Annotated in this window: 106 protein-coding genes and 4 pseudogenes; 64 read left to right on the forward strand and 46 right to left on the reverse strand. The window is 62.6% G+C overall.

The window, feature by feature from the left end; all coding sequences use genetic code 11:
- From eutA to EJ076_RS11765, 6 genes are all read left to right on the forward strand, one after another.
- Positions 1-589 (forward strand): ectoine utilization protein EutA (gene eutA / locus EJ076_RS11740; protein ID WP_126071028.1); only part of this gene is annotated, 589 nt, incomplete at its 5' end.
- A 5-nt stretch (positions 590-594) separates the two neighbouring features.
- Positions 595-1,587 carry a hydroxyectoine utilization dehydratase EutB gene (eutB, locus tag EJ076_RS11745; RefSeq protein ID WP_164548609.1) on the forward strand — a complete coding sequence of 331 codons (993 nt, stop codon included), beginning with the start codon at positions 595-597 and terminating at the stop codon, positions 1,585-1,587.
- The gene (gene eutC, locus EJ076_RS11750) at positions 1,584-2,576 is read left to right on the forward strand and encodes an ectoine utilization protein EutC (RefSeq protein ID WP_126067936.1); all 993 of its coding nucleotides are present in this window, start codon (positions 1,584-1,586) and stop codon (positions 2,574-2,576) included. Before eutB ends, eutC begins: the two co-directional genes overlap by 4 nt.
- 38 nt (positions 2,577-2,614) lie before the next feature.
- Positions 2,615-3,793 (forward strand): ectoine hydrolase DoeA, encoded by a 1,179-nt coding sequence (gene doeA, locus EJ076_RS11755; RefSeq protein ID WP_109670194.1) that lies wholly within the window; start codon positions 2,615-2,617, stop codon positions 3,791-3,793.
- Positions 3,794-3,798: 5 nt separating this feature from the next.
- Positions 3,799-4,797, forward strand: coding sequence for a N(2)-acetyl-L-2,4-diaminobutanoate deacetylase DoeB (doeB, locus tag EJ076_RS11760; protein ID WP_126067937.1), 999 nt, complete (start codon positions 3,799-3,801; stop codon positions 4,795-4,797).
- Positions 4,798-5,202: 405 nt separating this feature from the next.
- A complete protein-coding gene (locus EJ076_RS11765) occupies positions 5,203-5,523 on the forward strand; it encodes a hypothetical protein (protein ID WP_245463023.1) in 321 nt (106 codons plus the stop codon).
- 67 nt (positions 5,524-5,590) lie between these two features.
- Here EJ076_RS11765 and EJ076_RS11770 read toward each other — a convergent pair whose 3' ends face one another.
- The 3 genes from EJ076_RS11770 to EJ076_RS11780 form a co-directional block, all read right to left on the reverse strand.
- A complete protein-coding gene (locus tag EJ076_RS11770) occupies positions 5,591-6,709 on the reverse strand; it encodes a P1 family peptidase (RefSeq protein ID WP_126067938.1) in 1,119 nt (372 codons plus the stop codon).
- A gap of 4 nt (positions 6,710-6,713) precedes the next feature.
- Positions 6,714-8,279, reverse strand: a complete 1,566-nt coding sequence (gene xseA, locus EJ076_RS11775) for an exodeoxyribonuclease VII large subunit (RefSeq protein ID WP_126067939.1) — start codon at positions 8,277-8,279, stop codon at positions 6,714-6,716.
- Positions 8,280-8,362: 83 nt separating this feature from the next.
- Positions 8,363-9,319, reverse strand: coding sequence for a LysR substrate-binding domain-containing protein (locus EJ076_RS11780; protein ID WP_126067940.1), 957 nt, complete (start codon positions 9,317-9,319; stop codon positions 8,363-8,365).
- Between the two features lie 273 nt (positions 9,320-9,592).
- Here EJ076_RS11780 and EJ076_RS11785 point away from each other — a divergent pair, with 273 nt between their 5' ends.
- On the forward strand, positions 9,593-9,883 hold the full coding sequence (locus tag EJ076_RS11785; RefSeq protein ID WP_126067941.1) for a DUF1127 domain-containing protein: 291 nt from the start codon (positions 9,593-9,595) through the stop codon (positions 9,881-9,883).
- Between the two features lie 178 nt (positions 9,884-10,061).
- Here the strand turns inward: EJ076_RS11785 and EJ076_RS11790 are convergent, their stop codons facing one another.
- From EJ076_RS11790 to EJ076_RS11805, 4 genes are all read right to left on the reverse strand, one after another.
- Positions 10,062-11,102, reverse strand: a complete 1,041-nt coding sequence (locus EJ076_RS11790; protein WP_126067942.1) for a DUF937 domain-containing protein — start codon at positions 11,100-11,102, stop codon at positions 10,062-10,064.
- Between the two features lie 100 nt (positions 11,103-11,202).
- Positions 11,203-12,576: a glutamate--cysteine ligase gene (locus EJ076_RS11795; RefSeq protein ID WP_126067943.1), complete on the reverse strand. Its 1,374-nt coding sequence runs from the start codon at positions 12,574-12,576 to the stop codon at positions 11,203-11,205.
- A 143-nt stretch (positions 12,577-12,719) separates the two neighbouring features.
- Positions 12,720-13,454 (reverse strand): 16S rRNA (uracil(1498)-N(3))-methyltransferase, encoded by a 735-nt coding sequence (locus tag EJ076_RS11800; protein ID WP_126067944.1) that lies wholly within the window; start codon positions 13,452-13,454, stop codon positions 12,720-12,722.
- A gap of 31 nt (positions 13,455-13,485) precedes the next feature.
- Positions 13,486-14,133: a hypothetical protein gene (locus tag EJ076_RS11805; protein WP_109670016.1), complete on the reverse strand. Its 648-nt coding sequence runs from the start codon at positions 14,131-14,133 to the stop codon at positions 13,486-13,488.
- 87 nt (positions 14,134-14,220) lie between these two features.
- Between EJ076_RS11805 and EJ076_RS11810 the strand changes: the two genes are divergently transcribed.
- Both EJ076_RS11810 and EJ076_RS36020 read left to right on the forward strand, forming a co-directional pair.
- Positions 14,221-14,919 (forward strand): type 1 glutamine amidotransferase, encoded by a 699-nt coding sequence (locus EJ076_RS11810; protein WP_126071030.1) that lies wholly within the window; start codon positions 14,221-14,223, stop codon positions 14,917-14,919.
- 295 nt (positions 14,920-15,214) lie between these two features.
- Positions 15,215-15,346 carry a hypothetical protein gene (locus tag EJ076_RS36020; RefSeq protein WP_274533732.1) on the forward strand — a complete coding sequence of 44 codons (132 nt, stop codon included), beginning with the start codon at positions 15,215-15,217 and terminating at the stop codon, positions 15,344-15,346.
- Positions 15,347-15,402: 56 nt separating this feature from the next.
- Here EJ076_RS36020 and EJ076_RS11820 read toward each other — a convergent pair whose 3' ends face one another.
- From EJ076_RS11820 to EJ076_RS11830, 3 genes are read right to left on the reverse strand one after another with little or no spacing between them, the layout of a single operon-like run.
- The gene (locus EJ076_RS11820; RefSeq protein ID WP_126067945.1) at positions 15,403-16,230 is read right to left on the reverse strand and encodes a metallophosphoesterase; all 828 of its coding nucleotides are present in this window, start codon (positions 16,228-16,230) and stop codon (positions 15,403-15,405) included.
- A gap of 36 nt (positions 16,231-16,266) precedes the next feature.
- Entirely contained in the window at positions 16,267-17,403 is a 1,137-nt protein-coding gene (locus EJ076_RS11825) for an alpha-hydroxy acid oxidase (RefSeq protein WP_126067946.1), read from the reverse strand.
- A 19-nt stretch (positions 17,404-17,422) separates the two neighbouring features.
- Entirely contained in the window at positions 17,423-18,226 is an 804-nt protein-coding gene (locus EJ076_RS11830) for an FCD domain-containing protein (protein ID WP_126067947.1), read from the reverse strand.
- A 209-nt stretch (positions 18,227-18,435) separates the two neighbouring features.
- Here EJ076_RS11830 and EJ076_RS11835 point away from each other — a divergent pair, with 209 nt between their 5' ends.
- The 4 genes from EJ076_RS11835 (at position 18,436) to glcF (ending at position 24,010) form a co-directional block, all read left to right on the forward strand.
- On the forward strand, positions 18,436-19,758 hold the full coding sequence (locus tag EJ076_RS11835; protein ID WP_126067948.1) for a DUF3422 family protein: 1,323 nt from the start codon (positions 18,436-18,438) through the stop codon (positions 19,756-19,758).
- Between the two features lie 146 nt (positions 19,759-19,904).
- Positions 19,905-21,401 (forward strand): FAD-linked oxidase C-terminal domain-containing protein, encoded by a 1,497-nt coding sequence (locus tag EJ076_RS11840; protein WP_109670003.1) that lies wholly within the window; start codon positions 19,905-19,907, stop codon positions 21,399-21,401.
- A gap of 66 nt (positions 21,402-21,467) precedes the next feature.
- Entirely contained in the window at positions 21,468-22,673 is a 1,206-nt protein-coding gene (glcE, locus tag EJ076_RS11845; protein WP_126067949.1) for a glycolate oxidase subunit GlcE, read from the forward strand.
- A gap of 11 nt (positions 22,674-22,684) precedes the next feature.
- Positions 22,685-24,010, forward strand: a complete 1,326-nt coding sequence (gene glcF / locus EJ076_RS11850; RefSeq protein WP_126067950.1) for a glycolate oxidase subunit GlcF — start codon at positions 22,685-22,687, stop codon at positions 24,008-24,010.
- Positions 24,011-24,025: 15 nt separating this feature from the next.
- On the opposite strand, the pseudogene EJ076_RS11855 reads toward glcF, so the two are convergent.
- Together EJ076_RS11855 and EJ076_RS11860 are read right to left on the reverse strand one after the other, a co-directional pair.
- Positions 24,026-24,945: pseudogene (locus EJ076_RS11855) on the reverse strand (bifunctional 5,10-methylenetetrahydrofolate dehydrogenase/5,10-methenyltetrahydrofolate cyclohydrolase).
- Positions 24,946-25,215: 270 nt separating this feature from the next.
- Complete coding sequence (locus tag EJ076_RS11860; protein ID WP_109669994.1) at positions 25,216-25,956, reverse strand: L,D-transpeptidase; 741 nt, start codon at positions 25,954-25,956, stop codon at positions 25,216-25,218.
- 213 nt (positions 25,957-26,169) lie between these two features.
- Here EJ076_RS11860 and EJ076_RS11865 point away from each other — a divergent pair, with 213 nt between their 5' ends.
- Positions 26,170-26,808, forward strand: a complete 639-nt coding sequence (locus EJ076_RS11865) for a DNA-3-methyladenine glycosylase I (protein ID WP_126067951.1) — start codon at positions 26,170-26,172, stop codon at positions 26,806-26,808.
- Between the two features lie 28 nt (positions 26,809-26,836).
- Here EJ076_RS11865 and EJ076_RS11870 read toward each other — a convergent pair whose 3' ends face one another.
- Positions 26,837-27,091: a hypothetical protein gene (locus tag EJ076_RS11870; protein ID WP_109669990.1), complete on the reverse strand. Its 255-nt coding sequence runs from the start codon at positions 27,089-27,091 to the stop codon at positions 26,837-26,839.
- A gap of 256 nt (positions 27,092-27,347) precedes the next feature.
- Between EJ076_RS11870 and hisS the strand changes: the two genes are divergently transcribed.
- The 5 genes from hisS to EJ076_RS11895 all read left to right on the forward strand — a co-directional run bounded on the left by hisS (position 27,348) and on the right by EJ076_RS11895 (position 34,110).
- Positions 27,348-28,844: a histidine--tRNA ligase gene (hisS, locus tag EJ076_RS11875; protein ID WP_126067952.1), complete on the forward strand. Its 1,497-nt coding sequence runs from the start codon at positions 27,348-27,350 to the stop codon at positions 28,842-28,844.
- A gap of 181 nt (positions 28,845-29,025) precedes the next feature.
- A complete protein-coding gene (locus tag EJ076_RS11880) occupies positions 29,026-30,147 on the forward strand; it encodes an ATP phosphoribosyltransferase regulatory subunit (RefSeq protein WP_126067953.1) in 1,122 nt (373 codons plus the stop codon).
- Positions 30,144-30,845 (forward strand): ATP phosphoribosyltransferase, encoded by a 702-nt coding sequence (hisG, locus tag EJ076_RS11885; protein ID WP_126067954.1) that lies wholly within the window; start codon positions 30,144-30,146, stop codon positions 30,843-30,845. The genes EJ076_RS11880 and hisG overlap by 4 nt, the downstream gene beginning before the upstream one ends.
- A 196-nt stretch (positions 30,846-31,041) precedes the next feature.
- On the forward strand, positions 31,042-32,814 hold the full coding sequence (locus EJ076_RS11890) for an AMP-binding protein (RefSeq protein WP_126067955.1): 1,773 nt from the start codon (positions 31,042-31,044) through the stop codon (positions 32,812-32,814).
- A gap of 192 nt (positions 32,815-33,006) precedes the next feature.
- Positions 33,007-34,110, forward strand: a complete 1,104-nt coding sequence (locus EJ076_RS11895; protein WP_126067956.1) for a calcium:proton antiporter — start codon at positions 33,007-33,009, stop codon at positions 34,108-34,110.
- A gap of 48 nt (positions 34,111-34,158) precedes the next feature.
- Here the strand turns inward: EJ076_RS11895 and EJ076_RS11900 are convergent, their stop codons facing one another.
- Entirely contained in the window at positions 34,159-35,067 is a 909-nt protein-coding gene (locus EJ076_RS11900) for a LysR family transcriptional regulator (protein ID WP_126067957.1), read from the reverse strand.
- A 101-nt stretch (positions 35,068-35,168) separates the two neighbouring features.
- Between EJ076_RS11900 and EJ076_RS11905 the strand changes: the two genes are divergently transcribed.
- Positions 35,169-35,693, forward strand: a complete 525-nt coding sequence (locus tag EJ076_RS11905; protein ID WP_126067958.1) for a hypothetical protein — start codon at positions 35,169-35,171, stop codon at positions 35,691-35,693.
- A gap of 25 nt (positions 35,694-35,718) precedes the next feature.
- On the opposite strand, the gene EJ076_RS11910 is transcribed toward EJ076_RS11905, so the two are convergent.
- Positions 35,719-36,393, reverse strand: coding sequence for a TetR/AcrR family transcriptional regulator (locus tag EJ076_RS11910; protein WP_126067959.1), 675 nt, complete (start codon positions 36,391-36,393; stop codon positions 35,719-35,721).
- 114 nt (positions 36,394-36,507) lie between these two features.
- Positions 36,508-37,452 (reverse strand): nucleoside hydrolase, encoded by a 945-nt coding sequence (locus EJ076_RS11915; protein ID WP_109669972.1) that lies wholly within the window; start codon positions 37,450-37,452, stop codon positions 36,508-36,510.
- Between the two features lie 101 nt (positions 37,453-37,553).
- On the opposite strand from EJ076_RS11915, the gene EJ076_RS11920 reads away from it, so the two are divergent.
- From EJ076_RS11920 to EJ076_RS35180, 5 genes are all read left to right on the forward strand, one after another.
- Positions 37,554-38,561, forward strand: coding sequence for a 2OG-Fe(II) oxygenase family protein (locus tag EJ076_RS11920; RefSeq protein ID WP_126067960.1), 1,008 nt, complete (start codon positions 37,554-37,556; stop codon positions 38,559-38,561).
- Between the two features lie 93 nt (positions 38,562-38,654).
- Positions 38,655-39,512 (forward strand): ABC transporter substrate-binding protein, encoded by an 858-nt coding sequence (locus EJ076_RS11925; RefSeq protein ID WP_126067961.1) that lies wholly within the window; start codon positions 38,655-38,657, stop codon positions 39,510-39,512.
- Between the two features lie 137 nt (positions 39,513-39,649).
- Positions 39,650-40,591: an amino acid ABC transporter permease gene (locus tag EJ076_RS11930; protein ID WP_126067962.1), complete on the forward strand. Its 942-nt coding sequence runs from the start codon at positions 39,650-39,652 to the stop codon at positions 40,589-40,591.
- A complete protein-coding gene (locus EJ076_RS11935) occupies positions 40,588-41,394 on the forward strand; it encodes an amino acid ABC transporter ATP-binding protein (RefSeq protein WP_126067963.1) in 807 nt (268 codons plus the stop codon). Before EJ076_RS11930 ends, EJ076_RS11935 begins: the two co-directional genes overlap by 4 nt.
- Before the next feature lie 97 nt (positions 41,395-41,491).
- Positions 41,492-41,641 (forward strand): hypothetical protein, encoded by a 150-nt coding sequence (locus EJ076_RS35180; protein WP_164548610.1) that lies wholly within the window; start codon positions 41,492-41,494, stop codon positions 41,639-41,641.
- A 13-nt stretch (positions 41,642-41,654) separates the two neighbouring features.
- Here the strand turns inward: EJ076_RS35180 and EJ076_RS11945 are convergent, their stop codons facing one another.
- The 6 genes and pseudogenes from EJ076_RS11945 to EJ076_RS35770 all read right to left on the reverse strand — a co-directional run.
- Entirely contained in the window at positions 41,655-42,449 is a 795-nt protein-coding gene (locus EJ076_RS11945; RefSeq protein WP_126067964.1) for an ATP-binding cassette domain-containing protein, read from the reverse strand.
- Positions 42,449-43,546 (reverse strand): ABC transporter permease, encoded by a 1,098-nt coding sequence (locus tag EJ076_RS11950; RefSeq protein WP_126067965.1) that lies wholly within the window; start codon positions 43,544-43,546, stop codon positions 42,449-42,451. The genes EJ076_RS11945 and EJ076_RS11950 overlap by 1 nt, the downstream gene beginning before the upstream one ends.
- A 55-nt stretch (positions 43,547-43,601) precedes the next feature.
- Complete coding sequence (locus tag EJ076_RS11955; RefSeq protein ID WP_245463024.1) at positions 43,602-44,498, reverse strand: sugar ABC transporter substrate-binding protein; 897 nt, start codon at positions 44,496-44,498, stop codon at positions 43,602-43,604.
- Positions 44,499-44,671: 173 nt separating this feature from the next.
- Positions 44,672-45,571: a myo-inosose-2 dehydratase gene (iolE, locus tag EJ076_RS11960; RefSeq protein WP_126067966.1), complete on the reverse strand. Its 900-nt coding sequence runs from the start codon at positions 45,569-45,571 to the stop codon at positions 44,672-44,674.
- The gene (locus EJ076_RS11965) at positions 45,568-46,317 is read right to left on the reverse strand and encodes a hypothetical protein (RefSeq protein ID WP_245463123.1); all 750 of its coding nucleotides are present in this window, start codon (positions 46,315-46,317) and stop codon (positions 45,568-45,570) included. Before EJ076_RS11965 ends, iolE begins: the two co-directional genes overlap by 4 nt.
- A gap of 60 nt (positions 46,318-46,377) precedes the next feature.
- Positions 46,378-46,686, reverse strand: a pseudogene (locus EJ076_RS35770) (Gfo/Idh/MocA family oxidoreductase); the annotation flags it as partial.
- 98 nt (positions 46,687-46,784) lie between these two features.
- On the opposite strand from EJ076_RS35770, the gene EJ076_RS11970 reads away from it, so the two are divergent.
- The gene (locus tag EJ076_RS11970) at positions 46,785-48,254 is read left to right on the forward strand and encodes a PLP-dependent aminotransferase family protein (RefSeq protein ID WP_126067968.1); all 1,470 of its coding nucleotides are present in this window, start codon (positions 46,785-46,787) and stop codon (positions 48,252-48,254) included.
- Between the two features lie 117 nt (positions 48,255-48,371).
- On the opposite strand, the gene EJ076_RS11975 is transcribed toward EJ076_RS11970, so the two are convergent.
- A complete protein-coding gene (locus EJ076_RS11975) occupies positions 48,372-49,049 on the reverse strand; it encodes an MIP family channel protein (RefSeq protein WP_126067969.1) in 678 nt (225 codons plus the stop codon).
- A gap of 181 nt (positions 49,050-49,230) precedes the next feature.
- Here EJ076_RS11975 and EJ076_RS11980 point away from each other — a divergent pair, with 181 nt between their 5' ends.
- The 4 genes from EJ076_RS11980 (at position 49,231) to guaA (ending at position 53,407) form a co-directional block, all read left to right on the forward strand.
- Complete coding sequence (locus tag EJ076_RS11980) at positions 49,231-50,520, forward strand: RsmB/NOP family class I SAM-dependent RNA methyltransferase (RefSeq protein ID WP_109669948.1); 1,290 nt, start codon at positions 49,231-49,233, stop codon at positions 50,518-50,520.
- A gap of 140 nt (positions 50,521-50,660) precedes the next feature.
- On the forward strand, positions 50,661-51,119 hold the full coding sequence (locus EJ076_RS11985) for a PaaI family thioesterase (RefSeq protein ID WP_109669946.1): 459 nt from the start codon (positions 50,661-50,663) through the stop codon (positions 51,117-51,119).
- A 4-nt stretch (positions 51,120-51,123) separates the two neighbouring features.
- Positions 51,124-51,789, forward strand: coding sequence for a 5'-methylthioadenosine/S-adenosylhomocysteine nucleosidase (locus EJ076_RS11990; RefSeq protein WP_126067970.1), 666 nt, complete (start codon positions 51,124-51,126; stop codon positions 51,787-51,789).
- 55 nt (positions 51,790-51,844) lie between these two features.
- Positions 51,845-53,407: a glutamine-hydrolyzing GMP synthase gene (gene guaA, locus EJ076_RS11995; RefSeq protein WP_109669942.1), complete on the forward strand. Its 1,563-nt coding sequence runs from the start codon at positions 51,845-51,847 to the stop codon at positions 53,405-53,407.
- Positions 53,408-53,816: 409 nt separating this feature from the next.
- On the opposite strand, the gene EJ076_RS12000 is transcribed toward guaA, so the two are convergent.
- The 3 genes from EJ076_RS12000 to EJ076_RS12010 all read right to left on the reverse strand — a co-directional run bounded on the left by EJ076_RS12000 (position 53,817) and on the right by EJ076_RS12010 (position 55,766).
- Positions 53,817-54,380 carry a TetR/AcrR family transcriptional regulator gene (locus EJ076_RS12000; protein WP_126067971.1) on the reverse strand — a complete coding sequence of 188 codons (564 nt, stop codon included), beginning with the start codon at positions 54,378-54,380 and terminating at the stop codon, positions 53,817-53,819.
- An 18-nt stretch (positions 54,381-54,398) separates the two neighbouring features.
- Positions 54,399-54,860 (reverse strand): nuclear transport factor 2 family protein, encoded by a 462-nt coding sequence (locus EJ076_RS12005; protein WP_126067972.1) that lies wholly within the window; start codon positions 54,858-54,860, stop codon positions 54,399-54,401.
- Between the two features lie 639 nt (positions 54,861-55,499).
- Positions 55,500-55,766 carry a hypothetical protein gene (locus EJ076_RS12010; RefSeq protein WP_126067973.1) on the reverse strand — a complete coding sequence of 89 codons (267 nt, stop codon included), beginning with the start codon at positions 55,764-55,766 and terminating at the stop codon, positions 55,500-55,502.
- A 63-nt stretch (positions 55,767-55,829) separates the two neighbouring features.
- Between EJ076_RS12010 and EJ076_RS12015 the strand changes: the two genes are divergently transcribed.
- The 7 genes from EJ076_RS12015 to EJ076_RS12045 all read left to right on the forward strand — a co-directional run bounded on the left by EJ076_RS12015 (position 55,830) and on the right by EJ076_RS12045 (position 61,583).
- Positions 55,830-56,771: an amino acid ABC transporter permease gene (locus EJ076_RS12015; RefSeq protein ID WP_126067974.1), complete on the forward strand. Its 942-nt coding sequence runs from the start codon at positions 55,830-55,832 to the stop codon at positions 56,769-56,771.
- On the forward strand, positions 56,768-57,532 hold the full coding sequence (locus EJ076_RS12020) for an amino acid ABC transporter ATP-binding protein (RefSeq protein ID WP_126067975.1): 765 nt from the start codon (positions 56,768-56,770) through the stop codon (positions 57,530-57,532). Before EJ076_RS12015 ends, EJ076_RS12020 begins: the two co-directional genes overlap by 4 nt.
- Positions 57,533-57,584: 52 nt before the next feature.
- Positions 57,585-58,451 carry an ABC transporter substrate-binding protein gene (locus EJ076_RS12025; RefSeq protein WP_126067976.1) on the forward strand — a complete coding sequence of 289 codons (867 nt, stop codon included), beginning with the start codon at positions 57,585-57,587 and terminating at the stop codon, positions 58,449-58,451.
- A 10-nt stretch (positions 58,452-58,461) separates the two neighbouring features.
- On the forward strand, positions 58,462-59,211 hold the full coding sequence (locus EJ076_RS12030) for a GntR family transcriptional regulator (protein WP_126067977.1): 750 nt from the start codon (positions 58,462-58,464) through the stop codon (positions 59,209-59,211).
- Positions 59,212-59,366: 155 nt separating this feature from the next.
- Positions 59,367-60,137, forward strand: coding sequence for a BtpA/SgcQ family protein (locus EJ076_RS12035; RefSeq protein ID WP_206438793.1), 771 nt, complete (start codon positions 59,367-59,369; stop codon positions 60,135-60,137).
- On the forward strand, positions 60,134-60,649 hold the full coding sequence (locus EJ076_RS12040; protein ID WP_109669923.1) for an ureidoglycolate lyase: 516 nt from the start codon (positions 60,134-60,136) through the stop codon (positions 60,647-60,649). Before EJ076_RS12035 ends, EJ076_RS12040 begins: the two co-directional genes overlap by 4 nt.
- Positions 60,642-61,583, forward strand: coding sequence for a carbohydrate kinase family protein (locus EJ076_RS12045; RefSeq protein WP_126067978.1), 942 nt, complete (start codon positions 60,642-60,644; stop codon positions 61,581-61,583). Before EJ076_RS12040 ends, EJ076_RS12045 begins: the two co-directional genes overlap by 8 nt.
- Before the next feature lie 223 nt (positions 61,584-61,806).
- On the opposite strand, the gene EJ076_RS12050 is transcribed toward EJ076_RS12045, so the two are convergent.
- Positions 61,807-62,829, reverse strand: a complete 1,023-nt coding sequence (locus EJ076_RS12050; RefSeq protein WP_126067979.1) for a LacI family DNA-binding transcriptional regulator — start codon at positions 62,827-62,829, stop codon at positions 61,807-61,809.
- Positions 62,830-63,008: 179 nt separating this feature from the next.
- Between EJ076_RS12050 and EJ076_RS12055 the strand changes: the two genes are divergently transcribed.
- The 14 genes and pseudogenes from EJ076_RS12055 to EJ076_RS12120 all read left to right on the forward strand — a co-directional run.
- Positions 63,009-64,226 (forward strand): CaiB/BaiF CoA-transferase family protein, encoded by a 1,218-nt coding sequence (locus EJ076_RS12055; protein ID WP_126067980.1) that lies wholly within the window; start codon positions 63,009-63,011, stop codon positions 64,224-64,226.
- A complete protein-coding gene (locus EJ076_RS12060) occupies positions 64,226-65,056 on the forward strand; it encodes a 3-ketoacyl-ACP reductase (RefSeq protein ID WP_109669915.1) in 831 nt (276 codons plus the stop codon). The genes EJ076_RS12055 and EJ076_RS12060 overlap by 1 nt, the downstream gene beginning before the upstream one ends.
- 51 nt (positions 65,057-65,107) lie before the next feature.
- Entirely contained in the window at positions 65,108-66,601 is a 1,494-nt protein-coding gene (locus tag EJ076_RS12065; protein ID WP_126067981.1) for a sugar ABC transporter ATP-binding protein, read from the forward strand.
- Positions 66,602-66,609: 8 nt separating this feature from the next.
- Positions 66,610-68,079: an aldehyde dehydrogenase family protein gene (locus EJ076_RS12070; RefSeq protein ID WP_126067982.1), complete on the forward strand. Its 1,470-nt coding sequence runs from the start codon at positions 66,610-66,612 to the stop codon at positions 68,077-68,079.
- Positions 68,080-68,087: 8 nt separating this feature from the next.
- Positions 68,088-68,929 (forward strand): annotated as a pseudogene (locus tag EJ076_RS12075) (HAD family hydrolase).
- Position 68,930: 1 nt separating this feature from the next.
- Positions 68,931-69,917: an ABC transporter permease gene (locus EJ076_RS12080; RefSeq protein WP_245463025.1), complete on the forward strand. Its 987-nt coding sequence runs from the start codon at positions 68,931-68,933 to the stop codon at positions 69,915-69,917.
- 83 nt (positions 69,918-70,000) lie between these two features.
- Positions 70,001-70,948, forward strand: coding sequence for a substrate-binding domain-containing protein (locus EJ076_RS12085; RefSeq protein WP_109669905.1), 948 nt, complete (start codon positions 70,001-70,003; stop codon positions 70,946-70,948).
- 71 nt (positions 70,949-71,019) lie between these two features.
- Positions 71,020-71,985: a dihydrodipicolinate synthase family protein gene (locus tag EJ076_RS12090; protein ID WP_109669903.1), complete on the forward strand. Its 966-nt coding sequence runs from the start codon at positions 71,020-71,022 to the stop codon at positions 71,983-71,985.
- Between the two features lie 3 nt (positions 71,986-71,988).
- Positions 71,989-72,765, forward strand: coding sequence for an enoyl-CoA hydratase-related protein (locus EJ076_RS12095; protein WP_126067984.1), 777 nt, complete (start codon positions 71,989-71,991; stop codon positions 72,763-72,765).
- A gap of 77 nt (positions 72,766-72,842) precedes the next feature.
- Positions 72,843-74,456: a GMC family oxidoreductase N-terminal domain-containing protein gene (locus EJ076_RS12100; RefSeq protein WP_126067985.1), complete on the forward strand. Its 1,614-nt coding sequence runs from the start codon at positions 72,843-72,845 to the stop codon at positions 74,454-74,456.
- Positions 74,457-74,475: 19 nt separating this feature from the next.
- A complete protein-coding gene (locus tag EJ076_RS12105) occupies positions 74,476-74,760 on the forward strand; it encodes a muconolactone Delta-isomerase family protein (protein ID WP_109669896.1) in 285 nt (94 codons plus the stop codon).
- 213 nt (positions 74,761-74,973) lie between these two features.
- Positions 74,974-76,146, forward strand: a complete 1,173-nt coding sequence (locus tag EJ076_RS12110; RefSeq protein WP_126067986.1) for an efflux RND transporter periplasmic adaptor subunit — start codon at positions 74,974-74,976, stop codon at positions 76,144-76,146.
- Positions 76,143-79,229 (forward strand): efflux RND transporter permease subunit, encoded by a 3,087-nt coding sequence (locus EJ076_RS12115; RefSeq protein WP_126067987.1) that lies wholly within the window; start codon positions 76,143-76,145, stop codon positions 79,227-79,229. Before EJ076_RS12110 ends, EJ076_RS12115 begins: the two co-directional genes overlap by 4 nt.
- Before the next feature lie 110 nt (positions 79,230-79,339).
- Positions 79,340-79,536 (forward strand): annotated as a pseudogene (locus EJ076_RS12120) (DUF3363 domain-containing protein); the annotation flags it as partial.
- Positions 79,537-79,553: 17 nt separating this feature from the next.
- On the opposite strand, the gene EJ076_RS12125 reads toward EJ076_RS12120, so the two are convergent.
- Both EJ076_RS12125 and EJ076_RS12130 read right to left on the reverse strand, forming a co-directional pair.
- Entirely contained in the window at positions 79,554-80,903 is a 1,350-nt protein-coding gene (locus EJ076_RS12125; protein WP_126067988.1) for a HAMP domain-containing sensor histidine kinase, read from the reverse strand.
- The gene (locus EJ076_RS12130; RefSeq protein WP_109670184.1) at positions 80,903-81,577 is read right to left on the reverse strand and encodes a response regulator transcription factor; all 675 of its coding nucleotides are present in this window, start codon (positions 81,575-81,577) and stop codon (positions 80,903-80,905) included. The genes EJ076_RS12125 and EJ076_RS12130 overlap by 1 nt, the downstream gene beginning before the upstream one ends.
- Before the next feature lie 282 nt (positions 81,578-81,859).
- Here EJ076_RS12130 and EJ076_RS12135 point away from each other — a divergent pair, with 282 nt between their 5' ends.
- Together EJ076_RS12135 and EJ076_RS12140 are read left to right on the forward strand one after the other, a co-directional pair.
- Entirely contained in the window at positions 81,860-82,438 is a 579-nt protein-coding gene (locus tag EJ076_RS12135) for a methyltransferase domain-containing protein (RefSeq protein WP_126067989.1), read from the forward strand.
- A 37-nt stretch (positions 82,439-82,475) separates the two neighbouring features.
- Complete coding sequence (locus EJ076_RS12140; protein WP_245463083.1) at positions 82,476-83,099, forward strand: DedA family protein; 624 nt, start codon at positions 82,476-82,478, stop codon at positions 83,097-83,099.
- Positions 83,100-83,543: 444 nt separating this feature from the next.
- Here the strand turns inward: EJ076_RS12140 and EJ076_RS12150 are convergent, their stop codons facing one another.
- The gene (locus EJ076_RS12150) at positions 83,544-84,179 is read right to left on the reverse strand and encodes a GSU2403 family nucleotidyltransferase fold protein (protein ID WP_126067992.1); all 636 of its coding nucleotides are present in this window, start codon (positions 84,177-84,179) and stop codon (positions 83,544-83,546) included.
- A gap of 187 nt (positions 84,180-84,366) precedes the next feature.
- On the opposite strand from EJ076_RS12150, the gene EJ076_RS12155 reads away from it, so the two are divergent.
- The 4 genes from EJ076_RS12155 (at position 84,367) to EJ076_RS12170 (ending at position 90,607) form a co-directional block, all read left to right on the forward strand.
- Positions 84,367-85,194, forward strand: coding sequence for a universal stress protein (locus tag EJ076_RS12155; protein WP_245463026.1), 828 nt, complete (start codon positions 84,367-84,369; stop codon positions 85,192-85,194).
- A gap of 11 nt (positions 85,195-85,205) precedes the next feature.
- On the forward strand, positions 85,206-86,813 hold the full coding sequence (locus EJ076_RS12160; RefSeq protein WP_126067994.1) for an MBL fold metallo-hydrolase: 1,608 nt from the start codon (positions 85,206-85,208) through the stop codon (positions 86,811-86,813).
- Positions 86,814-86,935: 122 nt separating this feature from the next.
- Positions 86,936-89,359, forward strand: coding sequence for a phosphoketolase family protein (locus EJ076_RS12165; RefSeq protein ID WP_126067995.1), 2,424 nt, complete (start codon positions 86,936-86,938; stop codon positions 89,357-89,359).
- Positions 89,360-89,398: 39 nt separating this feature from the next.
- Positions 89,399-90,607: an acetate/propionate family kinase gene (locus EJ076_RS12170; RefSeq protein ID WP_126067996.1), complete on the forward strand. Its 1,209-nt coding sequence runs from the start codon at positions 89,399-89,401 to the stop codon at positions 90,605-90,607.
- Here the strand turns inward: EJ076_RS12170 and EJ076_RS12175 are convergent.
- Both EJ076_RS12175 and EJ076_RS12180 read right to left on the reverse strand, forming a co-directional pair.
- A complete protein-coding gene (locus EJ076_RS12175; RefSeq protein WP_126071032.1) occupies positions 90,604-91,119 on the reverse strand; it encodes a GNAT family N-acetyltransferase in 516 nt (171 codons plus the stop codon). The genes EJ076_RS12170 and EJ076_RS12175 overlap by 4 nt on opposite strands.
- Positions 91,120-91,192: 73 nt before the next feature.
- Positions 91,193-91,840, reverse strand: coding sequence for a helix-turn-helix domain-containing protein (locus tag EJ076_RS12180; RefSeq protein WP_126067997.1), 648 nt, complete (start codon positions 91,838-91,840; stop codon positions 91,193-91,195).
- Between the two features lie 503 nt (positions 91,841-92,343).
- On the opposite strand from EJ076_RS12180, the gene EJ076_RS12185 reads away from it, so the two are divergent.
- The 4 genes from EJ076_RS12185 to EJ076_RS12200 all read left to right on the forward strand — a co-directional run bounded on the left by EJ076_RS12185 (position 92,344) and on the right by EJ076_RS12200 (position 95,448).
- Positions 92,344-92,592, forward strand: coding sequence for an exopolysaccharide production repressor protein (locus tag EJ076_RS12185; RefSeq protein ID WP_126067998.1), 249 nt, complete (start codon positions 92,344-92,346; stop codon positions 92,590-92,592).
- Positions 92,593-92,678: 86 nt separating this feature from the next.
- Positions 92,679-93,422, forward strand: coding sequence for a metallophosphoesterase family protein (locus tag EJ076_RS12190; RefSeq protein ID WP_126067999.1), 744 nt, complete (start codon positions 92,679-92,681; stop codon positions 93,420-93,422).
- 13 nt (positions 93,423-93,435) lie between these two features.
- On the forward strand, positions 93,436-94,845 hold the full coding sequence (locus EJ076_RS12195) for a bifunctional serine/threonine-protein kinase/universal stress protein (protein WP_126068000.1): 1,410 nt from the start codon (positions 93,436-93,438) through the stop codon (positions 94,843-94,845).
- Positions 94,846-94,938: 93 nt separating this feature from the next.
- Positions 94,939-95,448: a hydrolase gene (locus EJ076_RS12200; protein WP_126068001.1), complete on the forward strand. Its 510-nt coding sequence runs from the start codon at positions 94,939-94,941 to the stop codon at positions 95,446-95,448.
- On the opposite strand, the gene arcC is transcribed toward EJ076_RS12200, so the two are convergent.
- The 6 genes from arcC to EJ076_RS12230 all read right to left on the reverse strand — a co-directional run bounded on the left by arcC (position 95,445) and on the right by EJ076_RS12230 (position 101,228).
- On the reverse strand, positions 95,445-96,386 hold the full coding sequence (arcC, locus tag EJ076_RS12205; RefSeq protein ID WP_109672522.1) for a carbamate kinase: 942 nt from the start codon (positions 96,384-96,386) through the stop codon (positions 95,445-95,447). The genes EJ076_RS12200 and arcC overlap by 4 nt on opposite strands.
- Position 96,387: 1 nt before the next feature.
- Complete coding sequence (gene argF, locus EJ076_RS12210; RefSeq protein WP_109672519.1) at positions 96,388-97,389, reverse strand: ornithine carbamoyltransferase; 1,002 nt, start codon at positions 97,387-97,389, stop codon at positions 96,388-96,390.
- Between the two features lie 16 nt (positions 97,390-97,405).
- Positions 97,406-98,620, reverse strand: a complete 1,215-nt coding sequence (locus EJ076_RS12215) for an arginine deiminase (protein ID WP_109672562.1) — start codon at positions 98,618-98,620, stop codon at positions 97,406-97,408.
- Between the two features lie 14 nt (positions 98,621-98,634).
- Positions 98,635-100,101, reverse strand: a complete 1,467-nt coding sequence (gene arcD, locus EJ076_RS12220) for an arginine-ornithine antiporter (RefSeq protein WP_126068002.1) — start codon at positions 100,099-100,101, stop codon at positions 98,635-98,637.
- A 274-nt stretch (positions 100,102-100,375) separates the two neighbouring features.
- The gene (locus tag EJ076_RS12225; protein ID WP_126071033.1) at positions 100,376-100,906 is read right to left on the reverse strand and encodes a cytochrome b/b6 domain-containing protein; all 531 of its coding nucleotides are present in this window, start codon (positions 100,904-100,906) and stop codon (positions 100,376-100,378) included.
- 43 nt (positions 100,907-100,949) lie between these two features.
- Positions 100,950-101,228: a PepSY domain-containing protein gene (locus EJ076_RS12230; protein WP_126068003.1), complete on the reverse strand. Its 279-nt coding sequence runs from the start codon at positions 101,226-101,228 to the stop codon at positions 100,950-100,952.
- A 256-nt stretch (positions 101,229-101,484) separates the two neighbouring features.
- Between EJ076_RS12230 and EJ076_RS12235 the strand changes: the two genes are divergently transcribed.
- Entirely contained in the window at positions 101,485-101,982 is a 498-nt protein-coding gene (locus EJ076_RS12235; RefSeq protein WP_126068004.1) for a sulfocyanin-like copper-binding protein, read from the forward strand.
- Positions 101,983-102,046: 64 nt separating this feature from the next.
- Here the strand turns inward: EJ076_RS12235 and EJ076_RS12240 are convergent, their stop codons facing one another.
- The 6 genes from EJ076_RS12240 to EJ076_RS12265 all read right to left on the reverse strand — a co-directional run bounded on the left by EJ076_RS12240 (position 102,047) and on the right by EJ076_RS12265 (position 107,162).
- Positions 102,047-102,637, reverse strand: coding sequence for an NAD(P)H-dependent oxidoreductase (locus tag EJ076_RS12240; protein ID WP_126068005.1), 591 nt, complete (start codon positions 102,635-102,637; stop codon positions 102,047-102,049).
- A gap of 32 nt (positions 102,638-102,669) precedes the next feature.
- Entirely contained in the window at positions 102,670-103,056 is a 387-nt protein-coding gene (locus EJ076_RS12245) for a hypothetical protein (RefSeq protein ID WP_126068006.1), read from the reverse strand.
- 84 nt (positions 103,057-103,140) lie between these two features.
- A complete protein-coding gene (locus tag EJ076_RS12250) occupies positions 103,141-104,394 on the reverse strand; it encodes an MgtC/SapB family protein (protein ID WP_126068007.1) in 1,254 nt (417 codons plus the stop codon).
- Between the two features lie 13 nt (positions 104,395-104,407).
- Entirely contained in the window at positions 104,408-104,857 is a 450-nt protein-coding gene (gene trxC / locus EJ076_RS12255) for a thioredoxin TrxC (RefSeq protein ID WP_126068008.1), read from the reverse strand.
- A 28-nt stretch (positions 104,858-104,885) separates the two neighbouring features.
- Entirely contained in the window at positions 104,886-106,739 is a 1,854-nt protein-coding gene (locus EJ076_RS12260) for a heavy metal translocating P-type ATPase (RefSeq protein ID WP_126068009.1), read from the reverse strand.
- 36 nt (positions 106,740-106,775) lie between these two features.
- Positions 106,776-107,162 carry a DUF302 domain-containing protein gene (locus tag EJ076_RS12265; RefSeq protein ID WP_126068010.1) on the reverse strand — a complete coding sequence of 129 codons (387 nt, stop codon included), beginning with the start codon at positions 107,160-107,162 and terminating at the stop codon, positions 106,776-106,778.
- A 165-nt stretch (positions 107,163-107,327) separates the two neighbouring features.
- Between EJ076_RS12265 and EJ076_RS12270 the strand changes: the two genes are divergently transcribed.
- On the forward strand, positions 107,328-110,009 hold the full coding sequence (locus EJ076_RS12270; protein ID WP_126068011.1) for a bifunctional acetate--CoA ligase family protein/GNAT family N-acetyltransferase: 2,682 nt from the start codon (positions 107,328-107,330) through the stop codon (positions 110,007-110,009).
- A 23-nt stretch (positions 110,010-110,032) separates the two neighbouring features.
- Here EJ076_RS12270 and EJ076_RS12275 read toward each other — a convergent pair whose 3' ends face one another.
- Entirely contained in the window at positions 110,033-111,586 is a 1,554-nt protein-coding gene (locus EJ076_RS12275) for a bifunctional aminoglycoside phosphotransferase/ATP-binding protein (protein WP_126068012.1), read from the reverse strand.
- A 53-nt stretch (positions 111,587-111,639) separates the two neighbouring features.
- On the reverse strand, positions 111,640-112,038 hold the full coding sequence (locus tag EJ076_RS12280) for a cytochrome c (RefSeq protein WP_109672493.1): 399 nt from the start codon (positions 112,036-112,038) through the stop codon (positions 111,640-111,642).
- A 173-nt stretch (positions 112,039-112,211) separates the two neighbouring features.
- Here EJ076_RS12280 and EJ076_RS12285 point away from each other — a divergent pair, with 173 nt between their 5' ends.
- Positions 112,212-113,048, forward strand: coding sequence for a universal stress protein (locus EJ076_RS12285; RefSeq protein ID WP_126068013.1), 837 nt, complete (start codon positions 112,212-112,214; stop codon positions 113,046-113,048).
- Positions 113,049-113,112: the final 64 nt, after the last annotated feature.

A 113,112-nucleotide genomic window follows, 5' to 3' on the forward strand; every position in this document is an offset into this window, starting at 1 on the left:
GAAAACCCTCCGCAAGATCCAGCCGGCGTTGACGGCGGGGGGGGCCCTGATCCTGCCGGACGAGCCACTCGATGCCATCTGCTACTCCTGCACTTCGGCGTCGGTGGTGATCGGCGATACCGAGATCGAGGCCGCGATCCAGGCTGCAAAGCCCGGCGTGCCAGTCGTCACGCCGCCGATGGCGGGCGTGCGCGGGCTGCGTGTGCTGGGCGCGAGCAAGATCAGCATCCTCACCCCCTACACGGTCGAGACATCTAGGCCGATGGCCGCCTATTTCGCGGCGCGCGGCTTCGACATCGTCAGCTTCACCTGTCTCGGCTTCGAGGACGACCGCGAGATGGCGCGCATCGCACCGGCAACGCTTGTCGATCTGGCGCGTGAGGCGACCGACGCGAGCGCCGATGCGCTGTTCGTCTCCTGCACGGCGCTGCGCGGTGCACTGGCGGTCACCGGAATGGAAAAGGCGATCGGCCGCCCAGTGGTCACCAGCAACCAGGCGACCGCCTGGAATTGTCTGCGGCTTTGCGGCGATGACACAGCCCATCCCGAATTCGGCCGTTTGATGACGCTGCCATTGCCGCGTGCTTGATGATCATGACACAGATCACCCTTGAACACATTCGCGCCGCGCGTGAGCGCATTGCCGGCAAGATCGAGCGCACGCCGACCGTGCTATCCCAGAGTCTTTCCGAACAGTTGGGCGCACAGGTTCATCTCAAGCTCGAGCACCGGCAGACCACCGGCAGCTTCAAGTTGCGTGGCGCCTCGAATGCCGTCGCTTCGCTGAGCGCCGAGGAGAAGGCTCACGGCGTGGTCGCAGCCTCGACCGGCAATCACGGCCGCGCGCTTGCCCATGCGGCGAAGCTTGAAGGCATGCGCGCGGTGATCTGCATGTCGCGGCTGGTGCCTGAAAACAAGCTCGACGAGATCCGCCGGCTTGGCGCGGAGGTCCGCATCGTCGGCAACAGCCAGGACGATGCCCAGCAGGAGGTCGATCGGCTGGTGAAGCAGGAGGGGCTGGCCATGCTGCCGCCTTTCGACCATCCCGCCATCATCGCCGGGCAAGGCACGCTCGGGCTGGAGATGATCGAACAGGTTCCGGATGCTGCTCTCGTTCTGGTCCAGCTCTCGGGGGGCGGGCTCGCCTCCGGCGTTACCGCAGCCATTAAAGGCGTCAGCCCCCGGACAAAAGTTATCGGCGTTTCGATGGCGCGCGGTGCGGCGATGAAGGCAAGCCTCGATGCCGGCCGCCCGGTGCTGGTGGAGGAGTTGCCGACGCTGGCGGATTCGCTCGGCGGCGGCATTGGTCTCGACAACCGGCTGACCTTCGCCATGTGCCGCGACCTGCTCGACGATGTCATCCTGCTCGGCGAGGACGAGATCGCCGCCGGCATCCGCCACGCCTATGCGCAGGAACGCGAGATCGTCGAGGGCGCTGGCGCGGTCGGCATCGCCGCGCTGCTCGCCGGCAAGGTCAAGGCGAGCGGTCCAGTGGTTGTTCTGCTTTCCGGCCGCAACATCGATATGAACGCGCACCGCACAATTGTCTGCGGCGAGGCGCCGTCGCTTAAGGAGCGTGCCGCATGAGCCGGATGACGATCCTCACAGAAGCCGAATTGCGGGCGATCGTCACGCTCGATCTCGATGCCGTCGCCTGCGTTGAGAACGCCTTCCGCGCGCTCGCCACTCTGCCGGTGGCGATGCCGCCGATCCTGCGGCTCGATATTCCCGAGCATCGCGGCGAGGTCGACGTGAAGACCGCCTATGTGCCAGGCATCGACGGTTTCGCCATCAAGATCAGCCCAGGCTTCTTCGACAATCCGAAGCTCGGCCTGCCCAGCGTCAACGGCATGATGGTGCTGTTGTCGTCGAAAACGGGCCTGGTCGAAGCGTTGCTGCTCGACAATGGCTATCTCACCGATGTCCGTACGGCAGCGGCCGGCGCAGTCGCGGCCAGACATCTGTCGCGGCAGGACTCGTCTGTCGCCGCGATCTTCGGCGCCGGCGTGCAGGCGGGGCTGCAGCTCGAAGCACTCATGCTGGTGCGGCCGATCGCCGAAGCGCGCATCTGGGCGCGCGATGCCGTCAAGGCAGAGATGACCGCGGCTGCCTTGCGCGAAAAGCTCGGCATCGCCGTGCGCGCCGAATCCGATGCCGCAAACGCGGTTGCCGGCGCCGACATCATCGTCACCACCACGCCCTCCACCGAGCCGCTGATCAAGGCGGGGTTCGTTTCCGCCGGCCAGCACATCACCGCGATGGGCTCCGACGCCGATCACAAGAACGAGATCGCACCGGCCATCCTGCGCATGGCCGACCTCTATGTCGCCGACAGCGCCCGCCAGACGCGGCGGCTGGGCGAGCTGCATCATGCCATCGCGGCGGCTGTGATGGCTGGAGATGCAGAGGTGACCGAACTCGGCCAGATCATCGCCGGCGAAAAACATGGCCGCCGCTCGGCCAGCGATATCACCATCGCCGATCTCACCGGCACCGGCGTGCAGGACACGGCGATTGCCACGCTCGCTCGAGACCGCGCGCGGGCGGCCAATTCCGGGACCACTTTCGAAAGCTGATGCTGGCCGCGAGGCCCAACAAACGAGGACCAAGAACAATGCAACCGAACCTGAAGTTCTCGCGCGGCGAATATGCGGATCGCCTCGCCAAGACGCGCAAAGCCATGGAGGTGAAGGGCGTCGATCTTCTTGTTATCAGCGATCCTTCCAACATGGCCTGGCTGACCGGCTATGACGGCTGGTCGTTCTATGTGCACCAAGCCGTCATCGTGCCGCCATCTGGCGAACCGGTCTGGTACGGCCGTGGCCAGGATGCCAACGGCGCCAAGCGCACTGCCTATCTCGCGCACGACAACATCGTCGGCTATGCCGACCACTATGTGCAGTCGACCGAGCGCCATCCGATGGATTTTTTGGCCGGCGTGCTTGCGGATCGCGGCTGGGGCAAGCTCACGATCGGTGTCGAAATGGACAATTACTGGTTCTCGGCTGCCGCCTTTGCGTCGCTGCAGAAGCATCTGCCCAATGCCCGCTTTGTCGACGCGACGGCGCTGGTCAACTGGCAGCGCGCGGTCAAGAGCCCGACCGAGATCGACTATATGCGCAAGGCCGCCCGCATCGTCGAGGCGATGCACCAGCGTATCGTCGACAAGATCGAGGTCGGTATGCGCAAATGCGATCTCGTTGCCGAAATCTATGATGCCGGCACGCGCGGTGTCGATGGCATTGGCGGCGACTATCCGGCGATCGTGCCGCTGCTGCCGTCGGGTGCCGATGCCTCGGCGCCGCATCTGACCTGGGACGACAGACCGATGCAGCGGGGCGAGGGCACCTTCTTCGAGATCGCCGGCTGCTACAACAGGTATCACTGCCCGCTGTCGCGCACCGTGTTCCTCGGCAAGCCGACGCAGGAATTCCTCGATGCCGAGAAGGCGACGCTGGAAGGCATGGAAGCCGGCTTGGCCGCAGCGAAACCCGGCAACGCCTGCGAGGACATCGCCAATGCCTTCTTCGCCGTGCTGAAGAAGTATGGGATCGTCAAGGATAACCGCACTGGCTACTCGATCGGCCTGTCCTATCCGCCGGACTGGGGCGAACGCACGATGAGCCTGCGCCCCGGCGACCGCACCGAACTCAAGCCCGGCATGACCTTCCATTTCATGACTGGTCTCTGGCTGGAGACGATGGGGCTGGAGATCACCGAATCCATCCTGATCACCGAAACCGGTGTAGAGTGCCTGGCCAATGTGCCGCGCAAGCTGGTGGTGAAGGATTGAAGCCGATGTCTAGCCTCCGCCCATCACCGATCGCGCCGACCGTCGATTTCGACCGCGACGGTGTCCAGCACGGTTTCCTGCGCTTGCCCTACAGCCGAGATGACTCGGCCTGGGGCTCGGTGATGATACCGATCTGCGTCATCCGCAACGGCAAGGGGCCGGTGGCTCTGCTTTCCGGCGGCAACCATGGCGACGAGTATGAGGGGCCGCTGGCGCTTTACGATCTCGCCCGCACGCTCGATCCCAAGCAAGTCAGCGGAACGGTCATCATCGTGCCGGCGATGAACTATCCGGCCTTTCGCGCCGGCACACGCACCTCGCCGATCGACAAGGGCAATATGAACCGCAGCTTCCCCGGCCGGCCGGACGGAACGGTGACCGAGAAGATCGCCGATTATTTCCAGCGTGAACTACTTCCCCGCGCGGACATCGTGTTCGACTTCCATTCCGGCGGCAAGACGCTGGACTTCGTGCCGTTCTGCGCCGCGCACACGCTGCCCGACAAGGCGTTGGAGCAGAAAGCCTTCGACGCGGTCGCGGCGTTTTCCGCCCCATTCTCGATGCGCATGATCGAGATCGACGCCGTCGGCATGTACGACACGGCTGCCGAGGAGATGGGCAAGGTCTTCGTCAGCACCGAGCTTGGCGGCGGCGGCACGTCGCGAGCGCAAACCGTGCGGATCGCGCGGCGTGGCATTTCCAATGTGCTGCGCCACGCAGGCATTGTTGATGGTGCGGTCGAGAAGACTCGAACCCAGTGGCTCGACATGCCGTCGGGCGATTGTTTCTCTTTCGCCGAGGACGACGGCATGATCGAAACCATGGTCGATCTTGGCGAGCCCGTCGAAGAAGGTGCGGTGCTGGCGCGCATTCATACCACCGGCCGCACCGGCATCGCCCCTCAGGAGATCCGGGCAAAAATGTCGGGCATGCTGGCGGCTCGGCACTTTCCCGGCCTGGTCAAGGCCGGCGACTGCGCGGCGGTTGTGGCTGTACACGTCTGAGCGGTTCCGCCGGGGCCTGCTCCATCCGGTTCGGGTCCATCGTCGCTTGCTCTGCGTCCGTCGGAGACCCCTCCGGCGCGGCGGAAAGAAGCAGCATGGCGAGCGGAGTCGACATTGCATGAGGATGACACTATATACCGGCGGCTTCGACCTGCGCGCCTGAGGGTTTGCGCTGCGAAGCGACTGTAAATGTGTTGTGTGTTGCGCCATCTATTGTGACGAAAATCGGCTCGGAAACCGGAAAAAAGCAAGTAGAAACAGTGGCGCAAAGCTGGGCGTGGCCCAGCCAACGGTACCGACCCCCCAGAATCAGAAAATGCTCTTGACCCCTCGATTTCCTATGGCTCTGTGGACCTTGGACGGCATCGGCTTGCCGGCTGACCGCGACTCGGCTCGAATGGGGGCATGCATCCTTTGTGGGATGTCGACGTTTGTGATTACCAACCGGCTTTGCCGCCAGGGAACAGCAGTATGAGTGAACACGCGATCGAGTTCTTGCGGGGATGGATCGGTGAAAAGGTCCATTGCCAGTCATCCCAGGCCCGGATTGACAAGCAGGCCGAGACTTTGGCCAAGGAATGCGCTGCCAAGGCGGCCGAGGTCGGCATCCCGCTGGAGGATATCCAGGAAGAAGTCGGCGATATCCAGGAACTCATCGCATCCCGGCTTGAGGAAGCCGCCGAGGCAGAGGAAAGCCAGCAGGCATCCAGCAAAGCCGCGGAATGACCGCATAAGAGCGACCATCTGAAACACGCGGGCTGCTTGGCCCGCGTTTTCGTTTCAGCGATCGCTTTCAGCCAAATTTTTCCTTCAGCCACGCCTTCGGCAGCGCCGGCACGAAGTTTCCGTCGCGCCCGGTCATGTCGTCATTGGCGACCAATGCGTTGAGGATCGCTTCCTCCACGGTCTGGATCACCGCATCGAAAAACAGATCGATGTCGGTGTCCGGAATAAAATCGGCGCTGGCGATGCGGCCGGATGGCGAAAGCGCCGCGCTCGCATTGGCGGTCGAGAAGGCGATAAAAATGTCGCCTGAACTGTGGTAGCCGAAGCCGCCGGTCATGGCGACGCCAAGCGGCACCCTGCGGGCCAGTCGCTTCATCTGATGCGGCAGGAACGGCGCATCGGTAGCGACGACTGCGATGATCGAACCCTTTTCAGTGCGCGGCGTGCCTTCGCGGACCGCCGGTTCGACGAGTTCCGGCCCGGCGCGCATACCGCGAACGGCAAAATTGTGCCGCTTGCCGAAATTCGACTGCACGAAGGCACCGACCGTATAAGTGCGGCCGTGCCATCCAACGATGCGCGATGCGGTGCCGGAGCCGGCCTTGAAGCCAAAGGTGATCATGCCGGTGCCGCCGCCGACGCTGCCTTCCTCGATCGGTCCGCCCACAGCACCGTCCAGTGCCTGGGCAACATGCTCTGACGTCAAATGGTGGCCGTTGATGTCGTTGAGGAAGCCGTCATAGGTCTCCGCCGCCACCGGCAGCCCCCAGCCGCTGTCGAGCGCCGCCGGCAGCACGCTTTGCATCCAGCGCAGCGTGCTGTCGCGCGAGACACCGCAGGAATGCGTGTTGGTGATGGTGATCGGGAAGTTGAAAGCGCCGGTTTCCTCGACGATGTGCGAGCCGGTCAGTTCGCCATTGCCGTTCTGGCTGAAGATGCCGGCGAAGACCGGCGTCGCCAGATCGGTGCGCCGCCTGGGCAGGATCGCGGTCACGCCGGTGCGCACCGGCCCCTCGCCGACGACGAGCGCGCCATCGCCCGAAATCAGCGTCTCATAGCCGACCGCTACACCAGGCACATCGGTGATCGCATTGAACGGCCCGGGCGTGCCGTCGAAGCCGATGCCAAAACTTCGCGCGCGCGGTTTGCCTGAGGGCGTTGCCAGATGGTTCGGATTGTCGGTCATGGTGTCAGAACAGGGATCCCTGATTGCCTGGCTCTTTGGCCTTGGCTGCCGGCTTGGCAACCGGCTTTGGCCTCGCCGCACCGCTGGTTGCCACCGCATCGGCGGTGCCATCGGCGAACTCGAGCGAAAGCGCCATTCCCGACGCCACATCGGCCGCCTGCTTGATCACCACCCCGTCGGCGTCCTTCACTAGGGCAAAGCCGCGTGCCAGCACCGCCTTGTGCGACAGCGTGGCAAGCAGTCGGTCGGCCTGGCTCAATTGCCCGCGCAGGCGCTCGAGCCGCACAGAGATCACCCGATCCTGCCGCCGCGCCAGCGCCGCCAGCGTGTCCCCCAGCAGTTTCTGGCGCCGTATGATCGGTGCCGGCGACAGCCGCGTCGCGGTGCGGGAAAATCGCGCGCGGCGTTCGCGCACGATGGCAAAAAACGCTGCTTGTGCGCGGGCGAGGTCGCGGCCGGTCAGCGTGCGCGCTTCATTGATGCGCCGCGACAGCGTGGCCGGCGTCAGCCTTTGGCCTTGCAACCGCGCCCGCTTGCGGTCGACGCTGACGGACAGCGCCCGGCCGAGCCTGGATGTCGCCTCATCGAGGCGTCGGCGCGGCAGCGCCAGCAATTGATCGGGCGAGGGCAGAGCGCGGGCGGCGGCACGAGCAGCCTGCCGTTTGCGTTCGAAATTGCGCAGGACCGCCGCCTTGAGCCGCGCCCCGAGGCTAGCAAGCGTCGCTTCGAGGTCGGCCTTCACCGGCACGGCGATTTCGGCCGCACCCGTCGGCGTCGGCGCCCGCACATCCGCAACGAGGTCGATCAGCGTCCAGTCCGTCTCATGGCCGACAGCCGAGATCACAGGAATGCCGGAGGCGGCGACGGCGCGGGCCAGCGCCTCATCATTGAAGCCCCAGAGGTCTTCGAGACTGCCGCCGCCGCGCGCCACGATCAGCAGATCGGGACGCTGGATGGCGCCATCCCATGCTAGCGCATTGAAGCCGTTGACCGCGCCAGCCACTTCCGCGCCTGACGTCTCGCCTTGCACACGCACTGGCCAGACCAGGATATGCAGCGGAAACCGGTCCTTGATGCGGTGAATGATGTCGCGGATGACGGACCCCGTCGGCGAGGTGACGACGCCGATGACGCGTGGCATGAACGGCAGCAACTGCTTGCGGCTGGTGTCGAACAGGCCCTCGGCCTGCAGCCGCCGCTTGCGCTCTTCCAGCAGCGCCATCAGCGCGCCGGCGCCGGCCGGCTCCAGATTGTCGATGACGATCTGATAGTTGGACTTGCCGGGATAGGTGGTGAGCTTACCGGTGGCGATGACTTCCATCCCCTCCTCGGGGCGGAACTTCAGCCGGCTCATCGTGCCTTTCCACACCACGGCGTCGAGCCGCGCGCGGTCGTCCTTCAGCGCGAAATAGGCATGACCTGAGGAATGCGGCCCGCGATAGCCTGATATTTCGCCGCGCACCCGCACATTGCCAAAGACGTCCTCGACCGTGCGCTTCAGCGCGCCGGAAATCTCGCTCACCGTGTATTCGGCGGCGTTGGTGCGTGATTCGGATGCTGCGTCGCTCATCGGCCGATTGGGGGACGGTTGGGCCCCCGCGTCAAGGTGGCCGCGTCAGGCCAGCCGTTCATAATCCGCATGCCGGACCCTGCCTACCAGCCGGGCAGGATCTGGTTCGGCTTGGTTCGCCGCAGCTTGGTGAAGGCGAGGGCTGCGAAATCGAATGTCCCGGTGTCTTCGCTGATCGGCACGGAAATATTGTCCAGGCTTTCCGAAATATGGCGGGCGAGCGCGTCGACGATCTCGGGTCGCGACGTCTGGCCGCGCATGATGCCGATGCGGCAATCGGGCAGGGCGCCAAAGCCGTCGGCTTCACCCAGCACCCGCATGCCGGGCCTGAGCGCGCATTCCGGCAGCACCGAAATCGCCAGGCCGGAAAGCACCGCGGCGGTGATGACGGTGGCCGAGAAACTGGTGAACAGGATGCGGTAGTCGCGGTTCTGCTGGTCGAGCACATCGACGGCTGCGCGCCGCCAGATGCAGTTCGGCCGGCCGAAGGCCATAGGCAGCGTTTCCTGCTCATGCGTCGCATGGTTGGCCGAGGTGACCCAAAGCAGCGGTTCGCGCCGCACCACCTCCGACTGGCCGCGTACGTCGTTGTGTGTCACCAGCGCCAGGTCGAGATTGCCACGCTTGATATGTTCGACCAGCCCCGGCGTCGGCTCGCAGATGACAGTCAACTCGACGCGCGGATTGGAGCGCGTGAACCGCGCCATGATCTCGGGCAGGAAACGGTCGGCATAGTCGTCGGGCGTGCCGATGCGGATCGTGCCTTCGAGCCGCCGGTCGTCGAAAGCGGCCAGCGTTTCGCGGTTGAGGTAAAGCAGCCGCCGCGCGTAGGAGAGCAGCTTGTCGCCTTCCTCGGTCAGTCTGTTGGTGCGCCCGTCCTTTTCGAACAGCGGCTTGCCGAGCCGCTCCTCCAGCCGGCGCATCTGCATCGACACCGCCGACTGGGTCCGGTGCACCTCTTCGGCTGCTCGGGTGAAGCTGCCGGTGTCGGCAATCGAGATGAAGGTCTGCAACTGATCGAGATCGAGCGGCGATTTCATCGATATGATCCATCACTGGTGTTGATGTTAAAGATTAGAAACATTCGTTGGATTTATCAATCGGTCGATGGCAAATTGGCATTGTCCACATGAAGGCATGTGAATTGGGACCGGAACGGCCGCTGTTGCCAGCGCCGATTGCCTGGTCTCGCCCGGCCTACAGCGCCGCGCGTCCTTTGGACGCGCAAAGGACGCTGTAGCACTTTGATTTTGCGCATGATCCTTTTTCGAACCTCCGGTTCGGGGTCATGCGGCAGTCTGAAGGAGACCGACATGACCACGTTTGATTTCGCCGCCGAGACCTCGCGCATCACCTCGCGTCCGGCCGTTGCGACGCGCGTGGCAAATACCGTCTCCAACGCCTACCGCGCCTGGAAAAACCGCCGCGCCTTCTATCGCCTTGGCGAGATGTCGGATTCCGAACTCGCCGATATCGGCCTGACGCGCGCCGACCTGCATGTCGCCATCGACGTGCCGTTTGGCCGCGACCCGACGGCGATGTTGCGCGAAATCGCCAGCGATCGCGTCGAGACGATCGAGGACATTGCCCGCAAGGTGGCCTGATCTGTCGCTTGTCGTTTTGGTTGCCGTGAACCTTTTCGAGGTTCGACGCGACTGAAGAGTATGCAGGCCCACACTCCCTGCCGGATCCCCGCCGGCCCGCCTGCACTCTGCCCGGTCCTCCCAGGACCGGGCTTTTCTTTTTCTACCCCCTGTCGAAGACAGGCTGCTTGTTGCTTGCCTACCGCCGGTCCATATCCCGCTTGAACTGGTCGAAGATCGTTTCCACGCCCTTCTGATACTCGTCACGCTGCTGGGCGCCGGTTTCGAACATCTTGCCGAACAGATCGTCGAACGGATTCCTTGGCCTGCCGCTCGGATTGGCCTGTGGCTGGGGGGCCTGACGCTGCTGCGGGGGCGCTTGAGGCTGTTGCGGCGCCGGCTGGCCGCCCGGGATGCCGAAGCCGCCACCGCCGCCTTGCCGCAGCATCTCCTCGAAGATTTTTCCCAATGGATTGTCGCCATAAGGGCTCTGCGTCTGTTGAGGCTGCGGCTGCGCCCGATCTTGCGGCTGTGGCTGAGGCGCGCCGCCGCCGAACATGTCCTGCAGCACCTTGCCGAGCGGGTTGTCGCCATAGGGGTTGGGTGCCGGCTGCGGCTGACTTTGCGGCTGTGGCGTCCCGCCGCCGAACATGTCCTGCAAAACCTTGCCGAGCGGGTTGTCCATCGGGTTCTGGGGCTGCGGCGCCTGGCGTTGCTGTGGCGCCGGGGCCTGCATGCCGCCGCCTTGCCGCATCATCTGCTCGATGATCTCGCCGAGCGGATTGTTGCCGCCGCCGAAACCGCCGGCGGCCTGCATCTGATTTGTCGTCTGCTTGAACAGCCCGCCCATGACCATCGAGGCGATAGCCGGCAGCATCTGCTGCAGGATCTGCTGATTGACGCCGCTCGCTTGCGCGGCCTGGCTGGCCACCGCGCGCGACAGATCCTTCGAGCCGAACAAATGCCCGAGAATGCCGTTGCCCTCGTCGACGCCTTGCGGCGAGAAGGCTCGGGTTGCGTCCTCGAAATACTTGGCGTGCTGGCCGCTGGCCATCGCCGTCATGAAGGCGCCGAGCCCATAGGGGTCGGCAGTGTTGCGTTGCAGCCCCTGCGAAAAGGCCGGCAGCAGTGCGGCAACCGCCGCCTGCGTCTGCTGCATCGATAGCCCATATTGTTGGGCAAGGGCCTGCATGCCGCTGCCGTTCTGGGCCTGTGTCAGCATGTCGAACAAGGTAGGCATCGGCGTCTCCTCCGGAAATCCTCGCCGAAGAAGCCTAGTTTGTTTCCACTTCCGATTGAAGCGACTTTTGCCGATCAATCGGCTGCGTCAAATCCGAGGGTTAATAGGCGTATTCCATGAAAACCGGCTCGATCGAGCCACCCCAGCGCGTGTGATAGGCCGACAGCATCTCCTCGGCGCTGGTTGTGCCGCGGGCCACGACTTCGTCGAGCGTGTTGAGGAAGGAGGTCTCGTCGTAGCCGTCGCGGTTCTTGCGGCCACGGTTCTTCAGGCCCATGCGCGAAATGACCATCACGTCTCGCGCGATTTCGCGCAGCGTGGTGTTGCGGAAGGGCGCGGAAATGCCTTGTTCCGGCACGGCGTTGCGCATCGCCAGCGTTTCTTCATACGTCCAGCTCGAGGTCAGCGCCTCGGCGGCATCGAGTGCGGCCTCATCATAGAGCAATCCGACCCAGAAGGCCGGCAGTGCGCAGATGCGCCGCCATGGCCCGCCGTCGGCGCCGCGCATCTCGAGGAAACGCTTCAGCCGCACGTCCGGGAACAGCGTCGACAGATGGTTCGCCCAGTCGCCCATTGTCGGCAGCCCGTCCGGCACTTCATTGCGCGCGGCCCCGGCCATGAACTGGCGGAAGGTGATGTGTGTCATATCGTGATAGCGGCCGTCGCGGATGACGAAATACATCGGCACGTCGAGCGCCCATTCGACATAGTCGGCGAAGCCGAAATCGGGCGAGAAGCAGAATTCGAGCAGGCCCGAGCGCTGGTTGTCGGTGTCGCGCCAGATGTCGCCACGCCAGCTTTGCAACCCGTTCGGGTGACTCTCCGTGAACGGCGAATTGGCGAACAATGCCGTCGACAGCGGCTGCAGCTTCAGCGACACCTGCATCTTGCGGCGCATGTCGGCCTCGCTCTCGAAGTCGAGATTCACCTGGATCGTGCAGGTGCGGTACATCATGTCGAGGCCCTTGGTGCCGACCTTGGGCATGTAGCGTGTCATGATCTCGTAGCGCGATTTTGGCATTTTCGGCGTCTCGGCCAGCGACCATTTCGGGCTGCCGCCGAGGCCAAGGAAGCGGATGCCCATCGGTTCGGCGATCTCGCGCACCTGCGCCAGATGGGCATTGCCCTCGCGGCAGGTCTGATGGATCGTCTCCAGCGGTGCGCCGGAAAGCTCGAACTGGCCGCCGGGTTCCAACGAAATCGCTCCTTGGCCGGTCGGTTCGACCAGGCCGATGATGCGGCCGTCGTCGACGATGGGATCCCAGCCGAGCTTTGACTGCATGCCTTCGAGGATGGCGCGGATGCCGCGCTCGCCGCCATAGGGGACCGGTGCATTGCCGTCGACGTAGAAGGGGAATTTCTCGTGCTCGGTACCGATGCGCCACTTGTCGCGCGGTTTGTTGCCTTCGGCGAGGTGCTCGACGAGTTCGTCGAAGTCTTCGATCGGCCGAAAATCGGTTGTATCGCGCGCCATGATTGAGCCCTCAGAGGCGGCCGGACGACCGCCGGCGGTAAATGGACGAAATGTCAGCAGCCGATCAAGCGAAAAATCCTGAGCCAGAGGTCAAGAGGAATTGAACGTGGCAGCGCTGCTCGTTCCTTGCAAGAGGCGAGGTCTTACCAGTCTCCGACTGTCGCCTGCATCACCGCGAGCGCGGCCACCGCCGCCGTATCGGCGCGCAGGATACGCGGGCCGAGCGGAATGGCGGTGACGAAGGGCAGGGCGCGCAGCATCTTGCGCTCGTCGTCGGAAAAGCCGCCCTCCGGCCCGACCAGCAACCCAAGCTTCTTTTCCTTCACCGCCTGCAGCGCGGGCAGCGGATTGTTGGTCGAGGCGTCCTCGTCGCAGAAGATCAGCCGTCGCTCCTTGTCCCAGCCGGTCAGCAAGCGGTCGAATTTTTCCGCTTCGCGCACCTCCGGCACCGCCAGTATGCCGCATTGTTCGGCGGCTTCGGCGACATTGGCGCGCAAGCGATCGATCGACGGCTTGGCCACTTGCGTGTGCTGGGTGATGACTGGCTGCAGGACGCCGGCGCCCATCTCGACTGCCTTCTGCACGAGATAGTCGAGCCGGCCCTGCTTCAGCGGCGCAAAGCAATAGACCAGATCGGGCAGCGGCGGCTGTGGCCGTTGCAGCGCCGACACCTTCAGCCGCACCGCCCTTTTTGTTTTCGCGACAAGGGCCGCCGACCATTCGCCGTCGCGGCCATTGAACACCAGGATTTCGGCGCCTTCGGCAAGTCGCAGCACATGCAGGAGATAGTGGCTCTGCTGCTGGCCGGCGTCGAACTCGATGTCTGGCCGCAGATCGTCGGGCACGAACAGACGTTGCATTTTGTAATTGGCGCGCATCGCCGAGGAATGAGCGAGCCGGCCGCCGGCGTCAAGCCTCGGCGGTCGGATGCCACGCCGGCCGAAAGCCTTGCCGCAGCACGGCGAGCGTCGTGGCCGGCGTCAGCAGCGACAGCGTCTTGCCTTTGAGCTGGCCGAAATCGTTCGGCTGCCCGTATCCCGCAAAGGACCAGCGCAGTGTCTTGCCCATGCGCAAGGCATAAACGGTGCCGCCATCCGCAACGATGACGCCGTCCGGCAGGCCGGCAAGCTCTTCAAATGCCACCATCGGCGGCTTGGCGCCCGAAGCCAGCCGCTCCTTGTGCAGCCGCTTGTCGACCATCGGCGCGCGCGGCTCGGCAATGCCGAAGGCTTCGCCGAAGCGGCCAACGAAAACCTTGGCCCGTTCGCGCTGGCAAAAGAAGCAGGGGCGATGCCCGGCCGCCAATGCCGTCACCTCGTCGAGGAAGAACAGCTCGGTCCAGCCCGCTTTACCGCCCTTCCGGTTGCTGCCCATCGGTTCGCGCCGCACGTCGCGGAATTGGCAAACGCAGATGATCCAGGCCTGAAGCGCCCAGCGCTTTTTCAGCAGCGTCTTCGTCTCGGGATCGTGGATGATACCGCGATTGCCGGTGAACAGCCCGCGCTCGGGCACGGCGTGGATGGCGCCGAACGGATCGACCCGGTTTTGCAGTGGCATAGCTTTCTCTCCGAACGCGCATCTTGGCTGCAATGCTGACGGCATGGTATCGCTCGTCGCATCATTTTCATGTCAGCAGGGTTTTTCATGCGGGTGCTGGTGGTCCAGAACTACGACAATACCGGCCTTGGCCAGGTCGGCGCAGCACTTGCGGAGGCGGGCGCAGATCTCGATCTGCGCCTCCCTTACAAAGGCGATCCCCTGCCGGATGACGCGGCCGGGCATGACGCCATGGTGGTGCTCGGCGGTGGCCAGAATGCGCTGGCCGACGATGAGTACCCCTATTTCCCGGCACTGCTCGAACTGACCCGCGATTTCGCTGGCAAGGACCGCGCCGTGCTCGGCATCTGCCTCGGCAGCCAGCTCGTCGCCCGCGCCTTCGGCGGCGAGAACCGCATTGGCGGCGCTAACGAGTTCGGCTGGCACGGCGTCTCGCTGACGCCGGATGCCAAGGACGATCCGGTGCTGGCTCAGTTGCCGGAGAAATTCCCGATCTTCCAGTGGCACGACGACACCTTCGTGCTGCCCGAGAACGCCGTGCGGCTCGCCGGCAACGATGTCGCCGAGAACCAGGCGTTCCGCGTCGGCCGCGCCGTCTACGGTTTCCAGTTCCATTTCGAGGCCGACCGGCCGATGGTGCAAGACTGGAGTTCGTCCTTTGCCCCGACCATCGCCGCGCGCCATCCCGACTGGGCCGGCAAGCTCGACGGCGAAATGGCCCGCAACGGGCCCGACGCTGACGCTGCCGGCCTGGCCATTGCCCGCGCCTGGGTAGCGACCATCTGAGAACACCCATCCCTCGGTGCATGGCCGCGTGACATAATTGGCACGCGGCGGTGAATCCGCCTGGGGAAAACGCCTTTCATCCTTGGTTTACGTCCGCCCGCCAGCCTAGAAGGCGCGCGCTCTGCATCTTCGGTGCAACCGCGATGAACCTTTGTGTGACCCGCGCGACACACCGTTGATACAGAACATGCCTAGAAGCGCGAAATCGTCGAAACTTTGAAGCGAATTCTCCGTTTCAACGCATTGGTAACCGCCTCGTGCACAGATGCAGAAAGCTCAACAAGAGATGACGTCCGTGAAAGCAGCGCTTCTGTCCTTTGCCATGGTATCCGCCATCGTGCTGTGCGGCCTCGGCATTTATGCCGCCGACGCAGCCAACAACCACAACGCCGTCGACGGCTACGGCGTCACCGCCTCGCTTCGCTAAAAGCCGGGGCTGCGCCACGAGCCGGAGCGTCTTTGGCGTCCTCGGACGCGCAGCACTCAGGCCTCTTTTATCGTTCCGGGTTCCTTGATCGTCCCAGGCTCCTTGATCGTCCCAGGCTCCTTGATCGTCAGTGTCAGGATGCGTTTGTCCGGCCCGTCGACGACGAGCGCGCTCAGCATGCCGGATTGCCAGGCGAGCGTGTCGACATTCACGCGGTTGGCCATCACTTCCGCCTCCGGCACCGGCGTGTGGCCGTGCACCACGATCTTTGGATAAAGGCCGGGGTGGTTGTGGAAGACGTCACGGATCCAGATCAGATCCTGCGGGTTTTGCCTTTCCAGCGCGATGCCGGGCCGGATGCCGGCATGGCAGAAGAAAAAGTCGCCCAGTGTCTCCGAAAACGGCAGCGACCGCAGGAAGTCGATGTGGCTTTGCGGCACGGCCTCGACCAGGGCCTGATGTCCTTTGCGCACGGCGGACTCGGCCTTGCCGAACCACGCGCTGGTGCCTTCACTGATCGCCACGCCGTAGGACTGCGCCGTCTGGATGCCGCCAAACCGGATGAAAAGCCCGTCCGGGTCGGGGGTCTTGAGAAAATCGAGAAAGCCGATGTCGTGGTTGCCGGCCAGCATCAGATGGCGCGGGTCGCGCTCTCGCGCTTCGATCAGGAAATCGATGACGCTCTTTGAGTCCGGCCCGCGGTCGACATAGTCGCCAAGATGGATGACGCGCCAGTCGGCAGGCGCTTCCTGCTCGATCTCGGCCTTGATGCGCTGATGCATGGCGACCAGCAGGTCGAGCCGGCCGTGGACGTCGCCAATGGCGTAAAGACGCACACCTTCCGGCCCATGCGCGTCGAGAAAATGGATGCCGGGTTCTGCCAATTTTCCGTTGTCTCCGTGGTCAGGCGGTCACGGGACTTAGCGCCGGAGCTGGTCCTTGCCCATGTCGGTGACCAGACGCTTTCCGCACAGCGCCAGCGTGATGTCCATCTCCTTGCGGATGATTTCCAACGCCTTGGTAACCCCTTCCTTGCCGAGCGCACCCAGCCCGTAAAGAAATGGCCGGCCGATATAGGTGCCCTTGGCGCCGAGGCAGAGCGCCTTCAGCACATCCTGGCCGGAGCGGATGCCGCCATCCATGTGCACTTCGATCCTGTCACCGACAGCGTCGGCTATTTCTTCCAGCGCCATGATCGATGACGATGCGCCGTCGAGCTGGCGCCCGCCATGGTTGGAAACGACGATCGCGTCGGCGCCGGTCTTGGCCGCCATCAGCGCGTCCTCCTTGTCGAGAATGCCTTTCAGGATCAGCTTGCCGCCCCAGCGCTCCTTGATCCAGGCGACATCCTTCCACGACAGATGCGGATCGAACTGCTCGTTCGTCCATGAACCCAGAGATGAGACGTCGCCGACACCCTTGGCATGACCGACAATGTTGCGGAAGGTGCGGCGCTTCGTGCCGGCCATGCCCATCCACCAACGCGGGCGCATGGCGATGTTGGCAATGTTGGCCAACGTCATCTTGGGCGGCGCCGACAAGCCGTTACGGACATCCTTGTGCCGCTGGCCGAGAATCTGCAGGTCGAGGGTCAGCACCAAAGCCGAGCATTTCGCCGCCCTTGCCCGGTCGATCAGATTAAGCACGAAGTCCTTGTCGCGCAACACATAGAGCTGGAACCAGAACGGCTTCGTGGTTACCGAGGCGACATCCTCGATCGAGCAGATGCTCATCGTCGACAAGGTGAACGGCACGCCGAATTCTTCCGCTGCCTGCGCCGCCAGCATCTCGCCATTGGCGTGCTGCATGCCGGTCAGGCCGGTCGGGGCCAGCGCCACCGGCATTGCCACCTTTTCGCCGATCATGGTCGATTCCAGCGAACGGTTGCTCATGTCGACCAGCACGCGCTGGCGGAACTTGATCTTGCCGAAATCCTCCTCGTTGGCCCGGTAGGTGCTCTCGGTCCAGGCGCCGGAATCGGCATAGTCGAAGAACATCTTCGGCACGCGCCGGCGCGCGAGGTCCTTGAGGTCGGCGATGGTCAGGATTTGGCTCATGGGCTTCCCGTTTCGATAGCTAGGAGCGTTTGCGTGCAGGTTCGGTATCGGTGGCGTCGACGCGCTGTTTCAGCCTCAGTCGCGAGACGCGCTGCCAGTCGCCGCTGCGCTCGGCCTCAGCCATCGACCGTTCGACATAGGTGATGTGGTCCATCGCTGCTTGCCGGGCAGCGGCCGGGTCGCCGGCCTTCACCGCCGCATGGATTGCCCGGTGCTGCGCAAGCAGCGCCTCGCGCGCGCCGGGCACGGTGAACACCAAGAGCCGGTTCTGGAACACGCCTTCCGACAACAGCCGATAGCAGGAGCGCAGTGTGTGCAAAAGGATGATGTTGTGCGCGCATTCGCAGATCGCATGATGGAACTCGACGTCGATTTCAGCCTCGTCATCGAAGTCGCCGGTCCGGTGCGCATCGTCCATGCGTGCCATGATCTTGTCGAGCAGCGCCATGTCGTCTGACGTGGCGCGCCGCGCAGCGTATTCAGCCGCCACCCCTTCGATCTCGCGGCGGTATTCCAGATAGTCGGTCACAGCCTTGCGGTGCATCGAGATCAGGTCCGTCACCGGCTTGGTGAACAGCTGGCCTATGACATCGGCGACATGCGTGCCACCACCCGGCCTCGTCGTCAAAAGGCCGCGCCCTTCGAGCGCCTTCAGTGCGTCGCGCAGGATCGGCCGCGACACGTCGAACTGGCGTGCAAGCTCGCGCTCGCCCGGCAACCGGTCGCCGGTGCGCAGCACGCCTTCGAGGATGAGGCTCTCGATCTGCTGCACCACCTCGTCGGCGGTGCGCGAATGCTCGATCCTGGAAAAAATATCGCTCAACTCGATGCCTGGAAAGTGAACCGGTGGGGCGCAGGATAAAGCCTGCGTCGCCAACTGGTCAAATTATTTATCCAATTGGCCGAAGCGTGTCGAATTTGCCGCCTGGCGTCATATCATCTTCGGCTAAACTTTGCTGTTTGCGTCATCCGGCCATTGGCTCTAGAGGGACGCGAGTGCAAGAGGGTTCAAAGAAACCCGGGGGACAAGCCGTGTCAGACGACCCGTCCAATCTCGAATTCCAGCCGCGCGCCAAGGGCAGCGTCATGGGATTTCCCGCGCATGAGGGCCGGCCCGGCGCGCTCGGCGAGGTCCATGCCCGGCCGCATCCGCTCATCGAAAAGCCGCGCGTCCTGGTGCAACTCGCCTTCATGACCGAGGGCGGCTCCGGCGTCGACATGGCCGTGCTTTCCGAACTGTCGCGACGCCTCGGCATCGCCGCACCCGACCGCCAGGCTCGCCACCACGCTATGAAATGGGGCAAGGGCTCGCTGCGCTGGGAGCGGCACACCGAATTCTCGACCTATCTGTGGGAAGGGCCGCTCTCCGAAAGCGGCAGGACGCAGGAGGATTTGCCCTTCGGCAACGGGTTTTCTCCCCCGGGAACAGTCATCTCCGGCATCCGGCTCGAAATTCGCAAGTGGACGCAAGCGAGCGAGCGGCTGATCGCCGGCTTCGATCCAACCAGCCTGTGCTACTCGCTGGTCGAGCGCGGCAACGCCGCCATCGTCACCGATTTCCGCCAGGATGGCGACGGCATGACGCGCATGCTGGTGCTCGATCGCGGCCTGACCCCGGCGCGCACCGGCGCGCTATCGCAACGGCTGATCGACATCGAAACCTACCGCACGTTGGCCATGCTCGGCCTGCCGCTGGCCCTGAACTTGTCCGGCCGCGCTCGCCGCATCGAGGACCGGCTGGCGCAAACCACGCTGGAGATGAAAGTCACTGAGACCCGCGACAGTCAGACCTTGCTGGCCGACCTGACCGAGCTTGCCGCGGAGTTGGAGGCGGACGCGGCGTCGAGCCTCTATCGCTTTGGCGCCAGCCGCGCCTATGACGGCATTGTCGTCGAGCGGCTGGAAGCGCTCGAGGAAGAAGCCGTGCCCGGCTACGACACCTGGGGTGGTTTTTTGCAGCGTCGCGTAGCACCCGCCATGCGCACCTGCCGCTCGGTCGAGGAGCGGCAAGCCAATCTCTCGCGAAAACTGACCCGCGCCACGACGCTGCTGCGCACCTGGGTCGATGTCGAGGTCGAGAAGCAGAACCGCGACCTGCTCGCCTCGATGAACAACCGCGCCCGCCTGCAATTGCGCCTGCAGCAGACTGTCGAAGGCCTCTCGGTCGCCGCCGTCTCCTATTACGTCGTCGGCCTCATCGGCTATGTCGCCAAGGGCGCCTCGATCTTCGGCCATGCCTTCGCACCGGAGGTCATCACCGCCGCTTCGGTGCCGGTCGCCATCCTGCTGGTCTGGTGGGGCGTGCGTCGCGTGCGGCGGATGCATTCCGAACCCGGCAAGCTGGCGGGCGAATAGCAGAACAGGCAGACGAGGCAGCGGCAGATTGCCGCTGCGGAAGCCTGTCTCGACCATGAGGCTGGTTTCCCCACCCAGGCAGGATTTGCAACCGACGCGCTTCACTGGTAAAAGATTTTGACCAGTCAAGCGAAACGAGGCTGTTGATGTCCGGCCTAGCCATGCCGAAACCAGACGACGCCACGATGCGCCGGCGCGACGAGATCGTCGCCGACATGCGCATCATCGTGCCGGGCGAGGGCGTCGTCGACGCCGCCAATTCCATGCGCGCTTTCGAGAGCGATGGCCTGACCGCCTATCGGCAGCTGCCGCTCGTTGTCGTTTTGCCGCAAACGGTGGCGCAGGTTTCGCGCGTGCTGAAGTACTGCAACGAGCGCAACATCCGCGTCGTGCCGCGCGGCTCCGGCACCTCGCTGTCGGGCGGCGCGCTGCCGCTCGAGGACGCGGTGCTGCTGGTCATGAGCCGCTTCAACCGCATCCTTGCGATCGATTTTCCCAATCGCACCGTCGTCGCGCAGCCGGGCGTCACCAATCTCGGCATCACCACCGCCGTCGAGCAGGAGGGCTTCTACTACGCCCCCGATCCATCCTCCCAGATCGCCTGCTCGATCGGCGGCAATGTCGCGGAGAATTCCGGCGGCGTGCACTGCCTGAAATATGGCCTCACCGCCAACAATGTGCTCGGTATCGAGATGGTGTTGATGAGCGGCGAGGTGGTGCGGCTCGGCGGCAGCCATCTCGATGCGGAAGGTTATGACCTGCTCGGCGTCATGACCGGCTCGGAAGGTCTGCTCGGCGTCGTCACCGAGGTCACCGTGCGCATCCTGAAGAAGCCGGAGACGGCACGTGCGCTGCTGATCGGCTTTCCTACCAGCGAGCAGGGCGGCCAGTGCGTCGCCGACATCATCGGCGCCGGCATCATCCCAGGCGGCATGGAGATGATGGATCGACCGGCGATCCACGCGGCGGAAGATTTCGTCCATGCCGGCTATCCCCTCGATGTCGAGGCGCTGCTGATCGTCGAACTCGACGGGCCGGGGGTCGAGGTCGATCATCTGATCGGCCTTGTCGAGGCCATCGCCTACAAAAACGGCTCGACCACCTGCCGCATATCGCAGTCCGAGCAGGAGCGGCTGAGCTTCTGGGCCGGCCGCAAGGCGGCATTCCCAGCGGTCGGCCGCATCTCGCCCGATTATTACTGCATGGACGGCACCATTCCGCGCAAAGAGCTGCCGCGCGTGCTCGCCGGCATGCGCGAGCTGTCGGAGAAATACGGCCTCGGCGTCGCCAATGTCTTTCATGCCGGCGACGGCAATCTGCATCCGCTGATTCTCTACGATGCCAACGTGCCGGGCGAACTCGACAAGGCCGAAAGCTTTGGCGCCGACATATTGCGGCTCTGCGTCAAGGTCGGCGGCGTGCTCACCGGCGAACACGGGGTGGGCGTGGAAAAACGCGACCTGATGCCGGAAATGTTCACCCAGGTCGACCTCGACCAGCAGATGCGCGTCAAATGCGCCTTCGATCCCAACCACTTGCTCAACCCGGGAAAAGTGTTCCCGCAGCTGCGCCGCTGCGCCGAACTTGGCCGCATGCACATTTCCGGCGGCAAGCTGCCGTTTCCGGACATTCCGAGGTTTTGAGATGATGGCGCCTCAGAATGAAGGTTCCTCTTCCCCGCTTCGCTGGGCGAGGAACAGGGGTCGACCATGACCACCTTCACTCCAACCACGTCGGAAGAAGTCCTGTCCGCCGTCGCCTGGGCTGTGGCGGAAGAATCGCCGCTCGAAATCCTCGGCCACGGTTCCAAGCGCGGTATCGGCCGGCCGCAACAGAGCGAACACACGCTCGACCTGTCGAAACTCTCGGGCGTCACGCTGTATGAGCCCGCTGAACTGGTTTTGTCGGCCAAGGCCGGCACGCCGCTGGCCGACATCGAGAAGCTGCTGGCGGAAAACGGCCAGCAACTCGCCTTCGAACCGATGGACTACGGCCCGCTGCTCGGCGGCGAGCCGGGAAAAGGCACGATCGGCGGCGTGCTCGCCGCGAACCTCTCCGGCCCGCGCCGGTTGAAGGCGGGTGCTGCGCGCGACCATATCCTCGGCATCAATGTGGTGTCCGGGCGTGGCGAGGCCTTCAAGTCCGGCGGCCGCGTGGTCAAGAACGTCACCGGCTATGACATGTCCAAGCTGATGGCCAACAGCTGGGGCACGCTGGCCGTGTTCACCGACGTCACCTTCAAGGTGTTGCCCGCCGCCGAGACCGAAGTCACGCTTGCCATCCGTGGCCTGCTCGACGACGCGGCTGCCGCCGCCATGGCCATGGCGCTCGGCTCGAGTGCTGAAGTGTCGAGTGCCGCCCATCTGCCGGAGCGGATCGCCGCGCGCGTCGCCGGCGGCAGTCTCGGCAACGATGCCGCCACGCTGCTGCGTGTCGAGGGCTTCGGCCCGTCGGTCGCCTATCGCATCGCCGCGCTGAAAACGCTGCTCGGCAAGGCCGGGCCGCTGGAGGAGATTGCCGGCGAAGCCTCGCGGCTGATCTGGCGCGATGTGCGCGATTGCAGGCCCTTCGCCGACAACAGCGAGAAACCGGTCTGGCGCGTTTCGATGACGCCGGGAGAGGGCCACCAGATGGTCCTGACGCTGCGCATGCAGGCCGCCGTCAGCGCCTTCTATGACTGGCAGGGCGGGCTTGTGTGGCTGCGCATGGAAGAGGGCGACCCGGAAGCCGCTCTGCTGCGCGGGCTGTTAAGGAAACATGGCGGCGGCCATGCGACGCTGGTGCGCGCGGCACCCTCGCATCGCGCCGCCTTGCCGGTGTTCGAGCCGCAGCCGCCCGCGCTGGCAGCACTCAGCGAGCGCCTGAAGCAGGAATTCGACCCCAAGAACATCCTCAATCCCGGTCGAATGGCTTAGGATCCAACGCGATGCAGACCAATTTTTCGCTTGCTCAACTTGCCGATCCGCATGTCGCGGAGTCGGAAAAGATCCTGCGCAAATGCGTGCATTGCGGCTTCTGCACCGCGACGTGCCCGACCTATGTGACACTGGGCAACGAGCTCGATTCACCGCGCGGGCGCATCTATCTGATCAAGGACATGCTGGAGAACGGCCGTCCGGCCGACAAGGAGATCGTCACCCATATCGACCGCTGCCTGTCCTGCCTCGCCTGCATGACGACATGCCCGTCGGGCGTCAATTACATGCATCTGGTCGACCATGCCCGCGCCCATATCCAGGAGACCTACAAGCGGCCGCTGCTCGACCGCCTGACCCGCACCATGCTGGCCTTCGTGCTGCCCTATCCCGCACGCTTTCGCGCGGCACTCAGACTGGCGAAACTGGGCAAGCCGCTCATCGGCCTGTTCGACAAGGTCCCGGCGCTGAAGCCGCTCGGCGCCATGCTCAGGCTCGCCCCGACCTCGATCCCCATGGCCTCGCCGATGGCCTCTCCTGGCGTCCATGCCGGGCAGGGGGCGAAAAAGGGCCGCGTCGCCATCCTCACCGGTTGCGCGCAGTCGGTGCTCGATCCCGCCATCAACGACACGACGATTTCGCTGTTGACGCGGCTCGGCGTCGAGGTCGTGGTGCCGCAGGGCGAAGCCTGTTGCGGCGCGCTGGTCCATCACATGGGGCGGGAACAGGCCGCGCTTGCCTCGGCCAGACAGAATGTCGACGCCTGGACGCGCGCCATCGACCAGGGCGGTCTCGATGCCATCGTCATCACCGCGTCCGGCTGCGGCACGACGATCAAGGACTATGGCTTCATGCTGCGTCTCGAGCCGGCCTATGCCGACAAGGCCGCGCGCGTCTCGGCACTGGCCAAGGACATCACCGAATATCTCTCGACACTCGATCTGCCCGAACCGGTGCGCAAGGCGGGCACGGTGGTCGCCTATCACTCGGCCTGCTCGATGCAGCACGGCCAGAAGATCACCCGCCAGCCGAAGGAGCTGCTGGCCAAGGCCGGTTTCATCGTGCGCGAGCCGCGCGAAGGTCATCTGTGCTGCGGCTCCGCCGGCACCTACAACATCCTGCAGTCCGAGATTTCGGCCAAGCTGCGCGATCGCAAGGTGAAAAACATCGAGGCGACGGGTGCCTCGATCGTCGCCACCGGCAACATCGGCTGCATCACGCAGATCGCCTCCGCCGCGAAGCTGCCGGTGGTTCATACGGTAAAACTGCTCGACTGGGCCTATGGCGGGCCAAAGCCGGAAGGTGTTCTGGAAGAGAGCCTGATCGCCGCGGAATAGTGCGCCCGTCCCGGCCTACTCCGCCGCGAGCCTGTCGGCCGTGCCGTAGGTCGCCTCATAAAGCGCGCGCTGGCGGCTGAGCGCCACCATCGTGTTGCGAAGCAGGATGGCGACCGTGATCGGCCGACGCCGCCCGGCACCGGCGTGATCCATGAGGCGACCTCGCGCACGCTTTCGGTGTCGACGTCGCCGACGATGCGGCTGGAGCCGTCAGGGCCGATTTCGGAATTGATGCCGATGTCGATGACGGCAGCGCCCGGCTTGACCATGTCGGCCTTGATCAGCCTTGGCTTGCCGACGGCAACGAACAGCGCGTCGGCGCGCCGCGCATGCGCGGCAACCGATCGCGTCATGTGGTGGCAGACCGTGACTGTCGCGCCTTCGCTCATCAGCAGGAAGGCAATCGGCTTGCCGACGATTTCCGAATGGCCGACGATGACGACCTCCAGCCCCTTGAGATCAAGGCCGGTCTCCTTCAGCAGCTCGACCGACGCGGCCGCCGTGCAAGGCGCGAGGTCGAGCTGGTTGTAGACGATGTTGCCGATCGAGGCCGGATGCATGCCTTCGACATCCTTGAGCGGGTGCACCGCCGCCTGCAGCATCCTGACCGGGATGTGCGCCGGCACCGGTCGCTGGATGATGATGCCGGTGACGCGCGGGTCGGCATTCAGGCCATGGATCGCCGCTTCCAGTTCGCCTGACGTGATGGTGGCGGGAAAGCGCCGTTCCTCGAAATCGATGCCGGCCAGTTGTGCCTTGGCGCGCTGGTTGCGCACATAGACATCCACCGCAGCGGTGTCGCCGACGGTGATCGAGATCAGCTTGGGCGGAAATCCCTCGGCTTTGGCAATCGCGGCGTCCTCACGGACGGCGGCGATGATGCGCTGGGCAACCGGGCCGCCCTTGAGATAGCGGCTGTCTTCGGACAGGGACATGGTGGACTCTTTTATGGAACGTTGCCGCCGACATAGCAAAAGAACATCGACAAGGGCAGCATGAAAGCGAACCGTCATGCCTCCTGCGCGACGTGTCGCTCTGACATTGTGTCGCTAACCGTCAGGCTCCGATCAAAACGGAAAGGGCAGCGCGGTTTCCCGTGCTGCCCTTCCTGACTGGCCGCATCCCCATACGGCCCGTCCCCCGTTATCCCTATACTGGCCTCGAAAAGCGGACTGCTTTGCCGGCCAAGTGATTCGCAAGAACTATCATATCACCTCGACCGTGGTTCCGACATTGACCCGTTCATAGAGGTCGACGACGTCCTCGTTGCGCATGCGGATGCAGCCCGAGGACACCGCGCCGCCGATCGTCCACGGCTGGTTGGTGCCGTGGATGCGGTACTCTGTCGTGCCGAGATAGAGCGCGCGGGCGCCGAGCGGGTTCTCCATGCCGCCGGCCAGATAGGTCGGCAAATAGCGACCCTTGGCGGCTTCGCGCTTGATCATCTCCGCCGGCGGGCGCCAGTCCGGCCACTCACGCTTGTTGGTGATCTTGTGCGTGCCCGACCACTCGAAGCCTGGCTTGCCGGTGCCGACGCCGTAGCGCCGTGCCTTGCCGTTCTTCTCGACCAGGAAGAGGAAATTCTGGGTGGTGTCGATAACGATCGTGCCCGGCTTTTGCGCGCCGTCATAGGCAACTTCCTGCGGCAGGTAGATCGGGTTGATCTGCGGGCGCATGACCATGCGCTTGGCCGGCGGCTGCACCGCTGCCGTCTGGACCTGGTCGGGCTGCGCCTGGCGCAGGCGCGGCTGCTGTTGCTGCACGACCTGGCGATTCTGCCGGACGATGCCGGGCGCATGGCCAAGCTGCAGCACCCAGGGTGCGGAAAGGTCGGGACTGACCATCACCGGCGGCCTATCGGCATAGCGGTCGCCGGCGGTTGAGGGTGTGACGCCGGCGGCAAACACAGCCACGGCGCCGAGCACGGGAAACAGAACTGTCTTCATCGGAACGCACCTTGATCGTCTGATACAACGGGTGGAAACGTCCTCCCGGTTCGGCGATCATTGGCGCGCAAGCAGCAACCGAAGCATGAATCGGAATGCGTAAAATGCGCAAGTGTCAGTAAACCTTTTGGTGTGGTTACCGCCGGGTTCAGGAATCTGGTAAAGCCGCAGTAAATGCAGCGCAAAAGCGCATTAACGAACGGATTTTGGCTTATGGACAAGGAAAACACCGGCCTGCTCGCCGGTCCCGATGGTGTCGCCCGCTGCTTCTGGCACGGCAATCTGCCGGACTATCTATACTACCACGACCATGAATGGGGCCGGCCTGTCGCCGATGACCGCAGGCTGTTCGAAAAGATCTGCCTCGAAGGCTTTCAGTCGGGCCTGTCGTGGCTGACCATCCTGCGCAAGCGGGAGAATTTTCGCGAGGCCTTTGCCAATTTCGAATTCGACAAGGTCGCCGCCTTCACCGACAAGGATGTCGAACGCCTGCTCGGCAATGCCGGCATCATCCGCCATCGCGGCAAGATCGTCTCGACCATCAACAACGCCAAGCGCGCCCGCGAAATGGCCGATGAGTTCGGCTCGCTGGCCGCCTGGTTCTGGAAGTTCGAACCCGGCAAGGACGAGCGGCCGGTGATCGTCGATCTCGCCCATCTGCGCGCCAACCCGACCACGGCGGTCTCGGTGCGGATTTCGAAGGAGTTGAAGAAGCGCGGTTGGAGCTTCGTGGGCCCCACCACGGTCTACGCCTTCATGCAGGCGATGGGTCTGGTCAACGACCACCTCGAGGGCTGCGTCTGCCGCAAAGAGGTCGAGAAGGAGCGGAGGGCCTTCAAAAGGCCGAAGTAGCCCCTCTGCTTCCGGTGAAGCGGGTAATTCAGGTCCCGTTGGCGCTGGCCAGCATCAGGCCGGCGACGATGGCCACCACCGTGGCCACGGTCGGATAGATCACCAGCAGGCCGGTCATCAACGCGTCGCGCATGGACGGACCCCTGCCGGTGTCGGCGGGTATTTCGAACGGGCCGGCAGCCTGGCTGACCATTTTCGGGGCGTGGATGTCGGCCGGGCGCAAGCGTGCGGGCAATTCGCCTGCATCGCCGTCGATGGCATGGAATCTTGCTGTACTGGTCATCGCCGCGAACCCCTCATTTCGGCGCGTTTATCTCTTGCGATTGTGTCGGCACGATGCCGCGCTCATGGCGGGATTGTTTCATTTTCGGTGCGGTTTTGTTTCAGAGGTGGTTGAAACGAAGGCGAGTGCTCGTGCCCATCTTGCCGAGAGAGCGGAGATGGGTGCGCCTCGGCGGCCTTGCCGCACAAAGCCGCTTCGGCTAGGACACGCGCACTCGAAACAAGTCCGCATTTATCCAACAAAAAGACCCCAGCTCATGGCCGACAAATCGGAAAAGACGAAAGCGCGGCTGCCGCGCGGTTTTGCCGACCGCAGTGCTGAAGACATCCGCGCCGTCGAGAAGATGATGGCGACGATCCGCTCGGTCTATGAGCTTTACGGGTTCGAACCTGCCGACCAGCCGCTGATCGAATACACGGATGCGCTCGGAAAATTCCTGCCCGACCAGGATCGGCCGAATGAAGGCGTGTTCTCCTTCCAAGACGATGACGACCAGTGGTTGTCGCTGCGCTATGACCTGACCGCGCCGACTGCGCGCTTCGTCGCCGAGAATTACGAGCGGCTGCCCAAACCCTATCGCAGCTATCGCTCCGGCTGGGTGTTCCGCAACGAGAAGCCCGGTCCGGGCCGTTTCCGCCAGTTCATGCAGTTCGATGCCGACACGATCGGCACGCCGGGCGTGGCCGCCGACGCCGAGATGGCGATGATGATGGCCGACGTCATGGAAGCGCTCGGCATCAAGCGCGGCGACTATGTCATCCGCGTCAACAACCGCAAGGTGCTGGACGGCGTGCTGGAGGCGATCGGCCTTGGCGGCGAGGAGAATGCCGGCCGCCGCCTGACGGTGCTGCGGGCAATCGACAAGCTCGACAAACTCGGGCCGGAAGGCGTGAAGCTTCTGCTTGGGCCGGGGCGCTGGGATGGCGGCAAGGAAGGCGAGGGCGACTTCGCCAAGGGCGCCGGGTTGAACAACGGGCAAGCCGAAGCGGTTCTTCTCGCGACGGCGAGGACCATACAGGCCGGCCAGGATTCCATGGTCAGTTCGAACGCGATCTACCAGGAAGGCGTCGGCGAACTCTCGACGATCGAAGCTCTGGTCCGGGCGGCGGGATATGGCGAGGACCGTATTGCCATGGACCGCTCCGTCGTGCGCGGCCTCGAATATTATACCGGTCCGGTCTTCGAGGCCGAGTTGCTCGCCGAAATCCCCAATGAGGACGGCCAGATCGTGCGCTTCGGCTCGGTCGGCGGCGGCGGTCGCTATGACGGGCTAGTCTCGCGCTTCCGCGGCGAGCCGGTGCCGGCGACCGGCTTTTCCATTGGCGTCTCCAGGTTGATGACGGCGCTGAAGAACCTCGGCAAGCTCGACGCCTCGGATGTGATCGCGCCGGTCGTCGTGCTGGTCATGGACAAGGACACCGACAGCCTCGGCCGCTACCAGAAGATGGTGGCGGAGCTGCGGGCCGCCGGCATCCGCTCGGAAATGTATCTCGGCGGCGCCGGCATGAAGGCGCAGCTCAAATATGCCGACCGGCGCGGCTGCCCCGTCGCAATCATCCAGGGCGGCGACGAACGCGCCAAGGGCGAACTGCAGATCAAGGACCTGATCGAAGGCGCGCGCATGTCGGCCGAGATCACAGGCAACGCCGAATGGCGCGCCGCCCGCCCGGCGCAGGTGACGGTGGCGGAGGGCGAGCTTGTCGCCGAGGTGAAGAAGATCCTGGCGGCGCAGGCCGAGGAACGGTCTAAGTGACGAGCGCCGGCCTCTCTTGTCCTTCTCCCCTTGTGGGAGAAGGTGGCCTCGCGAAGCGAGGTCGGATGAGGGGTGTTCCAGAGGACACCAACGCCTCATTCCGTCCAGCACCCCTCATCCGTCTTGGCGCTGCGCGCCAATCCACCTTCTCCCACAAGGGGAGAAGGGAAGGGCGCTTGCGATGACCTCCCGCTACCCCGCAATATCAGCCGACATCACCAACCTCTTCGCCACCCGCAACACGCATGCCGTCGATGTCGCAGTGCTGCAGCCCGCCGACCCATTCCTCGACATGGCCGGCGAGGATTTGCGCCGCCGCATCTTCCTCACAGAAAGTGAGACCGGCCAGACATTGTGCCTGCGGCCGGAATTCACCATTCCGGTCTGCCTTGATCACATAAGTTCGCAGGCCGGCACGCCGCGCCGTTATTCCTATCTCGGCGAGGTGTTTCGCCAGCGCCGCGAAGGCGGCAACGAGTTCTTCCAGGCCGGCATCGAGGATCTCGGCGACCGCGACACCGCCGAAGCCGATGCGCGCTCGCTGGCGGACGCGCATGCACTGCTGTCGCTGGTGCTGCCTGGCCAGGCGCTGGCGATCACGCTCGGCGACCAGACCATTTTCGAGGCGGTGCTGGCCGCCCTTGGTCTGCCGCGCGGCTGGCGCATGCGCCTTGCCCGCGCCTTCGGCTCGGCACCGATGCTCGAGGCGGCACTCGCCGATCTCGCCAACCCGCCGCGCAACAGCCAGCTCTCCGGCCCGGTTGCCACCCTTGTCCTCGATGGTGATCTGGAAGGTCTCTCCGCCCATATCGCTGGCGGCATGGAAGAGGCCGGCCTGTCGGCCTCCGCCGGACGCGCGCCGTCCGACATTGCCCGGCGGCTGATCGAGAAAGCCGAATTGCGCAGCGTGCGGCTGTCGAACGAGGCCTTCGCGGCGCTGAAGGGTTTTCTGGCGATCGACGTGCCGCTTAACGGCGCGGCCCAGGCGCTGGCGACCTTCGCCACCGGTGCCGGGCTTTCGCTCAATACCGCGCTGGAAAAATTCGCTGCCCGTGCCAAGGCGATCGAGGCGCATGGCTTGCCGGCTGGAAAAATTCGTTACGACGCCGCCTTCGGACGCCCGCTCGATTACTACACCGGTCTGGTTTTCGAAATCGCGGCTGACAATGGCGACCGGCCGTTGGCCGGTGGCGGCCGCTACGACCGGCTGCTGACCTTGCTCGGCGCGAAAACGCCGATCCCCGGCGTCGGCTTTTCAGTCTGGCTCGACCGCATCGAGGCGTTGCGGGAGACGGCGCCATGATCACGTTGGCGGTTCCGTCGAAAGGCCGGCTCAAGGAACAGGCGCTGGATGTGCTGGCCAAAGCCGGTCTCGCCGTGAGCCTGCCCGGTGACGAGCGCAAGTACCACGCCCGCGTCGAGGGCCTGGACAATGTCGAAGTGGTGTTCCTGTCGGCTTCCGAGATATCAGGCGAGATCGGCCAGGGTGCGGTCGATCTCGGCATCACCGGCGAGGATCTGGTGCGCGAAAACCTCGCCGACTGGGAGACCCGCGCCGAAATCGTCGCCCATCTCGGCTTCGGCCATGCCGATGTCGTGGTTGCCGTGCCCGACATCTGGCTCGATGTCGACACCATGGCCGATCTCGACGACGTCGCCGCCGATTTTCGACAGCGTCATGGCCGGCGGCTGCGCATTGCCACCAAATACTGGCGGCTGACCCAGCAATTCTTCTCGCAGAAGCATGGCATCCAGGTCTATCGCATCGTCGAAAGTCTCGGCGCCACCGAAGGCGCGCCGGCCGCGGGGCTGGCCGATGTCATCGTCGACATCACCACGTCAGGCTCGACGCTGCGCGCCAATCATCTCAAGGTGCTGGGCGATGGCCTCGTCCTGCGCTCGCAGGCCTGTCTGGTGGCGTCGCGCAAGACACGTGCGGCGACCGATGAAGCGGTCCTGCGCGATATTGCTGCGAAGATGAGCGTCCTCCCTCCCCCTTGAGGGGAGGGAGGACAACCGCCGAAGGCGGATGGACGGGTGGGGTCGTTGCGGCCGTGCTCGACGTGAGACGACCCCACCCGCCTCGCTTCGCTCGGCACCCTCCCCTCAAGGGGGAGGGGGTCGTCCAGTACCATCGACGGGATTTCCTCCATCCCGGCAGGCTGATAGGCTCGGCCAGTCCCGGGAGGAGAGAGCGATGCCAGTCAATCTCGACGAGCTGAAGAACGCCACCAATCTGCGCGGACGCGGAGCGCGCAATGGCGGCACCTTCGTCGCACCCGTCGACGGCAAGGCGCATGTCTCAGGCGAGCGCACGGTGCCGCTGCTCAACAAGACAATTCCAGCGCTGTTTTCCGACACAGCCAGCAAATATGCCACGCAAGACGCCGCCGTCTTCGTCGACCAGGACAAGCGCTTCACCTGGAGCGAACTGTCGGACACGGTGGACGCGCTGGCCGCCGGCTTCCTGGCGCTTGGCCTCGAAAAGGGCGATCGCGTCGGCATCTGGTCGCCCAACCGCTGGGAATGGCTGGTGACGCAATTCGCCACCGCCCGCATCGGCCTGATCCTGGTCAACATCAACCCCGCCTACCGGCTGACCGAACTCGAATACGCCTTGAACAAGGTCGGCTGCAAGGCGCTGGTCACGGCGGCCAAATTCAAGACCTCAGATTATCTCGGCATGATCGAGACGCTGGCGCCGGAGATCGCGAAGGCCACGCCGGGCAAGCTCAAGGCGCAAAAACTGCCTGATCTGAAGATCGTCATCCGCATGGGTGATGAGAATTCGCCAGGCATGTTCAATTTTGGTGATGTGCTGGCCATGGCCGGCCGCGACGAGCATGACAGCCTCGACCGCATTTCCGAGGGGCTGAAGCCCGGCGACGCCATCAACATCCAGTTCACCTCAGGCACGACAGGGGCGCCCAAGGGCGCGACGCTGACCCACAACAACATCGTCAACAACGGCAATTTCGTCACTGCGGCCATCAAACTGACCGTCGACGACCGGCTCTGCATCCCGGTGCCGCTTTATCATTGCTTCGGCATGTCGATGGGCACGATGGGCTGCGTGTCGAAGGGTGCCACCATGGTTTTCCCGGGCGAGGGGTTCGACCCCGGCGCCACGCTGAAGGCGGTGGCGCAGGAGCGCTGCACCGGGCTCTATGGGGTGCCGACAATGTTCGTGGCGCTGCTCGATCACCCGGATTTTTCCTCCTTCGATCTCTCCAGCCTGCGCACCGGCATCATGGCCGGCTCACCCTGCCCGATCGAGGTGATGAAGAAGGTGGTGTCGCTGATGCACATGGAACAGGTGACCATCGCCTACGGCATGACCGAGACCAGCCCGGTCTCGTTCCAGAGCGGCGTTGACGACCCGCTGGAAAAGCGCGTCTCGACGGTCGGCCGCATCCACCCGCATGTCGAGGTCAAGGCGGTCGATACCGATGGCGCCACCGTCGCCGTCGGCGCGCCGGGCGAGCTTTGCACGCGCGGCTATTCCGTGATGAAGGGCTATTGGGACGACGACGACAAGACCCGCGAAGCGATCGACACCGACGGCTGGATGCACACCGGCGACCTCGCCACCATCGATGCCGAGGGCTATTGCAACATCGTCGGCCGGGTCAAGGACATGGTCATCCGCGGCGGCGAGAACGTCTATCCGCGCGAAGTCGAGGAATTCCTCTACCGCCATCCCAAGGTCAGGGAGGTTCAGGTGTTCGGCATTCCCGACGCCAAATATGGCGAGGAGCTGTGCGCCTGGATCGTGCTTAAGCCCGGCCAGATCGCCACCGAGCAGGAGATCAGGAATTTCTGCGCCGGCCAGATCGCCCACTACAAAATCCCGCGCCACATCCGCTTCCGCAGCGAATTGCCGATGACCGTGACTGGTAAGCCGCAGAAATTCCTGATGCGCAATGCGATGGTCGAGGAGTTGGGGCTGGTGACGCAAAAGACAGCGTGAGGGGTGGGCACCTCGATTTTGTCGTTGCGCTCAATAATGCCAAGGTCGCGCGACCTTGCGGCATCTTCAGGAGCCGCGAGTAGGCATCGTTTGCCGAACGCCGGGCGATGGGCTTGCCGGCTTTGCGATGACATTGGCTGAGGGGCTCCCCACAGGCTTTCGCTAGGTTCGCAGAAACACATGGGGGCATGAATGACTGGTTTCGGACGATCGGCGATTTCCTACGCGATGCCCCTCGCTGCGCTGGCGATGGCTGTCGCGGTCAGAGCCAGCGGGCTGTCGGTGGACCAGGGTTCGCCGAGCACCAGGGTCCTTGTCGGAGCGCTTTCGAGTGCGATCATGTTCGTCACCATTTTCGTGGTGCTCGACCACGCCGAGGCGGTAGCTCGGCGGGTAGGGGAGCCGTACGGCACGCTGGTGCTGACGTTTGCCGTCACGGCGATCGAAGTGTCGATCATTGTTTCCATGATGCTGCATGGAGAGAACAACCCGACGCTGGCACGGGAGTCCGTCTTCTCGACGGTGATGATCGCATCCACCGGCGTTGTCGGCATGTGTCTCGCGCTTGGCGGCTGGCGTCATCGCAAGCAGGCCATCGTGCGGCAAGGGACCAGTGCCTATCTGGCGGTTCTGATCGCGCTGACCGTCATGACGCTCATTCTGCCGACCTACACCCAGACCACGGGTCCCGGCACGTTTTCGGCAGCCCAACTTGGTTTCGTCAGCGTCCTTTCAGTGCTGCTCTATGCAAGCTTCGTGTTCGCGCAGACCGTCCGGCACCGGGAAGACTTTATCCAGGGACAACCACACGACGTTTCGGTGCGCTCTGCCCCTCACGAGAACATCTCTGCCAGCGCTCTGCTGCTGATGGCCGGGCTGATCGGAATTGTCATGCTCGCCGAGCAGGTCGCGGCAAGCGTCGAAGATACGCTCATTGCCTACCAGGTAACCCAGGCTGACAGCATTGTGGGGGCAATGATCGCGGGGCTGGTGTTGATGCCGGAGGCCATTTCGGCGGTGCGCGCTTCACTCAACAACGAGCTGCAGCGCGGCTTGAATGTCGCGATGGGTTCGGCTTGCGCCACGATCGGCCTGACCATACCGGGAGTCGCAGCCGCCAGCCTGCTGACGGGGAGAGGAGTGACCTTGGGGCTGCCGGCTGCTGATGCGGTCCTTTTGGTCTTGGCGCTTTTCATATGCAATGTAAGCTTCAGCACTGAAAGAACGACGTTCTTGACCGGAATGGTCCATCTTGTAGTATTTTTTACTTATGTATTTCTGATATTTATACCATGAGAGCTTTGGTGCAAGCGAAGCGCCAAGGGGGCGGTATCCTTCGTTACCTCAGACCGCGGATTTGAGGTGATCGATGAAGGCGCGCAGCTTCGGCAGGACCTGGCGTTTGCCGGGATGATAGAGGAAGACGCCCGGTGTCGTGGCGGCGACGCCGTCGAGCACCGATTTGAGTTTTCCCTGGGCTATCGGACCTTCGGCGACGGGTCGCGGCACCTGTGCCAGCCCAATGCCCTGCATCGCGGCCCCGAGCAATGTCGGATAGTCGTGCGCGATCAGCGGGCCTGAGACCATCGCTTCGATCTCCCCGTTGCCGTCGACGAAGGACCAGGGCGCGATGGCGCCGTTCGAGCGGCGCAAGCGCAAGCAGGCGTGGTGGCGCAAGTCCTCGACACGCTCGGGGTGGCCGTGGTGCTCGAGATAGTCTGGGCTGCCGACGATCACGAACGGGAACGACGGCGTCAGCCGCACAGCAACCATGTCGGGCGCGATGAACTGGCCAAGGCGGATGCCGGCATCGAACCCGCCGGTGGCGAGGTCGACCATCTCGTCGCTCGCGGCGATCTCCAGTTCGATCTCGGGATAGGCCTGGCAGAACGACGCGATCACCGGCTCCAGGATCAACGGCACGACGGCGCGAGGTACGGACAGGCGCAGCAACCCGGTTGGCCGTTGGCCGACATCGCGCGCGGCCTCGCCTGCCGCGACGAGTTCCTCGAAGGCAGGGCCGGCACGATCGAAGAACCGTTGACCAGCCTCGGTCAACCCGACGCTCCGCGTCGTGCGCACGAACAGCGCCGCACCCATGCGGGCCTCCAGCGTGCGCACCGCCTGGCTCACGGCGGACGGCGTCACGCCGAGATCGGCGGCGGCACGGCGGAAGTTGCGGCGCCGGGCGACAGCCAGGAAAACCTCGACCCCCTCCAGCGCACCGTGCCGGACTGTGTAGTTCTGCTTCATAGGTTGTTGTGATTACACCGGATAGTCGAACTATGGAAGCGGGCTTAGAGGTAACTGACTGAGGCTGGGGCCGCGTGAACCAGCTGCTGACAGGAGGCCAAATGTCCACGGAAATGCTGTTTCAAACCCATCTCGTTCTAGGCTACGTCGCATGGCTGCTCTGCTTCGGCGCATACGGTCTGCCGTGGCTGAGCTCAATGGACCGGGTCGCGGCGCAGCGGGCCATCGCCACTCTGCACAGCTTCCGCTTCTTCGGGCTCGTCTTCATCCTGCCGGGCGTCGTAAGCCCCGATCTCCCAGCCAGTTTCGCCGTATTCGCCGCCTATGGTGACTTTGCAACAGGGCTTCTGGCCATGCTGGCGCTGCTCACGGTGAGGCTGCCTCGGCTCTTCTGGCTGTTCGTCGTCGCCTTCAATCTCGTCGGCACGGTCGAGCTCGTCGTCGACTATTACCACGCCATCCAGGTCGGCCTTCCTGCACACGCGGAGCAGCTGGGCGCCGCCTACGCGATCCCGATCCTCTACGTGCCGCTGTTGATGATCACGCACATCGCCGCATTCTATTTTCTACTACGTCCTCACCAGAACGCGACTCGCGCCATCGCAGATGGTGCGACTGCTTCCTAGAGCATAGGAGGTCCGTTTTCGGGTCCTAACGCCGCCCGCTCCGCATCTCCGACGGCCTCGGCGCTGTACCCGGCTCCTGGACGAGCGGTCCGAGCAGCACTTCTCCGAACAGCGGCTGGTAGCGGCGGCGCACGGCCGGATCCTCCTTGAAGGACAGCGCGTACTGGCCGATCTGGTGGAAATAGGTGATGCGCGCCCGCACGATGCTCTCGTCCTGCGAATAGCCCATGGCGCGGAACGACCGGATGAGCAGCTCGATGCGCAGATCGTCGATGTCCTTGACTTCCTGGGCGAGCTTTTTCGACGTCCGCGACCAATCGCGCACGGCCAAGTCGAGCAGCGGGCTGAAAGGGGCTTCATCCACCCAGACATGCACGATGTCGGTGAAGAATTGCAGGCCGTCTATGCCGTGGATCTCCCGCATTGCCCAGAACGGCGCGCAGTTGCTGTTGCGCCATTCCTGCAAGAGGCCGCCACGAAGGTCCGCCAGGCTGGCAAAATGGAAATAGAAGCTGCCGCGCGTGACCTTCAATTGCTGCGCCAGGCGGTCGATCTTGACCTCGCCGATGCCGCGCTTTTCCAGCACCTTGCGCGCCGCGGCGATCCAGGCCTCGCGGCTGAGCGTCTGCCGCGCCGCTTTTGATCGCGCCGCCGGTCGAGGCATTTTTTTCGGTTTCGACAGCGCGCCTTTCTCGTTCATCGGATTCGAGACCTTCGTCGCCGCGCGCAATGCGCATGGCCGATTCGCCAATCGAACCGGCCCCTGACTGCTTCGCAATTCTCCGTGTCACCGTCTATCGCCGGATACACATTTTCAGGGCAGTGCACTGATCCGCTCCAGCATCAGCGCGAAGAACGGAGCCGGATCGATCCGGCGCAGGACGTTGCAGTTCTTGCGGCGGCCGGTGACGTGCCACCAGTCGACGACGGTCATGCCTATGGTCTCGGGCGAGACGATATCGACCGTCACGGCGCACTGGCGCTGCTCGTAGATCTCGGGCGCCAGAAGGTAACCGGTGACGCACGCATCGTGGATGGGGCGCGCCGCCGTCGCGAATTTGTGGGTGCCGTATTGGCGATAGAAGTCGGCCATGTTGGCGGCCTCGATCGCCGCGCGACTGCCCGTGGCACGCAGGGCATCGAGCCATTCGGGCGTCATCAGGGCGGTGTAGGTGCAGTCGATGCCCGCCATCGTCACCGGGACGCCGCTGTCGAACACTTTGTGCGCGGCATGCGGATCGACGAAGATGTTGAACTCCGCGGCAGGCGTGGCATTGCCGCCTTGAAAAAAGCCGCCGCCCATCAGCACGACTTCGCGCAGCCGGGGGACGATTCTTGGCTCCATGGTCATGGCCATAGCCAGATTGGTCATCGGGCCGAGCGTGCAGACGGTCAACTCGCCTTCCGGCGCATCCATGATCGTGCGCACCAAGTAATTGACCGCATGCTCGCTCTGCAGCGGCGTGACGGGTTCGGGCAGATCGGCGCCATCGAGGCCTGTTTCGCCGTGAACATATTCGGCCGTGATCAGCTTGCGCACCATCGGCGCCGGGCAGCCGGCATAGACCGGCACATCGGGCCGCCCGGCCAGTTCCACGACCTTGAGCGCGTTCTTCGACGTCAGGGCGAGCGGTACGTTGCCGCCGACCGTCGTGATGCCGACCACCTCGAGTTCGGCTGGCGAACCAAGCGCGAAAAGGATCGCGAACGCGTCATCCTGACCAGGATCGGTGTCGATGATTATCTTGCGTGGTGCCATTGTGCCGCGATTTTCCCGTTGCGTTCGAAAGCCTATTGCTGAGGCGATTTGGATGTGTAGAAATACAGTACTGTATCTTATGTTCAAGACAAGGTGTTCGAATGGACGCACGCGGCGACTTTTCCGAAATTCCGATCCTCGACGTGTCGGCGCTTTACGGCAGCGACCAGGATGCGATCGCTGCGACAGCGGCGACACTGCGCCGCCATCTCGAGACGATTGGGTTCCTCTATGTCGTAGGGCACCCGATCCCGCGTGCCGACGTCGAGGCGGTTCGCGAAGCCAGCAAGCGCTTCTTCGCCCTGCCCGAGGAACAGAAACTGGCGCTGAAGATCGACAGGAATTTCCGTGGCTATCTGCCCTTTGCCGGCTCGACCATCGTGACGTCGTCGGTGGCGACCGTGAGCAAGCCGAACCAGAGCGAATCGATCTTCTTCATGCACGAGGTCGAGGCCAACGACCCCAGGGCGTTAGCCGACAAGCCGCTGCAGGGTCCCAACCAGTGGCCGAACGAGGCAGTACTCGCCGGCTTCAGGCTGACGATTGAACGCTATGTCGATGAGATGAGCACGCTGGCCCGCAAGATGGTCGGCGCCATCGCCCTTTCGCTTGGGCTCCCGACCGACAGTCTCGACCGCTATTTCGATCAACCGACGACCTTCCTGCGGTTGCTGCACTATCCGACGCAGCCCCAGGAAGAGGGGCTTTTCGGCTCGGCCCCACACACCGATTACGGCTTCATCACACTGCTCGCGCAGGACAATGTCGGCGGCCTGGAAGTCAAGAACAAGGCGGGTGACTGGGTTCCAGCGCCGCCGGTCCCGGACTCCTTTGTGATGAATGTCGGCGACATCCTGGCGCGCTGGTCGAACGACCAGTTCGTCTCGACACCGCATCGCGTCATCAACCGGTCGGGGCGCGAGCGCTATTCCCAGCCCTTCTTCTTCGACCCGTCCATGGATGAAACGATCGAAGCGCTGCCGGTCTGCGTGCCGGCCGGTAGCCAGCCGAAATATGAACCGGTGCTTTACGGCGACTATCTGATGGAGCGCATCGACAAGAACTACCACTACCGCAAGAAGAAGGCTGCGGAGGCAGCCAGTTCATAGACCGATCAATGCGCGGCTGCGTCGGTGCGGACGTGAGGCCCGGATTGGAGAGCAGACTGCAAGAAGCGTTACAATCAAAAAAGGGGAACGAAAATGAGAGCACATTCGCAGATGGCCGGTTTGGCGCTGGCCGCACTTGCCTTAGCCTGGGGCGGACCTTCGGGCGCCGCCGAGGTGACGAAATCAGCTGAGGTCCAGAAGACCGGCATGCTGACCGTCGCCAACACGCTGGACTATGCGCCGTTCGAGTATCTCGATGCCGACGGCAAGCAGACCGGGATCATCATAGAACTGGCCGGGGAGGTGGCCAAGCTGGTCGGCGCCAAGCTGGACGTGGCGCGCACGCCTTTCCCCTCGATGATACCGGGGTTGGCGGCCGGCCGCTTCAAGGTCGCCTGGGAAACGTTCTCGGCAACGCCCGAGCGGCTCAAGCAGGTCGATTTCGTCATGTTCCTCAAGGCCGGCCTGGCTGTTTCGACTTCGCCGGACAAGAAGGCGAGCTTCAGCGGCGACACCCCGCTCTGCGGCAAGCGGATTGGCGTTTCGGCAGGCAGCGCATCGGATTTCCTGGTCGACAAGCTGAGCACGGATTGCACCGGCAAGGGCCAGGCAGCCATCGAAAAATCGGTCTTCAACTCATCGACGGATATCGTCCAGGCGGTGCTGTCCGACCGCGTCGACGCCCGCATGGACGATGCGACCGCATCGAGCTATTTTGAGGTCACCAGCAAGGGCCAGCTCGTGGTGCTGCCGACCCTCTACGAAGTCGCGCCGCTCGGCATGGCGATCGCCAAGGACGACAAGGAGACCGCCGAAATGATGGTGGGCGCACTCTCCGAGCTGTTCAAGAATGGCTCCTACAAGACCATTCTCGACAAATACGGCATGGGCGCCTACGCGATCAAGGAGCCCTATTTCGTCGGCAGCATGGAGGCGCTGCGCGCCGACTGAGGCCTTGTGCGTCCATTCGGGCGCACTTTGAGACTTTGAAAGTTCGCATCGTGCTTTTCGCACGCATGCGAGAGCGACTGTCGGCGCCCGGTCTCGTATCGGGCGCCGTTTGCGGATGAGGACCAGGAGAAGCCGAGATGGGCGTGGCCCACCCTACCGAGATACGCATCGAGCCAGGCGTCGCCGAGGCGGTTTCGCGCCTGACCGTCGTGCCGCAGCGCCGCTACGGCATCTGGGTCGGCACCGCGCTGGCCCTGTTCTTGGCGTTTCTCATCATCCGGGCCTTCGCCAGCAATCCTGCCTTTGCCTGGCCGACGGTGGTGGGCTACCTGTTGCATCCCTCTGTCATGCGCGGTCTGGGCAACACCTTGATGCTGACCGCGGTGATCATGATATTGGCGATCGTTGTCGGCACGGTCATCGCCATCATGCGCGTGTCGCCAAGCCCGGTGTTGCGTTCATTCGCTGGCCTGTACGTCTGGTTCTTCCGTGGCGTACCGGCCCTGATACAGCTGATCTTCTGGTTCAACCTGTCGCTGCTCGTGCGCGAGGTCTCTTTGACCATCCCCTTTGTCGGCACGCTGTTTTCCGTGCGCACCAATGATTTCATGACGCCGTTCTTCTCCGCCGTCGTCGCCCTTTCCCTGTGCGAGGCCGGCTACATGGCCGAAATCATCAGGGCCGGCATCAAGTCGGTGCCGTCGGGCCAGGCCGAGGCGGCGAGCGCGCTTGGCATGCCTTACCGCATGATCCTGAAGCGCATCACACTGCCGCAGGCGATGCGCTTCGTGCTGCCGCCAACCGGCAACGAGGCCATCAACCTCCTGAAGATGACGTCGCTGGTGACATTCATCGCCGTCGACGACCTGTTCTATTCGGCGCAGAGCATCTATGCGCGCACCTTCGAGACGATACCGCTGCTGATCGTGGTCGCCTTCTGGTATCTCGCTGTGGTCAGCATCATGTCGGTGGGACAGCATTTCCTCGAACGCCATTTTGGTCGTAGCGACACGCGCCGCGATCCCATGACGATGCGCTTCCTGCGCAATGTCATCAGTCTGCGGGGCATTTCCCGATGAGCGACGTGAAGGACGAAAATCGCGCCCGCTTCGGCGTGCCAGCCGACTCCATGGTTTTCGCGCGCGGCGTGCGCAAATCCTACGGTCCGCTCGAGGTTCTCAAGGGCGTCGATCTCGACGTGCCCGTCGGATCGGTTGCCTGTATCATCGGCCCCTCGGGTTCCGGCAAGAGCACGTTCCTGCGCTGCATCAACCATCTCGAGAAGCTCAGCGCCGGCATCCTGCTCGTCGACAGCCAGTTCGTCGGCTACGACCTCAGGGACGACAAGCTCTACGAGGTCAAGGACGACCTGCTTTGCCAGCGACGCGCCGAGACCGGCATGCTGTTCCAGTCGTTCAACCTGTTCTCCCACATGACCGTGATGGAGAACCTGATTGAGGCACCGACGCAGGTGCGGCGCATCCCGCCGGACCAGGCAAAGGCCGAAGCGGAGATCCTGCTCCGACGCGTCGGTCTCCTGGACAAGGTCGACCGGTATCCGAGGGAACTGTCCGGCGGCCAGCAGCAGCGTGTCGCCATTGCACGGGCGATGGCGATGAAGCCGAAGGTCCTGCTGTTCGACGAGCCGACATCGGCGCTCGACCCCGAACTCGTCGGCGAGGTGTTGCAGGTCATGCGCGATCTGGCCGAAAGCGGCATGACGATGGTCGTGGTTACCCACGAGATCGGCTTTGCCCGTGAGATCGGTGATCAGCTCGTCTTCATGGATGGCGGCGTGATCATCGAACGCGGCGCTCCGCGCGAGATGATCGCCAATCCGGTATCGCCGCGAACCCGCGAGTTCCTGTCGCGAGTGCTTTGACGGCAAGAGGATCCACCAAAGAAGAAGGCGCGGGCCTCGCCCGCGCCTTCTTCGTGTTCAGGCTTTCGAAGCTTAGTTATTCCGGAAGATGCACGCCTTGGCGACGACGCCGGTAATGGCGCTACCGATCAACGGTGCTACGATGAAGAGCAGGAGCTGGCCGATCGCGGTGCTGCCGGAAAATAGCACCAGACCGATCGACCGAAAGCATCACGCCTATCAGCAAGTCGGGCACAAGGGCTATTGACCGGCGGGGCGCCTCAAGCCGGGCTGCTTCTGGCCGCTTTGGTCAGTTCCTGCTCCAGATCGACCAGTTCCTTGCCACCCGCCATCAGATTGAGCAACTGATCACGATCAATTTCGCTTTTTGCGTAAGTGCCAGTGCTTTTGCCGCGCTTCAACAACGTGAAGCGATCGCCAACCACATAGGCGTGATGAACGTTGTGGGAAATGAAGATGACGCCGATGCCGCGCGCCTTGGACTGCACGATGAGCTTCAAAACCACGGACGCCTGATGGACTCCCAGCGCCGATGTCGGCTCATCCAGGATCAGAACCTTGGCGCCGAAGTATACGGCGCGGGCGATAGCCAGGCACTGACGCTCGCCGCCTGAAAGCGTACCGACGGGTTGCTCGGGATCGCGCAACTGGATTCCCATCGCCGCCAACTCGTCATACGCGGTGCGGTTCGCAAACTCGGTGTCAAACTGTCGGATCGGTCCGAACTTTCGCATCGGCTCGCGCCCGAGAAAAAAGTTTCGCGCCACGCTCATCAGCGGCACCAAGGCGAGGTCCTGGTAGACGGTGGCAATGCCGCTGTTGCGCGTATCGGCCGGTGAGGCAAACCGTGCGGGCTTGCCCTGTACGCGGATTTCACCTTCGTCAGGAGTGTAGACGCCGGATAGCGTCTTGATCAGCGTCGACTTACCGGCGCCATTGTCGCCGAGCAGGCAATGCACCTCGCCGGGACATACATCGAAAGACACGTCTTTCAGCGCGACGACCGACCCAAAATACTTGCTGACCGATCTCAGTTCGACATAGGGCTCGGCCATCACCGGCTCCTCATGGCGCGGTTGCGCACATAGCTGTTGAACAGCACCGCGATGACCATCATGGCACCCATGAACAGCTTGAACCAGTCTGTGTCGATGCCGGTGTAAAAGATGCCCATTTGCACCACGCCGAAGATCAATGCCCCGAACATGGCGCCTATGGCCGATCCGTAGCCGCCGGTAAGCAACGTGCCGCCGATGACGACGGCAATGATGGCCTCGAATTCCTTCTGGGTGCCGCGTAGCGTATCGGCCGAGCCCGTGACCAGAACCTGGATCGCCGCAAAGAGCGCAGCGGCCATAGCCGTCATGACGAACAGGGTGATCTTGGTGCGTGCAACCGGCACGCCGAGGTTGCGCGCGGCATTGGCTTCACCTCCCGCAGCGAAGATCCAGTTGCCAAAGCGACTGCGTGTCAGCAACCAGGTACAGGCCAATGTCAATACGATCCACCAGACGATCGACACCGGAATTCCCGATATCGACGGCAGGCCGTCCGCACGCTTGCCAATCAGACCGATGTCCGAAAGCCAAGCGATGGGGCCGGAAAATACCTGTCCCGAGAACAAGCTGTTGAGGGGATCATTCAAGGCCAGTTCGTGCACGCCTGAAACCTGCGTTCGCCCGGATATGCCGCGCGTGAGGCCGAGCGTCAGGCCGCGCAACATGAACAAGCTTCCGAGCGTCACAATGAAGGAGGGCAATCCGGTTCTGACGACGGCGAGCCCGTTAAGCGCGCCGATGCCGCCGCAAACAGCAAAGCAAAACATCAGGGAAAGCCAGATGGGCCAACCCCAGAATACCGAAGGGATGGCGATCAGGATTCCCGCAAACCCGATCATCGAGCCGACCGACAGGTCGAACTCACCCGCGATCATCAAAAGGGCCACGGGCGCAGCGAGAATGCCAAGCTGGGCCGAGACTTCAAGGAAATTGATGATGCCCTTGGCGCTGAAAAGTCCCGTATTTCCCGCGGTGATGGCGAAGAACACAAAGACCAGAACGGTTCCGGCCGCCGCGCCAAGCTCCGGCCTGCTCAGAAGACGGCTCAGGCGGGAGACGGAGCGGACCCGCTCGTCGCGAAGCTCTGCAGTCATGGATGCGTTACCTTCGTCAGTGAAGGCGGCCGGGCTGATGCCCGGCCGCGAACTGTCAACGCTTGCCCAGTTTTGCCAGCTCGATGACCGAGGCGGCGGTATCCTTGGTGACGAAGCCGGGCCCCGTCGGATAGTCGGCGATCGGCATGATCTTGTACTTCTTCCAAAGGTCGAACATGGCGACCGGTATATAGCCCATGGCATATTGCTGGGCGTCGATACCCCATTCCATCTTGCCGGCAACTACGGCCTGCAGGATCGTGGGAGAGAGATCGAATGTGCCGGTTTTCACCTTGCCCGCAAGGCCCATTTCATCGAGCGCGGCCAGCGTCGGTTCGGCACCGCTGGCGCCGACCGCGAGAACGAACTGCGTATCCCCATGGGCAGTCATGTAGGCGATCACGCGGTTTTTCATTTCAGTCGGGTCGATGACGCCATTCATCACCGGAACATCGACACCAAGACCTTTGGCGAAGCCGGCACAGCGGTCATCAAGGCTCGAATTGCCCACTTCATGATTGGCGCAGACTGCCTTGGTGAGGCCGAGCGCCTTGATGCGCTCGCCCGCCATGACGCCCGCCTGGAACTCGTCCTGGCCCATGAACAGCAGGCCGCCAAGGTCATGCGTCAGTTTGGAGCCACCGGAATCGATGACGATGACCGGGATGCCGGCGGCAATGGCATTCTTGACCGGCGCTGACAGAGCCGCTGCGTCGGGGATCGAAACAACCATTCCGTCAGGCTTCGAGGCTGCAATGGCGTCTATCATCTGCGCCATCTTGGCCATGTCGAAGGTTTCGGGCGCCAGATATTCAGCCTTGACCCCCAGGGTCTTGGCCGCGTCGTCCATGCCGTTCTTGACGACCGACCAGTAGGGGTCCCCGCTCTGGCCATGGGTCACAAATACCACGCGCGTATCGTCGGCGGCCGCAAGGCTCGTGGCCGCTGTCATCAGTGTGACGCCGGCCAAAAGGCCGAGCGCAGGCTTTATTAATTTCGCGAGCGAAAACATAGAACCTCCTGTTTGTTTTCCGCCGCCGCAGTTACGGCCGGCAGTCCAGTTGCCCCTTCAGTCCAGTTTCATTCATCAGCACTGGTTCCTTGGAGGCCGCATCGCGGCCTCGATCATTCCATGACGGTAAATCCGGCTCCCCTGGCCATGCGCGAGAGATTTTGGAATCCCATTGTCGCATAGGTCAGCGGGTTGGCCTTGTTGGGATCCTGCTCGGCCTCGACGACCATCCAGCCACTATAGCCGTTGTCGGCAAGCACCCGCAAAATGGCCGGGTAATCGATGAACCCGTCGCCGGGGACCGTGAAGATCCCTTCCATGACCGCGCCCATGAAACTCATGTCGCCTGCGCGGGCACGATCAAGGACGGCTTTGCGCGCGTCCTTGCAATGCACATGCACGACGCGTTTGACATGCGCCTTGATCAAAGCCAGCGGGTCGCCGCCTGAGAAGATCGAATGGCCGGTGTCGTAGAGAAGTCCGACCGCCTCGCCGGTGTGCCGCATCAGCGAGCCCACCTCGGCATCGGTCTCGACGATAGTCCCCATATGGTGATGAAAGGCCATGCGCACGCCGAGATCCGCCATTCTCTCGGCCAGCGCGGTCAGTTTTCTGCCGTAGGCCGGCCATTCCTCAGTGCCAAGAGCCGGGCGCTGCGAGATCGGCCCCCAAATGGCATTGTGGCGCCCTCGCGAGGTGTCTGCATAGACGACATGGGTCGAGCCCATATCCTTCAGAAGCTGGAGATGCGGCGTGATCGCATCCATTTCCGCGCTGACATCCTTCTCGTCGCAACGGCCATCATACCAGCCGGAGATCACGGCAAGTCCATACTGCTCCATGATCGGCTTCAGTTCAGCCGACCGGCGCGGAAACTTGCCGCCAAGCTCGGTGCCGGAATAGCCGGCCTGTTTGGTTTCGCGAAGACAGACCTCGAGTGGCGTATCGCCGCCGAGTTCCGGCACATCGTCGTTGGTCCAGGTGATCGGATTGATGCCGATGCGAACCTTCACGGGCGAACTCCTGATTGCTTGAGTTGGGCAAGGTGATGCCGCGTGAGGCCGACCAGAAGCACCATGTCGCGACGAGCGTGTTCGGCCGTGTTGCGCACTGGCGTGCCTTCGACGATCGCCGACCAAAAACCTTTCAACTCTTCGACAAACGCCTCTTCGTAGCCGCTTCGAATCTCCCGGCTGGAGAGGGTGTGGCCGTCACTTGTGCGCAGGGTCAGGCGCGTCGGCTGGTGGTTGAGATAAGGCGAGGGAAATTCCAGTTCCAGCGAAGCGTCGTCGAAGTAGAGGGTGATGCGCTCGCGGTAGTCGGCTAGTCCCGGTACGGCCAGATGCACCATGTTCCAAAGCGCCTGGCCGTCGAGCAGCCGTACGGCACCCTGGCCGCCTCCGCCCTTGGCAAAAAGCGAGGCACCAACAATTTCGCCGTCCGCGACTCCGAGCGCGTCGAGCAATCCGTGGACGGCGTTCACGTCGTGCACGATCGACGAACAGTAAGCGCCAACGAAGCCGCGAAAGGCGTCGGCGTCGTCTATTCCGGGCAAGGCGCGCTCCACTTGCTCGCGCTGCTTCGCAGCGGTCGAGGCGATCACCATCGCCGCGACGTCTTCCCCCCGGCATGTGGAGTGGTGACGTACGAAGGGCCACGCGTCGGCATCATTGACCTCGACCGAAACGTAGCGAAGCGCTTGCGCCGTGCCCGGCAGCATTTTCAGTGCCGCTTCGTAGCTCGGATCGAAACGCTTCATGTAGCCGACCTGAAGCACCGTTCCGGCGTGGCTCCTGGCGGCGATCAATTCGTCAATGTCCTCGGCGCTGTAGCAAAGCGGCTTTTCGCAGAAGACGTGCAGGCCCCTGGCGAGGGCAGCGAGACTCTGTTCCAGGTGCAACGCATCCGGCGAGGCTATGACTACGGCGTCAAGCGGCATATCAAGAAGCTCATCGAGCTCGGCAAATGTCCTGAGGCCAAACTCCTCTTCGACAAAGGCGCGGACTTTCTGCGACGGATCATAGACCCCGAGGACCTCGAACTGCCGGTGCAACTTGAGCAGATTGGGAATGTGTTCGACCTGGGCAACGCCACCGGCACCGATCACACCCACCCTTATGCATTGCATCGGTCAGCCCCATCTGAACCTGATCGCATTTTTCTTGAGCCTAGGACTGCTTTGGTTCCATTGTTAGAACCAGATCGCTTTGATTTTTTGGAACCACAATGAAGACCAGTTTTCCAATCGACGGCATTTCACTGGATCGCGACAGCCCCGCCAATTTGCATCGGCAGCTCTATGTCCAGTTGCGTGATCTGATCGAGCACCGCGTGTTGCCGAGCGGTCACGCGCTGCCCTCGACACGGGTTATGGCGCGGGATCTGCACGTTGGCCGCAACACCGTGATCGCCGCTTGCGACCAGCTGGCACTGGAAGGCTATCTGGCCATGCGGCCACGCAGGCCCTCGGTAGTGATGGATCTACCAACCCGTTCGGCCGTGCAAGAACATGTCTCGGCAGCGGACGAGAATCCGATATCCTTGCGTGGGCAGACCATGCTCGCCCAACCCTACCATCATGGCCGGCCCGGTATGCTGGCATTTCACCCCGGCATGCCGGACCCGGATAACTTTCCTTTCAACACCTGGTCCAAGCTGCTCAGTCGCCGCGCAAAGTTCGCGCACATCGACCTTTTCGGAACCTATCACGTCAAAGGCTATCCCCCTCTTTGCGAAGCCATAGCTCGCTATCTCACGGCTTCGCGGGGCGTGAAGTGCAGCCCCGAACAGATCGTCGTCACCAATGGTGCCCAGTCGGCGTTCGATCTTCTGGCTCGGCTGCTGATCGATGAAGGCGACACGGTATGGATGGAGGAACCAGGATACTACGGCGCGGGTTCGGCTTTCGTCTCGGCGGGAGCGAAACTGGCCCCGCTGCGGGTGAGTAATGCAGGGTGGGACCTTGATCCACCGCCTGTCATTCCGCGCATGATTTTTGTGACGCCCTCCTGCCATCACCCTCTCGGCATAACCATGCCGATGGAACAGCGGCTCAATCTCCTGCACATGGCCGAGACCTGGCGCTCATGGATCATCGAGGATGACTATGACGGCGAATACCGTTTTCAGGGCCAGCCTATTCCAGCGCTCCAGGGCATCGGCGCGTCAGACCGCGTGGTCTATGTCGGCACCTTCGCCAAGATCCTTTTCCCCGCCATGCGGCTCGGCTTCCTGGTGGTGCCCAAGGCGATCGACCATACGATCGTCTCGGCGCTGAGCGTGACCGGCCAGTTCGCCCCCTTGCTGACCCAGGCCGCGCTGGCCGACTTCATGAATGAGGGGCATTTCACCCGTCACCTCAGGCGCATGCGGCGGCTCTATGCGGAGAGGCGGCAGTTCTTTCTGGAAAGCGCGCAAAGGCATCTCGGCGAATGGCTGGATTTCCACACGACCGAATCCGGCATCCAGGTCGTCGGCATTTTCCGCGACATATGCAGCGACAGGGCGGTCGCCGAGGCGGCGCTCCAGCAGGGCATCAATGTCTCGGCGCTGTCGATCCAGTACCGTCACGGCACGGAGCAAAACGGTCTTGTCATGGGCTTTGCGGCTGCCGATGCGCAGACGACCGAAAAGACTATGCAGAAATTTCGGACCCTGCTGAAAACCTGTTTCTCAAAAACACCTGATCTCGGGTAAAATGCCGAGATTAATCACTGTTTTGAGGCCGAGCTGTTGGCGAGAATTGGATGGGTCTATCGCCAACAAAAAGGCGCGGGCCTGACCCGCGCCTCTCGATGTCCGAGCTTTCGAAGCTCAGTCCTTCTCGAAGATGCGTGCCTTGGCGACGACACCGGCGATGGCGCCGCCGATCAACGGTGCAACGATGAACAGCCAGAGCTGGCCGATCGCCGCAGTTCCCGAAAACAGCGCCGGGCCGATCGAACGGGCCGGATTGAGCGACGTGCCGGTCACCGGGATGATGGCGAAGTGCAACCCTGCGAGCGTCAGGCCGATGACCAGCCCGGCGAACGCCGTCGAGTGCTTTTCAGCCGTGACGCCGAGGATAACCGTGACGAAGGTGAAGGTGCCGATCACTTCCCACAGGAATGCCGAGCTGACACCCCATTTCGTCACGTCCCAGCCATTGGCGCCGAAGCCTGTAGTGTGTCCGCCAACCTGGCCGGAGACGATGATCCACAGCGCCAGCGAAGCAAGGACGCCGCCGATGATCTGCGCGATCCAGTAGGGGATGACGTCCTTGGCCGGCAGCCTGCCGGCAAGGAAAACGCCGAGCGTCACCGCCGGATTGAGATGCGCGCCCGAAATGGGGCCGATCGCATAGGCCGCCGCAATGAGGCCGACGCCGAACGCCAGACCGATGCCTTCCTGGCCGAGCGGCAGCGCACCGCCGAAGCCGCCCGTCACCACAGAAGCCGTACCGATGAACACCAATAGAAATGTGCCTAGAACTTCCGCCAGATAAGTCTTCATTGCCCTCTCCTCGTGTCGATCCGCCGGTCCGCCTTTTCGCGCCGCGAATCACAACCGAAAGAGTATTCGCAACCAGAAAAGTTGGAAAGCAGAGCGGTTGTGCTGGCCGACCTGCTTGTGCGCGCCGGTTGCGCGCTCTAGAGCAGGGCCGGAATAATTTTCTGCGTGACGGAACAAGACCATGCGACTGGGCGGACGGCTGGCTGCGGCCATCGAAGTGCTGGAAGACATCGGCCGGCGCCACCGGCCGGTGGCGGACGCGCTGAAGGATTGGGGCCTGTCGCATCGCTTCGCCGGCGGCGGTGACCGCGCGGCCATAGGCAACATCGTCTATGACGCCTTGCGCCACAAGCGTTCCGCCGGCTGGCTGCTGGGCGAGGACACGCCGCGTGCCATCGGCTTCGGCGCGCTGCTGCTCGAATGGGGCCAGACGGCGCAATCGCTCAACGACGCCCTCGACGGCGACAAGTTCGCACCGCCGCTGCTGACCGCCGCAGAGCTTCAGGCAATTGCCGGGCGCCGGCTTGCCGATGCGCCGGACGCGGTGCGGGCGGATGTTCCTGACTGGTGCGCGCCGCTTTTCGAGCGAGCCTTTGGCCCCACATGGGTCGATGAGGGCGCCGCACTGGCGACACGCCCGCCGCTCGATCTCAGGGTCAACACCTTGCAGGCCAATCGCGACAAGGTGCTGGCCGAACTGACGGGAACCGGGGCGAAACCTGCCGCCATCGCCCCGCACGGCATCCGCATCCCGCCCATCGACGGCGACGGCAGGCACCCGAACGTCCAGGCTGAGCCGGCCTTCCAGAAAGGCTGGTTCGAGGTCCAGGACGAAGGCTCGCAGATCGCGGCCGCCCTTGCCGGGGCCGAAGCCGGGATGCAGGTGCTGGATTTCTGCGCCGGCGCCGGCGGCAAGACGCTGGCATTGTCGGCTTCGATGGACAATCGGGGCCAGATCTTTGCCCACGATGCCGAAAAGGCGCGGCTGGCGCCGATCTTCGACCGCATTCGCCGATCTGAAAACCGCAATGTCCAGATCGTCACCAAGCCGGCCGAACTCGCCCCCCTCGGCAACCACATGGACATCGTGCTGGTCGATGCGCCCTGCACCGGCAGCGGCACCTGGCGGCGCCGTCCCGATGCCAAATGGCGGCTGACGCAAAGACAGCTCGACGCTCGCAAGGGTGAGCAGTCGGCGATCCTCGATGCGGCCAAGGCCTATGTAAAACCGGGCGGCCTGCTGGTCTACATCACCTGCTCGGTTTTCGATGAGGAGAATGGCGAGCAGATCGCGGCCTTCCGGGACCGTAACAACGGTTTTGTCCCGGTCGACCATCGCGCGCTTTGGGACAGCCGTTTTCCCGGCCATGAGGCAGCTGTACGCATCGGTGCCAAAGGCGACATCTCGCTGTCGCCGGCGCTGAGCGGCACCGACGGGTTTTACTTCTGTGCGCTGCGCAGGTCGGCTTAAACCCATTGGATATCGCCAATCCCTGACGGATGTGTGCCGCCAACCGGAAGACGAGGTCGATTGCTGCAGTGCAGCAAAAGCATTTGCCTGCCGCCCATGCCTCTGCAATAAGCTTATCCGCATAAAGGAAGGCAGCGGCCATGGCAGCAAAGATCGTTCCCGCCCCGGACTATGAAGAACGCGTCAGGACCTCCTTCGCGCGCCAGAAAGCGATGGCCACGATCGGCGCCGAACTGACGCTGGTGACGCCCGGCATCATCGAGATCGAGATGCCCTATTCGGCGGCACTCACCCAGCAGCACGGCTTCCTGCATGCCGGCGTCATTTCGACGGCGCTGGACTCGGCCTGCGGCTACGCGGCGTTTTCGCTGATGCCGGAAAACTCCGGCGTGCTGACCATCGAATTCAAGGTCAATCTGCTGGCGCCGGGCCGGGGCGAGCGCTTCCTGTTTCGCGGCTCGGTGACCAAGCCCGGCCGCACCATCATCGTCGCCGACGGCCAGGCCTATGCCTTCGCTGCCGATGGCGAGGCCAAGCTGATCGCCACCATGACCGGGACCATGATGACGGTAGTCGGGCGGGACGGCATAGAAGGGTGATCCTATGGGCAACGTTGCGCGAATAGGAGGCAAGGACGTCCTCTTCGTCATGGCGGCGCAGGCCGAATATGGCCCGCACCTCAAACAGCTGTTCACGCCATTGATGACAGGCGTCGGTCCGGTCGAAGCAGGCGTCAGGCTGGGCGCTGAACTCTCCTGGCTGAAGTCGCAGAAGGCGCTGCCGGACCTCGTCGTGTCGCTTGGCTCAGCCGGCAGCCGCACGCTGGAGCAGACGGAAATCTACCAGGCCGTTTCGGTCAGCTACCGCGACATCGACGCCTCGCCGCTTGGTTTCGAGAAAGGGGCGACGCCGTTTCTCGACCTGCCGGTTACGGTGCCGTTGCCGTTTAGGATTCCTGATGTAAGGGAGGCGACGCTGTCGACCGGCGGCGCGATCATCACCGGTGCGGCCTATGATGCGATCGCCGCCGATATGGTCGATATGGAGACCTTCGCTTGCCTGCGTGCCTGTCAGCTGTTCGGCGTGCCGCTGATCGGCCTGCGCGGCATTTCCGACGGCGCGGCGGATCTCAGGCACGTCGGCGACTGGACCGAGTATCTGCACGTCATAGACGAGAAGCTGGCGGACGCCGTCATGCGGCTCGAACAGGCGATCGGCTCGGGTGTGCTTCGGACGGAACCATCCCGTGAAGATGCCAGACCAGTCTGAAGGTCAGGCCTCGCAACCCATTGCGCCGACTCATTTCTTTCTCTAAACGCTCGCCATGAAAACAGCCAATCATCCCGACACCGTCCTGATTGTCGATTTCGGCAGCCAGTTTACCCAGCTCATCGCCCGCCGCATCCGCGAAGCGGGTGTGTTTTCCGAGATCGTGCCGTTCCAGTCGGCCGAAGCGGCGTTCAAGCGCATCAATCCGAAGGCTGTCATCCTGTCCGGCGGCCCGGCTTCGACCAGCGATATCGGCAGCCCGCGCGCGCCGCAGATCGTCTTCGACGCCGGCGTGCCGGTGCTCGGCATCTGTTATGGCCAGATGGCTATGTGTGTGCAGATGGGTGGCGTCGCCGAAAGCTCCGACCATCGCGAGTTCGGCCGCGCCTTCGTCGAGATCCAAAAGGACAGCCCGCTGTTTGAGGGCCTGTGGGCGCCCGGCCAGCGCCACCAGGTCTGGATGAGCCATGGCGACCGCGTCATCTCCTTGCCCAAGGGATTCGAAGTGTTAGGCAAGTCGGAAGGCTCGCCCTTCGCCATTTTCGGCAATATCGAGCGCAAGATGTACGGCATCATGTTCCACCCCGAGGTGGTGCATACGCCCGATGGTGCCCGGCTGCTGCGCAACTTCGTCCACAACATCGCCGGCATCGAGGGCGATTGGACCATGCGCGCCTATCGTGAGCACGCGGTCGAGACGATCCGCAAGCAGGTCGGCAAGGGCAAGGTCATCTGCGCGCTGTCGGGTGGCGTCGATTCCTCCGTCGCGGCGCTGTTGATCCACGAGGCGGTCGGCGACCAGCTGACCTGCATCCTTGTCGACCACGGCCTGATGCGCAAGGACGAGGCCGCGGGCGTGGTGGCGATGTTCCGCCAGCACTACAATTTGCCGCTGATCCTGGTCGATGCCTCTGACAAGTTCATCTCGGCGCTGGAAGGCGAGGCCGACCCCGAGAAGAAGCGCAAGACCATCGGCAGGCTGTTCATCGAGGTGTTCGAGGAAGAGGCCAAGAAGCTCGGCGGCGCCGACTTCCTGGCGCAAGGCACGCTCTATCCCGACGTCATCGAAAGCGTCTCCTTCACCGGCGGACCCTCGGTGACGATCAAGTCGCACCACAATGTCGGCGGCCTGCCCGCGCGGATGAACATGCAGTTGGTCGAGCCGCTGCGCGAACTGTTCAAGGACGAGGTGAGGGCGCTCGGCAAGGAGCTCGGCCTGCCCGAAAGCTTCATTGGCCGCCATCCGTTCCCCGGCCCCGGTCTTGCCATCCGCTGCCCCGGCGGCATCACCCGCGAAAAGCTGGAGATCCTGCGTGAGGCCGACGCCATCTATCTCGACGAGATCCGCAAGGCCGGCCTCTACGACGCCATCTGGCAGGCCTTTGCCGTGCTGCTGCCGGTGCAGACGGTCGGCGTGATGGGCGACGGCCGCACCTACGAGTTCGTCTGCGCGCTGCGCGCCGTCACCTCGGTCGATGGCATGACGGCGGATTTCTATCACTACGACATGACGTTCCTCGGCGCCGCCGCCACCCGCATCATCAACGAAGTCCGCGGCATCAACCGCGTCGTCTACGACGTAACCTCGAAGCCGCCGGGAACAATCGAGTGGGAATGATTCAAGCCTACTCAAACGCCGCCGAGAACACGCCAATGTGCGACGTAACGTACTGAAAACAAAAATAAATCCTTTCAAGGACAATCAGTGACAATCGGCAGATTGGCTTCGACGGACCGCTTGACGGGACCTTCCCCATATTGCCCACCCGAATTTTTCTAAGTACCGTCGGAGCCAATGAGGCCCGTGACGGTGCTTTTTATGCCATTAAGGCATTGAAGAGAAAAGGAATTTCCTGCCACGACGCCTCGAAATTGTATTGACGGTACTTTTCAGGAGGCAATGGTTATGCTGACGGACGCCGCCCTCAAGGCGTTGAAACCAAAAGAGAAAATCTACACGAGGGATCGGCGCCGCGCGCGTCGCCAGCAGCCCGAGAAGGATGGCGATAGGCGTCGCTCCGATAGGTTCAACGGCCTTCGCCGGGCCGCAAGCGGGATTTGAGCCGCACGATTGTTCGGGCAAATAGGCTCTCGTCCGCGGTCGCGCGTGCGAGCACGAGAGCGCCCTGGATTCCCAGCACGACATCCTCGGCGCTCTCCCCGGCGGCGGCGGGACCCCATCCTTGCCGGATTAGAGCGTCGCGCAAAGCCGCGATCCACTGGATGAAATATCCTGAAATCCGATCGGCAAACCGATCGCGCGTACCATCGAGGGCAAAGGCGCCCACGAGGCAAATGCGTCCACCCGAGCGGAAGTAGGAATCAACGGCGTCCCACATACGCGCAATGGCAGCGCCAGGTGGCTCGCTGCGCAGTGGCTCGAAGACATGGCGCTCAAACCAGGCACCAACATCCTCCAGTACCGCGTTCGCCATCTCCTCCTTACCGCCCGGGAAGAAGTGATAGAGGCTGCCCTTGCCCATGCCGGTCCTTTCGGTGATCCGGCTCAACGATGTCCCCTCGTAGCCAAACTCCCGGAAGACTTCGGCTACGAGGGGAATGACGTCTGGGCGCTGGTTGAGCGTCCGCATGCGATTAGCCTCGCTGCATTAGAGGCCCAGGTCAGAGAGCCCCGGGTGATCGTCCGGTCGCCGGCCGAGAGGCCAATGGAACTTGCGATCCGCTTCCTTGATCGGAAGGTCATTGATGCAGGCGAACCGTCGCTGCATCAAGCCTGCGGCATCATATTCCCAGTTCTCGTTGCCGTAAGAGCGGAACCAGTTGCCGCTGTCGTCGTGCCATTCATAGGCGTAGCTGACGGCGATCCGATTGTCATTAAAGGCCCAGAGTTCCTTGATCAGGCGGTAATCGAGTTCCTTTGCCCATTTCCGGGTGAGGAAGGCCACGATCTCGGCGCGACCGCCGGTGAATTCGGCCCGGTTCCGCCAGCGGCTGTCCGGGGTGTAGGCCTTAGACACCTTTTCAGGGTCACGGCTGTTCCATCCATCTTCCGCAAGGCGGACCTTCTGCGTTGCGCTTTCGAGGGTGAAAGGTGGGGCGATCATGCTCATTCGCGTTTTTCCTGTACCGGTTAATCCATCGTGGGTTGAACGGTACAGGGCGAACGGCTATCTCGCGCATTGTACCGATAGGTACAAAATAAACCGATCGGTACAACAATGTCAACGCCCCGTTGGCGTTGGTTGTCCGTAGGGTCGGGCCTCTATAACAAGCCGACGACGAGGTGCAGCGCCGCCACATGATGCAGGAGTGGTCGGACATGTGGGCGCGTGGGAGGGAAGGACGTAAGCGCAGCCTCGAGACTATGTCGACGAGCTTCGTCGCGCCCGTCCGATGTCGACTAAGGTGGCTGACGTCGCGAAGAAGGTCCTGAAGCGGGTGGACTGGCTGATGCCTCTGGAGCCGTTTACGGTTCCGTTGCGGCTTCGACCTGTGAAAGGGACAAATCTAGCGCATTTGCGAGTGCTGCTTTTTCATATTGCCTTCTAAAGGCGCGCCATTTGGGGGTGCGGCAGGTCGCAACTGGCCAGATTGTTCGGATGCAACGACACACTCCCCGTGCCCTCGTTTCTTGGAACATTTCTTAGCGGAGTTCGGTCGATCCCCGCCTCAATCCTGGCGGAGTCGACAGCATCTGAGTCTGAACAGCTTAAATACTAGCTGTTATACTCAGTATGCTCTGAAACAGCTTATTTTCTAGCCATTTTTGCTGTCTGTTCGTCCGGAACCTCCATCACGTGGATCGTCTTTCCCTCGCAAAGCGAGCCCACTCCGGCTTGCCATTCCCCGAGCATCCTTTCGCCGACCTGAGGGAAATCCTCGAGACGCGAAACCATCGTCCGGAATTCCGGTTCATGGCTATAGGCCGCGCCATAGACCGACCTGACCACTTCGGGATCAGGCCGCAATAACGCCTCTGGCTCCGTCAGGATCTGCTCAGTGCCGATTGACTTCACGAGCGATCCGGTTAAAAGTTGTACACCTAACCCTACAAATAACAAGAGCGGGAATAGAGTTTGATGATACTCCAACGTGCCTCCGGCGCGGTGCGCGTCGATGTCGGGGCGCTCAATCAGCGTAGCTACAGGATCGTGCGGCTGAAGCATGTGGGGCGCTGGATTGGGGCGCTTGTCGTGGTCGCGGCACTTGCGCTGCTGGTGCAGGCTTTCGCGCATGGGCAGATCCATTGGGCGACGGTGGGAGAGTTCCTGACCGCCGGCGTCATTGTGCGCGGTTTTGGCAACACGCTGCTGATTTCGTTCTTCGCCATGATCATCGGCGTGTCGCTGGGCACCCTGTTTGCCATCATGCGGCTGTCGGCCAATCCGGTCACCCGCTTCGTCGCCTGGCTCTATGTTTGGGTGTTCCGGGGCACGCCGGTGATGCTGCAGCTTTTGATCTGGTTCAACATCGCGCTGGTGTTCCCGCGGCTGGTCATTCCCGGCCTCTATGAGGCGCGCATGGTCGATGTCGTCACGCCTTTCGTCGCAGCACTGCTCGGGCTCGGCATCAATGAGGGCGCCTATATGACCGAGGTGGTGCGCGGCGGCATCTCGTCGGTCGACCACGGCCAGACGGAAGCCGCCAAGACGCTGGGCATGTCCCGCTTTCAGACGCTGCGGCGCATCATCTTGCCGCAGGCCATGCGGCTGATCATTCCGGTGATGGGCAATTCGGCGATCGGCATGCTGAAATTCTCCTCGCTCGCCGCCGCCATCTCGATGGGCGAGATGCTGAACGCGGCGCAGCAGATCTATTTCATCAATGGCGCGGTCATCGAACTGCTGTTCGTCTGCGGCATCTGGTACCTCGCCGGCACCACCGTGCTCAGCATCGTCCAGTATTACATCGAGCAGCATTTCGGGCGCGGCGTGGCCGGCACGCCGGCGAAATTCTCCTTCCGCCTGCCGTTCAGGAGCAACACGCCCCTGTCGGGCGGCGTCGAGGAGTTCAAGGCATGACCACCATCGTCAAGGCCATCAATGTCCGCAAGAGTTTCGGCGCGCACCAGGTGCTGCGCGGCGTCGACTTCGAGGTCGAAAACGGCGAGGTGCTGTGCATCCTCGGGCCTTCCGGCGGCGGCAAGAGCACGCTTTTGCGCTGCATCAACCATCTGGAGGACCTTAATGACGGCGTCATCTGGGTGGACGGCGAGATCATCGGCTACGAGCTCAAAGGCAGCACGCTGCACGAACTGCCGCCGCGCCTGCTGCGCATGCAGCAGCGCGAGATCGGCATGGTGTTCCAGCACTTCAACCTGTTTCCGCACATGACGGCGCTGGAAAACGTCATCGAAGGGCCGGTCACCGTGCGCAAGGAGCCGAAGGCGCAAGCCGAGGCGCGCGGGCGGGAACTGCTGACCTCCGTCGGGCTCGCCGACCATTGCGGCGCCTATCCGGTGCAGCTTTCGGGCGGCCAGAAGCAGCGCGTGGCGATCGCGCGCTCGCTGGCCATGAAGCCGAAGATCATGCTGTTCGACGAGCCGACCTCGGCGCTCGACCCGGAGCTGGTCGGCGAGGTGCTGGACGTGATGCGCGCGCTCGCCGCCACTGGCACGACAATGATCGTCGTCACCCACGAGATCGCCTTCGCCCGCGATGTCGCCGACCGCGTCGCGATCATGGTCGACGGCGAGATCCGTGAAATGGGCCCGCCGGCCGAGGTGCTGGCCAATCCCAAGGACCCAAGGGTGCGCAGCTTCCTCAGCCGCGTGCTCTCCTGAACGACCCCCCACCCTCTTTCCGCAATATCTTCAAAACAGCAAGGAGCCTGAAATGACGACTTCCACCGCCGCGACCATCTCGCGGATTCTCGCCTGCGCCATGGTTTCGCTGGGCGTGCTGGCATCCGCCGCCTCCGCCGGCACTGACGATAAACTGCGTGCAATGCTGCCGGCCAAGGTGCGCGACAGCGGCGCACTGAACATCGCCATCAGCCTTGCCTATCCGCCGATGGAATATTCGGACGCTGGCTCCACCGATCTCAAGGGCGCCGACATCGACATGGCCAAGGAAGTCGCGGACCGTCTCGGGCTGAAGCCGAACTTCCAGAACGTCGAGTTTCCACAGCTGATCACCTCGGTGACCACCGGCCGCGCCGACATGATCTGGACCGCGTTTTCCGATCTGACCGAGCGTCAGACGCAGCTTGATTTCATCGACTATTTCCAGACCGGCAACCAGCTCTATTCGATGGTGAAGAACCAGGAGACCATCAAGTCGGTCAAGGACCTCTGCGGCAAGGCCGTCGCGGTAGCCACCGGCACAAGCTGGGTGGGCCTGGTCGAGCGCGTCGGCAAGGAAACCTGCACGCAAAGCTCGCCGCTGACCGTGTTGCAGCTGCCGACCGAGGCCGAGCACATCTTGCAGATGAAGCAGGATCGCGCGCAGGCCTCGATCATGGGTTTCGAGGGCATCCTCGAACTGCAGAAACAGAAGCCGGGCGAGTTCTATACGATCGGCGATCTGCTCGAGCCCGGCCACTATGGCATTGCTTTTGCCAAAGACTCTGGCGATCTGCTGAAGGCGGTCAAGGCAACGCTGGAGGCCATGAAGGTTGACGGCACCTATGTCGCGATCCTCGACCGTTATGGACTAAAGAACGCCGCGGTGTCGGAATTCACCGTCAACGCCGGCAGGTAAGGGGCGCCTGATGGCTGACTTGATCGTTCTTGATCCGCACGCACCGATTCCGCTGTACACGCAGCTCTACCGGATCCTGCGGCTGCGGATTCTCGAAGGGCAGTACGCGGAAGGGGATGCCATCCCCTCCGAGAACGTGCTGCGCGACGAGCACGGCATCACCAGGAGCACTGTCCGCAAGGCCATCGCGCTCTTGGTGAACGAGGGGCTGGTGCGCCAGTTTCGCGGCAAGGGGACGATCGTCAGCTACGCGCCGATCAACAACAGCGTCTGGAACTTTGGCGGCTTCACCGACTATTCGCGGGCGCGCGGCCAGCGCCCCGTCACTTCCTTGCTGGAGCAGGCAACGGAGGACGGGGCGAACGGGCCGGTGCTGAAGCTGGTGCGTGCCCGCGGCATCGCCGTCGAGGACGTGACGCTGTTCCTCAACCTCGACACGTCCTGGCTGTCGCTGAAGCGCTATCCCGGTCTCGACATCTTCGATTTCGAGAAACAGTCGCTCTACCAGGTGCTGCGCGACCATTACGGGGTCTCGCCGGCCCGCTCGGAACTGACGCTATCGGTGGTGGCGCCTTCCGCGCTGACCACAAAAGTGTTCGGCGACGGACTCGACGTGCCTGGCTTTCTCTGCGCCACCGGCGACGTGTTCAGCAGCATCGACGAGCTGGTGGAAAGAACCTCCGTCATCTACTCGCCGACGCTGGAAATGCGCGTCGGTACCTCGTGGAGCACGGGCAACGGCCAGCCGCCGGGCGCCTGATTACGCAGGGCGCGCCGCTGCCAGACAGAATCAGGCGGCGCGCTTAAATCCTTGTTTTGACATGCGTCATCGCGCCCGGCCGGTCGGCGATCCTGGGAGGAGGATATGCGGGGCAGCGACAAAAATTCACCATCTCAGCTTGATTGGAAATTGCCTTGGACTCCCGCTTCGAACAGACCTTCGCCACGCCCAAACCCATTCTCGGCATGCTGCACCTGACCGGCGCGACGCCGGCCGAGCGGCTCGACATTGCGCGGTGTGAAGCCGAAATCCTGCTAGCCAACGGCGTCGACGGCGTCATCGTCGAAAACTATTTTGGCGACAAGGACGATGTCCGCCGCGTGCTGGAATGGCTGGAGGCGCGCCAGCCGGACGCGCTGGTCGGGCTCAACGTGCTGCGCGATCATCATCTGGCGTTCGAGCTCGCCCGCCAGTTCCGCGTCGACTTCATCCAGATGGATTCGGTCGCCGGCCACCTGCGCTCGGACGAGGATGCGGATTTCGCCGCTGAGCTGAAGCAGCTACGTGAAGGCGTGAAGGCCCTGCTGCTGGGCGGCGTGCGGTTCAAGTACCAGCCGGTCAATTCCGGCCGCACCGAGGAGGAAGATTTGCAACTGGGCATGCAACGCTGCGATGCCTTTGTCGTCACCAGCGACGCCACCGGCCAGGAGACCGACCCCGACAAGGTCCGGCGTTTTCGCGCGCTGACGGGCGGCCATTTCCCGCTGCTGATCGGCGCGGGACTGACCGCCGCCAATGCCGCGGACCAGCTGGCGCTCGCCGATGGTGCGATTGTCGGCAGTTTCTTCAAGGATAGTTATGTCGACACCGGCATCGTCGACGAGGATCATGTCCGCGAATTGATGGGTGTCGTCGCGGGCATTCGCCATCAGCCGGTGGCCGTGAGAGCGGGAGCGGGCACATGACGATCAGCATCAGCGCCATGCCGGTCCGCGAAGCGGATTTCTCCGCCTACGGAACGGTCCATTCGTTGGCGGCTCCCGGCACGCCTGCGAGCGAGGTAGGGCTGGTGCGTTCTTCGGGCCTCGGCTGGACGGACACCTACACAGCGGCGCCGCTACTGAGCACCACTGGCAGCCTCGGCTACACGCTGGGCGAGGGCGGGCCGTTCGACACCGTCAAGATGGAGCGCCATCTCGACACGCAGGAAGCGCTGTTCTGTGCTGCCAAACCCATCGTGCTGGCGGTGGCCGCAGCTACGGAAGCAGCGCGACCAAAGGCCGGGGATATCCGCGCCTTTATCATTGAACCGGGCACGGTCGTGGTCATGCATAAGGGCACCTGGCACGATGCCTGCCGGGGCATCGACGAGCCGACGCATTACTACTGGATGGCGACGTGCGGCGGCGGCTCCGTCTGGGTCGATATCGAGGGCGGGCCGGTGCATGTGACAGCGGCGGGCCGCTTCGATGCCTGAGGCAAGAACCGCCTTCTTTATCGGGGATGTCGCTCTCGACGACTATTTCACCGCCGAGCGCTGGCCCGACATTGCCGACAAGGCCTTGGTCCGGGAGGCGAAGAGCTATGTTGGCGGTATGATCGCCAACGCGGCGAGCGTCCATGCCGGGCTTGGTGGGCGCACGGAATTCATCTCGCTGCTCAACGACAGCCAGTTGTCCGCGCGGCTGTGCATGGCGCTGAACGAGACCGGCGTTTCGACACGGCATATGCTGCATGATCCGTCGCTGGCGGATTCGCGCAATCTGATCTTCCTGGTCGGCGACGAGCATGTGGTTCTGATCATCGAGATGGGCAACCAGCCGATGCAGCTGACGCCCGAAGCGCTGGCCGGCCTGCGCACGCCCGGCTACCTCTATATGAGCCTTGGCCGCACGAAGCGGCTGCGGGCCGAGGGGCTGCAGGGTAGGGAACTGCTGGCGGATTTCCGCCGCCATGGCCGCAAGCTGATCCTCGATCTCGACGTCGACGGTTTTTCGGCTGGCGATCTTGATTACCTGCACGGCGCGGATGTGCTGATCATGAACCAGATCGGCTTCGGCCACGCCTTCGGCGACATCGATCTCGCCGGCATGAATGCGTGGATGCGGAAGCATCAGGTCGGCATGGTCATCCGCACGCTGGCCGCCGCCGGCGCGGAGGCGTTCGATGGGCAAGGCCGCATCGAGGTCCGGGGCTACAAGGTTCCCGTCATCGACGTGACCGGCGCCGGTGACACGTTTGGCGGCGCGCTGACCTATGCGCTCGGCGAAAACCTCAGCGTGCCCGAGGCGCTGGAACTGGCCATCGCTGCCGCCTCGCGTGCGGTCGCAATCGAGGGGCCGCAAGGCGGCGTCGCCTCGCTGGAAACGATCAAGCGGTTCCGAGCGGAGTTCGCGCAGAAGCGGAGCTAGTCTAGATGTTTGATCCCAGGCTTTGATTGGGCATCCTTGTCTTCCGAAAAGCGAAGGGCGCATTTTACAGCCGCGGTCAAACACTCGGCCGCACTATGGAAGCCACTGACGCCTGCCTTTTCAAGATCTTCACTCTCATCGATACTTCGGCAAGAGGCTCCCCTGCTTCTGGGCAGGGCATTCTGATGCGCCGGATCGCTGGGATTTCATTGGCGGCCAGCAACTAACGGGGTGCGACGGCCGTGCTCTCTCGCACAACCAGCCTGATTGCCAGTTCGCGTTGCCTCAGGTGAAGTCGTTGCGCCGGCGAGGCGAGGATATAGTCGGCAGCAATGCGCCCCATGTCGCGCGCAGGCACTTCCAGCGTCGTCAGTTCGGGTGAGGTCAGTTCCGCAATCTCCAGATTGTCGAACCCAACGATCGAAACCTCTCCCGGCACTGCGATGCCCGCTCCGTGACAGTATTTGATTGCGCCAGCGGCGAGGATATCGCTGCCGCAAAAAACGGCGGTTGGTCGCCTCCTGTCTTCCATCACGCGTTTCATCCCCGTCTTGCCGTCGTCCAGTCTGTAGGCGCCCTCGACAACAGGCACCGAGGCGAGATCGATGCCCGAACGTTCGAGTTCGTTCAGGAAGCCGTCGCGGCGCCCGGCCGCGCGATCATTGTCCTGGGTGATACCGGCGATCATCCCGAGCCTGGTGTGGCCGAGATCGAGCAGGTAGCGCGCCGCGGTGCGCCCGGCCTTCTCGTTGTCGAAGCCCACGGCCGCGCCAGCTTCGGTGGCCCTCGACGTGTAAGTGTAGACATAGCCGATCCGCTTCTGCTCGAGCATGGCCAGCGTTTCGGATCGGTGCGTCGAGCCAACAAGGACAATGGATTCGGCACCTCGTTCGACCAGCAGGCGGGCCTGCTCGTACTCGAGGTCGATGTCGTAGGTCGAGGTGTTGATGATGAGGGAGACGTTCTTTTCGGCAAGCCGCGCCTGGAGCCCGTCGACCATCGTGGCATAGATGGCGTGGTCCAATGTCGGGATGATGGCGCCGACCAGCCTTGTCCGGGTCGACCGCAGTGCCCTGGCAGAGCCATTCGGCACATAGCCGAGATCGCGCGCTGCCCGGGCCACGCGCTCCCGCACAGTTTCGTTGACGGTGGGATTGCCGTTGAGGACGCGCGAGACGGTGGCTGGCGAACAGTTCGCCAGCCGCGCCACGTCGATCAGTTTTGCACCACCATCCTCGGTATCCATCGAGCCTCGAATCCGCCGGTTTCGAGAAACCGTTTTCTAGATGACACACTTCTTTTCTCAACGCCACAATCATCTTTCTTTCACAAAAGGCCAATTTCAGGGCTTGACAGCCTTTGGAAAACTTAAGAAAACGATTTCACAAAGCGCGCAACCTATAGCGCGAGACCAAGGGGAGAGAAATGCTCAACGGCATAAAAGTCGTCAGCTTCTGCCATTTTCTGCAGGGGCCCGCAGGGGCTCAATACCTCGCGGACATGGGCGCGGATGTCATCAAGGTCGAACCGATTGACGGCGCCCATGAGCGCCGCTGGTCGGGCGCGGACGTCTATGTCGAAGGTGTCAGCGGCTTTTATCTCTGCGCCAACCGCAACAAACGCTCCATCGGCATCGACCTCAAGAGCGCCGAAGGCAAGCAGGTCGCCCGCCGCCTCATCGCCAGCGCCGACGTGGTGATGGAGAATTTCCGGCCCGGCGTATTCGCCAAGCTCGGCTTTGACGATGAGGCGCTCCGGGTCATCAATCCCAATCTGATTTTCGCCTCGGCGAGCGGTTTTGGCGCGACAGGCCCGATGGCACTGAAGCCCGGCCAGGATCTTCTCGCCCAGGCGCGCTCCGGCCTGATGAGCGTTACCGGAACCCCGCAGCGCGGCCCTACGCCGGTGGGGGCTGCAATCGTCGACCAGCATGGCGGTGCATTGCTTGCAATGGGCATTCTGGGCGCGCTGGTGCGCCGCCTGCGCGACGGCAAAGGTGCGCGCGTCGAGGCAAGCCTGATCAACTCGGCAATCGACCTTCAGGGCGAGGCGCTGGTCAACTACTTCGCTGGCGGCATGACCCGCCAGGTGCTGAACCGCGAGGTGAATCTGGCGACGTGGTTCCATGCCGCGCCCTACGGTGTCTACCCTGCCACCGATGGCCACGTGGTGGTGTCTCTGTGTGATTCTTCCGTGCTGGCCGAAGCGCTCGACAGTGACAGTCTGCGCGAGGCGGTTGGTGTCGACCGCTACGTCGAACGCGACGATTATGCACGCCGGCTGGCCAATGCGACGGCGCGGTTTGCGGTGGCCGAACTTGCCGAGCGCTTTGATCGCCATGGCATCTGGTGGGCGCCCATCAACTATTACGACGATCTGCTGGCCGATCCGCAGCTCAGCCATGCTCAGGTGTTCCGGCAGGTCAGCGTACGTGGCCGCACGATCCATCTGGTCAATCACCCCAACCGCTACGACGGTGAGGTGCCCGCGCTGCGATACCTCGCCTTGGAGATCGGCGAGCACACGCGCGAGATCCTGGACGAGCTTGGCTATGGCGATGGCGAGGTCCAGTGCCTGCTGGCGTCGAAGGCCGTGGTCGCTTCCCGGGAAAAGGATGATGCCGTGGCAAGGAAGGCTTCGTGATGCTGGACCAGACTTCCCCAGCTGCAATCGGCATTGCTGTTCCCGAGCAGGCAGCGTCCATCAACCGCGGACTTGCGCTCGTGACCGGCGGCCGTCGCGGCATCGGCCGGGCGATCTGCGTTGAGCTCGCGCAAGCGGGTTTCGATGTTGCCGTCGTCGACGTCGTCGATGACGGAAACGCCAGCGAGACCGTGGATCTCGTGCGCAAGCATGGGCGAAATGCCGCTTTCTACCACAAGGACATTTCCGAAACGGCAGACAATTCGGCACTCGTCCAGCGCATCGAAGGAGATCTGGGCGAGCTGACCTGCCTCGTCAACAATGCCGGTGTGCAAGTGTCCGTGCGCGGCGATCTTCTCGATGTCACCGAGGAGAGCTTTGATCGGCTGGTCGGCGTCAATTTGCGCGGCACATTTTTCTTCACCCAGGCGGTGGCCCGCGCCATGCTTGCCCGGCCGCAGACCCTGGTCGAGCGCTCCGTCGTCACGATCACGTCGGCGAATGCCGGTCTCGTCTCGCCGGAAAAAGGGCCGTACTGCATATCCAAGGCCGGACTGTCTATGGCCTCGCAGCAGTTTGCCATTCGTCTGGCGGATGCGGGCATCCGGGTCCACGAGATTCGCCCCGGCCTGATCCAGACCGACATGACCGCCGACGTCTATGAGAAATACTCGGCGCAGGTCGAGGCCGGGCAGCTCTCGGCGATCAGGCGATGGGGCCAACCCGAAGATATCGCCCGCGGCGTGGCGACACTGGCCATCGGTGGCATGCCATTCAGCACCGGGGACATCTACCACATCGGCGGCGGCATGCAGATGCACCGTTTGTGAGCTTTTTTTGAGTGGGCCGAGAAAACGATTTCTCGGTTTGGAGATGACGTGATGAAGGACGCAGTTCTCGAAATGCGCGGCATCCATAAGCGCTTTCCGGGTGTGTATGCGCTGAACAATGTCAGCTTCGCCGTGCACAAGGGCAGCGTGCATGGCGTGATCGGCGAAAATGGCGCCGGCAAGTCGACGCTGATGCGCGTCCTGTCAGGCGCATTCCTGGCCAATGAAGGGCAGGTTGTCATCGACGGGAATGTGGTGGCTACTCCCACGCCAGAGCGCATGCTTGAGCTTGGGATTGCGGTCATCTACCAGGAGCTCGCCCAGGCTCCGCACCTGACGGTCGCAGAGAACATTTTCCTCGGGCGCCTTCCTAGAACACGGCTGGGCACCATCGACTGGCGCCGGGCGAAAACCTTGGCACAGGAGGTCCTCGACAGGCTGGGTTTCCGTGTCGATCCGGCCGTCCGCATCGACACCATCAGCGTCGCGCAGCGCCAGATGGTCGAGATCGCGAAGGCGATTGCCCGCGAGGCCCGTATCGTCGTGCTCGACGAGCCTTCCGCCGTCCTGGGCGACGCCGAGCTTGAACACCTTTTCAGGACGATCAGGCGGCTGAGCAGCGAGCACGGTGTTTCGTTCATCTACATCACGCATCGCCTGAGAGAGCTTTATGAGATCTGCGATGAGGTCACCGTCCTGCGAGACGGAAAGGTCGTCGCCTCCATGCCGATTGGCCAGACGACCACGACCGATCTCATCCGCCATATGGTCGGGCGTGAACTCAAGGACGTCTTTCCGCCGCGCGCGCAACCGGGTGACGGAATTCGTCTTGAGGTGCGCAACCTGTCGCGGAGCGGCGTGCTGAAGGATATCTCCTTCGATGTCCGGCGGGGCGAGATCGTCGGCATCTGCGGGCTTGCCGGCGCGGGCCGGACCGAAGTGCTGCGTGCCATCGCCGGCGCCGATCCAATTGATGGTGGTGAAATTAGGATCGACGGCCAACTCGTCGTCCTCGACGGGCCGCGCCGGGCGCTTGCGCACGGCGTCGGCCTGCTGCCAGAGGATCGCAAGATCGAGGGGCTGTTCCTCGACCAGTCGGTCGCATTCAACGTCACCGTTTCGCAGATGATGTCGTTGACCCGCAGCGGCCTGATCAGCGGCCGTCGCGAGCACGAGGCTGTCTCCCGGTTCATTCAGCAGATGCGCATCAAGACGCCAAGCCCCAGCACCAAGGTCCGCACGCTGTCGGGCGGCAATCAGCAGAAATGCGGCATTGCCCGTCAACTGCATGCGGGGACGGAAATCCTGCTGGTCGACGAACCGACGCGCGGCGTCGACGTCGCAGCCAAGCGCGAAATCTACGATCTGCTCGCCGAACTGACATCGAAGCAAGGGGCAAGCGTCGTGATGGTCTCATCCGAATTGCCGGAAATTCTCGGCCTCTGCAATCGCATCATCGTCATGCGCGAGGGAACCATTTCAGCGGTTCTCGAGGGCGAGCACGCGACCGAGGAAACAATCATGGCCCACGCGGTCTGGCAGTGAGGAACGACATGAGTACGCGCAGCTACCAACAATTCATCGGCGGGCGGTTTGTCGAGAATTCAGGCTCCGGCTCGATCGAGCGCCGGTCCCCGGCAAGCGGAGACCTGGTCGCCCGCTTCGCCGATGGCACGCCCGAGGATGTCGATCTTGCCGTGGAGGCGGCGCGCATCGCTTTCGAGGAAGGGCCGTGGCCGCGTAGAAGCGGCATGGAGCGCGCCGAGGTCCTGAACCGCCTTGCCGATCTGATCCACATCAACCGCGACCGGCTGGTCAGGATTGAGGTCGAGGAAGCAGGCAAACCGATCCGCTTCGCGCGCGGCGACATCGATGGTGCCGCCGGCCTGACGCGCTACGCCGCGTCGCTCGCAATGCAGATGTCCGGCCTCACCTATACGAACATCGGCGACGGCAAGACGGCGCTGATCAGCCGCGAAGCGATCGGTGTCGTGGCACTCGTCACGCCATGGAATTTCCCGGCGCTGATCCTGTCGCAGAAAGTCCCGTTTGCGCTCGCCGCCGGCTGCACTGTGGTGCTGAAACCATCGGAGTTCACTTCGGGCTCCGCGTTCGAGATTGCCGCGCTAGCGGCGGAGGCCGGCGTGCCGGCCGGCGCCTTCAATGTCGTCAGCGGCTATGGCGCAACCGCCGGCGACCATCTGACCGGGCACCCGGGCATCGACTTTGTGTCCTTCACCGGTTCGACACGCACCGGCAGCCGCGTCGTCGGCAACACGTCCCGTCACCTGGTCAAATCCTCGGTCGAGCTGGGCGGCAAGTCGGCCAATATTGTCTTTGCCGATGCGGATCTGGAAGCCGCGGCGGACGGCGCGCTGATGGGCGTGTTCTTCAACAATGGCGAGTGCTGCGTTTCCGGTTCGCGCCTGTTCGTGCAATCCTCCATCGCCGACGATTTCATCGCCAAGGTGGTCGCGCGCTCCCGCAAGATGAAGGTCGGTGACCCATTCGACGACGACACGGATATCGGCGCGCTGATCGATCACAACCATCTGGCCAAGGTGGCCGGCTTCGTCAAAAGCGGGGTCGAGGACGGTGCCCAACTCGTACTCGGTGGCAACGTAGCGACAAAGGCGGGCGGTCACTTTCACGAAGCGACCATCTTCGACCGGGTCGAGCCTCATATGACGATCTTCCGCGAGGAGATCTTTGGCCCGGTGCTGAGCATCACCCGGTTCGATACGGTGGATGACGCGGTGCGGTTGGCCAACGACACCGCCTATGGGCTGTCCAACTACATCTGGTCCAAGAACATCGACACAGTTCTGACCGTCGCCAAACGCCTGAAAAGCGGCTGGGTGCAGGCCAACACAATCATCGACGGTGCGCCGCAGCTGCCGCTCACCGGGGTGAAGGGGTCCGGCTTCGGCTACGAGATGGGTCAGGCCGGCTTCGAGGAGTTCACCCAGCTCAAGACACTACTCATCCAGACCGGGCCGCGCGCTCCGGTGTTTCCGGTCTGAGGCGAGCCATGACCATTCCGCGCCTCATCGTCACCGATGTCGACCGTACCTTGCTTACACGCGACCATATACTGCCGCAGCGTGTGGCCGACGCGCTGGGCATGGTGCGGAAGGCAGGCATCACCGTTGTTCTGGCGACGGCGCGCTCGCCGCTTGGCGTGAAGCCATACGCGGAACGGCTCGGAGTTGCCAACCTCGTCATCTGCTTCAACGGCGCCTGGATCGGCGATGTCTCGACCGGCATCGCGCTGTCGGAGCAGCGGATCGGTCGCGCCGATGCGCTGCACGCCATGACATTGGCTCAGGCTGCCGGCGTGCGGCCGATGTGGTTCACCGGCACCGCCATTCACGCGCTTGCCGAAGACCCGCTTATCGTCCGCGAAGCCGCCGTGACCAACGAGCCTTTGCTGTTGACGGACGCGATTGAAGACCTGCCGGGGACGCCGGGCAAGATCATGTGCGTTGCAGCTCAGCCGGCCGATCATGGGGCCTTTGGAGCGCTGCGCGAAAAGCTCGGCAACTGCCTGTCGGTGTCGGGATCGCATCCGCGTCTGCTCGAAATCGGACCGGCAGACGCCTCCAAGAAGGTCGCCATCGCGACCGTTGCGGCCAAGCTGGGAATTCCAGCGGGAGACTGCGCCGCTGCCGGCGACGCCAAAACGATCTCGCCATGCTGGCCTGGGCCGGAATGGCGGTCACGGTCGGCAACGCGATTCCGGAGGCCAAGCGCTTGGCACAGTTCGTCGGACCGTCCTGCGACGTTGGGGGACTGGCCGATGCGGTGGCCTGGCTGATGCAGCCGAAACTAACCCTCGCAACGGCTGACCAAACGGGAGGAAGGAATGGTTGAGATGACAACTGGACATGGATTGGCGTCGATCCGGCCGGGGTCGGTGGGACGCCTGCGAGGCTGGGCGCAAAGCCTTGGCCTGCTCTGGGTCCTGATCGTGTTGTGCGCCTTCGCGGTGTATCTGTCGCCGAGCTTCATCCAGACCGGCAACATCTTGAATGTCGGCCGCCAGGTCGCGCTGTTTGGCATCGTCAGCGTCGGCATGACCTTCGTCATTCTGACGCGCGGCATCGATCTTTCTGTCGGCTCCATCGTTGGCGTCGTCGCGGTTGCCACTGCGCTCCTGCTCTCGTCGGGCGTTCCGATCCCGTTGGCGGTGATCGCGGCGCTGGGGATGGGAGCCTTGTTCGGCACCATCAACGGAGCCGGTGTCGTTTTCTTCGGCATGCCGCCCTTCATCATGACCCTCGGCACGCTGGTGATGGGGCGTGGCATCGCCATGACCATCGCCAACGGCGAACCGAAGACGCTAGGCGATGCTTCGGATGCTTTCTCCTATCTGGGCAGCGGTTTTCTCCTCGGCATTCCCGTGCCGATCTGGATCTTCGTTGCCATCGCGGCCGCGGCTTTCGTCATCCTGCGACACACGCCTTTCGGTCGCCAGATCTACGCGGTCGGTTCAAACACCGAAGCGGCACGGCTTGCCGGCATCAACGTGCCGCGTGTGCTGATGTCGGTCTATGCCATCTCCGGAGTGCTGTCGGCGCTGACCGCCCTGGTTTTTGTCTCGCGGCTTACCGTTGGTGAGCCCACCGCCGGCACCAATCTGGAGCTTGAGGCCATTTCGATCGTCGTTATCGGCGGCACCAGCCTGTTTGGCGGCGAAGGCGGCGTGATCGGTACCGTGATCGGCGCCGCGATCATTGCTGTCATGGCTAATATATTGAATTTGCTAGGCATATCGCCTTTCACGCAGCAGATCGTGAAGGGCGCCATCATCATCGCTGCGGTGATGTTCGAGGTCTACCGTCGCAAAAGACGGTCCTGACATCCATGCGCGGCGGCACTTGCCGGAAGGGCTGGCCGTCGCGCTTTGGAGCCTGAAATGAAAAACAATGGAGGAGTGAAAAAATGACCAGTCGCAGACATTTCCTACAAACCACTGCAATAGCCGCAACCTTGGTATTGGGCGGCATGATGCCGGGCCTGGCTTTGGCTCAGGAGAAAATCAAGATCGGCTTCAGCCAAGGCACCATGAACCATCCTTGGCGCGTGGCCATGGTGGAGGGCAACAAGAAGTACGCAGCCGAGCATTATCCGGATGTCGATCTCATCGTCACTGACGGTAACAATGATGCTTCCAAGCAGGTGGCCGATGTCGAAAGCCTGATCGCACAAGGCATCAAGGTGCTGATGATCTCGCCCCTGACGGAGCAGGCACTGACGCCGGTCGTCAAGGAAGCAATGGACGCTGGCATCAAGGTTGTGACGCTCGACCGCAAGGTCAACACGCCCGTCACCGTCCATGTCGGTGGCGAGAACCTGCCGCTCGGCGTTGGCGCTGGCGAATTCCTCGCGAAGAAACTGAACGGCAAGGGCAACATCATCGAGTTGCAGGGGACGGCTGGGGCATCGGCCACCATCGATCGCAACAAGGGATTTGCCGAAGCGATAGCAAAGCACCCCGACATGAAGGTGATTGCATCGCAGAACTGTGACTATACCCGCGACAAGGCGGTGAAGTTCATGGAGGACATGGTGCAGCGCTTTGGGCCTGGCCAGATCCAGGCCGTGTACGCGCACAATGACGAGATGGCGCTCGGCGCGATCCAGGTACTGGAGGCCGCCGGGCGGCTCAATGAAGTGGCGGTGGTCGGTATCGACGGCCAGGAAACGGCCTTCGAGGCGGTCAAACAGGGCAAGCTCGCCGCAACCTTCGTCTATCCTTTCGTGGCGCCGGAAGGGATCGAGACCGCCTACAAGGTGGCCAAGGGTGAGGAGGTCCCTGAGACGATCACCCTGCCCACGGTTTCGGTGACGCCCGACAACATCGCCGACATGATCGGCAAGGGCTTCTGAGACAGTCTTCCACGAACAAGGGGACGCCGCCCGATCACGCGGCGTCCCACAATCTCGAAAAAGGAATTCCGATGACGAGCGACAAGAAACCGTTTGCTGCCCATGGCGTCATTCCGGCCTGCCTGATGCCGTTCACCGCCGATCTGGATGTTGACGAAAGTGCCTACCGCAAGCACCTCGCTGACGTCTCCTCGGTCGAAGGCATCTCCGGCATCACCATCAATGGTCATGCGGCCGAAGTGCATGCGCTCACCATCGACGAACAATACCGCGCGATCGTGATAACCAAGGATGTGCTGCAGGACCAGGTTCCGACTATTGTCGGTGTCTATACAAACTCCAGCCTTGAGGCCGCACGTATCGCCGCCTACGCGGAGCGGGAGGGTGCCGACGCGCTGCTGGTTTTCCCGCCTGACTTCATGACGCTCGGTGGCCACCTACGGCCGGAGATGATCGTCGAGCATCTCAAGCGCATCACAGATGCGTCCAAACTGCCGATCATCCTGTTCCAGTACCCACTGGCATCGAACCTTGCTTACCCACTGCCGACGTTGCTCGAACTCTGCCGCCGCTTTCCCTCGATCGTCGCGATCAAGGACCAGTGCGGCGATGGCAATTTGCATGAACGCCAAATACGCGACCTGAAAGCTCTCGACCGTCAGGTCAACACCCTTACCACCCACAGTGCCTGGCTGCTCGGCTCCCTGGCACTTGGCTGCGACGGGCTTCTGTCGGGCGCCGGCAGTGTCATTGCCAGCCTTCAGGTTGCGCTGTTTCGTGCCGTGCAAGCAAACGATCTCAAGGCGGCTAAGGCGATCAACGATCGCATCTACCCGACAGTCAGGGCCTTTTACGACGCGCCGCTTCTCGATATGCACAATCGCATGAAGGAGGCTCTGGTGCTGCTCGGACGGCTGGATGAATCCCATGTCCGTCCACCTCTGATGAAGCCCGCACCAGCCGAGATCGAGAAGATACGCGCCCTGCTGGCCAAGGCCGGCCTGCGTTCGGACACGCTGTATAGGAAGGTTGCCTGATCGATGACGGATCGCCTTGTGCAGGCATCAGAACCAGCGCCGGGCATACGGCTGCTGACGCTCAATCGGCCTGAAAAGCTGAACGCGCTTTCCAAGGCGCTGCTCGGTGAACTGCGCGATTTGCTCGCCAGCTATGATGCCGATGCGGCAGTCGGTTGCTTGGTGCTGACAGGTGCTGGCCGCGCCTTCGCGGCGGGCGCCGATATTTCCGACATGCTGGAGCGCGGCGTCGCCTCTTACACCGATCCCGACCGACTGGCCTGCTGGCGCGCCATAGAGGCATTCTCCAAGCCCATCATCGCCGCCGTCAATGGTTATGCTCTGGGCGGCGGGCTGGAGCTCGCGCTGCTGTGCGACATCATCATTGCTTCGCAGACAGCTCAATTCGCGACGCCGGAAATCAAGATCGGTTCATTCCCTGGCGATGGCGGCACGCAGCGCCTGCCGCGCCTGGTCGGCAAATCCTTTGCCATGCAGATGGTGCTGACAGGCGACATGGTCGATGCGGCGCTCGCGGAGCGCAAAGGACTTGTCAGCGAGGTCGTGGCGGCCGACAGGCTCCTGCCGCGCGCGCTGGAGATCGCCGCTGCCATCGCCGCCAAGTCAGTTGCCATCACGCCCTATGCCAAGAAGGCCGTTCAGGCGGCATTCGAAAGCGACCTGCAAAACGGGCTCGAGATCGAGCACCGGCTGGCCGTCGAGGCGTTCGGCAAGGAGGACCGGATTGAAGGGCTGCGAGCCTTTGCCGAGAAACGGGCGCCGGTCTTCAGGGGCGAATAGGACTGAGGAGCAAGGGCCGGCGGCCGGTCTCGCGGCGCCGGTGAACAGGCGCCTTCGGGCGCGAGTGGAGGCAGAATATGTGGGATTACATCATTGTCGGCGCAGGCTCGGCCGGTTGCGTGCTGGCCAACCGCTTGTCCGAGGATCCCGACGTCAAGGTCCTGCTGCTGGAAGCCGGCAGCCGGGATTGGAATCCGATGATCCATATTCCTGGCGGCATCGGCAAGCTGTTTGGGCCGGGCGTCAACTGGCGGTTCCACACGGTGCCGCAGACGAACCTCGACAACCGCTCTATCTGGTATCCGCAAGGCAAGACGCTCGGCGGGTCGAGCTCAATCAACGCAATGATCTATATCCGATGCCAAAAGGAGGACTACGACAATTGGGCAGCACTCGGAAACGACGGCTGGGCTTATGAGGATATCTTGCCCTATTTCCGCAAATCCGAGGACAATGACCGGCTTGCCAATCGCTATCATGGCCAGGGTGGTCCACTCGCGGTGTCGGATCAGGTCGGCCCGCATCCATTGACCCGGGCCTTTGTCCGCGCCGTGCAACAATATGGGCTGCCCTACAATCCAGACTTCAACGGCGACACCATGTATGGTGCAGGCTTCTACCAGGTCACCTGCCGCGACGGGCGCCGCCGCTCATCGGCTGTGTCCTATCTGCACCCGGTTAGCGGCCGCCCCAATCTGACGGTCATGACACACGCCCGGGTCGCACGGATCGTTGTCGAGAAAGGCCGCGCCGTCGGCGTCGAACTTTCCGAGGGTAAGTCGCGGAAGGTGCTGCGCGCCGAAAGCGAGGTGATCCTATCGGCAGGGGCCATAAACTCGCCGCGCTTGCTGATGCTGTCGGGTATTGGACCGGCCGACGAGTTGAAAGCTCTCGGCATCGCGCCGGTCGCCGATCTCAGCGGTGTCGGCCGGAACCTGCAGGATCATCTCTGCACCAACGTCCATCTGACGCTCAGGGATCCGATCAGCTATGACGGCGAGGATCGCTATCCCAAGGCGCTGCTGCACGGCATACGGTGGCTGCTCTATCGCAATGGCCCTGCCGCCTCGGTCATCGTCGAGGGCGGTGGCTTCTTCCAGAGCGACGGAGCGACGCGGCCCGACCTTCAGATTCACATCGCGCCAGCGATGGTGGTGCGCGGCGGCCAGACGCGGCTCGACGGGCATGGCTTTACCATCAATTCGACATTCCTTCGGCCGCGCAGCATTGGATCCGTCAAGCTGCGCTCATCAAACCCCGCCGACGAGCCGCTGGTCGACCCCAATTATCTGTCCGACCCCTATGATCGCGGCATGGCGCTGAAATCAGTGCGGATCATCCGGGAGGTGCTGACACAAAGCGAGATCGCCAAGTTCATCAAGGTCGAACGGTTGCCAGGGCCGACTGCGAAGACCGACGAGGAACTGATGGCCTACATCAGGCAATATGCCTGCTGCGACTATCACCCAGTCGGCACCTGCAAGATGGGCGTCGACGAGACCGCGGTCGTCGATCCCGAACTGCGCGTGCGCGGAATCGACGGTCTGCGGGTGATCGACTCGTCGATCATGCCAGTCCTGATCAGCGGCAACACGAATGGGCCAACGATGATGATCGGCGAAAAGGGCGCCGATCTGATCAAGGGGGTGCAGTCTGCACGCGCCCGCCACATGGTCGCAGCAGTAGCGTAAGTTTTCGGAGACCAGGCCGGTGCAATTTCTTGTTTTGTCTCGCCGTCGCACGGAACAGTTCAGCGATGCTGATTTCGATCTATTGGTCCCAGACGAGGCTGCACAGGCGCGTCATCTCTACAAGATCGGCTTCACACGCCAGATCTGGCATCGTGGCGACAGGCCCGGTGCCTGTCAGATCGTCGAGGCGAGGGACGAGAGCGAGGTTCGCAAGAAGCTGGCGACGTTGCCCCTGGCAAAGGCGGCGATGCTCGACTTCGAAATCATTCCGCTAAAGCCCTATGCCGGTTTCATTTCGTTGTGAACGCCGCCTTGGCAATATCCTCTTGCACGCGGCAGGGTGCGCGGGGTGGCGCGCCTCCAGCGCTGCTGCCGCTGCGGTCGTTGAACTGAGGCAGGATCCGAACGCCCAAGCCGCTCATCAATTTGGAGAGGAAAGCGACCGCGGACCTAAAACACGTAAGCCGCCCCGCGTTGCGACAGGCTGCTGCAATAGTCCCCTGTCATTTGGGCAAGCATGACACGCCCCTTTTGCTACCAATGCGGCAGCGCAGCCGCCCTTGCCATCACTTTTTTGGTCAGCGCCAGCACCACTCACAGCGCCGGCGGCACCGCCGCTGCCACCGTACAGACGGAGGCGGCCAAGCGCATGGTATCGACCTTTGTCGTTGCAAGCGGCATGAGCGAATGGACGCTGTCGTTCAGTGGCGTTCTCGCTGCCCGCGAGGAGGTTGCAGTCGGTGCTCCGCAGCAGGACCAGCGCATATCAGGCGTCGACGTCGAGGTCGGCGATCGTGTCAAAGCCGGGCAGGTTCTGGTGCGGCTCGACACGGCCATGCTCGACAATCAACTGCGCGAGGCCGAAGGCCGCGTCGCACGCGCAAGTGCTGCTGTCGCCCAGCAGCAGGCAACGGCCGCGCAGGCGCAAGCCGCACTGGAGCGCGCCAGCCGGCTCAAGGCATCCGGGACGGTTTCCGGGCAGGTCTATGACGAACGCACGTCGGCAGCAGCGGTCGCCCACCAGGGCGTCGCCGTGGCACAGGCCGAACTCAGTCAGGCCGAAGCCCAGCTCTCGGAATCCCGCCGGCTGCGCGAACGCGCCGTCGTCGTGGCGCCTGTGGGCGGCGTCGTCTCAGAACGCCATGCCAATGCCGGTGCACTCACCGGATCGGAGCCGCTGGTCCGCTTGATCCGCGATGGCGAGGTCGAACTGGCCGCCGACATTCCTGAAAGCGAGCTGCCACAATTGGCCGTTGGCCAGCCGGCTGAAGTGAGACTTCCCGGCAGCGACGGCGCGATCAGCGGCAAGGTGCGGATGATAACGCCAAAGATCGATCGCGACACCCGTCTTGGCGGGGCCAGGATCGCGCTTGAGTACGATTCCGCGCTGTTCCCTGGCGCCTTTGGCCGGGCCGAAATTGTGGTGGCGAAGCGTGAGGCCATCGTCATCGACGATTCAGCACTTCTTTATGACAGCGAAAGCGACAAGACCTCGGTCTTTGTGGTCGAGCATGGTCGGGCGATGCTGCGTGCGGTCGAAACCGGCCTGCGGGACAATGGCCGGCTCGAAATCGTTGCCGGTCTAGAGGCAGGCGACGTCGTCGTCGCCAAGGCCGGTGCGTGGCTGCGCGAAGGCGATGCGGTGGCGACCGTCGACATCGGTGCGATCACCGGAAGTATCCGCCCATGATCAGCAACATCTCCGCTTGGGCGATCCGCAAACCGGTGCCCACCATCGTGCTGTTTGTCGTCGTCACGCTGGCCGGATTGGCGGCGTTTCTGCGCCTGCCGGTCAATGCCAATCCGAGCCTGTCGTTTCCGATCGTCACCGTCACCGTGTCGCAAGCAAGTGCGGCACCGGCCGAGATGGAAAGCCAGGTCACGCGCCGCATCGAAGGGGCCGCCTCCGGTCTCGCCGGGGTCAACCACATCTCCTCGACAATCAAAGATGGCGTGTCGACGACCACTGTCGAGTTCAAGATCGGCATAGATCCCGACCGGGCGACCAGTGACGTCCGCGAGGCCGTCGGCCAGGTCAGGTCCGATCTGCCGCAATCGATCCAGGAGCCGATCGTCTCGCGTGTCGATGTCGAGGGTGGGGCGATCCTCTATTACACGGTGCAAGCACCCAACATGTCGGTGCTCGACGCGTCGTGGTTCGTAGAAGACACGATCAACCGCGAGCTTCTCGCCCTTCCCGGCGTCCAGAAGGTCGAGCGTCTCGGCGGCGTCAATCGAGAGATAACCGTCTCGCTCGACCCCGACCGGTTGCTGGCGCTGGGTGTGACGGCGGACCAGGTCAATTCTGCGCTACGCCAGATCAACGTCAATGTTCCAAGCGGCCGCGGCGAGATCGGCCAAAGGGAGCAGTCGATCCGCACTTTGGGCAGCGTAGGATCGCTCAACGAGCTGTCTGGCCTTTCGGTTTCCTTGCCGGGAAACCGCTGGGTGCAACTCCGCAACATCGCCACGATCAAGGATGGGCCGGCCGAGCCGCGCGGCTTTGCGCGTTTCAATGGCGAAGCCGTCGTCGGGTTTTCCGTCTCCCGCGCCAAGGGCCACAGCGACACAGCCGTCGCCGCCCGCGTGACCAAGCGGCTGGCCGAAATTGCGGCACGCACCCCCGACGTTGCGTTCAACGAGGTCATCTCCAATGTCGAATACACAATGGCGAGCTACAACGCCGCTGTCACCGCACTTGTCGAGGGCGCGGTCCTGACCGTGGTTGTGGTGTTACTGTTTTTGCGCAATTGGCGTGCCACGCTGATTGCCGCAGTGGCGATACCGCTGTCGATCCTGCCGACCTTCGCGATCATGGATCTCCTCGGCTTCACGCTGAACAGCGTCAGTCTCCTGGCGCTGACGCTGGTGGTTGGCATTCTGGTCGACGACGCCATCGTCGAGATCGAAAACATCGAACGCCATATCGACATGGGCAAAAGGCCGTATCTGGCCTCGATCGAGGCGGCGGATGCGATTGGCCTGGCAGTCGTTGCCACAACCTTGACCATTGTCGCGGTGTTTGCGCCGGTCAGCTTCATCGGTGGTGCTGTGGGCCAATATTTCAGGCAGTTTGGCGTGACGGTCGCTGTCGCCGCGCTGATTTCGCTGGTGGTGGCTAGATTGCTCACGCCGCTGATGGCGGCCTATCTGTTGCAGCCGAAGGCTGCTGGAAACCAAAGGGCTGGGCCATCGTGGCTGTCGCTGTGGTATCTTTCCGTGCTGGGCTGGACGCTCGACCATCGCAAGACGACATTTGGCCTGGTCGCCGTGTTCTTTGCTGGCTCGGTCTTCCTTCTGACCCAGTTGCCGACCGGCTTCGTGCCGACCGGCGACAGCAACGTCTCGCAGGTCCAGGTGACGTTGCCGCCGGGCACGCGGCTGGAGGAGACCGCGCGGGTTTCCGACACCATCGTGCGCGACCTCAGGGCGCGGTCGGACGTCGCAAACGTTCTGGTGACCACCGACGACGTCAACAAGGTGACCTTGCTCATCAAGCTCAAGCCGCGCAGTGAGAGGCAGCTCGACCGCAAGTCGTTCGAGCTTGCCGCGCTTCCGATCCTGGCCAAGACACCCGATATACGGTTCACCTTCGTTTCGGATTCTGGCGGCAAGGAAGTCTCGATCTATCTGGCCGGCAACAATCCTGAAGAACTGAACAGGGCTGCGCACCAGCTCGAGACTGAAATGCGGGCGATGCCGGAACTGGCCAATGTGTTGTCCAACCAGGCATCGCTGGCTCCCGAACTGCTGGTCAAGCCGCGCCTGGACGAGGCAGCCCGCCTTGGTGTGTCTGTGATGTCGCTGGGCACCGTGGCGCGCATTGCCACGCTCGGCGAAACCGACTCCAATTCGGCCCAGTTCAACCTTGGCGACCGGCTGGTGCCGATCCGCGTGCTGCTCGACAAATCGGCGCGTGGCGACCTCGAAACCTTGCGCAAACTGCGTGTCGGCACGGCCGACGGCAAGGTCGTGCCGCTGACTTCGGTCGCCGACATTTCGTTCGGCGCCGAGGAAGGCGAGGTGCAACGCCTCGACCGCAAGCGCCTGGTCGCGGTCGAGGCCAATCTGAACGGGGTCGTGTTTGGCGATGCGATGAAAGCGGTCGCCGCACTGCCGGCGCTGAAGAACCTTCCCGCCAGCGTCAGCCACATCGAATATGGCGCTACGGAAGAGATGACGCAGATGTTCCGCGGCTTCGCACTGGCGCTGGTGGCCGGAATTCTGATGGTCATGGCGGTGCTGGTGCTTTTGTTCAGGAACTTCCTGCAGCCGCTTACCATCCTGATCGCCTTGCCGTTGTCGCTCGGCGGCGCTGCCCTAGCGCTACTGCTCTATGGCGCAGCCCTCGACCTGTCGTCGACAATCGGCATCCTGATGCTGATGGGCATCGTCTGCAAGAACTCGATCCTGCTGGTCGACTATGCCATCGAAAGCCAGGCCGAGGGCATGGACCGGCGCGCCGCACTGATGAAGGCAGGCATAGCGCGTGCCCGCCCGATCATCATGACCACGATCGCCATGGTGGCCGGCATGATGCCTGCGGCGATCGGCGTCGGCGCCGATGCCAGCTTCCGCGCGCCGATGGCCGTTGCGGTGATCGGCGGGCTGATCACCTCGACCCTGCTCAGCCTGATGGTCGTGCCGGTCATGTTCACCACCATGGACGATCTGAACGTCTGGCTTGGCCGTCGCCTGAAGCGGCTTACCTCGGTCACGGAGGCAGATCTTGCCGCCGGCGCGCTGATCGCCGAACGCGGGAAGGCGGCCTGATTTGGGTCCGGTCGTAGCGCCGTGCGTCCTGTCGGAGGCACGGCTTCGGTCATATCGGGTTGCGATACGCTTGAAGCTCTTGATGGCGCCAACGGAGTGCCGTCCACACACGGCCCAATCTGATCGCCACGCATCAGGAGCGTGAGGTCGCCATCACGGGGCGACGCTGGCGGCGAAGAAGACTACGCCGTTCCGAGCCGCCACCGATGGCGAGACCGTTGCGGGCACTTTCACAGCGACCGTACAACTATCGGGCAGCAAGTTCGCCATCGTCGAGAAGTCCCACAAGTCACGCTTGTCCCCTGGGTGACCGGTCATAGACCGTCAGCTCGGCATCGCAAAGGACATTCGCAGACACGCGCCTTTGTCAGCTTCGACGACAGCAACCTGGCCACCGTGCAGGCGCATGATCTCCTGCACCAAGTTTAGCCCTAGTCCGGCACCGCGACCGTCAGGTGTCAAGCGGTTGAACGGTTCGAAGATCTGCCTCCGCTCATTGGTCGGAATGCCTCTACCTTCATCGCAAACTTCGACGAAGCCGGCTGCGTCGACACGAACCGTGATGGTTCCGTGGCGGCCACCATGGTCGATGGCGTTTTGCACCAGATTGGTCAGCGCCCTTTCGAGCGAGGTCTGGTCGCCTATGACGAGGATTTCGCCGCGTTCAGCTTCGAATGACATGTCGTAGCCTGCCGCCAGCGCCAGCGGGCCGAGGTCAAAGACCACCTGTTTGGCCATTCCGACAAGATTGACCGGCAGGAAGTGGTTCGATTTCTGATCAAGCCGCTGAAGATCGAGAAGCTGGCCGGCGAGGGTTGTCAGGCGTGCCGCGTCCTCTAGCAGGCTCGTCTTGTCGGATCCGGGAGGCAACGCCGCAACTCGAGCATTCAAGATGGCAATGGGCGTGCGCAGTTCGTGCGCGGCCTGCGCGAGAAAATGCTGATGGCGCGCATATCCCGCATCGAGGCGCTGGAGCGCATCGTTGACCGCGTTGACGAGAGGGCCGATTTCGACAGGCACATCATTCACCGGTAGCTGCACGCCGCGCTTGTCAAATTCGATGCGGGTCGCTTGCGCCACTGCCCGGCCCAGCCCCGCCAGCGCCCGGCGTACGACAAAAGGTGTTGCGACCAAGGTTGCCAGCGTCATGAGGGCGATCACCGGCAAGATGACAGACACAAATCCACCAGATACTCCCAAGGCAAGGCGACGGATGGACATCTGCCCTTGCGTGCCCGTCAAGATGTGAACTTTGCCAGCAGCAGTAGTGACCCACTTGATGACTGCATCAGGTTTTCCACCCATTCCGAGCTGCCCTAGCCGGGCGTCATTCAGCTTGTCGAGTATGCCGATGACGGGCGCATAGGTCGGCGGAATGTTGCCCTCCGACAAGCGATGCGCCTCGGCATCTCGGATCACGAACCATAACCCCGGCGCTTCCGACCGAAGACGAACAAGTGCGGAGGTCGGCTGAAGAGCCAACCCGCCGCTTGCGTCTCGCACAATCGCATCCGCGAGCACGTCGAGACTGCCTCCTTCGTAATCGTCGACGAGATAGCCGGTGCTCCAGAGGGCCCCGACGGTCAGCGCCACAAGTGCTGCAATCATTGCAGCCTGCAGCGCCACAATTCTGCTGACCAGCAGCCATTTCAGGGAACGAGGCTTCGACCGCATTACGCCGTCTCGCGCAGCAGATAGCCGACGCCACGTATGCCACTGATCACCACGCCCGCGTTGGCATCCGTGAGCTTGCGGCGAGCCCGCGAAATATGCGTATCGAGCGCATTCGACTGGATATCGTCATTGATGCCGAAAACGGCTTCCATCAGCGTCTCGCGCAGCACCATGCGTCCCATCCGCCGCATCAGGGCTTCAACAACGAGCAATTCCCGCCGCGGCATCCGCAGATGAACCCCGTCGACATGCGCCTCGCGATGCGTGAAGTCGAATGACATGCGACCTATGCTCACGATGTCGGCCTGCACATTGGCTGGGCGGCGCATGATGGCCCTAAGCCGAGCCAGCAGCTCCTCAAAGGCAAACGGTTTCCCAAGATAGTCGTCAGCACCACTGTCCAGGCCGGCAACCCGGTCGATCAGGTCACCCTTTGCCGTCAGCACCAGCACCGGCACTACATTGCCGTTTGCGCGCAGCGACTTGATCAGCGAAAGCCCGTCGCCATCCGGCAATCTGCGGTCCAGCACCACCACGTCGTAAATGTCATCGCAGAGCGCGGCGTCAGCCTCCGCCAGGCTTGCCACATCGTCGACAACCATGTCGTGGCGGACCAGCCCACTGCGCAGAACCCCGACCATGGCCTGCTCGTCTTCCACCAACAGCACGCGCATCCAATCAGCTCCGTCGTTCACGCGCATAGTTTAGCCGGGCACCAGCGCCGCTGCATTGCGAAAACCTTGCAGGCAAGCTTTTGCGAGAGATTTTTGGCTTATCCCGACGCCGCCCACCCCATCCTTCGAAGAATATTTGTGTGACAGGTTTTCTCAATCCGGGCGTGTGAGTTCTCGGCTCTTCACTGAATAGGACGAGATCAATGCCCTGCAATTTCGCCAGCCTCGCGGCTGAACGACGAGTCACCCCTTCTGTTCATGGTTCGATCCTGGAGGGCCAGCATGTCGATCGCTGATATCCCGCCATTCTTTCTTGCCTGGCTTCGCAATCCACGCAGCATCGCGGCTGTGGCCCCATCAGGCGCCCGGGTTGCGGCACTGATGACCCAGGACATCGGTTCCGCGACCGGACCCGTCATGGAGCTAGGACCTGGGACCGGCGCTTTCACCTATTCACTGCTCAAGCGCGGTGTGCGCGAGAGGGATCTTACGCTGGTCGAGTTCAGCGCTGATTTTGTCCAGCTCTTGAAATCGCGCTTCCCCCAGGCCCGCGTTCTCAAGATGGATGCCACACGGCTTGCCGACTTCAAGCTGTTTGACCGCGCCGCGGTTGGCGCTGTCGTCAGCGGGCTGGGCTTTCGTGCCATGCAGCCCGAGCAGGTTACCGCCATCTTGAGCGGAGCCTTCAAATATCTGAGACCCAACGGCGCGTTTTATCAGATCACCTATGGCCCACGCTGTCCGGTTCCCGATTCCGTTCTCGATCACCTGAGCCTCAATTCAGCGCATATCGGCCGAACTGTCTGGAACATACCGCCGGCGTCCGTCTACCGGATTTGCAGATCCGATGACTGCGCCTGAGCTCACCATGCACGTGCCGCACGCTGTCACCGTGCTGATGAGCTTCGGGCTTGCTGGTATCGGATGTCTCGCGATTGCCGAAAAGTTCGTCCCTCTCTTTCCTTCCTATATCTTGCTGATGCTGTTGGGATTGACCGTTCCGGATGGCGGGGCACTCCTGCTGACCATTGTAGTCACGACATCAGGGTCGGTGATTGGAGGGCTGTGCTGGTATGCGATCGGCTTTTCGCTTGGGCCGCAACGGGCGCGCGCGGCTGTGGCGCGTTATGGCAAATGCGTATTCCTGAAACTGTCATTCTATGACAGGCTGACCGACGCCTACCGCCGCAATCATTTCTGGGTGACGCTGGCGGGGCAGGTCGTTCCGGCGGTTCGAATTTATCTTGCCTTGCCGGCAGGCGCGTTGAAGCTTGAAACCAGAACTTTCCTGGCAGCGACCTCGCTTGGCTGCCTGCTGTGGAATACGCCATTTCTGTGTCTTGGCTATGCCTTGCGCAGCAGCGGCCACGATCTGGCGCGAGTTGGCTTCTGGGCCGCCTTCGCCATCGTCACGTTCGAAGGCATAATTGTGCTCGCCATCCGATTTCGAAAGTTCAGGAAAGGTCGCTCACATCTTCAAACCGCACGCCGTCACTCCAAAGGAAGTCTTTGGTCGAAATGATGAAGTGTCGAACCGAGTGACAACCGGCAAGTTGCTGCTCATCCCTTGAAAGCGAATACGGCTCTGGCGCGCTCCACAGATCGCCTGCTCATGGATGGGGTCGAACTCACTCCATCTAGTCTGGAAGTGCACGACGAACGATGCACGCGCGTCCTTGGAGCCAGAGAAAATCGGCAGTCACAGACAAGCGCTGAACGATGTCGACGCGAGTCATGCGAACAAATGATGGGCGTCGTCGAAAACGGACCGGGCAAGGCCCGAAGCTCGCTTGCTTCGTACGGAAGATGCTTGAGGTACTGGGTCGTGAGCCCGGCAACAGCTTGCGCCTGGGCCAAGTCGCGACGGCGCTTGATTGGCTCGCGATCAGCTCGTTTCGACACCCAGAATTTGTGCGCGGCAAAAATCCGGGGATCAGGAACGACGAGGCGTAATGGCCCACCTTTTTCATCGATCGCGATTGCTTCGAAAGCAGGGGTATTTTCCAGCCATGCCAAGCCGGCGATCTCGACGGCAACCAATTCGTCGTCGGCCTTCAACAGTTTGCCGACTCTGCTTCCACTCCGGGGTCGCAAGCGGTTTGATCAGATCGACGAGATATCCGTCGCGGTTCACCGCGCGGAACGTTGCGGATGAACGCTCGAAGGACCGATCGACCTTGCGCAAGAGGTTGATGAGCGCTCCGTCTTCGACGTTTGTGTCAGCCATGATTCTGAGGGACTGGCGCGCATCCATGAGGAGGCCAATGTCTTCCGTAGACGTGATGCCCGGATCCACGAACACTCCGGCCGTCGCCTCATAGGCGTAGATTGCATTGGTTCCCGCAATACGAATGCCTTCGCCGAGAAGACCGGCGTCATCGATTGCCCTGATAATTCTTGCAGCGATCAAGGGAACGCGTCCGAGCCTGAGCGCTCGATTGACAGCAGATTGGCGCTCCATCTGCTCCTGTCGCGCGGAGAGCGTCTCTTGGGCGGACGCGCGTGCCACTTCCCAATCCGCTTTGAGAGCTTCGCTCGCCGGCGAGCGGCGACCTTCCACCTTCTGGTGTTGTGAACAGCATGATTGCGTCCCCACAGCCATGGAGCTATCCGCATCACAGCGGCTGGGTAAAGGGCTCCCGCTGCTCCTAACCAAACGCCTAGCCACCCCTCAGGATGAAGACGCATTTGCGGTGGATCAAAGCTCGCCTCGTCCCTTGTGATTACAAATGTCGCGAAAGATGGCCGTTTGGCCTTTGCCGCAACGGAGGCGAAATCCGATGAAGCTGATGGCATCTCTGTCCTTGGCGACATTTCCAGACGCGAGCTCCTCGAAAATCGCAGCGAATGCAGTCGCAGTCGCCAAGAATATCGAAGCGACGCTGCATGCTGTTGCCGTCAATGTCGACATTCCCGACGTTTCGAACGCGCTCTCGAGCTATTTGCTCGATCTTCCAAACAAGATACGAGAGGTCGAGGCGACCAGCCGCAAATGCGGCAGCGTCCTGCTGGAGGCGATTACGAAAGAAGCAGCGCATGGCGGTGTGACCCTCACCACGCAGGAGTTGACCGCAGCACCGGCCCGGATGGGCGATGTTGCCGCAAACCACTCCCGCTATTTCGATGTCTGTCTGGTCGGCTGGGCGCCGGCCAACCAGACGGCGCGGATGATAGCCGAGGCGATACTGTTCGGCTCGGGTCGACCGACCCTGCTTATTCCTGACTCCACGGACGTCGGGGTCCTTGGACATGTCGTTATCGCCTGGGACGCCAGCCGAGTGGCCGCACGGGCTGTTGCCGACGCACACGCGTTTCTCGAACGGGCCTCCATGATCACCGTTGTGACCGTGACCGATGAAAAGCCACTTCCTGGACAGGACATCGGCGAACGCCTTGCGCAGGGATTGAGGACGCGTGGTCTGGTGGCCGAGGCCGCCTCGATCCAGGCAGGGGATCGGTCGATCGGAACAGCTCTCCAGGAACATGCTCTCAAGATCGGCGGCGACCTGCTTGTCATGGGCGGATATGGTCACTCCCGCGTCAGGGACTTCGTGCTTGGCGGTGCCACCGAAGACATTCTCGCGGATCTGCGTCTGCCTGTCCTGCTGTCGCATTAGGTTGTGGCGATATGAGAGGCAATCGCGACACGGATCCTGTTCTGCGCTTCCACGGCGCGGCTCATGGTGTCACCGGCTCTTGCTATGAGATCGAAACGCCGCGCGGGCGGATTCTCGTCGACTGCGGCCTGTTTCAGGGGTCGAAGTCGGAAAGGGAACTGAACTATGGTGCGTTCCCGTTTCCACCGGACGCGATTGACGCCGTCATTCTAACGCATGCACATATCGACCACAGCGGCCTTTTGCCGAAACTGGTCAAGCAGGGATTTGCCGGCCCGATCCACACCACTCGCGCCACCATCGATCTTTGCTCGGTCATGCTGCCGGATTCGGCTCATATTCAGGAAATGGAGGTCGAGCACCTGAACCGCCGTAACGCGCAGCGCGGTCGGCCGCCGGTCGAGCCGATCTACAGCCTGCGGGATGCGGCCGCTTGCATGACCTTGTTCCGGGCTCTGGAATACGGCGAATGGGCCACCGTCACCGAAGGCCTTCGCGCCCGCTTCTGGAATGCCGGCCATCTGCTTGGTTCGGCATCGGTCGAACTCGAGATCGACCGGCAGGATGCGCCCCTGCGCCTCATATTCTCGGGCGACATAGGCCCCGGCCACAAGCTGCTTCAGACCGATCCAGAGGGGCCGTCGGGCGTCGATTATCTGATCTGTGAATCGACCTATGGCGACCGAGAGCGACCTGACGTCTCGCCGGAGCAGCGGCGATCCCAGCTCGGCGACATCGTTCGTGGCGCCGCCGAGGCCGGTGGCCCCCTCATTATTCCGTCTTTCGCGGTCGAGAGGACGCAAGAACTGCTGGTCGATCTGTATTTGCTCATGAAAGCGGGGGAGGTGCCGTCAGCCCCGGTCTTCGTCGACTCGCCGCTGGCAACACGCGCCAGTGCGATTTTTGAGCGCCATGCCAACGAGATCGAACAGGGTGACGTGCTGCGCCTGGCCCTCAACTCGAAGGAGCTGCGCTTCACAGAGACGGTGGAACAGAGCAAGGCGATCAATCGCCTGACCGGCTTCTTCGTGGTGATCGCCGCCAGCGGCATGTGCGATGCGGGGCGAATCCGCCATCATCTCAAGGCCAATCTCTGGCGCAGGAGCGCCACGGTGATGATGGCCGGATACCAGGCCCAAGGGTCGCTCGGGAGGATACTGCTCGACGGCGCTGAGCGTGTGCGCATCCAGGGTGAGGAAGTCGAGGTCAAAGCACGCATCACCCTGTTCGACCTCTATTCCGGCCACGCCGACGCCAGCGAACTGGTTGCCTGGCTCAAAGCCCGAACTCCGGTGACGCAGCAGGTGTTCCTGACGCATGGAGAGGAGGCTGGACTCGGCGGCCTGCGTGGAAGGCTTGCAGGACTGATACCCGACGACAAGATCATCATCCCGAGGCTAGACGATGCTTTCCAATTGACCCCCGGTCGGAGTTTGCCGGTCGAGGTTAACGAGCCCCGCCGTCTGACGCCGGGAAAGATTGCCCGCCTCGACTGGCACAACGACCTTTCAAGGCTTCTCCTGGACGTAAACGAGGCGGTCACCGCTGCGGCCGACGAGAGGGGTCGCGCAGCGGTGATTAGGCGCATGCGCAGGGCGCTCGAGGACAACGACGCATAGAGGCCGTGAAGCGATGAACTGAAAGCGCGCGAACGCGTTGGTGTCCATTCGCTGCAGATCAAAGAACACAGGCCCGTGTCGCAGTCCGGCGACAGGGCGCCAACAGGCGATGGGAGCCAGACATGACAGAGCATACGACAATACCAGCTTCCCGTGGCCTTCTGTCCGATCGCGAGTTGCACGATATCGATGCCTATTGGCGTGCTGCCAACTATCTGACGATCGGCCAGATTTACCTGCTCGACAATCCGCTGCTGCGCGAACCGTTGCGGTTGGAGCACGTCAAGCCGCGCCTGCTCGGCCACTGGGGAACGTCGCCGGGCTTGAGTTTTATCTATGCACACCTCAATCGCGCAATCCGGCTCAGGGAAGCAAATGTGATCTATGTCTGCGGCCCAGGCCATGGCGGCCCGGCAATGGTGGCGAATACCTATCTGGAAGGCACCTACAGCGAATTCAATCCGGACATTGCGATGGACGAGCAGGGGATGCGCAAGCTGTTCCGGCAGTTTTCGTTTCCCGGCGGTATCCCGAGCCATGCAGCACCGGATGTGCCCGGCTCGATTCATGAGGGCGGAGAGTTGGGCTATTCACTTTCGCATGCCTATGGCGCCGCCTTCGACAATCCCGACCTTGTCGTCGCCTGTGTCGTCGGTGACGGCGAGGCTGAAACGGGGCCACTGGCAGCCGCGTGGCATTCCAACAAATTCCTCAACCCGGCGCGCGACGGGGCGGTGCTGCCGATCCTGCATCTGAACGGCTACAAGATCGCCAATCCGACCATTCTGGCCCGCATTCCCGAAGACGAATTGCGCGCGCTGTTTGCCGGCTATGGCTATGAGCCGCTGTTCGTGGAGGGCCACGAGCCTGTGCTGATGCATGAGCGAATGGCGAGCGTGCTCGACGATGCATTTGATAGGATCCAGGCTATCCAGCATGCCGCCCGCAACGGAGCTGCGGCGACCGCGTCACGACCAAAATGGCCAATGATCGTGCTGCGCAGCCCCAAGGGCTGGACGGGACCGAAAGAGGTCGACGGTCTGAAGACCGAGGGCTTCTGGCGCTCGCACCAGGTACCCTTGTCTGGCCTTGCGGAAAACCCGGCCCATCTCAAGCTGCTCGAGGAGTGGCTGAAAAGCTACCGGCCCGAGGAACTGTTCGACGCCGCCGGCGCTCCTGTCGCTGCGATCCGCGCCACGGCACCCCAGGCGACGAGACGTATGGGCGCCAACCCGCATGCCAATGGCGGCCTGCTGCGAAGGTCTCTGGATCTGCCGGCGTTGCATGACCACGCCATTGCGCTTGAGCGCCCTGGCGCCATCAAGGCTGAGTCGACGCGGGTCATGGGTAGTTTCCTGCGTGACGTCATGAAGTTGAACGAGGCCTCAAAGAACTTCCGGATCGTCGGCCCGGACGAGACCGCCTCGAACCGGCTTCAAGACGTGTTCGAGGTCACGGAACGTGCCTGGATGGAAAAGATTCTGCCCGAAGACGTCCATCTCGGCCGCGACGGCCGGGTTCTCGAAATCCTCTCTGAGCACACCTGCCAGGGTTGGCTGGAAGGCTATCTGCTCACCGGGCGCCATGGCCTGTTTTCTTGCTACGAGGCGTTTATCCACATCGTCGATTCCATGTTCAATCAGCACGCGAAATGGCTGGATGCCTGCCGCGATATCCCGTGGCGGCGGCCGATCGCATCGCTGAATTATCTGTTGTCCAGCCATGTCTGGCATCAGGAACACAACGGCTTTAGCCATCAGGACCCCGGCTTCATTGACGTCGCCCTCAACAAGAAGGCCGATATTGTGCGGGTCTACCTGCCACCGGACGCCAACACCTTGTTGTGCGTGACCGACCATGTGCTGCAGACCTGGAACCGCATCAACGTCATCGTCGCCGGCAAGCCGCCGTCTTGGCAGTGGCTGTCGATGGATAGGGCAATCATTCACTGCAGGGCAGGGGTCGGCATCTGGGACTGGGCGTCAACTGACGATGGGGCAGAGCCCGACGTCGTGATGGCTTGCGCTGGCGACGTCCCGACCCTAGAAACGCTGGCCGCGGTGCAGATCCTCAGGCAACAGGTTCCCGATCTCAGGATCAGGGTGGTCAATGTCGTTGACCTGATGACTCTTCAGCCAAAGGAATACCATCCGCACGGTCTGTCGGATCGCGATTTCGACGCGCTGTTCACTACCGACAAGCCGGTCATCTTTGCCTATCACGGCTATCCCTGGACCATCCATCGCCTGACTTATCGGCGCACCAACCACGACAACATCCATGTGCGTGGCTATAACGAAGAAGGGACGACGACGACGCCTTTCGACATGACGGTCCTGAATGGCCTCGACCGCTTTCATATCGTCCAAAGCGCCCTCGACTGGGTGCCGCGACTGAAGAGCGTGCGGGTCGGCCTGAAGCAGGCGATGGACAGCAAGCTGCTTGAACATCGAGCCTATATTCGCGCCCATGGGCAGGATATGCCCGAGATCCTTGACTGGAAGTGGGGACAGGATGCTGATGCGGCGCTGAAGCGTCCAGATTGACCTCAAGCACATAGGGACGGAAACATATCGGATGGTTTCATGACCGATGCGATCCTTGTCCTGAACGGCGGTTCTTCGAGCCTGAAGTTCGCCGTCTTCGAAGGGCGTGACCAACTTCCGGTACTGCTGCGCGGCAATGTCTCCTCCCTCGGTCAACAACCGCGGCTGCGTGTCGAGGCCGCGGCCAGCGTGTCCAAGATCGATAGGAGCCTGGGCGAAGCACGGATCGATATGGACAAGGCGTTCGCGGCGGTTGCATCCGTGCTCGCCGATAACGATCTCCTGCGTCGCATCGACAGGGTAGGGCACAGGATCGTTCACGGCGGGCGTGACTTCACCGAAGCAACGCGGCTCGACGAACGCACGCTAAAAGCGCTGCGCTTGCTTGAGCCGATGGCGCCCATCCACCAACGAATCAATCTCGAGCTTGTCGCGCTGGCCACAAAGCTCTTGCCGCAGGCCCTCCAGATAGGGTGCTTCGACACGGCGTTTCATTCAGCCCGGCCGGAGCTCGCCAAAATCTACGGGCTACCGCGCGCAATGTCCGAGGCGGGCATCGTGTCCTACGGCTTTCATGGGCTGTCTTACAGCCATATCGCTGCAAAGCTGCATGATCGTTACGGCACCCGCGCGGGTGGCCGCACGATCGTCGCCCATCTCGGCAGCGGCGCCAGCCTGTGCGCCATGGACGCTGGACGGAGCATCGCCACGACGATGGGATTTTCGACCCTGGACGGCCTGCTGATGAGCACGCGTTGCGGCGCGCTGGACCCGGGGGTGATCCTCCACTTGCTGCAGGAACGGCGGCTGTCTGGGGACGAACTGGTCACGATTCTCTACGAGCAATCAGGCCTGCTCGGTGTGTCCGGAATATCTGGTGATATGCGGACGCTGATCGGCTCGGACGATCTTGCCGCCGCACAGGCTGTCGATCTCTTCGTCTATCGGATCGGACGCGAGATAGGATCGTTGGCCGCTGCCATGGGAGGGCTGGACACGCTGGTGTTCACTGCCGGCATCGGCGAAAACGCGCCCTTGGTCCGGGAAAGGATCAGCGCCGCCGCGGCCTGGCTTGGGGTCGGCCTCGACGAGGAGCGAAACCGAGGAGGCGAGGAGGTGGTCAGCGCTGCGAATTCCCGCGTCGATGTGCTTGTCATTCCAGCGGATGAAGAACGCGCCGTGGCCACGGAGATTTTCATCTTCCGATCTGCAGCGCCCGCAACGACCCGGGAGGGGCCGCGAAGCTAACCGGCTGATCGCGATCCCAGTTCCCGCCGAACCAGGACAAGCGTCGCATCGTCGGGATCGGGCGTGACGGTGAAACCCATGTCGCGCTCGACCTCGATCGCAGCACGGTTTTCACGGCTCTCGATCGACTCGATCGCTTTGAGGCCGAGTTCTTCGGCATATTTCGCGATATAGGCGAGCAGCTCCCAGCCAACGCCCAGATGCTTGCGGTCCGCACGAATGCATATCGCAACCTCGCCGTTTCGATCGACCGGATCGCTCGCCAGCGTCGCAACCGCGATCAGCATCCCGTCGGTCGAGAATGCTAGAAAATTATGGATATGGGCGTCATCTGAACGCGTCATCGCCACCAGCCGTTCATGCGAGACTTCCTTCACAGCGCCGAGAAAGCGGAAGCGCAGGTCTTCCGGAGTCACATGGGTGAAGAACTCGGCCAGCGTCGGCTCATCTTCAGCGCGCGCGCGGCGCACGTCGAAGCGAAAGCCGGTGTGGGTGGTAAGTGTATTGTCCATCGTCATCTGGTCCTTGAACTGAGGCCGGTTCTGCGGCGTCATTGTCGTCTCTCTTTTTCGTAGGCAGGCACCCTCATTCGCCCATGGTCTGCAACACATCCTGCTTGACGATTTCGATGCTGCGCAGGTTGAGCAGGCGGATGACGCCCTTGTCCTTCAGCCGGGTGAAGACCCGCGACACGGTCTCGATGGTCAGGCCGAGATAGTCGCCGATGTCCATACGCGACATTGGCAACTCAACCTGCCGCAAGCCGCCCTGCCGCTCCGCCATGTCAACCAGGAAAGCGGCGACGCGTTCGATGGCGTTCTGGCGGCCGAGAACCAGCAGATGCTCCTGCGCGCGGGTCAAACCCTTCAGCGCCAAGGGCAATAGTTGGCGGGACATGTCCGCCCCGGTAGTGAGCCGCAAAACGCGGACAGCTGTGGCGTTGATTGCCTCTGCGAAGAAATGATGTGTTGCGTCTGCCTCGAACCCGAATGTCTCTCCGGCGAGGTGAAAGGCGCTGATCTGCCGGCGGCCGTCGGCAAGCAGGCGGTAGATGCGCACGGCACCGAACTCGACCTGATAGAAGGCCCCAGCCTTCTCGCCCTGGGCATAGATTTCCGCGCCGGCGGGAAAAAAGCTCACCGGCTGCAGCGGCGCCGGGTCGAACGCATCCGGCAGGCTTGGTTGCACAGAATGCGACAGCAGTGAGATTCTGGAACTCGTGGGGGCGTGCATGGCTGTTTTCCCGGTTGATCCGTGACACAGCAATCGCGCGAATCCGGGGGCCGCGAAATTCGGTTATATCCCTACGGGAAACTACCTACTTAAACACGGAGCGGATTCGCAGCCGCCAAGTGCGGCTACGGCCTTCAACGAGCGATTACGCTGGCCTTGGACCGAATAGACGCCTAGCGTCGCGGTTGCGTCTCCCCAAAGGAGGGATACGGTTATGCAGGATCCCTACCGCGAATACATACATCACGAAAACATCAAGCATTTCAGGCACAAGCTCATATCCGAAACAGACCCGGACCGTCGTGCAACGCTTAAAAATCTGTTGGCCGAGGAATTGGCCAGATTTGCAACAATCAAAAAGAAACCAGTTGACTGACGCCCGGCCTGATTGATCCACGTCAAGCCACAAGCCAATCCGGATGCCTATGATCCCCTTAGCTTTTGCATAGCAATGGGGAGCCGTTTCGAACTTATATCAGGTCCGGGGCGGTTGATGCGCAACAATGTATCTTCCGCAGTTTGTGGTGGGAATGTTTGTCACCTCGGCCATCGTTGCGGTGTGGACCTACGCGGTAACGGGCTCGGTCTGGACAGCACTGGGCTGGGCGATTATCGACTTGGTCGTTCTGCAGGTCGGATACTTCGTCTTTGTCATACGCTTGGTTTACAAAGGCGCGACGGCAGACGCTGAGCCAGACTCGGCATCACTCAGCCATGTTTCGCCACCCCAAAGAGACGGCAAATTGCTTTAGCCGTCCCCAATGATCGCGACGCAGCCGTATCAATCACCCGTGGCACGCGCCTTGCCATGTTTTGCCAATCTCTGGGACAAGGTTGAATGCGCATTGCAATCCTGTCTGACATCCATGCCAATCGCGAGGCGTTCGACGCGGTCATGGAAGCTGTCCACGAACGCGGTAGTCCAGACGAGTTGGTATTGCTCGGTGATCTGGTCGGCTACGGTCCTGATCCCATCTATGTGATCGAGAAGGCCGCCCATCTGATGGCTGATGGCGCGCTTTGCATCATGGGCAACCACGACGAAGCAGTGGCGCTGAATCTAAGCAACATGACGGAGAACGCGCGGTTCGCAGTCCAGTGGACTCGCGAACGCATCGCTCCGGCACATCTTGATTTCCTGGCGCGACTGCCGCTCTCACTGCAATCCGAGGACCGTCGGTATGTGCACGCAAGCGCCGAGCGGCCGGGAAAATGGCCCTATATACGCGACGTGGATGCGGCGGAGCGCTGCCTCTCGGCAAGCGACGCCCGCTTCGTTTTCTGCGGCCACACCCACATTCCCGCCATCTACTACGCGCTGCCCGGTCGCCGGCCAACGCATTTTCAGCCGCATGACAATGTGGCGGCGCCGTTGTCCGAGATCAGGCGTCACCTGGTAGTCGCCGGCGCGGTAGGCCAACCGCGCGACGGCAACCCGGCGGCGTGCTTTGTTCTTGTCGACACGCAGCGACACGAGGTCACGATGGTTCGTGTTCCCTATGATTACGAAGAAACAGCCAGCAAGATTCAAGCCGCCGGCCTGCCTGGATGGCTTGGCATGCGTCTGAAGATCGGCCGCTAAGGAGACGTATTCGATGCAACGGTTTGAGGCAGGGGCGGTCATCGATGGTTTCGAGCTGGTCGAAAAGCTGCCCTCCGGCGGCATGGCCTCGCTCTGGCGGGCGACCAACCCCCGGTACGATTTCCCGCTTGTGCTGAAGATCCCGTTTCTCGACCCGGGCGGGGATGTTTCCGTCATCCTCGGTTTCGAGGCGGAGGAGCTGATCCTGAAACGCCTGTCGGGACCGTATGTGCCGCGTTTTGCGTCATCCGGCAGTCTGGCGCAGGTTCCCTATATTGCCATGGAGTTCGTGGCCGGCACCGGCCTGGCGGATCTCGTAGGCAACACGCCGCTGCCCGTGGACGAGGCGGCAAGGATCGGCACCGATATCGCAACGGCACTCGCCGCCCTGCACCGGCAGAAGGTCGTCCATCTCGATCTCAAGCCCGAGAATATCATTCTCGCCGAGCGCGGCGCGGTGCTCCTCGACTTCGGGCTCGCCCGGCATGCAGAGCTTCCCGATCTTCTCGGCGCGGAAAGCTCGGTGCCGATGGGTACCGCCGCCTATATTTCGCCGGAACAGGTGCTCGGAGAGCGATCCGATCCTGCAAGTGACCTGTTTGCATTAGGTTGCATCCTCTATCAGTTGGCTACGGGCGAGGAGCCGTTCGGGCGGCCGGCGACTTTCGCGGGGATGAAGCGCAGGCTCTATCATACCCCCAGGCTGCCGCGCGATATCAACGACGCCATTCCGCGGTGGTTTGAAGCCATCATTCTGCGATGCATGGAGGTGGACAGGTCTCGACGATATGTCGAGGCGGCGCACGTTCTGTCCGACCTGAGGAATCCCGACCAGGTCGTGGTTGTCAGGCGTAAGCCCCAGGACGAGGGGGTGTGGGCCGCAATCAAGAAGCTGTTTCGCAAGACGGATGACAGATCGCTTGTCGGCAAGCCGACCTTGTCGAGAACGCAGGCCGGACCGTCAATTGTTCTTGCCGCAGTCGATCTGGCCAATGGTAGTGATGCGCTGGCAGGCGAGGTTCTCAACGAGACCGCCCGCGTGCTTGCGTCGCGCGAGGATTCCTGGCTGGCCTGCGTGACGGTCCTGAAGACGGAAATCATCGGCGAGACGCCGGCGACCGACGAAACAGGGCGCTCAGTCTACTTGAAGCGGCTCGTCGCGCTCAAGGATTGGGCCTATCCACTGCATCTGCCGGAAGACCGCGTCAGTTATCATGTGCTTGAAGCGGTCAGCCCCGCCGATGCGATCCTCAATTACGCGGAGCACAATGACGCCGGGCACATCGTCGTTGGAGCGCGGGCGTCCTCGGCAATCCGCCGCCATCTCGGCAGTGTCTCGACCAAGGTCGTGGCACAAGCCCTTTGCTCGGTTTCAGTGGTCCGATTGAAGGCAGTCGAGGAACAAGGGCCGCGGCCGCTTTGATGCGCTTCGATCGGGATTCAGGGCCGTCTTGACAAGGATCAATGATGGGTAGGCCCATTGTCCGTCAGATGGCTGCTCAAATGGGGAACAGCCATGAAGACGAATGAAACGCCTCGATACGACGCGAGTGTCAACGCAACCGGTTGCTGCCCCGAATTCAATCCCGAGGGTTGGGACAGCCAGGAACTGCACTTCAAGGACAAGCGGTTCGTCAAGGCCATAACCCACAGCGTCATGCACATCCCGATGAACATGGGCAGCGTATTCGCGCGCGTTAATAGGCACATGGAAGACGCCGGCGCTTCCGATCTCGATCAGTTTATCGTGCTCAGTAAGGATGTCTCGCCCTGGACCAGCGAACATCTGTTTGCGGTCTCGAAACCTGTCGCCAACGAGGAGATGACCACGCTGAGCGGCGACTATGTGACCAAATTGTTCGAAGGGCCGTACAGCCAGGCGAGGACCTGGGATGAGGAAATGCGGCAGATTGCGCGCGATCGAAACACAGAGCCGGGTGATGTGTATTTCTTCTACACGACATGCCCGAAATGCGCGAAAGCCTATGGCAAGAACTATGTCATCGGTGTCGTGGCAGCAGCCTAGGGCCTCGCAGGCTCGATGGGCGAGGGCAGGGCGCTGGCTTCGAACCAGGTGCCGAGCTCCCCTCTGACAATTTCGACGGCATCGTCGAGCTTGCCGATTGCAGCAGGCTTGCCTGTCGCTTCAATGAATTCGATTGCAGCGCTGACCTTCGGTCCCATGGAGCCGGCCGGAAAAGTCCTGCCCGATAGCTCCTTGGGGCTCACGCGCCGGAGCGCCCGAGCGGCCGCTGTTCCGTAGTCGACATAGACGGCGTCGACATCCGTCAGCATAAGCAGCATGTCTGCCTTCAACTTGCGAGCGAGAAGCGAGCTTGCCAGATCCTTGTCGATAACTGCTTCCACACCGCAAAGACTGCCGTCGTCACGGGTTATTACTGGAACCCCGCCGCCACCGGTGCAGATCACGATCACGCCGCGTTGGACGAGGAATGAAATCACCGACGCTTCCAGAATCTCCAGCGGTCGTGGCGAGGGTACGACGCGACGCCATTTATCGCCATCAGGCGCGACTTGCCAGCCGCGCTCGGTGGCAAGCTTGCGTGCGGTTGCCTCATCGTAGACCGGGCCGATCGGCTTCGTTGGGTGAGCGAAGGCCGGATCGTGCGGGTCCACAGTCACCTGCGTCAGCAGGGTTGCGAACAGCCTCTGCTTGAGGAGGTTGCCGAGCTCCTGCTCGATCACATATCCGATCATGCCGGCGCTCTCGGCCCCGAGCACGTCGAGTGGGAACGCCCCGTCGCCCGGGCTGGCAGCGGCCTGGAGTGCGAGCAGGCCCACTTGCGGGCCGTTGCCGTGCGTGACTACAACCGAGTGTCCTTCGCCGATGAGTTCGGCGAGCACGGATGCGGCGCGTTTGATGTTGGCGCGCTGGTTCTCCGCCGTCATCGGTTCGCCACGGCGTAGCAGTGCGTTTCCGCCCAACGCGATGACGATAAGCATCTCAGTTGCCGATCGTGGCGACGAGAAGGGCCTTGATCGTGTGCATCCGGTTTTCGGCCTGGTCGAAGACGATCGACGCAGCCGACTCGAACACCTCGTCCGTGACCTCCATGCAGTCGATGCCGTATTCCTTCGCAACGAAGGCGCCGATCTCTGTATCGGTGTTGTGGAATGCCGGCAGGCAATGCATGAATTTGACGTGGGGGTTGCCGGCCGCGGCCATCACCTCGCTGGTGACGCGGTATGGCGTCAAAAGACGAATACGCTCGGACCAGCCTGATTTGTCCTCGCCCATCGACATCCACACGTCTGTGTAAACAAAGTCGGCGTCCTGGACACAGGCCGTCACGTCTTCGTCGAGCCGGAAACGGCCACCGCTGCGTTCCGCCAGGTCCCGGACATGGGCGCAGAATTCCTCATCCGGCCAAAGCTCCTTCGGCGAGGCAATGCGCATATCGATGCCGACCTTGGCTGCTCCCAGCGCCAATGACTGTGCGACGTTGTCACGACCCTCACCGACGAAGGTGACGGTCACATCCGAAAGATGTTTATGCGTGAATTCACGCATCGTCATGAAGTCGGCGAGGATCTGGGTTGGGTGCGCCTCGTCGGTGAGACCGTTATAGACGGGCACGCCGGCATGCGTGGCAAGCAGTTCGGCCTGGTGCTGGCCAAAGCCGCGATACTCGATGGCGTCGTACATGCGGCCGAGCACGCGGGCTGTGTCCTTCATGGACTCCTTGTGGCCGATATGGCTGCCGGTGGGACCGAAATAGGTGACGTGGGCGCCCTGGTCATAGGCCGCCACCTCGAACCCGGTCCGGGTGCGGGTCGAATCCTTCTCAAAGATCAGCGCGATGTTCTTTCTGACGAGACGCGGTATCTCGTGACCGGCGAGCTTGGCTGCCTTGAGATCGGCGGCCAGCTTGAGAAGAAAGCGAATCTCGTCGGCCGTGAGATCGTCCAGGGTCAGGACGGAGCGGCCATGAAGATTGATCGACATAGGGATTCCTTTCGGATCAAATCGGGTCGCGGGCAATCGGACAGGTCATGCAGTGCCCGCCGCCGCGCCCGCGGCTAAGCTCGGCGCCTTCGACCGTGATCACTTCAATTCCTGCACGGCGCAGGAGCGTGTTTGTATAAACGTTGCGGTCGTAGCCGATGACCACACCTGGCTCGACCGCAACAACGTTGTTGCCGTCATCCCATTGCTCGCGCTCGGCCTCGTAGCGGTCGCCACCGGTGGCGATGATCCGCAGCAATTTCAGTCCAAGGGCTTCAGCAACAACAGCCGTGAACGGCTTTGTCTCATCGGTGACCTCGACCGCCGCCGCGCCATCGCCCGGCCGCAACGAGAAGGTGCGCAGCCGCTCGACCACCGGCGGGTACATGGTCACCAGGTCGCGGTCGCAGAAGGTGAAGACGGTATCGAGATGCATGAAACTGCGATCCCGCGGCATTAGCGCGGCAATCACACGCGTGGCCTCGCCGGCCGCGAACAGGCTGCGCGCAAGGTCGCCCACGGCTTGCGGCGTGGTGCGCTCCCCCATGCCGACGATAACCGTTCCTCCACCGATCGGCATGACATCGCCGCCTTCCAGGCTGGTGCCTGTTCCCAGATCCGGCGACACAAAGGGAATCCCACTGTCTCGAAACCGGGGATGGAAACGGTAGACAGCTTCGACATTGGCCGCTTCCGGGCGCCTGGCGGGCCAGTACATGGAATTGACGGAGACCGAGCCGTAGATCCAGCAGGAACTGTCGCGGGTGAAAAGCTGGTTCGGCAGCGGCGGCAGCACGAAATCCTGGGGCGCGAGCGTCCTTCCGGTCAGGCCTTTGGGCTCGAACGGAAGCTCCGCTCGGGCGATGCCGCCGACAAGATAGGTCGCGAGCAGTTCCGCAGGCATCTCGTTGAGCCAGCCACGCATCTCGTCGACCATGTCCAGCCCGACGACGCCGGGATGAACCCGGCGGTCGAGAAGCCAGTCGCGGGCCTTGGTCAAGCTCATTGTTTCTGCCAGGAGCTCTCCGAAAGAATGCACCAGCACGCCGCGTTCGCGCAACGCGTCGACGAAGACATCATGCTCCTGGCGGGCCCGCTTGACCCACAGCACGTCGTCGAAGAGCAGCGCCTTGCAGTTCTCCGGTGTCAGCCTGCGCAGGCTGAGGTCCGGACGATGGACCATCACCTCGCGCAGACGTCCGACTTCGGAGTGGACACCCAGGCTTGTCATCGCCGTCATTCCTCTCACAGCGGGCTGATGGCGCCGGTCCACATCTCGTAAACGGCGAGGATGGCGACAGCGATGAGAGTTCCAGCGAGGGCTGCTTCGGCAGGATGGAACACGCGCTGATTGGTTTCGCGGCGCGCCCAGATGTAGAAGATGATGCCGGGCGCATAAAGGATCGCGCACATGAACAGATATGCGGGTCCGGCCGCGTAGACGAGCCACAGTCCGTAGACCGTTGCCAGCAGCCCGGCAAAAAGCGGACCGAAGCGTTGCTCGCCGCTCTCGTAGCTCTCTCCAGTCAGCGCGAGCTTGGCAGCGTAGGCTCCGGAAAAGATGTAAGGCACCAGGATCGCGGCTGACGCGATGTAGAACAGTGCCTGGTAAGTACTCTGTGCAAAGAGCGTGATCACGAGGAAGGCCTGGACGAGCAGGTTGGTGATCAGAAGGGAGATCGACGGCACACCGCGGTCGCTTTCCCAGCCGAAGAATTTCGGCATCGTGCCGTCCTTGGCGGCGACATGTGGAATTTCGGCCGCAAGCAGCGTCCAGCTGAGGAAGGCGCCGATCACGGACACGACAAGCGCGATGTTGATGAGGATGGCGCCCCAAGGACCGACAACCGCTTCCAGCACGCCCGCCATTGAGGGGTTCTTCAGCGCGGCGAGTTCAGGCTGGCTGAGGATGCCGAGCGACAGCAGCGACACCAGGGCGTAAAGCGCGAGGCAGGTGAAGAAGCCGAGTACGGTCGCCGTCGCGATGTCCTTGCGACGTTCGGCGCGGCCGGAAAATACGCTGGCGCCTTCGATGCCGATGAACACCCAAAGCGTCACCAACATCGTGCTCTTCACCTGTGCGGTGATCGAGCCGAGACTGGCGTTGCCCAGACCGGTGAAATCGAGTGACCAGACTTGCAGTTTGAAAGCGACGGCAACAACCCCGACGAACAGGACGATCGGAGCGATCTTGGCCACCGTGACGATGAGGTTCACGACAGCGGCCTGGCGGATACCGGCGAGAACCAGGACGTGGATCAGCCACAGCAGGATCGATGCGCCGAGCACCGCCTGCCAGGTGTTTCCGTCGCCGAATGCCGGAAAGAAATAGGACAGGGCGCTGAACACGATCACGGCGTAGGAGACGTTGCCGACCCAGGCACTGATCCAGTAGCCCCAGGCGCTGTTGAAACCGATGAAGGGACCGAAGCCGGCCTTGGCGTAAGCGTAGGGCCCAGCGTCGAGCTCGGGCTTGCGGGTTGCAAGCGATTGATAAACGAAGACCAGCGCCAGCATGCCGACCGCAGTGATCGCCCAGCCAATCAGGATTGAGAGGGGACCAGCACCTGCCGCCATGTTCTGCGGCAGGCTGAAAACGCCGGAACCGACCATCGATCCAATCACCAATGCGGTCAGGGAACCCAGTCGAAGTTTTGTTGGCGCCGCGGTCGCGACCTTCGGAATAGGGATGTTGAAATCAGCCGTAGTCATGATGCTCTCCCAAAAATTGAAGGCTCTGATGGGAGGCAACAGACAAGAAATAAGCGCTAGCTGCCTTGATACGGGTCAAATCCGTTTGCGAGCGGCAAATGGCAAGTTTGGGGTTCCTGGGCGCCCGGGAAAAGCGCTCGCTCATCGAGCTTGCACATGTGTCCGATCCACTCGCCCGATGTCGCGTGGCTGGCTCTCGCCGTCGCCGAACGAATGGCGGCTTGCGCCCCTGAGATCGTCGAGGGCGAGAATCGCTTGGCGCGTTGACAGATCGTCAGGCTATGTCCGCGGGCTCGGCTTTGCGTTTTCGCCCCGTAATCATGGCCCGGACAAGGTTTTCGCGATGGCGAAAGCTTGCCAGCGCGACGCCGCCCATATGGAAAAGGACCAGCAGGAGCAGGCTGTGCGCGGCGAGGCTGTGCGCCGCCTCGACCCATGGCACGCCGAAATAGGCGTCCGTTGTCATCAGCCATCCGGTCAGCGCGGTCGATCCCATCGCCCCGATCAACACGATCACCATCGCGCCGCCGGCCGGATTATGGCCGATGTAGCGGGCTTCGCGACCGCTCAGCAATGCTGAGAGGTAGCGCAGTACTGTTGCCGGATCACGCACGAATTGCGAGAAGCGCGCATAGGGGGTGCCCAGAACGCCCCACAACAGCCGCATCGCGACCAGCGCGGCCGCGGCGTAGCCAGCCCAATGATGGATGTCCTCCGAGGAATGCGAGGTGAGCCAGGCCGTGACGAAGCTGAGCACCAGCGCCCAGTGAAAACTTCGCACGACCCGGTCCCAGACGCGCACCATCTCTGGCGATGCCCGCGCGTCCGTGGCTATCGAAACGTTCGGATCAATTTTCGCCGGCTTCGGCATTGTCGAGCTTTTCAAGGGTCTCGGCATTGTAGGCCATGTTCACCTTCTTGCCGGCCTTGTCGACCGCATAGACTTCGTAGCAACCCTTCTCGACCTTGATCTGGCGGACGGTGAGGCCTTCGCCAGTCAACTGCGCCTCGAGCGTTGCCTTGGGCTTGAACTGTGATTTCGGGGCGGTGCTGCAGCTGCCGCCGGCAGCGAGCGCCGGTCCTGCGACCATGCCGGCGAGAGCGGCGAGAACGAGTGTGCGATACATGATGGCTCCATTCGGGAGGTTGGGCGCGAATGTCGCGCCTGCGGTTGGGATTTCGATCGGCCGTGTCAGACGGCGATTTCACCGTCATTGGTGCGACATAGCCAATTCAACCTGACAACTGGCTGACAGCTGCATCGCGCCGCAGATGGGCTCGCGCCGGACAGTTTGATTTGGCGCAAGGACGGAGGGTGACTCCGCGAGCAGGATGACGGTCGGGACGTAGAGCGCTTCGGCTGCCGTCCTGAAGGAGATTGCCATGAAAACCGTTTTGAGGAGAGCAGCGCTCGGGCTTGCCGCCGCGATGCTCATGGCCGGCAGTGCCGGCGCCGTCCAGGCTGCTTCGCTTGTGCAGGTCTCGCTGTGGGACAAAGGCGCGAGTGCGGAGATGCCAATGGGGCTCGCCTATGCGACACCGGGACTCGATATCGCCAAGGCGACCATGGGCATCAGGACTTTGCCTGGCGCGGTAAAGGCCGGGGACGTCACATTCAATGTGAAAAATGACTCCAAGGACACCGTTCACGAAATGATCGTGATGTACCTTGCCGATCCCGGAAAGCCGCTTCCTTATCTTGAAGCCGAGAACCGTGTCGACGAAGACAAGGCTGGCGACAAGGGCGAAGTTTCGGAGCTTGATCCCGGAAAATCAGGCACATTGACCGTCGAGTTGAAGGCTGGAAAATACCTGCTTATCTGCAACGTGCCAGGTCATTATGGAGCCGGCATGTGGGCTGAATTCACCGTCGAGCCATAGGCCCTGAAGCAGGCAGCCCTTGGGGGGCTTTAGATTGGATTGTCCCGGTTTCCGGATCGCCACGCTATAGCCCTCGCTCCCCAAGCTTGCGCATCTGCCGGATCCACTTCGCCCGCGTCGCCTCGCTGGAAGCCGCGACCATGCCGAACAAGGTCTCGCGCACCGGACTGATGCCGACAAAATGCAGGATGCTTCGCTTCATGCCGGCGATGCCGTGTCCGAGGAACCATAGGCGGTAAAGAATTGAGGGCATGCCCATCGTCACCACGACGCGCGCAGAGCGGCCGCGAAGCAGTGTCTTGGTGAAACCGCCGCCCTTGTCCGGGTAGGCAAAGGCCGTCCCTGGCCGCATCACCTGTTCCAGAAATGCCTTGAGCATGGCCGGCATGGTTCCGAGCCACAGTGGGAAGACAAAGACGATATGCTCCGCCCAGACGATCGCCTCGGCTGCATCCCTCAGCTCGTCGGGAACCGCACCATGTTCGAACTCCTGCATCGTCCGCAGCATCGGAAAATCAAGCGCTGCCAGATCGACCCGGCGGACAGCATGTCCTGCCTTTTCCGCGCCCTCGCCATAGGCATTGGCAAGACCGCGGCAGAGCCGGTCCGGGGATGGGTCGGGATGGCCGACCACAATCAGGATGCGTCGTGACATGGTCTACTTCCACGGGGCCTGGCCCCGAAGCATCAGGGCCGGTCGACCCGTGCCACCTGGTAGGTGTGCATGGCGCCGTTGCGCTCGATAGACACATATTCGCCGGTCACGAACCGTTCGTCGCCAAGATGAAAGCCGACCTCGTCGTCGCGATCGCCTTCGGCATAGTCGAAATACCACTGTCCGCCTGGCTTGCGCCTCAGCCGGCCGATCAGGTCTTCCTCGCCGGTGCGAAAGCGGCGAACACGGCAAGAGGCCCTGTGCGATTTCCACTCTTCCGCGTCGATCCGGCCTTCGCCGGTCAATGGAGCCAGCACATCGTAGCCCTCTTCGCGGTCGCCTTCCGGATGGCCTTTTTCGCGGGCGAGCAGCAGCCGGACATGGCGGAATTTTGGGGTGAGATCCTTCAAATTGGTCATGGCGAACTCCTTTTAAGGAGTTCAATAGAGCCGTAGCTGGGCCTGCCCCTTGATCCGCATCAAAGTGGTTCGAGAACCGCGCTTTTATCCCGGACCAAACAACAACATTGCGCCGTAGCCGGCGGTCGCAGCGGCCAGGGTTGCGCCGGCCAGCGGCAACCAGAACCTGATCGGGCCGGCAAATACCGCCAGTGACAGGCGGCCGATCGCGTTTGCCGCCAGCGCCGCCAGCACCGCCTGACCGATAGTCTCGACAGGGACCGAATGCTCGACCAGCCGCAAGGCACTGAGCACAGAGACGTCGACATCGAACGTACCCGCCAGCGCCGAGGTCGCCAGCAAGCCACGGCCGCCGAATTGAGCGGCCAATGCAGCGCTCGTGGTCGCGACAACCGCGAACAGCAGGGCGAACAGCAGCAACGGGCCCAACTCGAATGGGTTGCGCGCGATAGCGCTGCCTTCACCATTTCCGCTGTCGCGAGCGAGCAGCAATGCCCCGCAGACAGCGAAGGCGAGCGCCGAGGCAATCGCCGGAATGCCCGCCGAAGCGAATACTCTCGGCTCGATGATCAGGACCACGGCACAAACGCGGAGCACCGAAACCATGGCCGCCAGCGAAGCCGCCCCGGCAAGCGGCAGAGGGTTGCTTGCCGACATGGCGTTGCGGGCAAGCGCTAAGGTCACGGCGGTGGAAGAGACGATCGCGCCGGCGAGCGAACTGACCAGAAGACCACGCGTATTTCCCAGAATGCGAACAGCCACATAGCCGGCGAACGAAATCGAGGCCATCAGCACCGTCAGGAACCAGACCTCCCACGGATTGAAACCGCCCCACGGGTCCATCGTCCGGTTTGGCAGCAAGGGCAGAACGATTGCCGTCATCACCGCCAGGATCAGCGCGGAACGAAGTTCGACCCAGGTCAGTCGCTTCAAAAGACCGTGCAGGACCTCGCGGCTGGCCAGGATTGCCGCCAATGCCGCCCCACCGGCAGCAGCCGCTCCATAATCACCGGCGACGGAAAGCGCGCCAAGCGCGAAAACGCCGAGGCCAGCGATCACGCTCGTGACGCTGAAATCCTCGTCATGGGCAGCCTCGCGCGCCTTGTACCAGGCGAAGACAGCGGCAAAAGCGATGAATCCGCCGACCAGCACCGATACCGCATCGAGCGCTTGGGCGAGTGCGGCCAGAATGCCGCCGAGCAGGCCGGATATGCCGAACGTGCGAATGCCAGCCGTGCGGCTGCGATCGGGTGCATCCCGCTCTTGCCAGCCACGCTCCAAACCGACGAGCAGGCCAATTGCCAGGGCCAGTCCGAGCCGGGCGATGAGCGGATCCATGGCGCGGCGACTTTCAGGCCGTGACCGTCGGGAGGCGGTCACGAACCCACCTGACGATCTGGCCTGCCGTCATTGCGCCGGATGTACGCGCGATTTCGCGCCCACCATGAAAGAGGATCATTGTCGGGATGCCGCGAATGTCGAGCCTTGCCGCGATGGCCTGCTCGCTGTCCGAATTGAGCTTGATCAGGCGAACATGCGGCTCCAGTTCATTTGCTGCCGCTTCATACGCCGGCGCCATCATCTTGCAGGGGCCGCACCATGGTGCCCAGATATCGACGACAACGGGCAGGCTGCTGCGCGCGATCTGATGATCGAAAGTCGCGGCGTCGACGTCTTCGGGATGCCCCGAAAACAGCCTGATCCCGCACTTTCCGCATTTCGCCTCCCTGGCATTGCGGGCCGGCGGCAGGCGGTTGACCCCACCACATTTGCTGCAAACCACCAGATTCTGCTGTGCCATGGCCCTTCACCGATTTTGCTCTCGACCACTATGCGCGTCCGAGACGTCCATCGCCAAGAGTGCGCAGAGCGTTGAGGATGACCGCCACGTCGATCCCTTCCTGAAGCAATGCACCTGCCACCGGCGTGATCTGCCCCATGGCCGCCGCAACCATTGCTACGGCCGAGAGCCCCAGCCCGACAACGATGCTTTGCAGGGCAATCGCGCGCGTCCGTTGGGCAATCCGCACTGCCTCGGCAACAGGCTCCAGCCGGTCGGCGAGAACAATGACATCCGCTGCCTCGGAAGAGGCCGTCGCCCCGCGCGCGCCCATGGCGACGCCGACTGTCGCGGCGGCAAGGGCGGGTGCATCGTTGATGCCATCGCCGACCATCATTGTTGGCGCCGTTGCTTTCTCGGCCTCGACCGTCGAGACTTTATCCGCAGGAATGGCATCGGCGACGATGACATCCAGATCAAGCATGGCAGAAATACGCTTTGCTGCCGCACCGTCGTCACCTGTCAGCATGACCATGCGCGTGATGCCAGCCGAGCGCAGCTTGCCGAGGGTGTCGCGCGCATCAACACGCAGGGCGTCCCCGAACGTGAAAATCCCGGCAAGCCGTCCGCCGAGTGCTACGAAAACCCTGAGCACCGGCTCATCCCGGTATCGTTCGTCACCGCTTGTCGCCCATTTGGGCAGCGGCTTGTCGGCGAGCACGAGAGCCCGCGATCCCGCCGCGATCGAAATGTTTTCGACCCGGCCCTTGAGGCCCGCGCCGCGATACTCGCGGACATCATGCGGATGCGAAAGCATCAGCTGCCTGCCGCGCGCCGTCCGGATGATGGAGTCGGCAAGCACATGGTGCGAGGCCTGTTCCAACGATGCCAACAGCCGCAGCAGATGGTCGGTGTTGCGGCCGGGTGCGGCTTCGATTTCGATGAGCTCGGCGCCACCGATGGTCAAGGTGCCGGTCTTGTCGAAGATCGCGGTCCGAACCTGGGCGAGGGCTTCCAGCGCTGCCGAGCCTTTCATCAGGATGCCGGCACGCGCGGCGCGCGATACACCGCCGATGAAGGCAACAGGAGCAGCAAGGATGAGCGGGCAAGGTGTCGCGACAACCAGCACGGCAAGCGCCCGGATCGGATCACCGGAGATATACCAGGCGGCACCCGAGACAAGCAAAGTGGCCGGAAGCAGGAACAGGGCGAAGCGGTCGGCCATGCGAATAAAGGGCGCCTTGACGGTCTGCGCCGCCGCGACCATGCGCACGATCGCGGCATAAGTGCTCTGCTCTGCCAGGGCAGAGGCCCGCATGCTGAAGGCCTCGCCCGCGTTGACGGTGCCGCTGCGCAGCGTGTCGCCGGCGCTGCGCGGCACCGGTAATGGCTCGCCGGTCACCGCCGACTCGTCGAGTGAGGCTGAAGCGTCGAGCAGGATACCGTCGACAGGAAGCAGTTCGCCGGCACGCACCATCAGAGCGTCGCCGACAGCGACCTCTTCGATGGGAATGGTTTCTGTTGCATGTGTCGACTTGCGATGTGCGACACGCGGTGACCGGTCGGTGAGTGCCTTGAGGTTCCGCTCGGCGCGGCCGCGGGCAAAATCCTCGAGCACGGTGCCGCCGGCATACATGATCGCGACCACCACCGCGGCAAGCGGTTGGCCAAGCAGCAGCGCGGCGGACATCGACACCAGCGCAATTGCATCGACGCCGAAGCGACCGATCCAGAAATCGCGCAATATCGAGATGGCAAGCACAACAACCACAGGCAATGTCGCGGCCGCCCAGATCGCATCGGCCCCAACAGGACCAAGGCCGGTTCGCCAAACCCCAATGCCCAAGCCCAGGCCCAGTACGGCGATGACCAGCAACGCGCGTCTGAGGCTGGACTCGTTCATTCGGTCTCTCCCGATCTCCGATCGGGCCTCTCGACGCTAGAGTTCGCTGACCATGTCCTGCAACAGACGCCGCACGTCGTTCGCGATGCCGGCCAGCCCAGGATTGTCGATGGCGGTCATCGAGGCGGCAGGATCGACTGCCGCGACCTCCACCTTTCCTGGGGAGACCTCAGTGACGATGACATTGCAAGGCAGCATGGTTCCGATCTTGTCCTCGGCCTGAAGCGCACGCCACGCCAAATGCGGATTGCAGGCACCAAGGATGACGTAGGGCCTGAAATCGGCGCCCAGCTTGGTCTTCATCACCTGCTTCACATCGATCGAGGTCAGCACGCCGAACCCCTTGCTTGCGAGCTTGTTGGTCACGTGGGTAACCGCCGTGGCGAACGGCAGGTCGATGGTCTTGCTGAAATAATAGCTCATCAAATTCTCCAACCGTTGATCGTAGCCGCTCGCCGCCACCGCATCAGCAATCGCCGCGAACCTCAGGCAACAGCTAATCGCGGTCACACGGGGAAGGCTTTGATCCAACGCAATGAACGGGCAAGATCGATTGGTGACTATCGCCGCGAACGGGAGACATGAGGGGTGACGATCCGAAATCTTGAATTTGCGTTCGCCCCGAAGTCGGTTGCCGTCTTCGGCGCGTCGGTGCGAGACGGCTCGGTCGGCCGTGTCGTCTTCGACAATATCGTCAGCGGCGGCTTCGAGGGCGAGATCTGGCCGGTAAATCCGAAATACTCCGAGGTCGCCGGTCGGCAATGCTATGCCAAAGCGGCCGATCTGCCGGGTATTCCAGACCTTGGTGTCATCGTCACGCCGCCCGAGACGGTTCCTCGCATCGTGCGTGAGCTCGGCAACAAGGGCACGCGGGCGGCGGTTGTCATTACCGCGGGACTGACGCGCGAAAACGGCCTTCGTCAGGCGATGCTCGATGCCGCCAAGCCCAGTCTGTTTCGAATCATCGGGCCGAACACAGTCGGACTGATGATTCCGCCGATACGGCTCAATGCCGGATTTGCCCATATGGCCGCCAAACCCGGCAACATCGCGCTGCTGTCGCAATCCGGCGCCATTGCCACGTCGCTGATCGACTGGGCTGCGGACAATAATGTCGGCTTCTCGCAGATCGTCTCGCTTGGCGACATGGCGGATGTCGACGTGGGAGATTGTCTCGACATGCTGGCGGGCGACATGCACACGCGCGCCATCGTGATGTATCTGGAAACCATTCCCAATCCGCGCAAGTTCATCTCGGCCGCCCGTGCGGCGGCGCGCGTCAAGCCGGTGATCGCGATCAAGTCCGGCCGGCACGAGCAATCAGCCAAAGCTGCCGCGACCCACACCGGCGCGCTATCGGGCGCCGATCGCGTCGTCGATGCGGCATTGCTGCGCGCTGGCATACTGCGCGTGAAAGGCCTGACCGAGTTGTTCGATGCGGTTGAAACGACCGCTCGTTTCGTTCCGCTAGAACGAGCCCGCGTCGGCATCGTCACCAATGGCGGCGGCGCCGGCGTGCTTGCCGTCGATCAACTCATCGAAGGCAGCGGGGAACTGGCCGAACTGTCGCCGGAAACGATCGCCCGTCTGGACGCCGTCCTGCCGAGCACCTGGTCCCACGCCAATCCGGTCGACATCATTGGCGACGCCCCGCCAGAGCGCTATCGGGCCGCGATCGAGGCCGTCGCGGCCGATGCCGGGACCGACGTCGTCCTGGTCATGAATTGCCCGACCGGGCTTAGCTCGCCGCTTGCAGCAGCGAGCGCAGTGGCGGCGCTCGCGCAGGACGGCAAGATTGACGGCAAGCCTGTCTTGACCTGCTGGCTTGGCGAACACACGGCGCGCGAAGGGCGACGTGTTCTTCGCGATGCCGGTATTGCCAGCTTCGAGACGCCAGCGGATGCCGCAACAGCGGTCTCCTACCTGAGCGAATGGTCGCGAGCCCAGCGGGCATTGATGCGCACGCCGTCGAGTCGCAGCGAGGACGCTAAAAGCGGCCGAGAAGCCGTGCTTGCCTTATTCAGGCAGGTCGCAAAAGAAGGCCGGCGAATGCTGACCGAGCCCGAAGCCAAGGCGGCGATTTCCGCCTACGGCATTCCGGTGCCCGAGACGATCGTCGCCAGATCTCCTGTCGAAGTGGAAGCGGCTGCCGGCCGGCTCCTCAAGACATCCGAGCAGGTCGTCGTCAAGCTGTTGTCCAAGGCGATCTCGCACAAGTCGGACATTGGTGGGGTCATGCTCGGCATTGCTACCTCTGCCGCCGCCGGGGAGGCCGCACGCTCAATCGAGGCACGTGTGCGCAAACACGCGTCGCAGGCCGATATCGAAGGCTATGCTGTTCAGCCCATGGTGGTGCGGAAACAGGCGCAGGAATTGATCCTTGGTGTCAGCCGCGATCCGATTTTCGGCCCGGCCATCCTGTTTGGAGCCGGTGGCGTTGCGGTCGAGGTGATGGACGATACCGCGATCGCGTTGCCGCCGCTCGACGACGTTCTTTCCGATGACCTGATCAGGCAAACGCGGATCGGCCGTCTGCTCGCCGGGTTCCGCGATCGCAAGCCGGCGGACAGGCAATCGATCATTGCAGCACTCAACGACCTGTCGCAGATGATCATCGACTTTCCGTGCCTGGTTTCGTTGGACATCAATCCGCTGCTGGCCGATGCCGAGAGCGTGATTGCGCTTGACGCCCGCATCGAGATCGAGCCGGAACGCGTGGAAGAGGCGGGGCCTAACCCGGAGCTTGCCATCAGGCCTTATCCGTGGGGTTGGGAAAAGACGTTTTCGGCGGGCGACACGGACTATAACATTCGCCCGATCAAGCCGGCCGACATCGCGCTCTATCCCGAATTCCTTGCTAGGATTTCGCCTGACGATTTGCGCCTGCGTTTTCTGTCACCGCGCAAAAGCTTCTCCGACCAGATGTTGAAGCGGCTCACCCAACTCGACTACGATCGCAACATGGCTTTCGTCGCGCTGGAGACGAGGTCCGGTACGCTGGGCGGTATCAGCCGCCTGTCCTGCGATCCGGACCACACTGTCGCCGAATACGCCTTGCTGGTGCGGACGGATTTGCAGGGTCATGGTCTGGGCTGGGAATTGCTCAGGCAAATCGTCGATTATGCGAAGGCCGATGGGATTGATCGAATCGAAGGGATAATGCTCAGCGAGAACACCGGGATGCTGGCCATGTGCCGCGAGTTCGGTTTCTCCATAAAGCGTCATCCAATTGAACCCGGCCTTGTCGAGGCAACTCTCGAACTCAGTTGAGGCCGATCGCCCTGCCGCACCGGTCAGGAGGCTGTGCGCAGGGCCTTGGAAGTATCGCCCTCGGAAAACCCATTCAATTCCGCGACAGTGTCGGCGAGCTTTCGATCGGCGTTGATCTTTTGCCAGCTAGACTGGGTGGCATTTCGCTGCAATTGCCGCGAGAGGATATCTATCGTGGCGTCTGAAGGACCGCCCTTGCGGTCACTGACTCGCTGCCAAAGAACGAGCGGGTCCGCCTCCAACCAAAATCCGGAGAATCTGATAGCCCGGCTGCGCGCCGCTTTCTCGATCCGCTCACGATCGGCCGGTCTGTCGAAAACGGCATCGGCGACGACGGAGCCGCCTTCGGAAAGGATCAGGCCGGCGCGCCATGCCATTTCGTGGTAGACCCGGTCAGAGACCTCCGGCCGGTAGGCCCGGTCTGGCAGCCTGGTCTCTGCAGGCACTCCATGCATGGCTTTGCGGATGCGGTCGCTTTCGACAATGCGGGCGCCGGGCGGCGCACCAACATGGGCGGCCAGCGCCTCTGCAACGGTCGTCTTGCCGGAGCCACTGAGGCCGCCGATGGCAACGAGCCGCGGAGGCGTTTGCTGGAGAAATGTTCGGGCAAGTTCGAAATAAGATCTGGCCTCGGCAATCAACTTGTCGGAATCGGTACTGCCTTCCTCGACTTGCGTTGCGGTGACGTGCGCGCGTACTGCGGCTCGGACCGCCATGAAAAACGGCAGCAGGACAAAGCCATCCTCGTCATCGGCCTCGTCGAGGTAGCGGTTCATCACGAGATTGGCGAGCCCCGGAAAACCACGGTGCCAGAGGTCCATCAGCAGGAAGGCAAGGTCGTAGAGCACGTCGATGCTGGCGATCTGGTCGTTGAATTCGATGCAATCGAAAAGGCGGGGCTCGCCGTCGAAGAGGCAGATGTTGCGCAGGTGCAGATCGCCATGGCAGCGGCGGATCTTGCCCGCTGCTTCCCGACGGTCGAGCACTCCGGCGTGGCGGGCATGGGTGGTGCGGAAGGCCTCGGCAAAGCTCGTGACCTCTGCTTTTGCGAAAACGTGGCTGGTGGCAAAGCCGGCCTCGTTGATGTCGAGCACGCCCGCCATGTTGGACGACCCGCTGCTATTGTGGACCGTCGGCGCCGCTCGGTGGTATCCCACGATCATGCGCGCGACCGTGGTCATCAGCACAGGCGTCAATTCTCCAGCGGTCGCCATTCGATCGAGAAGCTTGGACTGAGCGAAGCGGACCATCTCGATCGCCGCGTCGACCAGTTGCCCCGGGCCGTCAAAAGCCAGTTTGCCGTCGGCTTCCCGCGTGATGCAACGCACACCCAGATAGAGGCCGGGTGCCGTCTTCGAGTTGAGTTCCACCTCTTTTTCGCAAGCGGCCAGCCTCAGTGCCGGCGTCGAGAAATCGACATAGGGCAACTTGACCGCCCGCTTCATCTTGTAGGCACGTTCGCCAGTCAGAAAAATGCGCGAGATATGGGTATCGATCGCCTCGACCGGTCCGGTCGCGCCATATGAGGCAGAATCAAGCAGGTACGCGGTAACGGATTGCTGGTCGTCAACAACCATGGCTTGCCTCCTCGATGCCTGTGTCATGCGGAGACTGTTTCCGCCATCTGCATTCATTGCTGTAACGTCTCGACATAACCGGCCAGATCATGGATCCGTTCCCTGGTGACGATTTCCCCGGCGTTCGGGCCATACTTCTTCACGTCACCGGGAAGGAATTGCTGGCCCCAGACCGGCATGTCGCGATCGCCATGCCCCGGCACCATGGCGCGGCCGTCGATCACGGCAAACACGCGCCAATAAGGGAATTCGCCGCCATTGCGCCTGGAGAGGCGCGTCAGGTCGCTTGGCCGCTTCAACAGCTCGTCGCCCAACGGTCCATCGCCCTTGCCTTCAGGACCATGGCAGACGGCGCATGAGTTCATGTATTCGGCCTTGCCGTTGCCGAGTTCCTGGGCGCCGGCCGCGTTGAAGGCCAATCCTGCCAGAGCCGCCGCGATCAGGAATTTCATCTGCGTTTCCCCGATTGATCGACTGAACCTACAGCCTTGGCTTGCGCACACGTTGATGCGGATCAAATGCCGCCGCAGTCACGGTGTTTGATTCAGCGCAATGAACGAACCAGGCGCCCTCGCTAATGACGAGATCACGACTGAGCCTTCACTCGAAATGAGGAGTTGCCGCCGTGACTTTCAGGACACTGCTTACAGTTACCGGACCGAACCAGGGCGAAGGCGATCTGAAGCTCGCCGCTGACCTGTGCGAACAGATCGGTGCCCATCTCTCCGTGCTCGTTCTCGAACTGGCCGCACCGCCCTCAGGCGGCGAGTATGCTGCTGTCGTCTCGCCAGCTTGGCTGGAGGAACGTCAGGCCGAGCTCAAAAGGCTTGAGAAACGAATTTCGGACGTCGCCGGCTTTCTCTCCCAGAGCGCCGTATCGGCTGATCTGAGCGACGACTATCCCGACACGGGATGGGCGGACGACGTCATCGGAAGGCGTGCCCGCTACGCCGATCTGACCATTCTGGGGCCGGATTTGCTGGCAAGCCATACGCTGAAGGATAAGGTCATCCAGGGCGTGCTGTTCTCGTCAGGAAAGCCCATGCTGCTTGTTCCCGAGGGCTCGCGCCCGACGCTGAAGCCGAAACGCATCCTCGTTGCATGGGACGCCCGCCTTGAGTCATCGCGCGCCGTCCGCGAGTCGCTCCATATGCTGAAAGGCGCCGATGATGTGCGCCTTGTCATCGTCGATCCAATAGAAGATGAGTTCCATCATGGCGAGGAGCCAGGTGCAGATGCCGCGGCCTATCTTGCCCGGCACGGTGTGAAGGTTACGGTCGACCGGCTGCCGAGCTCGAACCATTCGGTCGCCGACGTGCTTCGCCAGCATGCCGACGACGTTGCCGCCGAGCTGATGGTCATGGGCGCCTATGGCCATTCCCGGTTTCGCGAGCGCATTTTCGGAGGCATCACGAAGTCGATGCTTGACGATCATTCGCTGCCGATCCTGATGGCACGCTAACAATCCACGTCATGGCCGGCGCTGATTGCGCCGGCCCATTCCATTTCCCGCAACCAATTGCTCG

The organism is Mesorhizobium sp. M7D.F.Ca.US.005.01.1.1 (assembly GCF_003952545.1).
Taxonomy (GTDB): Bacteria; Pseudomonadota; Alphaproteobacteria; order Rhizobiales; family Rhizobiaceae; genus Mesorhizobium; species Mesorhizobium loti.

Excerpts from the sequence above, each read along its gene's own strand:
- EJ076_RS11930 (WP_126067962.1), top strand. The coding sequence starts at position 39,650 with ATGGGCGTGGCCCACCCTACCGAGATACGCATCGAGCCAGGCGTCGCC.
- EJ076_RS11895 (WP_126067956.1), top strand. The coding sequence starts at position 33,007 with ATGACTGGTTTCGGACGATCGGCGATTTCCTACGCGATGCCCCTCGCT.
- EJ076_RS11970 (WP_126067968.1), top strand. The coding sequence starts at position 46,785 with ATGAAGACCAGTTTTCCAATCGACGGCATTTCACTGGATCGCGACAGC.
- eutB (WP_164548609.1), top strand. The coding sequence starts at position 595 with ATGACACAGATCACCCTTGAACACATTCGCGCCGCGCGTGAGCGCATT.
- EJ076_RS12025 (WP_126067976.1), top strand. The coding sequence starts at position 57,585 with ATGACGACTTCCACCGCCGCGACCATCTCGCGGATTCTCGCCTGCGCC.
- EJ076_RS11925 (WP_126067961.1), top strand. The coding sequence starts at position 38,655 with ATGAGAGCACATTCGCAGATGGCCGGTTTGGCGCTGGCCGCACTTGCC.
- EJ076_RS11785 (WP_126067941.1), top strand. The coding sequence starts at position 9,593 with ATGACCACGTTTGATTTCGCCGCCGAGACCTCGCGCATCACCTCGCGT.
- EJ076_RS12140 (WP_245463083.1), top strand. The coding sequence starts at position 82,476 with ATGAGCTTCGGGCTTGCTGGTATCGGATGTCTCGCGATTGCCGAAAAG.
- EJ076_RS11985 (WP_109669946.1), top strand. The coding sequence starts at position 50,661 with ATGGCAGCAAAGATCGTTCCCGCCCCGGACTATGAAGAACGCGTCAGG.
- EJ076_RS12180 (WP_126067997.1), bottom strand. The coding sequence starts at position 91,840 with ATGCACGCCCCCACGAGTTCCAGAATCTCACTGCTGTCGCATTCTGTG.
- EJ076_RS12065 (WP_126067981.1), top strand. The coding sequence starts at position 65,108 with ATGAAGGACGCAGTTCTCGAAATGCGCGGCATCCATAAGCGCTTTCCG.
- EJ076_RS12185 (WP_126067998.1), top strand. The coding sequence starts at position 92,344 with ATGTATCTTCCGCAGTTTGTGGTGGGAATGTTTGTCACCTCGGCCATC.
- EJ076_RS12280 (WP_109672493.1), bottom strand. The coding sequence starts at position 112,038 with ATGAAATTCCTGATCGCGGCGGCTCTGGCAGGATTGGCCTTCAACGCG.
- EJ076_RS11765 (WP_245463023.1), top strand. The coding sequence starts at position 5,203 with ATGCATCCTTTGTGGGATGTCGACGTTTGTGATTACCAACCGGCTTTG.
- EJ076_RS12060 (WP_109669915.1), top strand. The coding sequence starts at position 64,226 with ATGCTGGACCAGACTTCCCCAGCTGCAATCGGCATTGCTGTTCCCGAG.
- EJ076_RS11865 (WP_126067951.1), top strand. The coding sequence starts at position 26,170 with ATGGACAAGGAAAACACCGGCCTGCTCGCCGGTCCCGATGGTGTCGCC.
- EJ076_RS12095 (WP_126067984.1), top strand. The coding sequence starts at position 71,989 with ATGACGGATCGCCTTGTGCAGGCATCAGAACCAGCGCCGGGCATACGG.
- doeA (WP_109670194.1), top strand. The coding sequence starts at position 2,615 with ATGCAACCGAACCTGAAGTTCTCGCGCGGCGAATATGCGGATCGCCTC.
- EJ076_RS12110 (WP_126067986.1), top strand. The coding sequence starts at position 74,974 with ATGACACGCCCCTTTTGCTACCAATGCGGCAGCGCAGCCGCCCTTGCC.
- EJ076_RS11910 (WP_126067959.1), bottom strand. The coding sequence starts at position 36,393 with ATGAACGAGAAAGGCGCGCTGTCGAAACCGAAAAAAATGCCTCGACCG.
- EJ076_RS11920 (WP_126067960.1), top strand. The coding sequence starts at position 37,554 with ATGGACGCACGCGGCGACTTTTCCGAAATTCCGATCCTCGACGTGTCG.
- EJ076_RS11870 (WP_109669990.1), bottom strand. The coding sequence starts at position 27,091 with ATGACCAGTACAGCAAGATTCCATGCCATCGACGGCGATGCAGGCGAA.
- EJ076_RS12040 (WP_109669923.1), top strand. The coding sequence starts at position 60,134 with ATGACGATCAGCATCAGCGCCATGCCGGTCCGCGAAGCGGATTTCTCC.
- EJ076_RS12085 (WP_109669905.1), top strand. The coding sequence starts at position 70,001 with ATGACCAGTCGCAGACATTTCCTACAAACCACTGCAATAGCCGCAACC.
- EJ076_RS12080 (WP_245463025.1), top strand. The coding sequence starts at position 68,931 with ATGACAACTGGACATGGATTGGCGTCGATCCGGCCGGGGTCGGTGGGA.
- EJ076_RS12000 (WP_126067971.1), bottom strand. The coding sequence starts at position 54,380 with ATGCGGACGCTCAACCAGCGCCCAGACGTCATTCCCCTCGTAGCCGAA.
- EJ076_RS12135 (WP_126067989.1), top strand. The coding sequence starts at position 81,860 with ATGTCGATCGCTGATATCCCGCCATTCTTTCTTGCCTGGCTTCGCAAT.
- arcD (WP_126068002.1), bottom strand. The coding sequence starts at position 100,101 with ATGACTACGGCTGATTTCAACATCCCTATTCCGAAGGTCGCGACCGCG.
- EJ076_RS11900 (WP_126067957.1), bottom strand. The coding sequence starts at position 35,067 with ATGAAGCAGAACTACACAGTCCGGCACGGTGCGCTGGAGGGGGTCGAG.
- doeB (WP_126067937.1), top strand. The coding sequence starts at position 3,799 with ATGTCTAGCCTCCGCCCATCACCGATCGCGCCGACCGTCGATTTCGAC.
- EJ076_RS12020 (WP_126067975.1), top strand. The coding sequence starts at position 56,768 with ATGACCACCATCGTCAAGGCCATCAATGTCCGCAAGAGTTTCGGCGCG.
- EJ076_RS11810 (WP_126071030.1), top strand. The coding sequence starts at position 14,221 with ATGCGGGTGCTGGTGGTCCAGAACTACGACAATACCGGCCTTGGCCAG.
- EJ076_RS11800 (WP_126067944.1), bottom strand. The coding sequence starts at position 13,454 with ATGCGCGCCAATTACAAAATGCAACGTCTGTTCGTGCCCGACGATCTG.
- EJ076_RS12230 (WP_126068003.1), bottom strand. The coding sequence starts at position 101,228 with ATGTATCGCACACTCGTTCTCGCCGCTCTCGCCGGCATGGTCGCAGGA.
- EJ076_RS12250 (WP_126068007.1), bottom strand. The coding sequence starts at position 104,394 with ATGGATCCGCTCATCGCCCGGCTCGGACTGGCCCTGGCAATTGGCCTG.
- glcF (WP_126067950.1), top strand. The coding sequence starts at position 22,685 with ATGCAGACCAATTTTTCGCTTGCTCAACTTGCCGATCCGCATGTCGCG.
- EJ076_RS11915 (WP_109669972.1), bottom strand. The coding sequence starts at position 37,452 with ATGGCACCACGCAAGATAATCATCGACACCGATCCTGGTCAGGATGAC.
- arcC (WP_109672522.1), bottom strand. The coding sequence starts at position 96,386 with ATGCTTATCGTCATCGCGTTGGGCGGAAACGCACTGCTACGCCGTGGC.
- EJ076_RS11975 (WP_126067969.1), bottom strand. The coding sequence starts at position 49,049 with ATGAAGACTTATCTGGCGGAAGTTCTAGGCACATTTCTATTGGTGTTC.
- EJ076_RS12200 (WP_126068001.1), top strand. The coding sequence starts at position 94,939 with ATGAAGACGAATGAAACGCCTCGATACGACGCGAGTGTCAACGCAACC.
- EJ076_RS12015 (WP_126067974.1), top strand. The coding sequence starts at position 55,830 with ATGATACTCCAACGTGCCTCCGGCGCGGTGCGCGTCGATGTCGGGGCG.
- EJ076_RS12155 (WP_245463026.1), top strand. The coding sequence starts at position 84,367 with ATGGCATCTCTGTCCTTGGCGACATTTCCAGACGCGAGCTCCTCGAAA.
- EJ076_RS11825 (WP_126067946.1), bottom strand. The coding sequence starts at position 17,403 with ATGAGCCAAATCCTGACCATCGCCGACCTCAAGGACCTCGCGCGCCGG.
- EJ076_RS12260 (WP_126068009.1), bottom strand. The coding sequence starts at position 106,739 with ATGAACGAGTCCAGCCTCAGACGCGCGTTGCTGGTCATCGCCGTACTG.
- EJ076_RS12130 (WP_109670184.1), bottom strand. The coding sequence starts at position 81,577 with ATGCGCGTGCTGTTGGTGGAAGACGAGCAGGCCATGGTCGGGGTTCTG.
- EJ076_RS12150 (WP_126067992.1), bottom strand. The coding sequence starts at position 84,179 with ATGGCTGTGGGGACGCAATCATGCTGTTCACAACACCAGAAGGTGGAA.
- EJ076_RS11880 (WP_126067953.1), top strand. The coding sequence starts at position 29,026 with ATGACCTCCCGCTACCCCGCAATATCAGCCGACATCACCAACCTCTTC.
- EJ076_RS11890 (WP_126067955.1), top strand. The coding sequence starts at position 31,042 with ATGCCAGTCAATCTCGACGAGCTGAAGAACGCCACCAATCTGCGCGGA.
- EJ076_RS12215 (WP_109672562.1), bottom strand. The coding sequence starts at position 98,620 with ATGACAAGCCTGGGTGTCCACTCCGAAGTCGGACGTCTGCGCGAGGTG.
- EJ076_RS12100 (WP_126067985.1), top strand. The coding sequence starts at position 72,843 with ATGTGGGATTACATCATTGTCGGCGCAGGCTCGGCCGGTTGCGTGCTG.
- EJ076_RS11950 (WP_126067965.1), bottom strand. The coding sequence starts at position 43,546 with ATGACTGCAGAGCTTCGCGACGAGCGGGTCCGCTCCGTCTCCCGCCTG.
- EJ076_RS11945 (WP_126067964.1), bottom strand. The coding sequence starts at position 42,449 with ATGGCCGAGCCCTATGTCGAACTGAGATCGGTCAGCAAGTATTTTGGG.
- EJ076_RS12245 (WP_126068006.1), bottom strand. The coding sequence starts at position 103,056 with ATGACCAATTTGAAGGATCTCACCCCAAAATTCCGCCATGTCCGGCTG.
- argF (WP_109672519.1), bottom strand. The coding sequence starts at position 97,389 with ATGTCGATCAATCTTCATGGCCGCTCCGTCCTGACCCTGGACGATCTC.
- EJ076_RS11860 (WP_109669994.1), bottom strand. The coding sequence starts at position 25,956 with ATGAAGACAGTTCTGTTTCCCGTGCTCGGCGCCGTGGCTGTGTTTGCC.
- hisS (WP_126067952.1), top strand. The coding sequence starts at position 27,348 with ATGGCCGACAAATCGGAAAAGACGAAAGCGCGGCTGCCGCGCGGTTTT.
- EJ076_RS11955 (WP_245463024.1), bottom strand. The coding sequence starts at position 44,498 with ATGACAGCGGCCACGAGCCTTGCGGCCGCCGACGATACGCGCGTGGTA.
- EJ076_RS12165 (WP_126067995.1), top strand. The coding sequence starts at position 86,936 with ATGACAGAGCATACGACAATACCAGCTTCCCGTGGCCTTCTGTCCGAT.
- EJ076_RS12005 (WP_126067972.1), bottom strand. The coding sequence starts at position 54,860 with ATGAGCATGATCGCCCCACCTTTCACCCTCGAAAGCGCAACGCAGAAG.
- EJ076_RS12090 (WP_109669903.1), top strand. The coding sequence starts at position 71,020 with ATGACGAGCGACAAGAAACCGTTTGCTGCCCATGGCGTCATTCCGGCC.
- EJ076_RS12175 (WP_126071032.1), bottom strand. The coding sequence starts at position 91,119 with ATGGACAATACACTTACCACCCACACCGGCTTTCGCTTCGACGTGCGC.
- EJ076_RS11840 (WP_109670003.1), top strand. The coding sequence starts at position 19,905 with ATGTCCGGCCTAGCCATGCCGAAACCAGACGACGCCACGATGCGCCGG.
- EJ076_RS12195 (WP_126068000.1), top strand. The coding sequence starts at position 93,436 with ATGCAACGGTTTGAGGCAGGGGCGGTCATCGATGGTTTCGAGCTGGTC.
- EJ076_RS12050 (WP_126067979.1), bottom strand. The coding sequence starts at position 62,829 with ATGGATACCGAGGATGGTGGTGCAAAACTGATCGACGTGGCGCGGCTG.
- EJ076_RS12030 (WP_126067977.1), top strand. The coding sequence starts at position 58,462 with ATGGCTGACTTGATCGTTCTTGATCCGCACGCACCGATTCCGCTGTAC.
- EJ076_RS12240 (WP_126068005.1), bottom strand. The coding sequence starts at position 102,637 with ATGTCACGACGCATCCTGATTGTGGTCGGCCATCCCGACCCATCCCCG.
- guaA (WP_109669942.1), top strand. The coding sequence starts at position 51,845 with ATGAAAACAGCCAATCATCCCGACACCGTCCTGATTGTCGATTTCGGC.
- EJ076_RS12190 (WP_126067999.1), top strand. The coding sequence starts at position 92,679 with ATGCGCATTGCAATCCTGTCTGACATCCATGCCAATCGCGAGGCGTTC.
- EJ076_RS12225 (WP_126071033.1), bottom strand. The coding sequence starts at position 100,906 with ATGGTGCGCGTCTGGGACCGGGTCGTGCGAAGTTTTCACTGGGCGCTG.
- EJ076_RS12170 (WP_126067996.1), top strand. The coding sequence starts at position 89,399 with ATGACCGATGCGATCCTTGTCCTGAACGGCGGTTCTTCGAGCCTGAAG.
- EJ076_RS11905 (WP_126067958.1), top strand. The coding sequence starts at position 35,169 with ATGTCCACGGAAATGCTGTTTCAAACCCATCTCGTTCTAGGCTACGTC.
- EJ076_RS11770 (WP_126067938.1), bottom strand. The coding sequence starts at position 6,709 with ATGACCGACAATCCGAACCATCTGGCAACGCCCTCAGGCAAACCGCGC.
- hisG (WP_126067954.1), top strand. The coding sequence starts at position 30,144 with ATGATCACGTTGGCGGTTCCGTCGAAAGGCCGGCTCAAGGAACAGGCG.
- EJ076_RS12235 (WP_126068004.1), top strand. The coding sequence starts at position 101,485 with ATGAAAACCGTTTTGAGGAGAGCAGCGCTCGGGCTTGCCGCCGCGATG.
- EJ076_RS12055 (WP_126067980.1), top strand. The coding sequence starts at position 63,009 with ATGCTCAACGGCATAAAAGTCGTCAGCTTCTGCCATTTTCTGCAGGGG.
- EJ076_RS12070 (WP_126067982.1), top strand. The coding sequence starts at position 66,610 with ATGAGTACGCGCAGCTACCAACAATTCATCGGCGGGCGGTTTGTCGAG.
- EJ076_RS11980 (WP_109669948.1), top strand. The coding sequence starts at position 49,231 with ATGCGACTGGGCGGACGGCTGGCTGCGGCCATCGAAGTGCTGGAAGAC.
- EJ076_RS11790 (WP_126067942.1), bottom strand. The coding sequence starts at position 11,102 with ATGCCTACCTTGTTCGACATGCTGACACAGGCCCAGAACGGCAGCGGC.
- EJ076_RS11935 (WP_126067963.1), top strand. The coding sequence starts at position 40,588 with ATGAGCGACGTGAAGGACGAAAATCGCGCCCGCTTCGGCGTGCCAGCC.
- eutC (WP_126067936.1), top strand. The coding sequence starts at position 1,584 with ATGAGCCGGATGACGATCCTCACAGAAGCCGAATTGCGGGCGATCGTC.
- glcE (WP_126067949.1), top strand. The coding sequence starts at position 21,468 with ATGACCACCTTCACTCCAACCACGTCGGAAGAAGTCCTGTCCGCCGTC.
- EJ076_RS12115 (WP_126067987.1), top strand. The coding sequence starts at position 76,143 with ATGATCAGCAACATCTCCGCTTGGGCGATCCGCAAACCGGTGCCCACC.
- EJ076_RS11965 (WP_245463123.1), bottom strand. The coding sequence starts at position 46,317 with ATGAAGCGTTTCGATCCGAGCTACGAAGCGGCACTGAAAATGCTGCCG.
- EJ076_RS11990 (WP_126067970.1), top strand. The coding sequence starts at position 51,124 with ATGGGCAACGTTGCGCGAATAGGAGGCAAGGACGTCCTCTTCGTCATG.
- EJ076_RS12275 (WP_126068012.1), bottom strand. The coding sequence starts at position 111,586 with ATGGTTGTTGACGACCAGCAATCCGTTACCGCGTACCTGCTTGATTCT.
- EJ076_RS12160 (WP_126067994.1), top strand. The coding sequence starts at position 85,206 with ATGAGAGGCAATCGCGACACGGATCCTGTTCTGCGCTTCCACGGCGCG.
- EJ076_RS12125 (WP_126067988.1), bottom strand. The coding sequence starts at position 80,903 with ATGCGGTCGAAGCCTCGTTCCCTGAAATGGCTGCTGGTCAGCAGAATT.
- EJ076_RS12045 (WP_126067978.1), top strand. The coding sequence starts at position 60,642 with ATGCCTGAGGCAAGAACCGCCTTCTTTATCGGGGATGTCGCTCTCGAC.
- EJ076_RS12265 (WP_126068010.1), bottom strand. The coding sequence starts at position 107,162 with ATGAGCTATTATTTCAGCAAGACCATCGACCTGCCGTTCGCCACGGCG.
- EJ076_RS11805 (WP_109670016.1), bottom strand. The coding sequence starts at position 14,133 with ATGCCACTGCAAAACCGGGTCGATCCGTTCGGCGCCATCCACGCCGTG.
- trxC (WP_126068008.1), bottom strand. The coding sequence starts at position 104,857 with ATGGCACAGCAGAATCTGGTGGTTTGCAGCAAATGTGGTGGGGTCAAC.
- EJ076_RS11780 (WP_126067940.1), bottom strand. The coding sequence starts at position 9,319 with ATGAAATCGCCGCTCGATCTCGATCAGTTGCAGACCTTCATCTCGATT.
- EJ076_RS11795 (WP_126067943.1), bottom strand. The coding sequence starts at position 12,576 with ATGGCGCGCGATACAACCGATTTTCGGCCGATCGAAGACTTCGACGAA.
- xseA (WP_126067939.1), bottom strand. The coding sequence starts at position 8,279 with ATGAGCGACGCAGCATCCGAATCACGCACCAACGCCGCCGAATACACG.